Source organism: Stenotrophomonas sp. YJH_SMC_43, from assembly GCF_059372535.1.
Genome location: NZ_JCAFVQ010000002.1, coordinates 279,971 through 395,313, shown reverse-complemented (window position 1 = coordinate 395,313; position 115,343 = coordinate 279,971). Strand labels below are relative to the sequence as shown.

Sequence of the window (115,343 nt, the reverse complement as noted above, 5' to 3'; positions counted from 1 at the left end):
GCGCCGATGCCGCCCTGCTCTTCCACGGCAGCTTCGGCTTCCGCGAGCTGGGCCAGAACACCATGCCGCAGGTCGATGTGCGCGCCAGCATGCTGGCCAAGGAACTGTGCAGCTACCCGTGGGTCCAGGAGACCTACGGCGGCAAGCTGCCGGATGTGGCATGGACACGTGCCCGGCAGCTGCCGGCACAGGCACAGCGGCCGACGGGGACCTGAGCGTGGCGGTGAATTTCGATTACGAACAGGCCGGTGAACTGAAGATCGGCCAGGTGGGCGTCGCCAACCTGCGCATCCGCACCCTTGATGTCGAGCGCCTTGTGCAGGAAATGCGTGAACGCGTCACCCGTGCGCCGAAACTGTTCGGCCGCGCGGCGGTGATCCTCGACTTCGGCGGCCTGAGCCAGGTGCCGGACGTGGCTACCGCGCAGGCGCTGGTCGATGGCCTGCGCAGTGCCGGCGTGCTGCCGGTGGCGTTGGCCTATGGCACCAGCGCGGTCGACCTGCTCTCGCAGCAGCTCGGGCTGCCCCTGCTGGCCAAATTCCGCGCCCAGTACGAGCGTGCCGAGGCCGAGCCGGCTCCGCCGCCGTCCGCGCCTGAACCGCGTCGCGCGGCCCGTGCCGAACCGAAGCCGGCGCCGGCCACGCCGGTGGCCAAGGTCGCCGACGCCGCCGCACCGCAACCCGGCCGCATGCAGCTGGGCAACGTGCGTTCGGGCCAGCAGCTGTACGCTGAGAACTGCGACCTGACCGTGATGGCCACCGTCGGTGCCGGCGCCGAAGTCATCGCCGACGGCAGCATCCATATCTACGGCACCCTGCGCGGCCGCGCGCTGGCAGGGGCCCAGGGCAACACCGCGGCACGCATTTTCTGCCGTGATTTCCATGCGGAACTGGTGGCCATTGCAGGCCACTACAAGGTACTGGACGATGTCCCGGACAACCTGCGCGGCAAAGCCGTGCAGGTGTGGCTGGAACAGGACCAGATCAAGATCGCTGCGCTGGACTGACGCAGCTCCAAACTCATGCAGAACCAGGAGAAGTCCTTTGGCTGAAATCATCGTAGTCACCTCCGGCAAGGGCGGCGTCGGCAAGACCACTTCCAGCGCGAGCCTGGCCTGCGGCCTGGCACGGCGCGGCAAGAAGGTGGCGGTGATCGACTTCGACGTCGGCCTGCGCAACCTCGACCTGATCATGGGCTGCGAACGCCGCGTGGTGTACGACTTCGTCAACGTCGTGCACGGCGAAGCGACCCTCAAGCAGGCCCTGATCAAGGACAAGCGCTTCGAGAACCTGTACGTGCTGGCCGCCTCGCAGACCCGCGACAAGGACGCACTGACCCAGGAAGGCGTGGGCAAGGTCCTGAAGGACCTGGCCGCCGACGGTTTCGATTACATCATCTGCGATTCCCCGGCCGGCATCGAGAAGGGCGCCTTCCTGGCGATGTACTTCGCCGACCGCGCCGTGGTGGTGGTAAACCCGGAAGTGTCGTCGGTGCGCGACTCGGACCGCATCATCGGCCTGCTCGATTCGAAGACCCACAAGGCCGAGTCCGGCCAGGACGTGCCGGCCTTCCTGCTGCTGACTCGCTACACCCCGCTGCGCGTGGAAAGTGGCGAGATGCTCAGCATCGCCGACGTCGAGGAAGTGCTCGGCCTGAAGGCGATTGGCGTGATCCCCGAGTCGGGTGACGTGCTCAACGCCTCCAACAAGGGCGAGCCGGTCATCCTGGATGTCGAGTCCGCTGCCGGCCAGGCCTACGACGACGCCGTCGCGCGCATCCTCGGCGAAGAACGCCCGATGCGCTTCACCAACGTCGAGAAGAAGGGCTTCTTCAGCAAGCTGTTCGGAGGATAAGCATGGGCCTGTTTGATTTCCTCAAAGCGAAGAAGACCACCGCCGAAACCGCCAAGAACCGCCTGCAGATCATCATCGCGCAGGAACGCAGCAACCGTGGCGGCCCCGATTACCTGCCGCTGCTGCAGCGTGAGCTGCTGGAAGTAATCAAGAAGTACGTGAACATCGACGTCGATGCGGTGAAGGTCGACCTGGTGAAGGATGGCCAGCACGACGTGCTGGACATCTCCGTGGCGCTGCCTGAAGGCCCGGACAAACCCTGATCTCCTGCCCCGCCCGTGCCTGCATGGGCGGGGCTGCCCAACCGCATGACCGATACGACAACCGCCGTGGACATCACCTGCGTGGGCGACATCGCCTTCGCCGATGCGCAGCGCCTGCTCGCCGCGCATGGCCTGCGGCTGCACCACGTCGCGGCTGGTGAACCCATTCCCGGCAGCTACTGGGGCGAGCCCGAGGCCGGCATCATCGCCAGCAACGTGTACGTGCGCGACGACACGCCCGTACATTCGATGCTGCACGAAGCCTGCCACCTAATCGTGCTGCCGCCGGAGCGGCGTGCGCAGGTGCATACCGACGCCACCGACTCGGTGGCCGAGGAAGATGCCACCTGCTACCTGCAGATCGTGCTGGCCGGGCAGCTGCCGGGTGTTGGCAGTGCGCGGTTGATGGCCGACATGGATGCCTGGGGGTATACGTATCGGCTGGGGTCTACCAAGGCGTGGTTTGAACAGGACGCCGAGGATGCGCGGGCGTGGTTGATCGAACGCGGGTTGCTGCAGGCGGCGTAACCGCCATCCACGCATGGCGTGGATCTACTGTAGAGCCGAGCCCATGCTCGGCTGCTCTTCGCTGTTACGAGCGCGAATGCAAAGCCAAAAGCAGCCGAGCATGGGCTCGGCTCTACAGGATCAACCCTGCCCGGCCAGCGCGCGCAGGGTAATGCCGACGATGTAGGCCAGGTACGTGCCGGTGGCATAGCCCATCGTGCCCAGCAGCACGCCCACCGGCGCCAGCGCCGGATGGAACGCGGCCGCCACTACCGGCGCCGAGGCCGGGCCGCCGATGTTCGATTGCGAACCGATCGCGAAATAGAAGAACGGCACCTTCAGCAGCTTGCCCAGGCACCACAGCAGCACAATGTGCACGGCAATCCAGATCAGGCCGAGCAGGAACAGCCACGGGCGATCCAGCAGCGCCAGCAGATCCATCTGCATGCCGATGCAGGCGATCAGGAAATACAGCAGCAGCGAGCCCAGCCGCGAGGCGCCCGCCCCTTCCAGGGTACGTGCACGGGTGAAGCTCAGGCTCAGGCCCAGCGAGGTCGACAGCACCACCACCCACACGAACGGCGCATCCAGGCTGAACTGCGAAGCCCAGCTGACGTTGGCCTTGAACCACGCCGCCAGCGGCGCGCCGATGGCGTGCGACAGGCCCACGCCACCGAAGGCCACCGCCACGATCAGCATCAGGTCGGTAAGGCTGGGAATGCGCTCGTGCTCGGCCTGGAAGCGCGCGATGCGCTCCTTCAGTTCATCGATGGCCGAAGTATCGGCGCCGCTGCGTGCATCAATCTTCGCGGCGCGCCCGGCCAGGAAGATCAGTGCCGCCATCCATACATAGCCCACGCCGACATCGACCACCGCGAACTGGCCGAAGGTGGTTGCATTGACGTCGAATACTTCGCGCATCGCCAGCATGTTGGCACCGCCGCCGATCCAGCTGCCCGCCAACGCGGCCATGCCGGCCCAGGTGTCGCCGGCCACGGTTTCCGGATGCACCGCGCGCATCAGCAGGAACGCCACCACCGCGCCGAGCATGATGCTGGCCGACGCGCCCAGGTACATCAGCACCAGCTTCGGGCCCAGCCGCAGGATGCCCTTGATGTCCACCGCCAGCGTCAGCAGGATCAGCGCCGCCGGCAGCAGGATGTCGCGTGCGATCGGGTTGTAGAGCTTGGTGTTCTGGCCATCGATGAGGCCGACGGTGTTGTAGATGCCGGGAATCAGATAGCACAGCAGCAGCGCTGGCACGAACGTGTAGAAGCGCTTCCACAGGCCCTGCTCGCGCGAGGCGGTCCAGAACACGGCGCCGAGGGTGGCGGCGATCAAGCCGAAGACGACGATGTCGTTCTGGATCATGCAGGGGCTCTTGTAGAGCCGAGCCATGCTCGGCTGCTGTTGGCGAAGGTGTGCCGACCAACGGTCGGCACCCACCGGCGGGAACATCGGCACCCACCGTCGAAAACAAAAGCGCCGCCCCGAAGGGCGGCGCTGCAGTCATCAGTTGCCGATGTGCTGCTTCAGCCAGGCATTGACGGTGTCATGCCACAGGATGCTGTTGTTCGGCTTCAACACCCAGTGGTTCTCGTCCGGGAAGTACAGGAACTTCGATTCGATGCCCTGGCGCTGTGCAGCGGTGAACGCAGCCAGGCCCTGCTCGACCGGAATGCGGAAGTCCTGCTGGCCGTGGATGACCAGGATCGGCTTCTTCCAGTCCGCCACGTGGTTGACCGGGTTGAACTTCTCGTAGTTCGCGGCCTTCTGGTACGGGGTACCGCCCTGCTCCCACTCGGTGAACCACAGCTCTTCGGTGGCGTAGCCCATCATGCGCTGGTCGAACACGCCGTCATGGTTGACCAGGCACTTGAACGGGCTGTTCCAGTTGCCGGCGATCCAGTTGACCATGAAGCCACCGTAGCTCGCGCCCAGCGCACAGGCCTTGTCACCGTTGAGGAAGGAATACTTCTTCAGCGCCGCGTCCCAGCCCTTCTGCAGGTCTTCCAGCGGGCGGTCGCCCCAGTGCTGGCTGATCGCATCGGTGAAGGCCTGGCCATAGCCGGTGGAACCGTGGAAATCGATCATCACCACCGCGTAGCCCTGGCCCGCGTAGGTCTGCGGGTTCCAGCGGTAGCTCCAGCCGTTGCCGAAGCTGCCCTGCGGACCGCCGTGGATCAGGAACGCGACCGGGTACGACTTGCCTTCCTGGTAGTTGTGCGGCTTGACCACGTAGCCGTGCACGGTGTCGTTGTTCCAGCCCTTGAACTCGAACTGTTCGTAGTCACCGAAGGTCACGTCCTTCAGTACGTCGCCAGCAGCCGGGGTCAGCGCGCGCAGTTCGCCGATGGCCTCGCCCGCGGCCGGCAGCAGGCCGACCAGTACCTGGTCGTTGCTCTTCAGGCTGTTGCGGGTGATGGCCACGCTGTTGCCGGCCACGTCGACAGCAGTAACGCTGCCATCGCCAATCAGCTTGGTGGCCTTGCCGCTGGCCACGTCGATCTGGAACAGCGGGTGTTCGCCGAGGTCATCGGCCGTGGTGTAGATGCTGGCACCGTCGGCGGACAGGGCGATGCCGCCAGCCGAACGATCCCACTGCGGGGCGATCTCGCGCGTCTTGCCGCTGGCAACGTCCATTGCCATCAGGCCAAAGCGATCGGCTTCGAAGCCCGGGCGCTTCATCGCACGGTAGAACAGGGTTTTGCCGTCGGCGCTGAACACCGGGCCGGCATCCCAGGCCGGGTTGGACGCGGTCAGGTTGACCGGTGCCTGCTTGCCTGCGGCGTCGAAGCGGTACAGGTCGAAGTTGGTCGACCATGGCTCCTGCTTGCCGGCCACACGGATGCTGGCCACCACGCTGGCACCATCCGGCGACCACGCGAAATCATCGTTGCCACCGAACGGCTTGGACGGCGCGTCGCCATCGATGGTCGCGCTCAGTGCAGAAGCGCCCTTGACCGCGCCGGCCTTGGCCGACGGCAGCGGCGCCACGAACAGGGTATTGCGGCGGCCGTCGTTCCAGGTATCCCAGTGGCGCACGAACAGCGAATCGAAGACCTTGCCGCTGGCCTTGGCGCCGGCCACGTCCTTCAGCTTCTTCTCGGTGCACGCCAGATCCGAGGCGCAGGCCTGGAACACGCCGGCGCTGAACAACACGCGGTCGTCCTGCGGCGACACGTGGTAGCTGTCCACGTCCACCGGGAAGTCGGTCAGCTGGCGCGGAGCACCGCCGCTGATCGGCTGCGCGTACAGCTGCTGGCTGCCGTTCTTGGCGCTGAGGAAGTACACGGTCTGGCCATCGGCCGACAGTGAAGCGGAATTGACACTCCAGCCAGCCGGGGTGATCTGCTTCGGCGGCGCCGCATCGCGGGTGCGCAGGTTGCGTGCGAACAGCGCGGTGGAGGCCTTCAGGTTGGCGTCGACGCTGCGCTTGGCGAACACCACGGTGCCGCCGTCAGCGGTCAGTACCGGCGCGGAGACGCGGTCCATGGCCACCATGTCGCGGACTTCCAGGCCACGGGCAGCGGCAACGCTGGGCAGGGCGGCCAGCAGGCTCAGTGGCAGCAGGGCATGACGCAGTTTCATCGGGGTCTCCGCAGGACGGCAAAAAACCGATGTTAGGCCCGTGCGGCCGGGGCTGCCAAGGCCATCGGTCATGCCTGCGGGCGGGCAATCGCCAGAAACAGCAAACCGCGCCGTAGCGCGGTTTGTGGGGACACGGGGGGCGGATCCGATTCCGGCGGAATCGGCTCTGACCCCAGACGCTGTCAGCGTGGGGTCAGAGCCCTTCCCTCCGGGAAGGGATCCGACCCCCTGCATTACGCCTTGGCGTACTTGCCAGTGCGGTAGATCAGCCAGCCGACCAGGAACAGCACGGCCAGGCCGATCCACTGTGCGCCCGGGAGGTGGAACGGCACGGCCAGCACGTCTGCGCGGCTGCTGACCACGATCGGAATCGCGATGGCGATGCCCATCAGCGCCTCGCCGGTGATCAGGCCGGCAGCGAACAGCACGCCCGGCTTGTGCACGCGGTCGCGGCCTTCTTCGTCATCGGCGCGCACCTTGTGGAAGCGCTCCACCAGGTGGGCAATCAGGCCACCGAGGAAGATCGGCACCATCAGTTCCAGCGGCAGGTAGATACCGATGGCGGCGGCCAGCACCGGCACGCGGAAGCGTGCGTTGCGCGACTTCAGCCAGCTGTCGAAGGCGATGATGGCGGCGCCGACCACGGCACCGATGCCGATGAAGGTCCACGGCAGTTCGCCACCGAACAGGCCCTTGGCCACCGAGGCCATCAGGTTGGCCTGCGGTGCAGCCAGCGCGTTCGGGTGCAGCTCGGACTTCACGCCGATGCCGTAGGCGGTAGCCAGCAGGTTCAGCACCGGGGCCATGATCAGTGCGCACGAGAACGCACCGATGCCCAGCATCAACTGCTGCTTCCACGGGGTGGCGCCGACGATGTAGCCGGCCTTGAGGTCCTGCAGGTTGTCACCGCCGACCGCCGCAGCGCAGCACACCACCGCGCCGATCATGATCGCAGCCACCGCACCCAGCGGCGCACCGCCGGCACCGACCGGCTTGAGGCCATCGGCGCCCAGCAGCACCACCAGCACGGCCGAGGCGAACAGGATGGTGGAGATGGTGATGCCCGAGACCGGGTTGTTGGACGAACCGATCAGGCCGGCCAGGTAGGCCGAGACCGACACGAACAGGAAGCCGGCGACGATCATGATGAGGGTCATCGGGATCGACACGTGCCACTGGCCGACGATGGCCTGGTACAGGGCCAGCAGCGGCAGCACGAAGACCACCAGGGCCACCAGCATCCACTTCATCGGCAGGTCGCGCTCGGTGTGCGCCAGCACCGGGCCGCCGCTCTTGCGGGCGGCGGCAAAGCCGCTCTTGACGCCGTTGAGCAGCGACTTGCGCAGCGAGATCAGGGTCCAGATACCACCGATCAGCATCGCGCCGACACCCAGGTAGCGCATCTTCGCACCCCAGATGGCAAACGCGGCTTCGGTGGACGAAGCGGTGGCGACCGACGCGGCCAGTGCCGGATCGGTGTTCATGAAGAACGCCTGGTAGATCGGAATGGCGATGTGCCAGGTCAGGATCGAACCGGACACCACCACGATGCCGACGTTGAGGCCGACGATGTAGCCCACGCCCAGCAGTGCCGGCGACAGGTTGGTGCCGATGAAGGCGGTGACCTTGGAGCTGCCGACGTAGGCCGAAGTGGCCCAGGCATCGGGAATCAGGCGCATGCCGCTTTCCGCGGCCAGCTTGACGAAGGCACCGATCACCGCCGACAGGCCGAGGATCTTCAGGCCCGGGCCCGGATTCTCACCGGCCTTGAGCACTTCGGCCGCGGCCTTGCCTTCCGGGAACGGAAGCGGGTCTTCGACGATCATCGAACGGCGCAGCGGCACCGAGAACAGCACACCCAGCAGGCCGCCAAGGCCGGCGATGCCCAGCACCCACCAGTACTTGAAGTCCGGCCAGTAGCCCATGATCACCAGCGCCGGGATGGTGAAGATCACACCGGCGGCGATCGACGAGCCGGCCGAAGCGCCGGTCTGCACGATGTTGTTTTCAAGGATGGAGCCACCGCCCAGCAGGCGCAGCACGCCCATGGATATCACCGCGGCGGGAATGGCGGTGGCGATGGTCAGGCCTGCGAACAGACCGAGGTAGGCGTTTGCGGCCGACAGCACCACCGCCAGCACGATGGCCAGGGCCACTGCGCGGAAGGTGAGCTGCTTGGGCGCAGCGTCGTGGTTCATGGAAGCCCCTGCTGGCAAAAAATCCCTGCCACGCTAGCGTTCAGGACAGATCAAGTCCAGCGTGCCAAAGGATGGGGGCGTGTGCTGCAGCGCAATGGGCCAGTACGTGGACCGGCAATCGACCGACCCGGCAAAGTCCGGTTGGGCACACAGCAAATGATATGTTATATCTTAATGCTACCTTGTTGTTACTGCATCGCATGCCCCCTTCCCCCTCCCCTCGCCTGGCCTCCATCGACCAGCTGCGCGGCACCGTGATGCTGTTGATGTTGCTGGACCACGTGCGCGAGACCTTCTTCCTGCAGCACCAGGTGAGCGACCCGATGGACGCGGCGACGGTCTCCCCTGCGCTGTTCGCCTGCCGTCTGCTGGCCCACCTGTGCGCGCCCGTGTTCGTCCTGTTGACCGGTCTTTCGGCCTGGCTGTACGGCCAGCGCCAGGCGGATCCGCGCCGGGCCACGTCCGCCTTCCTGCTCAAGCGCGGCCTGTTCCTGGTCGTGCTGGAACTGACCCTGGTGAACTTCGCCTGGACCTTCCAGCTGCCGCCGGACACGCTGTACCTGCAGGTGATCTGGGCCATCGGCCTGAGCATGATCGCGCTGGGCGGCCTGTTGTGGCTGCCCCGTCCCGTCCTGCTGGTGGCCGCGGTCGCGGTGGTGGCCGGGCACAACGTGTTGGATGGTGTGCGGACGGAAGGCAACGGGCCGCTGCCGGTGCTGTGGAAAGTGCTGCATCAGCGCGACTGGATCGAGGCCGGTGCGCTGCGCCTGCGCACGTCCTATCCGCTGCTGCCCTGGATCGGGGTGATTGCGCTGGGCTACCTGATGGGGCCGTGGTTCGGTCGCGAGCGCGCGCCAGAGCAGCGCCAGCGATGGCTGCTGTGGGCAGGCATCGGCGCACTGGCCCTGTTCGCACTGCTGCGATTCGCCAACCAGTACGGGGATGCACCGTGGCAGTACCAAAGCAGCACGCTGCGCACATGGATGAGCGTGTTCAACATCACCAAGTACCCGCCGTCGCTGCAGTTCCTGCTGTTGACCCTGGGCGTGGGGCTGTTGCTGCTGCGCCTGTACGAATGGCCACCCCTGGCGCGTGCGCTGCGCCCGCTGGCCGATATCGGCGCCGCGCCGATGTTCTTCTACCTGCTGCACCTGTATGTGCTGAAGGGGCTGTACCTGGCCGCGCTGGCAATCTGGGGACCGACGCACGGTGACCTGTACGCGCTGGATTCGGTGGCCGGCCTGCTGCTGGTGGCCTGTGCGCTGGCGGTGGTGCTGTATCCGCCGACGCGGGCCTTCGCGCGGTTCAAGGCGCGAAGGCGTGACCTGGCTTGGCTGCGCTACCTTTGAGCGGTAGCGCCGGGCCATGCCCGGCGCAGCGTAATGCCGCCGGGCATGGCCCGGCGCTACCCGGTGCGTGCCTGCGGCACGCGCCTATAATTCCGCGATGAATTCCACTGCTATCGCTTCCGACGACTTCCTGGGCCATCCCAAGGGCGTCTACGTCTGCTTCTTCACTGAAATGTGGGAGCGCTTCTCCTTCTACGGCATGAAGGCGCTGCTGCTGCTGTACCTGACCAAATACCACCTGTTCGGCGACAAGGCCGGCCTGGACCTGCTCGGTGCCTACGGCGGCCTGGTGTACTGCATCCCGGTATTCGGCGGCATGCTGGCCGACCGCTGGCTGGGCATGCGCCGGGCGGTGCTGTTCGGCGGTATCCTGCTGGTGCTCGGCCACCTTGGCATGGCCTTCGAAGGCCACGCCGCGTACCGGGTGAACGGCGAAGTGGTGCGCGACACCTCGGCACTGGCGGTGACCTACCTGTCGCTGGCACTGATCATCATGGGCGTCGGCTTCCTCAAGCCGAACATCTCCACCATCGTCGGCAAGCTGTACGCCAAGGACGATCCGCGCCGCGATTCGGGCTTCTCGCTGTTCTACGCCGGCATCAACCTCGGCGCGCTGTTCTCCTCGCTGGTGTGCGGCTTCCTCGGCGAGGCCTATGGCTGGAAGTACGGTTTCGGAGCAGCCGGTATCGGCATGCTGGCCGGCCTGGCGATGTTCCTGTGGGGCCAGAAGTACCTGCAGGGCCATGCCGAACCGCCGCAACCGGCGGCACTGAAGCAGAAGGTGCTGGGCCTGCCGCGCGAATGGCTCATCTATCTGTGCGCGGTGCTCGGTGTGCTGCCGGTGGCGTGGCTGATGTGGGCCGCCGGCAATGGCGCATTCGCGCTGGGCGGTGAAATCAGCCTGGCGCTGATGCTGATGCTGGTGGTGCTGGGCGGCGTGCTGGTCTGGTTCGCCTGGTTCACCGGCAGCAAGTGCACGCCGGTGCAGCGCCAGCAGATGATCGCGCTGATGGTGCTGATCTTCATGGCGCTGGTGTTCTTCACGATGTACGAGCAGTCCTACGGCTCGTGGGTGACCTTCACCGACCGCCTGCTGACCAAGGACATCGTGCCCTCGCTGGTGATCACCGGCGGTACGCCGCTGCCGTGGTCGATCATCTCGCTGCTGCTGGCACCGCTGGGCTTCGTGGTCAGCGCGCGCCTGTCCGAACGGCGCCCGGGTTCGGCTGCGCCGCGCACGTTCTTCGCCGCCATCGTCGTGCTGATGCTGGTGCTGCTGGTGCGCGACTGCCTGGTGATCCCGCAGACCGCAGGCTCGCTGACCTACCTGGGTGGCCTGTTCCTGGTGCTGCTGGCACCGGCCTTCGCCGCACTGTGGACGTGGATGGACCGCCGCGGCTGGGAACCGGGCAAGCCGGTCAAATCGGCCTGGGGTCTGGTGATCGGCGCGCTGTCGTTCGTGCCGCTGGCACTGGCCGCACAGCAGGTCGGCGCTACCGGCGAGATGGCCAGTGTGTGGTGGCTGGTGCTGGCCTACTTCCTGCTGGCCAGTGGCGAGATGTGCCTGTCGCCGGTCGGCCTGTCGGCGGTCACCCAGTTGGCCGTGCCGCGGGTGATAAGCCTGATGATGGGCACCTGGTTCCTGGCCACCGCATTCTCGGAGACGCTGGCCGCGCTGTTCGGCAAGCTGGCCGCGATCGAGGTGCCGGAAGGCGAATCGCTGGACATGGTGGCCGCCGCCGGCGCCTATGCGCACCTGTTCTGGCTGCTGATGTGGATCGGCCTGGGCTGTGCGCTGGCCGCCTTCATTGCCGCGCCGCTGCTGAAGAAGATGATGCACGGGGTCAAGTAAGCCCGCTGCAGGCGAAATCCGGGGCGGCGGATCGATCATCCGCCGCCCCCGGCTTGTTCAGGGCGCGCTGCTCTTTTCCGCAGGCGTGGCCTGCGCGGCCACCTGTCCCCCCAGGCTGCGCGAGAGGAAGGCCAGCAACCTGCTGTAGTACGTGCGTTGATTGGCAGGAGAATAGAAACCATGCCCTTCGTTCTTGACGAACAGGGTTTCCACCGGCGAGCCGGCCTTCTTCAACGCAGCTTCCATGCGTTCACTGTGCACGATCGGCGCACGCTGGTCCTGCCCTCCCGCGGCCAGGAATACCGGCACCCGCACCTGCGCGGCCAGATTCACCGGGGAACGCTCTGCCAGATCCTTGGGCGATCCCAGCCAGTTGCGCAGATAGGCCAGGCCTGACTCATCACTCTGGATGTCTCCACGGGCGTACATCAACGGCAGGTCGTAGATGCCGACGTAGCCTGCCGCGCACTGGTAGAGGCCCGGCTCGCGCACCGCCCCCATCATTGCCGCATAGGCACCGTAACTGGCCCCGTAGATGCAGATGCGGTTCTTGTCGGCCACGCCCTGTTCGATCGCCCAGCGCGTGGCATCGGTGACGTCATCCTGCATCGACAGTCCCCATTGCTTGCGCGCGGCCTGCATGTGGGCCCGGCCATAACCGGAAGAGCCGCGGAAATTCACCTGCAATACCGCGTAACCTGCCGCCGCCAGCATCTGCGCCTCGGCGTCATAGGCGCCGTCGTCGGCAACACCGATCGGACCTCCGTGCGGCACCACCACCATCGGCAGCGCACGGGCCTCGCGGCCGTGCGGGACGGTAAGGAAGCCATGCAGCGGACGCCCATCGCGCGCCTTCAGGCTGATCGGACGCACCTCCGCCGCCAGCGCGGGGTCGATCCAGTCGCTGCGGCTGATCAGGTGCCGTGCACTCTTGCCAACCGTGTCATAGAGATAGAAATCGCCCGGATTGCTGCCTGACCAGGTTTCCACCAGCACCGTCCTGCCATCGCGCGTGCTGGAGGTGATGTAGGCCGCTCCGCCCAGGCCCGCTTCGAGGCTGCGGTAAAGGCGGGCTTCGTTCGAGGCGTCATCGAAGAATGCCGTTCGCGGCGCACTGCCAAGGAACAGTGCCCCGACCGGCACGCGGCTGCCGGGGCGCCGGATGATGCGCGCCGGGTCGGCGCTCTCATCGCGCAGCACGGTGCGTCGTTCATTGCTCTGGGGGTCCCAGCTGACAATGGCATCGGGTCCGTCTGCCTGCTCGACCTGCAGGTACGCCAGGCGACCGTCGGCCGAGAAACCGAGGGGCAGCTCGATGCGCTTGCTCAGGGATTCATCGTTGAGCAGGATCCAGTCGCTGTTGCTGCCTGTGCGGTAGTAGAGCTTCTGCGTGCCATCGGTAACGACAGCGCGCGCGAAACGCACCTCACCCTGCTCATCGATCGTGAAGTCCGCATCGGGGATGGGAGCCCGTGCCACCGCGTTGCGGCGACCGGTGATCACATCCATGCGCTCGACCTGGGCATGCGAACTGCCGACCAGCGGGATCACCGTCACCAGTGCGTTGCGATCGTCATCCTTGAGTTCGTCGCTGAGGTACGCGGCCACCAGGCCTGCCGGTTTGACCTTGATGTTGGTGCCCAGGCTCTGGTCGGCAACCCGGTAACCCACCAGCAGCTCGCCGCCCTTGCCGTTGGCATTGATACCGAACAGTTCGCCGGTCGGCGTCGGCCGGTCCAGCACGCCGAACTTCTGTGCCATGCCCACCAGCAGTCGCTCGTTGCTGACCCAGTCGAAGGTGTGGGCGTGATCGTTGCGGGGCGGGCGGAAGCTGCCGACCATCTTCATGTCGGCAATGCGATAGATCGCCAAGGCGGTTCCCGCCTCCAGCGGAACCGTCGCGGCGATGTACTCGCCCCCCGGCGAAATCTTGATGTCGGTAAATGACTCCTGCCGCAGATAGCGATCCAGGTCCAGCGCTGCGGCCGATGCCCCACCCACAATCGCTCCCAACAGTACAGCCAGCACAATCCTGCGCATCCTTCCCCCATGGAAAACCGGACACCCTGTCCGGATGCACGATTCTAGGCACGTGACCGATTGCCGCGCCACATCGGCAGAAAAAACGACGGCACCGTTGCCGGTGCCGTCGTTACCACTACCTTGGAGAGAGAGTCAGGACGTGGGTTCGGGGGGCGTGCGCCGGGTCAGTGGACCCCGCGCACCGCCAACGTGAGGGCCAGGATGCTGAGGATCACGGCAATGGTGCCGTCGAGCACGCGCCAGGTACTGGGCTTGGTGAACAGCGGCGCCAGCAGGCGTGCACCCAGGCCCTGCGCGGTCAACCACAGGCAGCTGGCGGTGACCACGCCAGCGGCGAAGGCCATGCGGGCGTTGCCGAAGTTCTCGGCGATCGAACCGATCACCATCATGTCCAGCCAGAAGTGCGGGTTGATCAGCGAGAAACCGACCGCGGCCATCAGCACCGCGCGGCGGCTGCCGTCGTCACTGTCAGCCTCGCCCATGCCACCGCCACCGGCGATCGCACGGCGTGCCGACTTCATTGCGTACCAGGCCAGGAACGCGACACCCGTCCACAGCACGGCGGTGGTCAGCCACGGCAGTGCCGAGGTGAGCGTGCGCAGGCCGGCCACGCTGGCGAAGATGAAGATCGCATCGATGGCCGCACAGGTGGCAACCACCGGCACGATGTGCTTGCGCAGGATGCCCTGGCGCAGAATGAAGGCGCTCTGGGCCCCGACCACGGCGAACAGGCCGATGCCGGTAGCTGCACCAGAGAACCAGGCACCGAGGCCGGTGCTGGCGGAGATGACCGAGAACATGGGATTTACTGCCTTTACTTGCTTGGGGGACGGTGCCTCGCGAAGGCGGACAGCACCGGAACGGGCGCCATTGTCGCGCCGCAACATGAAAAAGACGAGCTAAACTTACTAAACCAACATTAGCGGAACTTAATTCGATGCGTATCGACCATGCCCAGCTGCGCGCCCTGGCCGCGGTGATCCGCGAAGGCAGCTTCGATCGCGCCGCACAGTCGTTGAATGTCACGCCCTCGGCCATCTCGCAGCGGGTCAAGGCGCTGGAGGACCGGGTCGGCCGCCTGCTGGTCAAGCGCGGCACTCCGGCCACCGCCACCGCCGAGGGCCAGGTGCTGGTGCAGCTGGCCGAGCAGACCGCCCTGCTCGAACACGATGCCCTGCACCGTATGGGCCTGGCCGACGAGGACCTGCCCCAGGCAAGCATCCCGGTGGCGGTGAACCACGACAGCCTGGAGACCTGGTTCCCGCAGGCCGCCTCGCAGTTCGCGCAGAGCACCGGCACCACGCTGGACCTGCGCGTGGAAGACCAGGACCACACCGTCGAACTGCTGCGCCAGGGCACGGTGCTGGGCGCGGTGACCACCCTGGATGAGCCGGTGCAGGGCTGCCAGATCCACGCGCTGGGCAGCATCCGCTACGCGGCGACCTGTACCCCCGAGTTCCGCGAGCGCCATTTCGCCAAGGGCGTAACCGCGCAGGCGCTGGCGCAGGCCCCGGTGCTGGTATTCAACCGCAAGGACGAAATGCAGTCGCGCTTCGCCCGGCGCATGGCGGGCGACGACCTGCCCAGCACCGCGCCGACCTGGTGGATTCCGTCCACCCGCGCCTTCGTGCAGGCCAACCTGGGCGGCATGGGCTGGACCATGAACCCCTTGCCCTTGGTCAAGCGGCATCTGGACGCCGGGCGACTGGTCTACGTGCGCCAGCGCGCGTGGGAAGACGTGCCGCTGTACTGGCAGCATTGGAAGGGCGACGTGCAGACCATGGCCCTGCTGACCCGCGCGGTGCTGGATGCCTCCTCCGCGCTGGTCCGGCGCAAGCGCTGAGCTGGCCTCCCAGGGGATGTAGATCTTGGTCGGCACCTGCTTTCGGCTCACGCGGCCAAAATTCGAGGCAATTGCGACACCGAATAGCGCAATTGCCAGCCGACAGATGCACTTGTTTTACGTAGGCTGGAAAGCTTGCCAATTGTGAGTCAAACCGAATGGAACTTCCTGACGAAATCTATGAGCGGGTCACTGACCTCTCAGAGCAGGGAAACGTCCTCATGGATGCCGATGACCATGCTGGCGCGACTCGGTGTTGGCTGCAGGCTTTAGAAGCGTTGCCAGCTCCTGCCAAGGATTGGGAGGCCTACACGTGGCTCTGTGCTTCACTTGGAGACGCGAGCTTTCTTTCCGGTGACGTAGTGACCGCCCTGAAGTACTTCATGGATGCATTGAATGGTCCGGACGGGCATGCCAATCCCTTCATCCTGTATCGCGTTGGCCAATGCAACGAACTTCTGGGGCAGCGGGATCGAGCCCTTGAGTACCTGCTCAGGGCGTATGCATTGGATGGCGAGGACATATTCGACGCCGACGATGAAGGTGGGAGGTACCTTGCCTTGCTGCGACAGGAGGGCCTCACTGCGCCCTAATACCACCAGGGCAGGTAAGCGTTGGGAATGCATCGCTTGATAGTCGGGAGTTGTCGAGCCCGGGCCATGGAGAAGTGGGGTCGAAATCGACTTAATCCCCTCCGTCCCCTTTTTGCTCCATCCAATCTCCACGCAACCTCCACACCGGGTCCATGCGTGATGCGGATACTGGTCGGCCGATCACTGCAAGGATGCCCTGCATGCCTGTATTCGTCCGCGATGCGCGCCCCGAAGATGCCGCCGCCTGCATCGACCTGCGCGGGCGCACCCGCGAGAACGCCTTCAGTGCCGCCCAACTGGCGGAACTGGGCATCACCGAGGACAGCTGGGCCGCCGGCATCGCCCAAGGCGATTCGATCGGCCGCGTCGCCTGGGAGGGCGAGCGCATGGCCGGTTACTGCTTCGCCGACCGCGACAGCGGCGAGGTGCTGGTGCTGGCCCTGCTGCCGGACTACGAAGGCCGCGGCATCGGCCGCCAACTGCTGCAGGACGTGGTGAGCCTGACCCGCGATGCCGGCCACCGGCGGCTGTTCCTGGCCTGCTCGGCCGACCCGCGATCGCGCTCGCACGGCTTCTACCGCCGCCTGGGCTGGCGCCCGACCGGCGAGATCGACGACGCCGGAGACGAGATTCTGGAGCTGGTCTGATTGAAGGCGTCGCCAGGCATGACTTGGCGCTATGGGTGACGGGGCCGCGAAAGGCCGGATGCTGCGTTGCATCAAAAAAGGACCGGAACCGGTTAGAATCGCGCCAGGATGTTGCAAGGCGTTGTTTCTTCACGCCCTTTCCCTGCTTCATGCGCATCCTGACCTCCTCCCCTCCGCCAACGATCCCGCCCCCATGAAGAAATTTGGCAAGGCCCTGCTCGCCCTGCTCGTGCTGCTGTTGCTGGCCGCCGCGCTGTTCCTGTACTGGCCGCTGACCCAGCGCTCGGTGCCCGCCGCCAGCAACGACAAGCCCGTCGACGTTGTGCTGGTCGGCGCCGGCATCATGAGCATCACCCTGGCCACCTACCTGCAGGAACTGCAGCCGGACTGGAACATCCAGGTCTACGAACGCCTCGACGGCGTCGCCGGTGAAAGCTCCGATGGCTGGAACAACGCCGGCACCGGCCACTCGGCGTTCGCCGAACTGAACTACACCCCGGAACTGCCCGACGGCAGCATCGAGACCAAGCGCGCGGTCGGCATCGCCGAATCGTTCGAGGTCTCGCGCCAGTTCTGGTCGCACCAGGTCAAGCAAGGCCGGCTGAGCCAGCCCAGCGACTTCATCAACCCGACCCCGCACATGAGCTTCGTCTGGGGCGATGACAACATCGCCTACCTGCACAAGCGCCAGCAGGCCCTGGTGAAGAATCCGCTGTTCTACGGCATGCAGTACTCGGAAGATCCGGCGCAGATCAAGCAGTGGGCCCCGCTGCTGATGGAAGGCCGTGACCCGAAGCAGAAGGTTGCCGCGACCTGGATGCCGCTCGGCACCGACGTCAACTTCGGCGTGATCACCCGCCAGCTGACCACCGGCCTGCAGCGCAGCCCGAACTTCAGCCTGCATCTGAACCATGAAGTGAGCGCGCTGCGGCAGAACGCCGACAAGAGCTGGAACGTGACGGTGAAGGACCTCAAGGCCGGCACCGAATCCACCACCCACGCACGCTTCGTGTTCATCGGTGCCGGTGGCGCCGCGCTGAAGCTGCTGCAGATGTCGGGCATTCCGGAATCGAAGGACTACGCCGGCTTCCCGGTCGGTGGCCAGTTCCTCGCCTTCCAGGGCCAGGACGTGACCTCGCGCCATGGCGTGAAGGCCTACGGCATGGCCGAGACCGGTTCGCCGCCGATGTCGGTGCCGCACCTGGATGCGCGCAAGCTGGACGGCAAGCCGGTGGTGCTGTTCGGGCCGTTCGCGCTGTACAGCACCAAGTTCCTCAAGCACGGCTCGTGGTGGGACCTGTATTCCTCGGTCACCCACAACAACGTCGGCCCGATGCTGGAAGTGGGCAAGGACAACCTGGACCTGGTGCAGTACCTGATGGGCCAGGCACGCCTGAACGATGCCGACCGCCAGGCCGAGCTGGTCAAGTACTTCCCCAATGCCAAGCCGGGTGACTGGAAGCTGGTCACCGCCGGCCAGCGCGTGCAGATCATCAAGCGCGATCCGCTGAAGGGCCCGGTGCTGCAGTTCGGTACCGAGATCGTGACCGACAAGGACCACACCCTCGCGGCCCTGCTCGGCGCCTCGCCGGGTGCGTCGACCTCGCCGCCGATCATGCTGGACCTGATGGCCAAGGCCTTCCCGGACCAGATGAAGGCCGGTTGGGAAGCGCGCCTGCGCGAGATCGTGCCGTCGTACGGGCGTAAGCTCAACGACAGCGCCGCGCTGGTCAACGAGATCCGCACGCTGACCAGCCAGACCCTGCACCTTCCCTACCTGGAAGTGCCGGTGGATGCCAACGCGGCAGCACCTGCACCGGCCGCAATTCCGGCTCCGGTCAAGGAAAAGCGCAACGCCAACGAGGAACTGCAGGCGCTGTAAGCCCGCCGTTTCCTTTCGACGCACACGGACGGCCACCTTTGGGTGGCCGTTCGTTTTTGGGGCGGCTCCCTGCTGTAGAGCCGAGCCCATGCTCGGCTCCAGCACAAAGCAGCCGAGCATGGGCTCGGCTCTACAGAAGGCGATGCCTGGTGCCGGAAAGCCGATGCACGATGACGCGAATTGTAATGTTGTTAAGAATTATTTACATTTGCGTCCTACGCAGTGACCGCGCCCCTCCCAGATGGACCTGATGTGCCCGAAGCCGCCGCCCCGGGTACTGGACGACTGCTGCCGCCCTTCCCCGCTTCCAAGCCTCGAGCCCACCATGTCCCTGACCCTGCGTAACCGCCTGCCCCGCCGCGCGCTGCTGCCGGCTGCCCTGCTTTCGTCGCTGTCCCTGCTGGCCGCGCCCAGCGCGTTCGCCGCCGCCGATGGCGCCGCCGATGCCAAGACCCTGGACCGGGTCAGCGTCCGTGCCGAGCAGTCCGCTCCGCCATCCAGCACCACCCGCCTGCCGATCACGCTGCAGGAAACCCCGCAGTCAGCCACTGCGATCAGCCTCAAGCGCCTGCAGGACGAATCGCTGTTCAGCATCAACGATGTGATGCGCAACGTCACCGGCGTCAGCGTGTCCTTCTATGACACCCAGCGCCCGCTGTACTACGCGCGTGGCTTTGCCATCACCGACTTCCAGGTCGATGGCATTCCCACCTACAGCGGCTCCACCAACCAGGAATACGACACCGCCTTCTACGACCGCATCGAAGTGATCCGCGGCGCCAACGGCCTGCTCAGTGGCGCCGGCGTGCCGTCGGCCACGGTCAACCTGCTGCGCAAGCGCCCGGGCAAGGAGTTCGATGCCTCGTTCGCGGTCAGCGCCGGCAGCTGGGACTATCGGCGCATGGAGGCAGACGTGACCGCGCCGCTGACCGATGACGGCCGTTTCCGCAGCCGCGTGGTCGCCGCCTATACCGATCGTGGCCTGTATTACGACCGTTACGACGAGAACAAGATGGCCGGCATGGCGGTGCTGGAAGGCGACGTCACCGACAGCACCACGATCACCCTCGGTTACCAGAGCCAGGACAACAATCCCACCGGTTCAACCTGGGGCACCGTGCCGTTCTTCGACAACCAGGGCAACTTCGCCCACCTGCCGCGTTCGACCAACCTGTCGCCGAAGTGGAGCTACTGGAAGCGCGAGAGCAACACCGCGTTCGCCAACCTGGAACAGCGCTTCGGTGACAACTGGCTGCTGAAGATCAACACCGCCTACACCCGTGGCAACGTGCAGAACGTGCGCCTGTACGGCACCGGCAACCCGGACCCGGTGACCGGCTCGGGCATCTTCCTGCGCGCGGCCGCCGGTGATTCCAAGGACACCCGTCGCAATGTCGATGCCTACCTGTCCGGCAGCTTCGACCTGTTCGGCCGCGAGCACGACCTCACCGTTGGCGCACAGTGGTCGGACCTGGAAGGCACCACCAACACGCTTGCACTGAACTTCCCGAACGACTGGGCACGCTGCAGCGGCGAGCGCTGCTACTACATTCCCAACGTGTACAACTGGAACGGCGACATCTCCGAGGTGACCTACCGCCGCACCGGCGCGCGCCGCGTGGCCAAGACCACGCAGAGTGGCGTCTATCTGGCCACCCGTCTGCGCCTGGCCGATCCGCTGTCGCTGATTGCAGGCGCGCGCCTGAGCCGCTGGGAAACCCTCAGCCGCTCGTACAACGCCGCAGGCGCCTACACCGGCACCAGCGGTGCGTACAAGGTGAGCGATGAAGTCACCCCGTACGTGGGCCTGGTCTACGACATCACTCCGAACGTGTCGGCCTATGCCAGCTACACCGAGATCTTCAACCCGCAGAACTTCAAGGACCGCAACGAGAACCTGCTGGCACCGGTGCAGGGCTCGAACCTGGAAGCAGGCATCAAGACCCAGTGGCTGGATGGCCGCCTGACCGCCAATGCCGCCGTGTTCGAGGCCAAGCAGGACAACTACGCGGTGCGCGACATGGGCGTGCCGGAAGGTTCGCTCAGCGATGGCACCTCCGCCTACGTCGGCGTCAACGGCACCAAGGCGCGCGGCTGGGAGATGGACGTCAACGGCGAGATCCTGCCGGGCTGGACGGTCAATGCCGGCTACACCCACGTCAAGGTCACCCGAGCGGCTACCGACCTGCTGTACGCCAATCCGCCGAAGGATCTGTTGCAGCTCAACACCCAGCTGCAGCTGCGCGGCGCGCTGGAACGCCTGAGCGTTGGCGGCGGCCTGCAGTGGCAGAGCAAGGTGCAGGGCTACAACATCGCCTACCCGCTGGGCGGCACGGTCACGATGAACCAGCCGGCCTACATGCTGGTGCAGTTCAATGCCAACTACCGCATCAGCGACAGCTGGACCGCAACGCTGAGCGTGCGCAACGCACTGGACAAGACCTACTGGGCGAATCTGGACTACAACAACTACGGCGAACCGCGCTTCGTGTCGGCCAGCCTGCGCTGGAAGTTCTGAGCCACCCGCGAACCGGTGGGTGCCTGGTGGGTGCCGACCGTTGGTCGGCACGCCCTCCGCCACGACCCACCGTCGTGGCCTACCTGAATGGGCCCGCCTTCGTGCGGGCCCTTCTTTTTGCTGCACTGCAGGTTGCACCCCTCTTCATAATTATGCCGTAATTACATCGACACCAATCGGAAGCCGGTCGATGAACCCGAGCTGGGATACGTTGGAACGCAGCCGCCAGGCCCGCCTGGAACGTGCCGCGCCGTGGGCCCGGGGACGCGAGGTCGCCGCCACCGATGTGGGCGAGCTGCTGCACGCACTGCTGGAGCCAGGCGACAAGGTCTGCCTGGAGGGCAACAACCAGAAGCAGGCCGACTTCCTCGCCCAGGCCCTGGCCGACCTCGACCCGGCACGGGTGCATGACCTGCACATGGTGCAGTCGGTGTTGTCCCTGCCCTCGCACCTGGATGTATTCGAGCGTGGTATCGCTTCGAAACTGGACTTCTCGTTCTCCGGCCCGCAGTCGGTGCGGCTGGCCAACCTGGTGGCTGAAGGGCGCATCCAGATCGGTGCCATCCACACCTACCTGGAACTGTTCGGCCGCTACTTCATCGACCTGACCCCGCGCGTGGCCCTGGTCGCCGCGCAGGCCGCAGACCGCCACGGCAACCTCTACACCGGCCCGAACACCGAAGACACGCCGGTGATCGTCGAAGCCACCGCCTTCGGTGGCGGCATCGTCATTGCCCAGGTCAACGAAATCGTCGACACCCTCCCCCGCGTCGACATTCCCGCTGACTGGGTCAACTTCGTGGTACAGGCACCGAAGCCGAACCATATCGAACCGCTGTTCACCCGCGACCCGGCGCAGATCTCCGAGATCCAGGTGTTGATGGCGATGATGGCCATCAAGGGCATCTATGCCGAGTACGGCGTCAACCGCCTCAACCATGGCATCGGCTTCGATACGGCGGCCATCGAACTGCTGCTCCCCACCTACGCCGAATCGCTCGGCCTGAAGGAAAAGATCTGCCAGCACTGGGCACTGAACCCGCATCCGGCGCTGATTCCGGCCATTGAATCGGGCTTCGTGAAGTCGGTGCACTCATTCGGTTCGGAACTGGGCATGGAGAAATACATCGCTGCGCGAGGCGATGTGTTCTTCACCGGCGCCGATGGCTCGATGCGTTCCAACCGCGCGTTCTCGCAGACCGCCGGCCTGTATGCCTGCGACTTGTTCATCGGTTCCACACTGCAGATAGACCTGCAGGGCAACAGCTCTACCGCCACCCGCGATCGCATCGCCGGCTTCGGCGGTGCACCGAACATGGGCTCGGATGCACGTGGTCGCCGCCATGCCAGCGACGCCTGGATCAAGGCCGGGCAGCAGGCCGCGCGCCCGGGCGAGATGCCGCGCGGGCGCAAGCTGGTGGTGCAGATGGTGGAGACCTTCCGCGAGCACATGGCGCCGGCCTTCGTTGAACGTCTTGATGCCTGGGAACTGGCCGAACGCGCGGACATGCCACTGCCGCCGGTGATGATCTATGGTGACGACGTCAGCCACGTGCTGACCGAGGAAGGCATCGCCAACCTGCTGCTGTGCCGCACGCCGGAAGAACGCGAGCAGGCGATCCGCGGCGTGGCCGGCTACACCGCCGTCGGCCTCGGCCGCGACCGCGCGATGGTGGAAAACCTGCGCGACCGCGGCGTGATCCGCCGTCCCGACGACCTGGGCATCTCTGTGCGCGATGCCAGCCGTGACCTGCTGGCGGCGCGTTCGGTGAAGGACCTGGTGCGCTGGTCCGGCGGACTGTACGACCCGCCCAAGCGCTTCCGCAACTGGTAAGGGGCTGAGCATGGAAACCCTCGACTATCGATTCGAAGGACACACTGCGGTGCAGTTTCCGCGCGATGCGGTGCTGGTCGGCGTGCTGGCCTCGGGCAACCTGGAAATCCTTCTGGAGCCGGCCGCACTGGACGGCGCAATGACGGTGCGCATCATTACCGCCGCGCAGGGCTTCGGCAACGTGTGGCAAGCGGTGATCAGCGACTTCGCACAGCGTCATCCGCTGCGCGATGTACGCATCTCGATCAACGATGCGGGTGCGACTCCAGCGGTGGTCAGCCTGCGACTGGACCAGGCCGTGGAAACCCTGCTTGCTGGAGATGCACGATGAACCGGACGCAGCGCCACAGTTACTACGAAGCCGATGCGCGCGAGCGCATCGCCGGGTTGATCGACGCGGGTTCGTTCCGCGAATTCCTCGGCCCGGCACGGCGGATGATGAGCCCGCATCTGGCACAGCTCGACCAGCCCGCGGCGTTCGACGACGGCATCGTTGTTGGCGAAGCCGCACTGCGCGGCCGACGCGTGCTGCTGGCCGCACAGCAGGGTGAATTCATGGGCGGCGGCGTGGGCGAAGTGCATGGCGCCAAGTTGACCGGGCTGCTGCGCCGTGCGGCGGCAACCCGCCCTGACGGGGTGCTGCTCCTGCTCGACACCGGCGGCGTGCGCCTGCACGAAGCCAATGCAGGGCTCATCGCCATTTCCGAGATCATGCGCGCCACCCTGGACGCGCGTGCAGCGGGCGTGCCGGTGATCGCGCTGATCGGCAGCGGCAACGGCGCCTTCGGCGGCATGGGCATCGTGGCCCGCTGCTGCAGCACGGTCATCATGTCCGAAGAGGGACGCCTGTCGCTGTCCGGGCCGGAAGTGATCGAGACAGTACGCGGTGTGGAAGAGTTTGATTCCCGCGATCGTGCGCTGGTCTGGCGTGTAACGGGAGGCAAGCACCGCTACCTGATCGACCAGGCGCAGGTGCTGGTTCCCGATGCCATCGAGGCGTTCGCGCAGGCGGCATTCGATGCGCTGCAGCCCGATACCTGCAGCACCGATTCAGATACTGCACTGGCCGCGCTACAGGAACGTCATGTGGCATTGAAGGCGCGCGTGCAGGCCTGGAGCGATTGCCGCGATGGCCTGGAGATCTGGGCGCGGCTGGGCATTCCCCACCCCGAACGCCTGCCACTGCTCGACACCGATGAGTTCCTCATCGCCACCGCCGACCGGAGCCTGCCATGAGCATGCAACTGCAGAGCCTGCTCGATGCCCTGTTCCCGCAGGGGCATGCCATTGCGGTGAACGATTCGGTGCTGACCGGCAGCGCTACCACCGAAGACGGCGAGGTGACCGTGATCGGTACCGCCGACAAACTCGAAGTCGGCGTGGACCACGCACTGGCACTGGCCGGGACGGTGCTGGCCAGCACCCGCGCACATCCTCAGCGGCCGATCGTGATGCTGGTGGATACCGCCGGCCAGCGCCTGGCGCGGCGCGACGAACTGCTTGGCATCAATGGCTGTTTCGCGCATCTGGCACAGACGCTGGATCTCGCGCGTCGACGCGGCTCGCGGCTTGTTACGCTGGTCTATGGTGAATCCGTCAGTGGCGGCTTCCTCTCATTCGGCCTGATGGCCGACTACATCCACGCCCTGCCCGATGCACAGGTGCGGGTGATGGACCTGCGCGCGATGGCACGGGTGACCAAGCAGCCGCTGGAGAAACTGCAGTCGCTCAGCCAGACCTCACCGGTGTTCGCGCCGGGCGTGGAAAACTACGTAGCGATGGGTGCGGTGGACTCGATCTGGAACGGCAACCTGGCCGCCCACCTGCTGCAGGCACTGCGCACGCCCGCCGATGGCGACCGCCGCGCCGTGCGCGGAGCCGAACGTGGCGGGCGCATGCTGGCCGCACGCGTGGCTGCTGCCGTGAGCCAGGGCGATGCCTGAGCGGCTGCCCCGCCATACGCTGGTCTGGCTGTCAGCGCACGCCGGCTGGCAGGCGGACATTGCCGCGCATGAGTCGCGCTTGGCCGATTGGTTTGCGCAGGGCCGGCCGGCCATCGTCGCGCGACGTGCCGCCGATGATGCGGACCCGCGCCTGCGTCTGGGCGTGCCGCTACCGCCCGTCGAGGGCAAACTGCGCCTGGCCCTGCGCGTACCAGCACACGATGTGCTGCGCACCGCGCCGCCGCCGACACTTCAGACGGTGCTGGAAGGCGACGTTCCACAGGACTGGCAGCGGCCCCTTGAAGTGCTGCAGAACATCGCTGGGGCGCGCGTAATCGGTGCCTTCGCGTGGCAGCACCTCACTGGCCTGCGCTATGTGCACGCGCGCTCGGACGTCGATCTGCTGTGGCCGATCGACACCACCGCGCAGGCCGATGCCCTGGCTGCACGGCTACAGGCATGGGAAGCCGAACACGACCGGCGGGTCGATGGCGAGCTGTGCCTGGGCGGCGATGCCGCCGTGAACTGGCGCGAGTACGCCGGACGCAGCCGCGAGGTACTGGTCAAGCGCCTCGATGGTGCCGCACTGGAACCACGCGAGGCATTGTTCGCCTCCGCCGGGGTGAGCTCATGAACGCCGTCGTGCAACCGGCGGTCAGGCCGGCAGCTGCCGTGGACACCGCGCGTCTGGGGCGCCTCGCCGTCGCCAGCCTGCATGCGGAGCTGGCGCTGGCGCCCAAGCCCGGACTGGTCACCCCCTTCGACACCGGCAGCCATCACGACATGGACGCCGGCACGTTCCTACGCAGCCTGTTCGCGCTGCGCCACTATTTCACCGCCGTGGCATACCTCGGTGCAGCCGGGGCGGACTTCGACGCCTTGCGCCGGTGTGGCATCGCCGCCGAAACCGCGATGCTGCGCGCGACCGCCGGCATCAATACCCACCGTGGCGCGGTCTTCAGTCTCGGCCTGCTGGTGGCGGCCGCCGCGGCCTGTCGCTCCCACCTGGGCCATGCCGCCACGGGTGAGCAAGTCTGCCAGGAAGTGCGCCGTTGGGCTGCCGAGCTCGCCGGCGCACCTCTGGATGCGAACAGCCCTGGCCAGCGCGCGCGCGCGCGGCACGGCGTGCAAGGTGTGCGCGAACAAGCGGCCACCGGCTACCCGCTGCTGCGCGACGTGGCACTGCCTACCCTGCGCCACGCACTGGCCAGCGGCCTGCCACGCGAGGCCGCGATGTGCCAGACCCTGATGCAGCTGATCGCGTGCGTGGATGACCTCAACCTGCTGCACCGTGGCGGCGCCGACGGCCTGCGCTGGGCCCAGCGGCAGGCGCGCCGTTTTCTGCGGGACGGCGGTACCTTCGTACCCGGCTGGCAGGCACGCCTGCACGGCATCGGTGAGCGCTTCGTCGCACGCCGCCTGAGCCCTGGTGGCAGTGCTGATCTGCTTGCCTGCAGCTGGTTCCTGCTGCAGCAGGAGGGCGTATGAGCCTTGCCCTGCTCTGCCCCGGGCAAGGCGCGCAGCACGCCGCGATGTTCGAGCGCGTGCGCGATCTGCCTGCCGCGCACAACGTACTTGAGGCTGCCAGCGCAGTGCTTGGACGCGATGTGTTCGCGGCGGCCGCTGACGAATCGCGCTTCGGCAATGCGCTCGCACAGCCCCTGCTGTGTGCAGCCAGCCTCGCGCACTGGCAGGGACTTCGCGAAGCAGTGCCAGCGCCGGTGCTGGTGGCCGGCTACAGCATCGGTGAACTGGCGGCGCATGTGGTTGCCGGCAGCGTTGATGCGAGCACCTGCCTGAGCCTGGCCGCGCAGCGCGCGCGGCTGATGGATGCCGCCAGCCCTGCCGATGCAGGCATGCAGGCCGTGCTGGGGCTGGAGCGCCATACCCTGCAGCCGCTGTGTGATGCACACGGCGCACATGTGGCCATCGCCAACGGCCGCGATCACTTCATCGTCGGCGGCACGCAGGCCGCTCTGCAGGCGCTGGCCGATGACGCTCGCGCGCAGGGTGCGGAGGTCCGCCCGCTGCCGGTGCATGTGCCCGCGCATACGCCGCTGCTCCGCTCTGCTGTCGCAGCGTTCGCCGCCGCACTCGATGCCTCGGCGCTGCAGGGCCCACGCCTGCCGCTGCTGGCCGGCATCGATGCGCGTCCGGTGCGGGATCGCGCAACGGCGGTCCACACGCTGTCGTTGCAACTGGCGCAGACCATCGAGTGGGCGCAGGTGATGCGCCAGGCCTACGAGCGCGGTGCGCGGGTGTTCCTGCAGCTGGGCCCGGGCAATGCCTTGGCCCGCATGGTCGCGTCCGATTATCCGTGCTGCGAGGTGCGCGCGGTGGAGGAATTCCAGAGCCTTGACGGCGCGGCGGGCTGGGTCCGCAACGCGCTGGAGCGGCTGCAGTAACGGGTTCGAGCAGTACGCAACACGCAGTACGTCGCCTTACCCCGGGATGGCGGGTCTCCATCCGCGCTGTACGTGAGTCACGTGTCTGGGAGGGCGCATGAGTCCACAAATCGCAACGATCATCGGCCTGGTGATCATGTTCATCATCGCCACCGCTCTACCGATCAACATGGGTGCCGTCGCCTTCGCGCTGGCCTTCATCATCGGTGGGCTGTGGGTCGACATGGGCGGCAAGGAGGTCCTGGCCGGCTTTCCCGGCGATCTGTTCCTGACCCTGGTTGGCATCACCTACCTGTTCGCCATCGCGCAGAAGAACGGTACCATCGACCTGCTGGTGCACTGGGCGGTGAAAGCGGTACGCGGCCATATCGTGGCCATTCCGTGGGTGATGTTCGTCATCACCGCGGTCCTCACCGCCTTCGGCGCGCTCGGTCCGGCCGCGGTGGCGATCATCGGGCCGGTCGCGCTGCGCTTTGCCAAGCAATACAACATCAACCCGCTGATGATGGGCCTGCTGGTCATCCACGGTGCGCAGGCCGGCGGCTTCTCGCCCATCAGCGTGTACGGCAGCATCACCAACGGCGTGGTGCAGAAGGCCGGGCTGGAAGTGACCGAGATGGCGGTGTTCCTGACCAGCCTGGGCTTCAACTTCATGATGGCCACGATCTGCTTCTTCGCTTTCGGTGGCGTCGCCCTGCTGCGGCGTGGCTCGATCACCGCAGCAGGAATGATCGGCACTGCCGAACTGGCGATGGCCGGCGGCCCGCAGGCGTCGTCGCACCAGTTCGCGATCGAAGGCCATGGCGCGCTGGTCGCAGCAGGCGGCGGCACGCTCAGCAATGATCCGGCGGCACTGGACGCGGTGGGCCTGACCCGCGAGCGGTTGTTCACCCTGATCGGCCTGCTCGGCCTGGGCGTGGCCGCGTTGATCTACAACCTCAACGTCGGCCTGGTCTCGATCACCGTGGCGGTGGCGCTGGCGCTGTTGTCGCCACAAAGCCAGAAGGGTGCGGTCGATGGCATCAGCTGGTCCACCGTGCTGCTGATCTGCGGCGTGGTGACCTACATCGGCGTGCTGGAACATGCCGGCGCGGTGGACTTCATCGGCAACGGCGTGTCCGACATAGGCATTCCGCTGCTGGGCGCGCTGCTGGTCTGCTACGTCGGCGGCATCGTCTCCGCATTCGCTTCCTCGGCGGCGGTACTGGGCGCCACGATTCCGCTGGCGGTGCCGTTTCTGATGCAGGGCCACCTCAGCGCCGCCGGCGTGATCTGCGCGCTGGCGGTGTCGTCCACCATCGTCGATGTCAGCCCGTTCTCCACCAATGGCGCACTGGTGGTGGCCTCGGCCGCGAAGGAAGAGCGCGAGACCCTGTTCCGCCGCTTCCTGGTGTACAGCGGTCTGGTGGTCGCGCTGGGGCCGCTGCTGGCCTGGCTGGTGTTCGTGGTGCCCGGCTGGATGTAACCGTCGAACGGTCGTGCCGGCCACTGGTCGGCACGACCTGGCGTTACACTCTGCGCATGGCTATTGCCCCTGCCCCGCGGTCACCGAAGAAGCGCGCACCTCTGTACGAAGAGGTGGCCGAACACGTGCGCGAACGCATCTATGACTATCGCCTGCCGCCGGGCGAGTGGATCGACGAGCCCGCGCTGTGCGAAGAACTGGGCATCAGCCGCACACCGCTGCGCGAGGCCCTGAAGCTGCTGGCCGCTGAAGGCCTGGTGCAGATCGATGCGGGTCGTGGCAGCAGGGTCACGCGACTGACGCTGGAAGACCTCAACCAGCTGTTTCCGGTGATGGCTATGCTGGAAGGCCGCTGCGCGCACGAGGCGGTGAAGCACATCGACGATGCCGGTGCGCAGCAGCTGGAAGACCTGCATGCAGCAATGGAGACGGCAGCGGCCGAAGGCAACATCGCCGAGTACTACCGCAACAACTACCTCATTCACGAGACCGTGCAACATTACGCCGGCAACCCGTGGCTGATCCGGATCACCCACGACCTGCACCGCATCCTGAAGATGCACCGTGGCCGCCAGCTGCTGACTCCGGGCCGTACCGCGCAGTCGCTGGCCGAGCACCGCGAACTGATGGAGTGTTTCCGCAGGCGCGATGCCGCCGCCGCCGAACGCACCATGGAGCGCCACCTGCTCAGCCAGGGCCAGGCGCTGGCCGCCTATGTCGCGGCAGGCGGGTTGTTGAATGTGCCGGCGCCGCTGCCGACCGAAGGCGGCGGCTGAGCGGGCCGTCGTCGCTTTTGTAGAGTCGAGCCATGCTCGACTGCTTTTCGACCAGGCACCGCGGCGTTGGAGCGAAGTGCAGTCGAGCAAGGCTCGACTCTACAGAGACCTCAATCGCTGCAGCTGCCACCACCACCGTCACTGCTGCCGCCGTCGCTTCCACAGTCGGAGCTGCTGTGGTTGTGCTGGCTGTAGTTGTCGCCGGAATACCCGCCCGAGTAATCGTAGGCACCGCCGAGACCGTTGTCCCCCCGGCTTCCCGAGCCATCGGCCGTGGCCACCGCCATGCACAGGATTGCGCCCACCAGCGGCAGCAGCCAGATCAGCAGCAACTGCACCGTCCGGCCGCCCGCCGACAGGCCATCACGCTTGACGATCACCACGGTAGCCACCACGTTCAGGCCCAGCACCAGCAGGACCAGCAGAAGGGCAACGATCAGCATGCGGCGACTCCGTGCCTGGACTGGGGCATTATGGCCCGCCGCGCCGGCATTGGCCCTGCCTGTCATGAAGATGGGACAATGTAGGGCGCGCCGGCCTGTCTCCGGGCCGCCGGCGCCCCCCGCACCACACGGAAGAAGAAGAACAACAACATGCTGAAAGTCATTTTCGATACCGACCCGGGCGTCGACGACGCCCTGGCCCTGCTGTACCTGCACAAGCACGCCCAGATCGACCTGATCGGCGTCACCACCACCTTCGGCAATGCCTCGGTGGAGTCGACCACGCACAATGCGCTGTACCTGAAGCAGGCCTGGGTCTTTGCCGCCCCGGTCGCGCGCGGTGCCGGTGGCCCGCTGCAGCCGGAAGCCACCCCGGAAGCCTGGCCGGTGCACATCCACGGCCACAACGGCCTGGGCAACCACCCGGTGCCGGCCGAACTGGACGTGACCGCCGACGCGCGCCCCGCCCACCAGCTGATCATCGACCTGGTCCGCGCCCATCCGGGCGAGGTGACCCTGGTCGCCGTGGGCCGCATGACCAACCTGGCCCTGGCCCTGCAGCAGGCACCGGACATCGCCGGCCTGGTGCGCGGCGTGGTGCTGATGGGCGGCGCCTTCCACGTCAACGGCAACATCACCCCGGCCGCCGAGGCCAACATCTGGGGCGATGCCGAAGCAGCCGATGTGGTGTTCACCACCGATTGGCCGGTCACCGCGATCGGCCTGGACGTGACCACCCGCGTGGAAATGGACCGTGACGGCCTGGATAAGCTGGCCGCACTCGGCGGCGCCGACGCCGAGCTGGTCCGTGCACTGTCGCAGGACTACGTGGACTTCTACCTGCAGGCCGGCCACAAGGGCATGGTCGTGCACGACTGCTGCGCCTGCATTGCCCTGACCCGTCCGGAGCTGTTCCAGTTCGAGCGTGCCAGCGTACGCGTGGCCACCGACGGCGTTGCCCGTGGCATGACCATTCCGAAGCCGGAAGGCATGGGCTTCGGCCCCAGCGTGTGGGATGGCCACGTGCTGCAGTCCGTCGCCATCGGCGTGGATGCGGCCGCGGTACTGGCCGACATCGAGCAGACCCTGAAGGTCTGATCGGCTAGCGTCTGGCCCTGCCTGGGACGGTCTCGGGCAGGGTCCACAGCACCGGAAGCACCAGCACTGCCACCAGCGCGATCATCGCGCCCGGTGCCGCCGCCCAGCCGCTGCGTTCCACCCACCATTGCGCCAGCCAAGGCGTCGCGCCGCCGAACACCGCGGTGGCCATGGTCACACCCAGTGCCAACCCGCTGACCCGGCCTTCGCCCGGGAACTGCTCGGCCGTGGCCGGGGCCGCGACCGCACTGACACCACCGGCCACGCAGGCCAGCAGCACGGCGGCCAGCGCGATGCCCAGCGCCGTCGCCTGCGCCATCCACGCGAATAGGGACAGCGGCAGCAGCGCTGCCAGCACGGTCAGGCCCAGCAGCACCGGCCGTCGTCCGACGCGGTCGGACAATGCGCCGCACAGTGGCGTGATCGCGATCACCGCCACTGCCGCAATCGTCGACAGCCACAGCGCATCGGCTTCGTCATGACCCTGCGCATGCAGGAACGACGGCACGTAGGTGATGCCCACGTAGTAGGTGATCGAGCCCAGCGCCGAGATCGCGAAGGTGCGCGCCACTGCTGCGGGATGGTTGCGGAGCACATGCCGCAGCGGCGTGGCGGGAATGCTGCCCTCGCGCTGCTGGCGCTCGAACTCAGGCGATTCACGCATGCCCGACCGCGCAACCAGGATCACCAGTGCCAGCGCGGCACCGAAGAAGAACGGAATGCGCCAGCCCCAGCTGTCCAGCTGCGCGGTGGGCAGCAGCGCGACCGTGAGCGCGGAAATCGCCACCGCCAGCAGCGCCCCCACTTCGCTGGCTGCCGACGCCAACGAGGTCACCAGGCCTCGTCGCCGCACGGGTGCGCTTTCCAGCAGGTAGGCCACCACGCCGGTGTATTCGCCGCCCACCGAAAACGCCATCACGCAGCGCAGTACCAGCAGCAGCACGCCCGCCGTGGTGCCTGCGGTGGCCGCGGTTGGCAGCAGCGCAGTGGCCAGCATTGCCGCCGCCATCAACGCCATCGAAGCCAGCAGCATCCAGCGCCGGCCCAGGCGGTCGCCCAGGTGGCCGAAGCACAGCGCGCCCAGTGGACGCATCAGGTAGGACACCGCGAAGCCGGCAAGCGTGACGAGCAGCGCCTGCTCGCCACCACCGAAGAACACCCGCGACAACACCGTGGCGAAGTACAGGTACAGGGTGAAGTCGTACCACTCCACCACCGTGGACAGGCCGGCCACCCACATCGAGCGCTGCCGCGCCGCGGTCATTGCTTGTTCGCCTTCAACAGCCTCGTTCCCGTGGGTGCAGGTTCCTGGCAGGGTGTCACGACCCGGGTGAAATGCCGGTCATCGGCCATCCATCGGCTGCATGTACTGCGTCTCGTGCCCGGTGAAGCGCTCACCATCAAAGCCAAAGCAGAACCGCCCTTCCTCGAACGCGCGATAGACAAGCAACGCGCCATCCAGGCAGAACTGCTGCCGGTCTACGCCCGTTTCCAGGGTTCCGTAGCGGATGGCGTCTCCGCCCTTCTCCGCTGGCCCGGTGAAGGCATCGATCGGCAATGGCGTGGCGCGTCCGGTGCGGGTGTCGACCAGCACCACCGAGCGCTGGAAGAACCCGGGGCGATCATCGACCTGCACCAGCAGGTAGTGCTGGTTGAAGTTGGGCTTTTCGTTCCTGAGGGCTTCCTCGATGCGCGCCACGTGCTGCGCATCGCAGAAATCGATCGGGCTGTAGCGATAGCTGCATCCGTCGTGGTCGTAGGGCAGGTTCATGCCGGAATAGCTCACGCCTGCCTGGTCGCCCAGGTCGTCTCCCGGTTCCGGCGTGCTGCACAGCAGCCACGAGCGCTGTGCATCCTCGGGATCGGCCATCAATTTCGGCTCGCGTCCCGCCTCGTAGGCCGCACCACCCGGGAAATCCTGCCCGAACTGATGGCGGACAATCGAGCGTGCCCTCTCCAGCGGCAGGCCGATCTTCGCACCACGGAATGAAACGAACGTCATCGTCGGAAGGATCACCTCCTCCACCGGCAATCCTTTCCATTGCCCCCGCACGCAGAACGTGGCGATCTCGTTTTCCTCATCCACCTTGCAGGGTGTCGACGCGTCCTCGGCCAGCCAGGGATGGGCCGGACGCCCAGTCTGATGATCGATGTACCAGCCGTCCAGCGCGCAGGTCGGCAAGGCATCGAGGAGCGGAGAGAGGTCTGTTGCCGTGGCCGGGGCGGCAAGCGATGTGCCCGCTGCGGGTGTCCCGGTCAGCGCATCCGGTGTGCGCTGACATGCGGCCAGCACGAGTAGACCGACCAGCAGCGCGACGTGGCGCGCACGCTGGATTGAATGCTGCGTTCCCTGCATTGCGTGTTTCCTGGTTTCGACACCCGCTAGATGATCGCCGATCCCGAGGCCATGCAGGTGCGTGGATGTATTGACCCCGCCAGTTACCCCGGCAGCTGCAATTCGGCCCGCAGGCCACCGCCCTCACGGTTGTGCAGCCGCAGCGAGCCGCCCAGCGACTGCGCCAGCTGCACGGCGATGGCCAGACCCAGCCCGGTGCCGCCGGTATCGCGGTTGCGTGAGCTTTCCAGCCGATGGAACGGTGCCAGCACCGCCTGCAGCTGGTCCTCCGGGATGCCGGGGCCGCGGTCGGACACGCTGATCCACGGCCGGCCTGCTGCATCGCGCCCCGCCTCGATCTCGGCACTACCGGCGTAGCGCAACGCGTTGTCGACCAGGTTGCCGACCACCCGCCGCAGCGGCTGCGGCCAGGTCTGCACGGTCAGGCCTGTGGGTGCGCCACCACTGACCGCCTTGCCCATGTCTTCATAGTCGCCCACCACGCTGGCCAGGAACGCGCCAAGATCCATCGCCACTGGCGCGCCACTGGCCACGTGGCTGCTGCGCGCGTAGGCCACGCCTTCGCGCACCAGTTGCCCCAGGTGGTCCAGGTCATCCAGCAGGCGCTGCTGGGTGGCATCTTCGGGCAGGGTTTCCACGCGCAGCTTCATGCGCGTGATCGGCGTCTGCAGATCGTGCGAGATGGCCGCCAGAATCTGCAGCCGCTCGCTGACATGGCCACGGATCCGCGCCTGCAGTGCATTGAGCGCGGCTGCGGCCGTGCCCACTTCGGCGGGGCCGTCTTCGGGCAGCATCGGTGCGTCCTTGCCAGGCTGCAGTTGCTCGACGGCGTGCGAGAGCTGCCGCAGCGGGCGCAATGCCAGCCGCACCGCCAGCCAGGCGCATACCAGCAGCAGGGCCAGCTGCACCAGCAGCACGGCCGGCAGCCAGCGCGCCAGCGGCAGGCCCGACGGTGTGACTTCGATGGTCAACGGTGAACCGTCGTGCAGGCGCAGCTCCACTTCAAAACGTTCCGGCAGCCGTGCCACCTGCCGCGCCTGCAGCGGATAGCGGTGTTCCAGACTGTCATCGATGATGGCGGTGACCTGGCGCGCACGATCGGTTTCCAACGCCGGGCCGGCCTGTGCCGGGCGCAACAGGTAACGGTACGTGCGCCGTTCCAACCGCGGCACCCAGGCCTGGCGCTGGTCGGCCGGCAGGTGTTCCAGCAGGGCCACGCTCACTGCTGCATCCTCGTCCAGGTTGCGCAGCATCATGCTGCGGGTGGACTGGTAGCGTTCGTAGAACAACAGGCCGAAGGACAGCGCATGGGCCAGGATCAAACCGCCCAGCAGCACCAGCAGCAGGCGCGCCGACAGCGTGCGCGGCCACGGCAGGCGGCGCGCGCGGGCGTTCATTCCTCCGGCCCCAGCAGCTGCACCGGCACGCTGAACACGTAGCCTTCGCTGCGCACGGTCTTGATGTAGGTGGGCTCACGCGCGTCATCGCCCAGGCGCTGGCGCACGCGGCTGACCAGGAGATCGATGGAACGATCGAACAGTTCTGCATCACGGCCCTGGGTAAGGCTGAGCAGCTGGTCGCGGCTGAGCACACGGTTGGCGTGGTCGAGAAACACGCGCAGCAGTCGGAATTCCGCACCGCTGAGCGGATAGGCGGTGTCCTGCGCATCCAGCAGATGGCGGGCAGTGGTATCCAAGCGCCAGTCGCCGAAGGCCAACTGGCGGCCGGCTTCACTCACCTGCAGGTTCGGCGGCAGCATCTGCGTGCGCCGGATCACCGCATTGATGCGCGCCAGCAGTTCGCGTGAGGAGAACGGCTTGGTCACGTAGTCATCGGCGCCCATTTCAAGGCCGATGATGCGGTCGGTTTCGTCGTCGCGGGCGGTCAGCAGCACCACCGGCACCGCGCGATGCTTGCCGGCACGCAGGTTGCGGCACAGGCTCAACCCGTCCTCGCCGGGCATCATCACGTCCAGCACCACCAGGTCCACCGCGTGGGTGTCCATCAGCGCGCGCATCGCACGGCCGCCATCGGCCTGGCTGACGCGCAGGCCGTTGCGCTGCAGGTAGTCGGCCAGCATCTGGCGGATCTCGCTGTCATCGTCGACGACAAGGATGTGCGGTACGTGGTTCATTGCGTTCTCGATGAAGACGGAGGTCAAGGCCGCGCGGCGCGGCCATGGTAGCGCGGCTCAGGGGCTGGCCAGCAGGCGCTGGATCTCGCTTTCGGTACGTGCGTAATCGCCTTCACCGTAGTGGCGGTAGACCACCCTGCCCTGCCGGTCGACCAGGTAAAGCGCCGGCCAGAAGCGGTTGCCCCAGGCGTTCCAGATCCGGTACTGGTTGTCCTGCACCACCGGCCAGGTGATATCCAGCCGCGCGATGGCCTTGCGCACATTGCCGGGCAGGCCTTCGTAGGCGAACTCCGGAGTATGCACGCCGATCACCTGCAGGCCCTGCCGCGCGTAACGTGCATGCCACTGGTGCACATGCGGTGCCACGTTGAGGCAGTTGCTGCAGGCGTAGGTCCAGAACTCGACCAGCACCACCTGCCCACGCAGTTGATTCAACGCGAGCGGTGGGCTGTTGTGCCAGGGCCCGCCGCCATCGAACCCGGCAGCAGGAGCGGCCTGCGCCGGATGCGCACCGGCCTCCGGGCTGGGCAAGGCCATCAGCAGCGCCGCCCCACCCAGCAGGCCCAGCAGCAACGGCAGTACATACACACGCAGCGCGCCCATCGTTCAGCCTCCCTGCTCGGCCAGCGGCAGTTCGGCCGGCTTCACGCCTGCGGCCTCCAGAATGCTGTCAGCCACCTGAGCCGGGTGCGAGAGCAGCGACACATGGCTGCTGCCGATCAATTGCAGCTGCGCGCCAATGCGCTTTGCGGTGGCCGCCTGCAGTTGCGGCGACAACATGCGGTCGTCACGGCTGAGCACGTACCAGCTCGGCTTGCTGCGCCATGCGGCCACAGTGACGGACTCACCCAGCGCGCTGGCCTTCAATGGCACCTGCGTGCTGTACAACAGTGCAGCGGTCTTCTTCATCACATCCGGTGCGAAGTCCTGGGCGATGGCGTCGGCTGGCAGGGTCAGGTAGCCGTCCTTCTCCTGCAGGCGCGTCAGGCCCGGGCCGACCGGATAGCCCTCGCCCTGCTGTGCCGATGACTGCCCGGCATCCGGTGCGAATGCGGCCACGTACACCAGCGCCTGCACCTTGGGATCGTTGCCCGCTTCGGTGATGACCGTGCCGCCCCAGCTGTGGCCGACCAGCACGACCTTGCCCGGTGCGGCGGCAATCGCGCGACGGGTGGCGGCCACATCGTCGGCCAGCGAGGTGAGCGGGTTCTGCACGGCCACCGCAGGCAGTTTCCAGTCATGCAGGGTGGTGATGACCTTGTTCCAGCTGGAGCCATCGGCGAAGGCACCGTGGACCAGGATGACGGTGGGCGCGGCGCCGGCATCGGCCTCGGCGGCGAATGCCGGCGTCGCGACGCCGGCAAGGGCGAGGGCAGCGGCGAGCAGGGTGGTGCGGATCATGGGTGGCACTCCGGTGTTGGGAGTGGCCATTTCCGCCTGGGGGTGTATCGGCGCTGTTTCGCTGCGAGGCAGAGTTGTACCGGACTGTAGGGCGGCGGCGGATTTCTACAGTTGGATACATTCGGCCGCTGGGCATGGCCCGGCGAACGCCCGACGCGGCGTCTTTGTATCTGACTGTACGAACCCCCTGACACAGCCACAGTCGCTGACAAAACCCCGGGCAACAGCACACGTTGCCGATACCTGCGTGGCTCGGAATGGCCTCCATCGACCACTGGCCCGCAGGACACTCCCATGATCAGCTCCGCTTCTTCCGTGTATACACCCCGCCTGGACGCCGTCGGCCGCTGGCTCTCGCCATTGGCGCTGCGCGCCCTGCTGGCCTGGGAGTTCTTTGAATCGGGCCGCGAGAAGCTGGGCGGACAGAACTGGTTCGCCGACCTGGAAGGGCGTTTCCCCTTCCCGTTCTCCACCCTGCCTGCGTCACTCAACTGGCAGCTGGCCACCTGGCTGGAACTGGTGGGCGCGGTGATGCTGCTGCTGGGCCTGGCCACGCGCTCGGTGGCCTACATCTTCTGGGTGCTGACCCTTGTTGCCATCGCTGCCGTGCACTGGCCGGACCAATGGAACAGCCTGGGTGAGCTGTGGCAGGGCTACGCAATCACCGACCAGGGCTACGGCAACTTCAAGCTGCCGCTGCTGTTCCTGGCCATGCTGCTGCCGCTGATCCTCAACGGCGGCGGTGCACTCAGCCTGGACCGCCTGCTGGCCGGCCCGCAGCGCGCCGCGGCGGGCAACGACGGCCTCGGCTGGGGCGTGAGCCTGATCGCCCTGCTGCTGCCGGTCGCCGCGCTGCTGCCCGGTATCGGTTTCGGTGGCGCACTACTCGGCGGCGCCCTGCTGCTGGGTTACCGACTGCGCCGTCGCCGCAACGCCTGATCCGCTTCACCGCTTCCCGCGCTTCTTCCCTTCGTTTCCGTCGCCTTCAAGCGGCGTCCATCCCGCACGCCCTGCGTGCCCATCCAAGGAGTCATCACCATGTCCGTCTCGACCAAGAACACCGCTGCTTCCCGTCTGCCGCGCATCGGCGCCATCGGCATCGCCCTGGCCGGTGGCCTGCTGCTGGCCGGCCAGGCGGCCGCGATCCAGCCACTGGCCATCGGTGCCGTGGCCATGAGCGCCGCCGCCGAAGGCAAGTGCGGTGAAGGCAAGTGCGGCGCCAACAAGGCCGCCACTGGCAAGCCTGCCGCCAAGGCCAAGGTGGCCGAAGGCCAGTGTGGCGAAGGCAAGTGCGGCGACGCTTCGTTTGCCCGCACCGACCGTGACCACGACGGCCGGGTCTCGCGTGCCGAGTTCAACGCCGTGGCGGCCAAGCGCGCCGCTGAATTCGACCGCATCGACACCGACCACGACGGCTACATCAGCGAACAGGAGGCGCACGACTACCTGCGCAGTGTCTACACCGCCAACGGCAAACCGATGCCGAAGGGCCTGTTCTCCCGCGTCAACGACTGATCGTTCCCCCCGGCGCCGCCACGGCGGCGCCACTGCCCTGGAGTACCGTCGCATGCGCTTGCCCCTGCCTTCCGCCAGTGCCGGTCTCGGCCTGCGCCGTGGCCTGATCGATGAACTGCTGGCGATGCCGGCCGATGCCATCGACTTCCTCGAAGTGTCGCCGGACAACTGGATCGGAGTTGGCGGTGCCCACGGCGCCGCGCTGCGCCAGCTGAGTGAGCGCCATCGCCTGACCTGCCACGGCCTGTCGCTGTCGCTGGGAGGGCCGGACCCGCTGGACCGCACCCTGCTGACGCAGACCCGCGCGTTCCTCGACCTGCACCAGGTGCAGCTGTACAGCGAACACCTGAGCTACTGCGCCGCCGGCGGCCATGTCTATGACCTGCTGCCGCTGCCGTTCACCACCGAGGCCGTGCATCACGTTGCCGGTCGCATCCGCCAGGTGCAGAACACACTGGGCCGGCGCATCGCCGTGGAGAACATCTCCTACTACGCCGTGCCAGGCGCGGACATGAGCGAGATCGAATTCATCACTGCAGTGCTGGCCGAGGCCGACTGCGACCTGCTGCTGGACGTCAACAATGTCTTCGTCAACGCCTGCAACAACGGCTACGACGCCTTCGATTTCCTGGCACGCGTGCCGGCGCATCGCGTCGCCTCGCTGCACGTGGCCGGCCACTTCGACGAAGACGATGGCTTCAAGATCGACACCCACGGCGCGCCGGTGAAGGGCGTGGTCTGGGCGCTGCTGGGGGAGGCCTATGCGCGTGTCGGCGTGCGCCCCACCCTGCTGGAGCGCGATTTCAACTTCCCGCCTTTGGCCGAGCTGCTGGCCGAGGTGGAGCAGATCCGCCACGCGCAGGCCGATGTGCTGCCGCCCGAGGTGGCCCATGGCTGAGCCGCTGGCCACCTTGCAGCAGCGCTGGGCCGACCATGTACGCGACCCATCGATGCCCGCGCCTGAGGGCATCGATGCACGGCGGATGGCGGTCTACCGCCGCCTCTGCATCGACAGCCTGGACAGCCTGCTGGCAGGCAGCCTGCCGCGCCTGCAGGCGCAACTGGGTGATGCCTGCTGGCGCGACACCGTGGAGCACTACTACGCGCGGCATGCCTGCCATACCCCGTTGTTCCCGCAGATCGCCGGCGAATTCGCCGCGTGGCTGGGCGTGCAGGCAGACCTCGCGCTGCCGGGCTGGGTGGCGGAACTGGCGCATTACGAAAGCACGCAGCAGGCACTGCACATTGAAGCGCGGCACACCGGCCAGCAGCCGTTGCATGCGCCACAGGCAGGCAGCGTGCTGGCGCTGTCTCCACTGGTGCGGGTGCTGGGCTACCAGTGGCCTGTGCATGAGGACGCCGGCCAGAACGGTGCGCCTACCACGATGCCGACGTTGCTGCTGCTGCGACGCCTGGGTGACTTCAGCCTGCAGGTGCAGGAACTTTCACCGCTGGCATATGCGCTGCTGTCGGCGTTCGGCGATGACGGCGCCCGTGCGGAAGACGCGCTGCAGGTACTGGCCGATCTGCATGGCGTGGCCGCCGACGAACTACGCACAGCCTGCATTCCGCTGCTGGGCGACCTGTGCGCGGCCGGCGTGCTGGTTGTGCCGAACGACTGTTGAAGGCGCCGGCCAGCGGCCGGCACTCCCCATTCCTTGGCCGGCCAGAGGCCGGTGCCACCCATTTCCTGATTCGAGGTTTGATCATGGCTGTTTCCAATACGTCCTCCCTGCACGGCTGGCGCCTGTTCGTGGCCATCGCCGTGGTCCTGATCGCCTTCGCACTGGCGGCGTTCACCCTGCAGCCCGACGTGGTCGAGGGCAGCCGCGCGGCGATCCGGGTGACGGCACGCACATCGTTCCTGCTGTTCCTGGCCGCCTTCACCGCATCCTCGTTCGCCAGCCTGCTGCCCGGCCCGTTCACCCGCTTCCTGCTGCGCGAGCGCCGCATCGTCGGCCTGTCGTTCGCGTTCTCGCACCTGCTGCATGCGGTGGCGATCACCGCCTTCGGCATCCTCAACCCCGCGTTCTGGCCGGCGCGCTCAGCCCTGGCCAACCTGCCGGGCACGATCGGCTATGTAGCCATCCTCGCCCTGGCCATCACCTCGCATCGTGGCATCGCCCGCCGCATGGGTCCCACTGCGTGGCGTCGCCTGCACGTGACCGGCATGTGGATCATCGCCGCAGTGTTCACCTATTCGTACTTCAAGCGCGTGCCCGGCAACTTCTGGTACGCGGTGCCCTCCGCGTTGCTCTTCACCGCCGTCGTGGTGCGTGCGATCGCCAAGCGGGCGCAGTCGCTGCGGCGCAATGCGCATGCGCGGCCGCCGCTGCGGAGTTCTTGAGGAGTCGGTTACCTGTAGAGCCGAGCCCATGCTCGGCTGCCTCTGGTTCAGCCGAGCATGGGCTCGGCTCTACAGAGGGATCCCAGCACGAAAGGCAGCGAATTCCCTGCGGAAAGGGATCTGACCCCACTTCAGGTCACGGGGCGCGGCGCAGGGTGATCAGGGTGATCTCCGACGGCACGCCGATGCGCGCGGGGAATCCGGCCCACAGGCCAGCGCCATTGCTCACGTACAGTGTCATCCCGTCCACCTCGTAACGCCCGGAGACATAGCCACCGTTGGCCCGCTTCACCAGCTGGTCCATGCCGATGATCTGGCCGCCGTGGGTATGCCCGGACAACTGCAGCTTCACACCGCGCGCAGCGGCCTCACGCGCATTGCGTGGGCGATGATCGAGCAGGATCACCGGCGCGGAGGGATCGGCGCCAGCCAATGCAGCGTCCATATCCGGCAGCGGCAGGCCGTAGCGTGCCGCCACCGGGTCGGTGACACCGGCGATGGTCAGCGCCGCATCGCCACGCCGCACCTGCATGTGGCTGTTCTCCAGCACCTGCATGTGCAGCGCGCGAAACGCCTGCATCCACGCCTGGTACTGCGCGTAATACTCGTGGTTGCCGGTGATGGCGACGACGCCGTCCGGCGCCCGCAGGTCCACGAGTGGACGCGCGTCGTCACGGCGGGCCTCGACACTGCCGTCGATCAGGTCGCCGGTGATCACGATCAGGTCCGGCGTCAGTGCGTTGCTCTGGTCCACCACCCTGCGCACCCAGTCACCGGTCAGCAGGCGGCTGGCGTGGATGTCGGTCAGCTGCAGCACGCGATAGCCGTCGAACGCGGCCGGCAGATCCTTGATCGCCACGTCGATCTGCCGAGGCTGGGGCACCGCCATGCCCTGGCTGATGCCATAACCACTGACCAGCAGGGCCAGCAAGCCGGCCGCCGGTCGCAGACTCCGCGTGCGCAATGCGGCTACCGCGCGTGGCCAGCGCAGCAGGCGGGAAGCAAGCAGGCTCACGTCCAGCGCCAGCATCAGCAACGCCAGCAGCAACACCGCCGTGGAGCCGGTGGCCAGCGTGGCGATGGCCAGTTTCGGAATCTCGGGCGAGGCCATCGTGCCCCAGAACATGGCGACGATGCGCAGCTGCACGGCAACGCCCACCAACAGCAGTGACAGCACGACTTTCATCCAGGTGGGCATGCGCAGTGGCCAGAACAGGCGCCAGGCCACATACAGGCCCATCAACAAACCGATCGTACTCAGCACTGCAACCATCCATGACAGAAAGCGGGCCCGCCATGGTGACGGTTGCGGGCCATGTTGTGTAGAGCCGAGCCCATGCTCGGCTTCTCAACATGCAGCCGAGCATGGGCTCGGCTCTACATCAACAGGCGGGTCAGGCCATTCCGTCGAGGCGCTGCACGCGCAGGCGGGCAATGCGACGCTTCTCCATCGCCAGTACGGTGATGCGTACATCCGCGATCTCCACTGCGTCACCGATGTCCGGCAGGCGTCCCAGGCGCTCCAGCACCAGGCCGGAGATGGTCATGTAGTCGGCACTGCGCGGCAGCGATACGCCCGCCAGGCGCTGCAGATCGTCCAGGGTCAGCGCACCGTCGGCCTCCCACTGGCCTTCCCCCTGCATGACCACGCCATAGCGCTCGTCCTGGGTGTCGACCAGGTCACCGGCAATGGCCGCCAACAGGTCGTTGGCGGTCACCAGGCCTTCCACGCTGCCGTACTCGTCCACCGCCACCGCCAGCGGCACTGGGTGCTGGCGGATCAGTTCCAGCGCCTGCAGCGCACTGGCGCTGGACAGCACGTACTGCGGCTCACGCAGGTTGCCTTCCAGCTGCAGCGGCTTGCCCTGCAGCAGGTCGGCCAGCAGGTCGCGGCTCTGCACCACGCCTCGCAGGCTGTCCAGGTCGCCGTCGCCGACCAGCAGGCGGGTGTGCGGCGATGCCACCAGGCGTGCCACCACGTCGTCCTGTCCACGCGCCAGGTCGATCCACTGCACGTCGGCGCGCACAGTCATCACGCTCGACACCGGGCGATCCGCCAGCCCCAGCACGCTGCGGATCATCTCGTGCTCGGCCGGCTGCAGGCGCTCTTCGGCATCGACGTGTTCGTCAGCACTTTCGTCGTCGTGGCCATTGGTCGGGCGCGCGCCCAGCATGCGCAGCACCGCATCCGCAGTACGTTGGCGGAACGGCTGGCGGCGCTCGTTGCGCTCGCGGTTGAAACGTACCCACTGGTTGAATGCCTCGACCAGGATCGAGAAAGCGATGGCCGCGTACAGGTAGCCCTTCGGGATCTTGTAGCCCAGGCCCTCGGCCACCAGGCTGAAACCGATCATCAGCAGGAAGCCCAGGCACAGCACCACCACCGTGGGATGCTTGTTGACGAAGCGGGTCAGCGGCTTGCTGGCCACCAGCATCAATGCCATCGCGATGGTCACCGCGGCGTACATCACGCCCAGGTTGTCGACCATGCCGACCGCAGTGATCACCGAGTCCAGCGAGAACACCGCGTCGAGTACCACGATCTGTGCCACGACCATCGCGAAGCTGGCGTAGACCTTCTTGCCATTGTCCTCGTGCTGGCGGCCTTCCAGCCGCTCATGCAGTTCCATGGTGCCCTTGAACAGCAGGAACAGGCCGCCACCCAGCAGGATCAGGTCGCGTCCGGAGAAACTGTGGTCGAACAGCGTCAACAGCGGCTCGGTCAGCTTCATGATCCAGGCCAGCGCGGCCAGCAGCACCAGCCGCATCAGCAGGGCCAGCGCCAGGCCGATCACCCGCGCGCGGTCACGCTGGTGCGGCGGAAGCTTGTCGGCAAGGATCGCGATGAACACCAGGTTGTCGATGCCGAGAACGATCTCCAGCACGACCAGGGTTGCAAGGCCCATCCATATCGAGGGGTCAGCCAACCATTCCATTTCAGGTCCGTTTCGTCAGTAGGTAGGGAAAAAGGGAAAGCACTCAGTCAGCGTCCTGCGCCTGCGTCGGGTCATGCCCGAGCAGATCACCGGGCGTGCACTGCAGCTCACGGCAGATCGCATCCAGGGTGGAAAAGCGGATGGCACGCGCCTTGCCGGTTTTCAGGATCGACAGATTGGCCAGGGTGATGTCGATGCGCCCGGCCAGCTCGGACAGGGTCATGCCCCGTTCCTGCAGCATGCGGTCCAGGGTGATGACAATCGCCATCAGATGACACCATCGAGGTCATCGCGCATCGCTGCGCCCACGGCGAACACGCGCGCCAGCACGAACAGCATCAGCACCGCCACCAGGCCGGTGATCGACATGCCGCCGCCCACCTCCATCCAGGTGAAGTCGGGCCCCATCCAGGCCGCGTAAGCGCCGATCAGGATCGACAGCAGCTCCATCGCCAGCATCAACCACGCCATGCGTTGCAGGCGCTGCGCGTTAGCGTGGGTGAACGGCCGCTCGCGCGCCGCCGACTTCAGCAGCCGCAGCAGATGGCGCAGGAACAGCAGGCACAGCACCAGCAGCGCGACGATCGCGCCCAGGCCGAGGCAGAAGTGCAGGAACAGGTCGTTGCCGTGCGCGGCAACAGCACCGGCATCATGGACGCTGTCGAGTAGCCAGCGGCGGTCATGGGCGACCAGCGGCACGGCCAGCAGTGCGGCCAGGATGCCCAGCCAGCACATCGCCCGGACGGCCTGTACGGCGGCCTGGGCCAGGGTGAACAGGCCTCGCGCGGGACTGGCGCGGGCGGGACGAGCGGTCAAGCGGCCTCCGGCATTGGGGTGGCCTCGCCGCCCCGGAGTGGATTTATCGATAAACGATATACCACACGCCGCGTGAAAGGCTGAATCGCGCGCGTGGCCCCTGTCAGGGCCCAGGCGCGCCCTGCTCCAGCATCGCTTCGCCCGGGGCCGCCGAGGCCATCGCCTGCACGCCTGCATCGGCCGCCTGCCGCGTGACCAGGCGGAAGCGCACCTGCAGCGTGCCCTGCCCCGGCGTGGCCCAGCCGTACTGGATGGCCACCTGATCGGCCGACAGTGGCCCACGCCCTGGCAGCGATCGCACCTGCAACGGTTTGGGTGCGGCCTGCACCAACCGGGCGAATCCCTTCTGCACGACCGCCGCGTCGGCCTTTTCGGCGTAGACCGTACACGTGCCATCGTCAGCCCAGCTCACCGCATAGCGGCCACTGGCCAGAGGCACCATCCACGCCACGCCCGATTGCCCCTGCAACAGCGTGGCGGCTTCGGCGGGCTGCAGCGGCGACAGCCCATTGGATTCCATCAGCGACTGCAACCGCGCCGGGGCACCGATGTGCTGCATGCAGGCGGTGTCGAACAGCTCGCTGAAGGGATCCTGCGCCGGGGCCTTGGCCTTGGGCGTACGCGCGGGTTGCGCCACCGCCAGGGTGGGCAGCAGGGCCAAAGCCAGCCAGAAGAACGCAGGACGCATCGGGATTCCACGCTACGGAAAACAGCAGGGAGGATGGCAAAGGCCTGGCGCGCCGCGCAATGGCCGCGATGGCCACCAGCCTCCCGCTGCCGGGTCAGACTGCCATTTCGCCCTGGTCCTCGCCATCCCAATAGTGGATGCGGCTGGCGCGCACGTGAATCAGTACCAGCCCCGGTGTATCCACGCCCTGCTCGAACCAGCGCTCAAGATCCTTCACCCAGTGCTCGCGCATCACAGCGCGATCGCGCACCAGCGCCGCCCTTCCCTGCACGTGCACGAACAACGGCGGCTTGCCCAGCAGTGACCTGCTGCCGGAAAAACCCAGCGCAACGGCGGGGTCAGCCTCAATCTCGTGCACCATGTCGGTGTCTTCTGTGGTGAAGAACCAGCTGTCACCGTCGTAGTCCACGTCACCGTTGTTGCTCATCGGACGACCGGCAATTTCTCCGCCGGCGCGGGTCTGCAGCATGGTGAAATCGATGTCGGCCATCTTCTTGGCCAGTTCGGGCAGTGTGAGCTGGGTCATGGTGTCGTCCTTCATCAAGTGGAATCCCAGCGTCTGCGCAGAGTGGTGACCGAAGCGTGGAAGGTCAATGTCGGCTTCTTCACAGAAAGCGAGATAGGGCGCGTGGCGCGTGCGTGACGCGCTGCTCACCACCCCACCTGCGTTTGCAGCAGCTGCACGCCCCATCGCGCGCCGGGCGATCCTGCAGACGCTGCGACGGGTGCATGCACGCATTGGCTGACGCGTGCCATCAGCGCGTGATGCGACCGCCCCCCGCCACCCGTACCCGATCGCGCCCCTGCGCCTTGGCCCGGTACATGGCCGCATCGGCGGCACGCAGCAGGGTGCGCCAGCCGAGCGCGTCGGTGCCGCCCTCGGCCACGCCGAAACTGGCGGTCACCCGCAGCACGGTGCCACCGGCCAGCTCGATGTCCATCTGCTGCAGGGCCAATCGCAATGACTCGGCCAGCTGGCGGCCACCGGCCAGATCACCGTCGGCCAGCAGCACCAGGAATTCCTCACCACCATAGCGGGCGATGCTGTCGCTGCGGCGCAGGTGGCGCTGCAGCAACTGCGCCACCTGCACCAGCACTTCGTCGCCGGCTTCATGGCCATGGCCATCGTTGATCGCCTTGAAGCGATCCACATCCAGCAGGATCACCACGGCGCTTGCATCGCCTCCGGCGTGCCTCTGCTGCACCACCTCATCCAGCGCGCGCCGGTTCAACAGTCCGGTCAGCTCGTCGGTGCCGGCGAGCTGGCGCAGCTCGCTGGTCAGTGCCGAGCGCTCGCGCGATTTCTCACGCAGTACTTCGATGGCGTCGAACAGGCGCTGCATCTCGGCCAGCGGATGGGTGACATGCTGCTCCGGGCCAGGTGCATCCGTGGCGAGCTGGATCACCTGCTTCTGCGCCTGCAGCAGTGGCTGCAGGATCTGCAGGTGGGCGATGCGCAGGGCCACGCCCAGCACCACCAGCGTGCCCAGCGCGGTCGCCACCAGCACAGCCAGGCGCATGGCCTCGCGGTTGCGGGTGCGTTCGTATCGGGCGATGGACACGCTCAGGTAGCCATCACGCAGGGCTTCCAGCGACTGCAGGGTAGGCACGTAGCGCGTGGTGAACTCGGCAGCGGTCCACGGCGGTGGTACACCACGGCGGCCATCCTCGATCAACTGCTCGATCATCGGCAGCGATTCGCCGAAGAACTGCCGTCGTGCCATGTCCCAGTGCCATGACAGTTCCGGGTCGCTGCGGAACACCGACTCATGGCTGCCCGCCAACCGCCACAGCTCCAGCAGGCGGCCCTCGGTCTGCAGTGCAGCGCGTACCTGCTCCTCGCGCCATGCCCCCGGTACCGCGACCGGCGCCATCACGTTCGAGGCCAGGCGGCCGCCATGTTCGCGAAGATCGATCAGCACCTGGCCCTGCATCGCCGGAATCGCCGCTTCACGGTCGGCGCTGACCAGCACGTTGATCTGTGCCGAGGTCAGCAGGTGCAGGCGATCAACCACGGCGAACATGCCACTGATCGCACGCTCCACCGCCTCCACCCGGCGCGCATCGTGCGGTTGCGCCGCCACCCGGTCCACCGCAGCCCGCGCCGACTGCAGGCGACGTTGCGCGTCGGCCAGCAGGCCACGCTCATCCAGCACGCCCGGGTCGTTCTTGAACTCGGTCTCCAGCTGCAGCATGGCGGTGTCGACCCGCTTGCGCGCGGCCGCCAGCTGCGCGGCCAGCCGCGCCTGTTCGGCGGCGGCGGCCGGGTCAGCCCCCAGCAGGCTGTTGGCCGGACCGCGCTCGGCCGAAGCCAGGTTGGCGAGATCGAAGGTCTGCCGCAGCTGGCGCAGGCTGGTCAGGTTGTCTTCGGCGCCGGTGTAGCGCAGCGTGCCCTGGACCAGGGCGATGGCCATCAACGGCAGCGTGCACACCACGAACAGCCCAGCCAGGATCCAGACCCAGGTCCGCAACCTGATGGGCGATGCCTTGCCGGCCATGCAGAATTCCCCTGAAGTGCGGCTCACTGTAGCGAGCGGCTCCGGCGGCGCCAAGCCAGCGCCGTACGATCCGCCGGGGTGGATATAGCGCAGCGCGCGCGAACGCGCCGACAACGCCGGCGCCCCCCGTCCAGCCGGTCAGATGCGACAGGTCACGCCGGGTCAGATCCAGCGCTGGTCGACCAGTTCGCGTTTCACGTAAGCGTAGAACACCGGTGCCGCCACCAGCCCGGGCAGGCCGAACGCCGCTTCCATCACCAGCATGGCCAGCAGCAGCTCCCATGCGCGGGCCTGGATTTCACCGCCGACGATGCGCGCGTTGAGGAAGTATTCCAGTTTGTGGATCAAGATCAGGTACAGCAGCGCGGCCACGGCCACGTAGAACGAGACTGACAGCGCGACGATGGTGATGATCGTGTTGGAGATGATGTTGCCCACCACTGGCAGCAGGCCGGCGATGAAGGTGATCAGTACCAGCGTCTTGGACAGCGGCAGATGCACGCCGAACAGCGGCAGCACGCCCAGCAGGAAGATGGCGGTGAACACGGTGTTGAGCAGCGAGATCTTCACCTGCGCGAACACCACCTGGCGGAACGCGGTGGCCAGGCGGCTGGTGCGCCCGATCAGTTCCTGCGCCAGCGGCCCCATTTTCGGCAGCGGAAGTTCGTCGTACAGCGCGATCATCGCCCCCAGCACCATGCCGATCAGTACGCGCACGCCCACCTGCACCACCGACGTGCCGGCCACGCCCAGCTGGCGCTGGTGTTCGGCGGCCCAGTCATTCAGCGCCGCACGCAGCGCCGGCATGTCTTCGGGGATATACGGCTGCAGCAGCGCCGGTACCTGGTGGCGCGAAGAATTGAGGATGTCCATCAGCCGCGCCAGCAGCGCGTCCGGCCCGCCGGTCTCGTTGCGGAAGAACGACGCCACGCCAATGCCGGCCAGCACCAGTCCGCTGATGATGATCGCCGACAGCACGATCACCGCGATTGCCCGCGCCCTTCCCGGCGGCAGCCTGCCTTCCACGGTCGACGCCAGCACGTGGGTCAGCTGGAACACCAGCAGCCCCGACAGCAGGGTCACCACCAGACCCAGCTTCAACGCCAGCCACATGCCCAGCAGCATCATCAGCCAGGCCGCGATCCTCGGAACGGGGGGCTTGGGCTGGGCAACGAGGGCGTCTTGCATGGGCGGCGCGTCCGGGCGGGGTGGCCCATGGTAGAGGATTGGCGACGACGATTCCGGGTGCAGGATGAACGGGCATCAGGCCTCGTGCTGCGACAGCACTGCTGCAGCCCGCGCCGACTCATTCGCCATAGCTGGCGTTGTTCTTGCCCTGGCGCTTGGCGTGGTAGAGCGCGCGGTCGGCCAATGCCAGCCAGTCCTCGACGCTGCCGCCGCGCGGGGTGGCAGCAATGCCGATGCTGACGCTGAACTCGATGCCCGGCGTTGCCTGCCGTGCTGCTTCCAGAAGTTGCAGACGAACCCGCTCTGCCACATGCATCGCATCGATGGGCGCACAGTCCTGCAGCAGCACGACGAACTCGTCGCCTCCCAGCCGCGCAGGGGTATCGCCGGGCCGGGCGAAGGCGCGCAAGGTGGAGGCGATATGGCGCAGCACTTCGTCCCCGGCACGATGACCATGCGAGTCATTGATGCGCTTGAAGTCATCCACATCAAGCATCAGCAGGCAGGCGAAACCACCCTGCCCCTGCGCCTTGTCCAGGGCCTGCTGCGCGCGGACGATCAGGAAGCCGCGGTTGGCCAGCTCCACCAGCGGGTCCATCCGGCTCAGCCGCTTCAACTGGCGGTTCTGCGATTTCACCCGCCGCGCCAGCTGCCAGCTGAGGATGCTGAGGCCGATGCCGTAGACGAACAGGAACGGCACACTGAGTACGATCGTGCGCTGCGATGACACCGGCTGATAGGGAAACCCGAGTACCCACCAGGTGAGCGCGAACCCAACTGCCAGCGCCAGTGTGGCCCGTACCGCCAGCTTCACCCCGCCGGCGGCGATCTTGTCGGCGACCAGCAGCGCGGCGAACAACGCACTGGGCACCACGCTGAGTCCCATGAAGGCGATCCAGCCACCGCCAAAGAAGGAATCGATCACCATGCAGCGGAACTGGACCACTGCGGGCTGCCGTGAGCGATGGGTCAGCACGAGGGCGAGCGCCGGCCAGGCCAGCGCATTGAGCAGCAGCAGGCTCCACGCCAGCGCACCGTCCTGGCGTTCGAGCATGATCGAAGCAATGGGGATCGCCCCCAACCCGTTGCCCACGAAACGCATCCAGCCGATGCGCCGTGCCGCGCCGATGCCTTCGACCGAGACCTCGGTCGAGTCCGTCAAGAACGGCATTGCCGACCCCCTTGAGCGATCGCAGCTGCCACCAAGGCCCTTGCCGGGCTGCCTGCGGTGAGTCTGACAGCTCTGCGTCAATTCGGGATCAAGGTTGCAGAAGCCATCTGGCGACACTCATGAGGCAGCGCGCTCTGTCCTGCCCTCACCCGGCCCTGGGTGCAGCCGTCGAGCCCCGCAGCATCAGGCTGAAATCCAGCGTCTGCTGCAGCGGCACATCCACGTGTTCGATGATGGCAAGCAGCAGGTTGACCGCGCGCTCACCAATCTCCCGCATCGGCTGTCTGATCGTCGTCAGTGGCGGCGTGAGGTAGCGCGAGGAGGCCAGGTCGTCAAAGCCGACGATGGACAGATCCTCCGGCACGCGGATGCCCAGCTCCCGACAGGCCGCCAGGGTGCCCAGCGCCATCTGGTCGCTGAAACAGAAGACCGCAGTCGGTACCGGCGCGGCGGCCAACATCGCCATCGCGGCGGCATGGCCGGACTCCACCGAAAAGTCACCCGGCACGATGTTCAGCTGGCGCAGGCGTCCACGCGCCTTGCCGGCCGCCCGCACCCCTTCCAGCCGTTGCTGGTGCAGCGGATTGTCGGGGGGGCCACCGACCACCGCAATGCGTTCGTGTCCCAGCCCATACAGGTGTTCCATCACCGTGCGCGCGGCGGCGGCATTGTCGATGTGGACGCTGGGGATGCCCAGCGAAGGATCGAACTCGCAGCCGTTGACCACCGGCGCGGCGGCACCCCGCTGTTCGACGATGTCACGCGCCGTCGGTGGCAGGCGATGCCCCAGCACGATCATGCCGTCGGCCTCGTTGCGCCGGAGCATCTGCGCATAGCGCTCCTCGCGATCCGGTTGATGCTGGGTATCGCCCAGCAGCACCGCATAGCCAACGGCCTGCGCGGCGTCCTCCGCACCCTGCAGGATCTGGGCGAAGAACGGATTGGCGATGTCCGGGACGGTGACCAGGATCTTGCCGCTGCGCTGGGTCTTGAGCGTGCGGGCCACCGTGTTGGGCACATAGCCCAGCGCGGCGGCAGCTTGCTCGATACGCGCGCGGGTCGTCGGCAGGACTTTGTCCGGCCGCGAAAGCGCCCGCGACACTGTGCCTGCGGAGACGCCGACGTGCTTTGCGATGTCGTAGATGGTGGCCATGGCGTTAGATCTCCTGCCCGCTGTGCACTGCACAACAGGTCCTGCGTGAGCCCCTGCTAGGATAATGCAATCGATTGCATCGAGGGCGAATCACGTTGAAGACGCTCAAGGGTCCAGCGCTGTTCCTGGCGCAGTTCATCGGCGACACAGCTCCTTTTGATCGGCTGGACACGCTGGCCGGCTGGGCCGCAGGCCTGGGCTATTCTGGCGTACAAGTGCCGACCAGCGCGCCCCACCTGTTCGACCTGGCCGAGGCCGCACGCAGCCAGGCGTACTGCGACGACCTTGCCGGCATGCTGGCCGGGCATGGCGTACAGATCACCGAACTGTCCACCCACCTGCAGGGGCAGCTGGTCGCCGTCCATCCCGCCTATGACAGCCTGTTCGACGGATTCGCACCGCCGGAAAAGCGCGGCGACCCGTCCGCGCGCCAGGCCTGGGCAGTGGAGCAGCTGCTGCTGGCAGCCAAGGCCAGCCAGCGGCTGGGACTGACCGCACACGCCACCTTCTCCGGCGCACTGGCCTGGCCCTACTTCTATCCCTGGCCGCAGCGCCCGCCCGGCCTGGTGGAAGAAGCCTTCGCCGAACTCGGCCGCCGCTGGCGTCCCATCCTCGATGCGTATGACGCCTGCGGCGTGGACCTGTGCTTCGAGATCCACCCGGGGGAGGACCTGCACGACGGTGCGACCTTCGAACGCTTCCTCGACGTGGTCGATCACCACCCGCGCGCGAAGATCCTGTACGACCCCAGCCACCTGCTGCTGCAGCAGATGGACTATCTGGGTTTCATCGATCGCTACCACGCGCGCATCGGCATCTTCCACGTCAAGGACGCGGAGTACCGCGCCAGCGCCTGCAGTGGCGTGTATGGCGGCTACCAGGACTGGATCGATCGCCCGGGCCGGTTCCGTTCACTCGGCGACGGCCAGATCGACTTCAAGGCGATCTTCTCGAAGTTCGCGCAGTACGACTTCCCCGGCTGGGCGGTGCTGGAATGGGAGTGCTGCCTGAAGCACCCCGAGGACGGCGCGCGCGAGGGCGCCGCCTTCATCCGCGACCACATCATCCGCGTGACCGAACGCGCCTTCGACGACTTTGCCGACAGCGGCACGGACGCCGGATCACTGCACCGCATGCTGGGAATCTGAGCCAAGACCGCCCCGGGAGGGCAAGCCATGACGCACGCCATGTCGCGCCTGGGCGCGATGATGTTTCTGCAGTTCTTCATCTGGGGGGCGTGGTTCGTCACCCTTGGAACCTACCTGGTGCAGGGCCCGCTGCAGGCCAGCGCCAGCCAGGTGGCAACGGCGTTCCTCAGCCAGTCCATCGGCGCCATCGTCGCGCCGTTCCTGGTCGGCCTGATCGCGGACCGCTACTTCGCCGCGCAGCGCATCCTGGCGGTGCTGCACCTGGCCGGTGCGGTGCTGCTGTGGCTGGCCTCCACAGCAGACAGCTTCAGCACGTTCTCCGCCTGCGTGATGGGCTACATGCTGCTGTTCATGCCGACGCTGGCACTGGCCAACAGCGTGGCGATGCGGCACATGCAGTCGCCGGAGAAGCAGTTCCCGCTGGTGCGCGTGGCCGGCAGCGTCGGCTGGATCGTGGCCGGTGTGCTGATCGGCTGGCTGGGCTGGGAACAGGCGCATCGGCTTGAACTGACGTTCCGGATGGCGGCGCTGGCATCACTGCTGCTGGGCCTGTATGCCTTCACCCTGCCGCACACGCCGCCGCTGGCGCAGCAGCGCGATGCCGGCCTCGGGCAGATCCTGGGGCTGGATTCGCTGCGGCTGCTGAAGTCGCGCGCCTATCTGGTGTTCTTCCTGGCCTCCATCGCCATCTGCATCCCACTGTCGTTCTATTACAACTTCACCAACCCGTACCTCAACGACCTGGGCGTGCGCGGCGCCGCGGGCCTGCAGTCGCTGGGCCAGGTCTCTGAAGTGCTGCTGATGCTGGCCATGCCGTTCCTGTTCGTGCGGCTGGGGGTGAAGACGATGCTGGCGGTGGGCATGGCCGCATGGGTGGTGCGCTACGCCATGTTCGCCTTCGGCGATGCGGGCAGCGGTTTTTCCCTGCTGGTGATCGGCATCGTGCTGCACGGCATCTGCTACGACTTCTTCTTCGTCACCGGCCAGATCTACACCGATGCACATGCCGGTGCCGCCGCGCGCAGCAGCGCGCAGGGGTTCATCACCCTGGCCACCTACGGCGTGGGCATGTTGATCGGCACCTTCCTGTCCGGCGCGGTGGTGGAGCACTTCACCACTGCGGCCGGCCCCGACTGGCAGCAGATCTGGCTGTTCCCGGCAGGCGTTGCACTGATGGTGCTGGTCGCCTTCCTGCTGCTGTTCCGCGACCGGCCGGCGGCCACGGCCGCGCCCTCCACGCCCTGAGGATCCCAGTCGATGCCCACGCTTGGAATCGCCATCGTCGGCGCCGGCATGATCGGCGCAGTGCATCGTCGTGCGGCACTGCTGGCGGGTGCCGAGGTACGCGGCGTGGCCGCCTCGTCACCGCAGCGTTCACATGAGGCAGCGCAGTCCTGGAATGTCGCGCGTGCCTATCGGGATATCGAGGAGGTGATCACCGACCCGCAGGTGCAGGTCGTGCACGTCTGCACGCCCAATCACCTGCACCGCGCGATGGCCCAGGCTGCGCTGGAAGCCGGCAAGCACGTGATCTGCGAGAAGCCGCTGGCCACCTCGCTGGAAGATGCACAGGCGTTGGCTGCGCTGGCGGCCTCGCGCGGCCTTGTGGCCACGGTACCCTTCGTCTACCGCTACCACCCCGTGGTCCGCGAGGCGCGCGCACGCATCGCCCAGGGCGATCTGGGGCCGTTGCACCTGATCCACGGCAGCTACCTGCAGGACTGGCTGCTGGACCCGGCCAGCAACAACTGGCGCGTGGACCCTGCGTTGGGGGGCACTTCTCGCGTGTTCGCCGACATTGGTTCGCACTGGTGCGACCTGGTGGAATGGATCAGCGGCGAGCGTTTCGCCGAGGTCAGCGCGGCGTTCTCCACGGTAATCGCCGAGCGCGGCGCCGTCAGCGGGCAGAGCTTCAGCACGCCAACGGCCGCCAGCACGATGCAGGCCGTCACCAGCGAAGACGTGGCTGCGGCGATGTTCAGGACCGGCGCCGGCACGCTGGCGTCATTGACGGTCAGCCAGGTCTCGGCCGGACGCCACAACCGCCTCTGGTTCGAGATCGATGGCGCCAAGGCCAGTGTGGCCTTCAACCAGGAGGATGCCGAACGACTGTGGATCGGCCTGCCCGACCAGCGCGAGAAGATCTTCGTACGCGGCCCCGGTGCCGGCAGTGACGATCAGCGCCGCCTTTCCGTGCTTCCGGCCGGGCATGCACAGGGCTACGCCCAGTGTTTCGAGGCGTTTGTCGCCGACACCTATCGCGCCATTGAAGGCGAGCGGCCGCAGGGCCTGCCGACCTTCGAGGACGGCCTGCGCTCGGCGCAGATCGTTGACCGTGTCATTGCATCGGCCAGGTCGCGTGCCTGGACCACCATCGGTTGAATCCCGGGAGGATCTGTTGATGAAAGCTCTTTTCCGTAGAGGTGCAAGTCTCATCCTGCTGTTCGCCACCCTGCCCGCTTTCGCGGACGAAGCCGCCAGCACGCAGAAACCGATCGCGGTGCAGATGTATACCCTGCGCAACGCCGGGTCGCTCGACCAGCAGCTGAAGATCGTCCACGACGCCGGTGTGCACGCAGTGGAGACGGTCGGCACGCAGAACGCCAGCGCTGCGGAGCTCAAGCGGCTGCTGGACCGGTATTCGATCAAGGCGGTTTCGTCGCATGTGCCGCTGGCCGAGCTGCGCAATGATCTGGACGGCGTGGTGACGTTCAACCGGTCGATCGGCAACACCACGCTGGTGGTGCCGTACCTGGATGCGAAGGATCGGCCGACAGACGCCGCGGGCTGGACCGCACTGGGCCAGGAGCTGGGCAGGATCACGAAACAGGTACGAGCCAAGGGCATGCGCCTGGCCTATCACAACCACGACTTCGAGCTGGTCGACTTCGATGGCAGCACCGGACTGGAGCTGCTGTTCGCAGCGGCCGGCCCCGACCTGCAGACCGAGCTGGACCTGGCCTGGGTCGCACGTGCGGGCCTGGACCCGGCCGTGATGCTGGGAAAATTCCGTGATCGCGTGTTCGCGGTGCACGCCAAGGACAATGCACCCAAGGGCCAGGCTGAAGACGAAGGCGGATTCGCCGCCGTCGGCCAGGGCGTACTGGACTGGAACGCGATCCTGCCAGCCGCGGCCGCCGCGGGCGTGCACTGGTACATCATCGAGCACGACCAGCCGCGCAACCCGGCCAAGGTCATCCAGACCGGCGCGGACTACCTGCGTGAACACCTGGCCATCGACCAACCTGCTCGCGCACCGCGCTGATGCGAAGGAGCCTCGCTTGAACACTCGCCTGAAATTGAGCTTCACCCTGACCGCGGTCCTGTGCGGCGCGATGCTTGCGACCACGGCCTGGTGCAAGGACGATCCTGCGGCCGGTGCGAAGCTCTACAGCGCAAACTGCACGGCCTGCCACGGTGCCGATCGCGCTGGCATGCCGGGCGCGTTTCCCGCGCTCACCGACATCAGCAAACGACTGCAGCCCGCGCAGATCAAGGACAAGATCAGGAAGGGCGGCGGATTGATGCCGCCCTTCCCGCAACTGTCGCAACAGGAAATCGATGACATCGCCAGCTACCTGGCGAAATAGCGGGTGGGCGCTACAGTTCGCGCACCCAGATGTTGCGGTAGCTGACCTTGGCGTCATGCTCCTGCAGATAGAGCGGCGCGCACGCATGGGGCGCGTACGAAGGCGCACCGATGTACTCGGTCTTGCCTGCCAGCACGGTGTCGTCCTGGACCAGCACGCCGTTATGCAGCACGGTGATGCGCGCGGGCGACGTCAGGCCGCCGCCCTGCGAGAACCGCGGCGCCTTCCAGATGATGTCGTAAACCTGCCACTGGCCCGGTGCACGCGAGGCGTTCACCCGTGGCATGGCCTGCTTGTAGATCGAACCCGCCTGGCCGTTGGCATACGTCGGGTTGTTGTAACTGTCGAGCACCTGCAGTTCATACAGTTCCTGCAGGAAGATACCGCTGTTGCCGCGGTTCTGGCCGTCGAAGCCCTTCGTCTCGGTGGGGGTACGCCATTCGACATGCAGCTGGACATCGCAGAAGCGCTGTCGGGTGCGGATGCCTTTGCTGCCCGGCACCACGGTCATCGCGCCATCGGCGACGGTCCAGGGCACGCGCCCGCCCTGCTCTGCCTCCCACGCCGAGGCGTCCTTGCCATCGAACAGCACGATGGCGTCGGACGGCGCTTTGCCCGCGGGCGTTTCCACGACTGCAGGCACCGGCGTCCACACCTCGGTCTTCTTCGGGTCACGCGCAGCGTCGGCACCGTTCTGCGCGTAGGCAGGTACTGCGGCCAGCAGGCCGGTGGCCATCAACAGAGAGCGGATCATCAGAATATCGTCCATCAGCTGGTTCCCCACGCCGGCGTGCCGGGAACATAGGCAAGGTCGCCGTCGTAACGACCCGGCACCGCGACGTACTGCAGCACCCCTGTCGCGCCGACCTTGGAGGTGAAGAAGCCGAAGATGGCCAACTGCTTGAGCATCGTGAAGTAGTGCGGCATCGCCTCGCCCTCTTCTGGTGTGCCGGTCTCGGTCACGTCGGCAGGGCGTGCCTTCGCTTCAGCGTCCAGCGTTCGCAGCAACCCGGTGCGGGCTTCCGGTGTGAGCGATACGAAGCGGCCACCTGCGCGTTTGTCGATGTCGGCCAGGCCGGCGCGAAACGCCGCCTGCTGCCGGGCGGTGTAGCAATCGCTGACGAATGTCGCCATGAACAACCCGGCACCGGCGTCCTTCGCGCCAGGTGTCCGGGTCCGCGGCAGGATGGTCTCGGCGATCTCGCCCAGCGTGCCGACATCGGCATCGGAGAAATGGATCTTCGTGGCGCCCGCCGGTGCCTGCCCCTGCACAAGCGCAGGCAATCCAACCATGGCCGCGCCGGTGGCGGCGACGATCATCTTCAGCAGTTCGCGACGATCCATCAGAGGTTCCCCGCTTTCAGTTCGCGTACCGCGTGGTCGGCCGCGCGCGCGGTCAGCGCCATGTAGGTCAGCGAGGGATTCACGCAGGCGCTGGAGGTCATGCAGGCACCGTCGGTCACATAGACGTTGGGAGCATCCCAGACCTGGTTGTGCTGGTTCAGCACCGAGCTCTTGCGATCACGTCCCATGCGCGCGGTCCCCATCTCGTGGATGCCCTTGCCCGGGGCATAGTCGTTGTCGTGCATCTTCACGTCCTTGACGCCGGCCGCCTCCAGCATCTCGGCAGCATCGGCGGCCATGTCCTTGCGCATCGCCAGTTCGTTGGCACGCATGGCAACGTCCATCGCCAGCACCGGCAGCCCCCACTTGTCCTTGCGGTCGTGGTCCAGGCGGATTGTATTGTCGTGGTGCGGCAGCATTTCACCGAACCCGGTCATGCCGATGCGCCAGTCACCCGGCACGGTCAGCGCTTCCTTCAGGTCGGCGCCGATGTTCAGCTCGGCGATCTCGCGCGACCAGCCGTTTCGGCTGGCACCGCCCTGGTAGCCGAACCCGCGCAGGTAGCCACGCTTGTCGGCTGCGACGTTGCGGAAGCGCGGAATGTAGAAACCGCAGGGACGGCGGCCGAAGTAGTACTTGTCTTCGTAGCCCTCGACCCGGCCCGAGGCACCCGCACCGAAATGATGATCCATCACGTTGTGCCCCAACTCACCGGACGAAGAGCCCAGCCCGCCGTCCCATACATCGGTCGCCGAATTCATCAGCAGCCACGTCGAGTTGAACGACGACGCATTGAGGAAGATCACCTTGGCGGTGTACTGGTAGGTCTGGCCGGTTTCGGCGTCGATGACCTCCACGCCACGCGCACGCTTGCGATCCTTGTCATAGAGCACTTCCTTGACGATCGAGAACGGACGCAAGGTCAGGTTGCCGGTCTTCATCGCCGCTGGCAGCGTCGCCGCCTGGGTCGAGAAGTAGGCACCGAAGGGACAGCCCAGGATGCACTTGTTGCGGTACTGGCAGTTGACGCGCCCCTGCTCGGGCATCGGCTGGGTGATGTTTGCAGTGCGCGAGTGGATCATATGGCGCGTTCCGCCGAAGGCCTTCTTGATACGCGCGGCCACATCCTTCTCGACGATGTTCAAGGGAACCGGCGGCAGGAACTCACCGTCCGGCAGCACGTCCAGTCCTTCGCGCGTGCCGGCGATGCCGGCGAACTTCTCCACATGGTCGTACCACGGCGCGATGTCGGCGTAGCGGATCGGCCAGTCAGCAGCGATGCCATCCTTGAGGTTCGCCTCGAAATCCAGATCGGAGAAGCGATAACTCTGCCGCCCCCACAGCAGCGAGCGGCCGCCGACGTGATAGCCACGGAACCAGTCGAAACGTTTGGTCTCGATGTAGGGCGAGTCCTGTTCGTTGGCCCACATTCCTTCCAGATTTTCGGCCAGGCCGTAATCGCGCATCAGCACCGGGAAGTCGGCCTTCATCGCCTGCGTTGGCCGATTGCGGTGCGGGAAGTCCCACGCCTCCTTCATCGCGTTGACGTAGTCCTTGACGTGCTCGATGTTACGGCCACGTTCCAGCATCAGGACCTTCAGGCCCTTTTCGGTCAGCTCCTTCGCCGCCCAACCGCCACTGATTCCCGAGCCAACAACAATGGCGTCGTAGTGATTATCTGCCATGGGTTTCTCACCTGGGTGGATATCGTTTCAGACGTCGCAGAGGCGGATCGCCTCGCGCAATGAGGCAACGGGATCGGGCGCTGCAGACGTGAACTCCTGCGCCAGATACCCCTTGAAACCGGTGTCGCGGATCGCGCGACAGATGGCCGGATAGTGGAGCTCCTGCTGGTCTCCGATCTCGTTCCGGCCTGGCACGCCTGCGGTGTGGTAATGCTTGAAGCAGGCGTGGTGTTTTCCAATGGTGGCGATGATGTCGCCTTCCATGATCTGCATGTGGTAGATGTCGTAGAGCAGGCCGAAGTTGTCCGAGCCGAGCCGCTGGCACAGCTCCACGCCCCAGGCAGAGTGGTCACACAGGTAGTCGTGGTGATCGACCCTGGAGTTGAGCAGCTCCATCACCAGCACCACGCCGCGCTTCTCGGCATGCCCGAGGATGCGCTTGAGGCCAGCTTCGGCATTGGCCATGCCTTCGGCGGGGTCCATGCGGTTGCGGTTGCCGGAAAAGCAGATGAGGTTTCGATAGCCGGCATCGGCGACCAGATCGATGTGCCGCGTGTAGCGCTCCACCAACTGGTCATGGAACTGGCGCCCGGCAAAGCCCTTGGTCAGGCCCAGCTCCGCGCCGTTGCACATCGAGCTGTACACGCCATGGGCCTTCAACGTCGGCCAGTCTTCCGGGCCGATCAGGTCGATCGCGGCGAAGCCGATGTCCTTCACCGTCGCGCAGAGCTGGGTGACGGACAGCTGCGGGAAGGTCCAGCGGGCGACGGAGTGCTTCAGGTTGCCTTTGAGCGGCGCGGTGGCGGCGGATGCGGGCAGCGTGCCCGCGATTGTCGCGGCCCCCAGGCCAATGCTGCCGGCAACTGCGATGCGCAGCGCATCGCGCCGCGTGAGCCCCGTCGGCGGGGCCGGTCTGATCGAATGGACGGACATCCACCTGCCGGCCTCCCAACCGGTATCAAACGCAACGATTCACTGCAATGCAATCGATTGCACCATAGGGGAGGAAATTGTCTGTTTGCAAGTCGCGGTGCACGAAAGCTGATGCTGCGGGGCACAACTCCGCAGGAATCGCGGACAAAGGAAAGCCCCGCATGAGCGGGGCTTTCTTTCTGGGCGGTGGCAGCGGGACGACGCCTGTTGGCTACAGGGTCGAGACCGTGCCGCCGTCGATCCGATACTCCGTTCCGGAAATCGAGGCAGACCGGGGAGACGCCAGGAACGTGATCAGATCGGCCACCTCCTGCGGTGCCGCGGGGCGCCCCACCGGGATCCCCCCAAGCCAGTCCATGACCCGCCTCTTGCCCCCTTCATAATCGGTTCCTGCTTCTGCCGCGATCCGTTCTGCAAATTCCCGGGAAGCCTCTGTCTCGATCCAGCCCGGCGCAACGCTCAGCACGCGCACGCCCTTGGCGGTGACCTCTCTTGAAAGCGACTTGCTGTACGTCGTAAGTGCCGCTTTGGCCGCGGCGTACGCGGTGGTGGACTCCGGCAGAGGCAGCATGCGCTGGATCGAACTGACATGGATGATCACGCCAGCGCGCTGCGCGAGCATGGCCGGCAGCAAGGCGCGATCCAGACGAACCGCCGGCATCAGATTGAGGTTCAGCTCGGCAAACCAATGCGCATCACTGATCGCCGCGAAGCCGCCGCCTGGTGTCTTTGATCCCCCAAGCACATTGATCAGGATGTCGGCACCGTCCCACGCCTGCAGAACGGCCTGGGCGAAGATGCCGGTGCCCTCGGCCGTCGACAGATCGGCTGCCACGTACGCGACCCCTTCGACCGGCCGTGCCGGCAAGCTGCGCGCAGACGTCATCACCCGGGCCCCGGCCTCGGCCAGGGTCCTGACCACCGCAGCCCCCACACCCAACGTGCCGCCGGTTACCACGGCCCGCAGGCCACCGAGTTGAAGATCGAAGCTCATGCAGTGATCTCCAGCGCTGCAATCAGGCCTCGTTGCAGTTCGAAACGGTAGGTCAGCAGGATCGGGCTGCCTGGAAAATTGCCGCTGACAGTGGCGCGGACAACGTGACAGTGTTCCTGCCGCGCGATGGCGCATGGCACGCTGGTAGCACGGTACTTGGCCGATGCCTCGGCCAGGAAGGCCTTGATCGCGTTGACGCCGGTGAGCGTGTGCCCGTCGTCCTTGAGGATCGCCTGGGTGGTGAAGCAACGCCCGAGGGCTTCGGGGTCATGCTCGGCCGCGAAGTACGCGGCAATGGGCTCTGGGAGGGTCAGTGCATTCATTGCTGGGCTCCTGCAGTGGTGAGGCGCTCAGGATGTGCACGCAGGCCAGTTAAGTGAATGCCCTATAATCCGAATGGGTTATGTCGAAAAGTCTACCTAATGCGCGGATCCGAGTTCACTGAACTGAAGGCTTTCGTGGCGGTGGTGGAACGCCAGAGCTTCGCGCGGGCTGCGGAACATCTGGGGGTATCGCCCTCGGCGCTGAGCCAGACCATCCGCCAACTGGAAGGCCGCCTCGGCACCCGCCTGCTCAATCGCACGACCCGAAGCGTCGCGCCATCAGCAAGTGGCGGGCGACTGTACGCGCGCATAGCGCCGCTGTTCGAGGAGTTGGCCGTAGCGGTCGCTGAAACCCGCGAGGCGACCGGGCGGGTGAATGGGACGCTGCGCATCAATACGCTGGGCATCGCCGCGAGAACACTGATTGCCCCGCGGCTTGCCCGCTTCCACCAGGCCTACCCTGATGTCGTTGTCGACATCGTGGTCGACGACGCGCTCAGCGACATCGTCAGTGGGCGGTTTGATGCAGGCATCCGCGTGGGCGGGCAGCTCGAGAAGGACATGGTGGCCATCCGCCTCACTCCCGACCTGAACATGGTCGCCGTGGCGTCACCGGATTACGTCGCACGCCGTGGAACGCCGCGATCTCCAACGGAACTGCAGGACCATGCCTGCATCAACTGGCGGCTGCAGAGTGACGGCAGGCAGTACCGATGGGAGTTCAAGAAGCGAGGCCGCCACCTGGAGGTCGCCGTGGACGGTCCTGTCGTCACCAATCACGCTGACGTCGGGATTGCGGCGGCACTGGCCGGCCTTGGAATCGCCTATCACTTCGAGCAGGATCGCGTGGGGGAACTGCTGGCCCAGGGATTGCTGGTGCGGGTACTGGCGGATTGGTCGGTCTCGCGCCCCGGGCTTTTTCTCTACTACCCGAACAGGCGGCATCGCCCCGCCCTGCTGGGGGCGTTCATTGATTGCCTGCTGGACCAGGGCGTGTTCGGCAATCGGTGATAACATCGAGAAACGTCCGCATCGGCGGCCGTCGGACAACAGGATCCCGGCAGGGCCTCAAAAACGACAAGGGCCCCAGGCAGGCATGCCAGGAGCCCTTGTCGGGATGCACCGAAGGTGCGCTTAGAACGGAATATCGTCGTCAGCGAAGTCGTCCATCGGCGGAGCCTGCTGCGGCTGCGGGCGCTGGTTGCCACCCTGGTTGCCGTAACCGCCGCCCTGGTTGCCGCCCTGGTTGCCATAGCCACCGCCCTGGCCGCCACGCTGGCCACCACCACCGCCGCCGTACTCCTGGCGCGGCGCCTGCTGACGCTGCGGGCGATCGCCGCCGTAGTTGCCACCACCGCCACCGCCGCCGCCTTCACCGCGGCCGCCCAACATCTGCATTTCATCGGCAACGATGTCGGTGGAGTACTTCTCCACGCCGTCCTGGCCGGTGTACTTGTCGTAGCGCAGGCTGCCTTCGACGTAGACCGAGCTGCCCTTGCGCAGGTACTCGCCGGCGATCTCGCCGAGCTTGCCAAAGAACACCACGCGGTGCCATTCGGTACGTTCCTGCTGGTTGCCATCCTTGTCCTTGCGGACGCTGGTGGTGGCCAGGCTGATGCGGGTGATCGCCATGCCGCTCTGGGTGTACTTCACGTCCGGGTCGTTGCCGAGGTTGCCGACCAGGATGACTTTGTTGATGCCGCGCGCCATAGGTAAGTGATTCCATTGTCCGGGGGCTGGTGCCTGTCATAGCACACAGCCGGAGTTGCCGATACCCGGCCGCCCATGGTGGGCACTGCCAGAAACCCGGCATTCTATCATCGCGCCCCGGCCCACCGGGCTTGCCTCTACTCCCCCGACCGCCAGCATGGCGGCCGGGGCGGGCGTTTACCCTTACCGGATCAGGCCGCCTGCGACGGCACGCCGCCCAGGGTCACCTTGTCACGCCGGCCGGTGGCCGGATCGGTCCGGTGCATGGACAGGCTGCGCCCCGCGAACGGCCCGGTCAGCAGATCGCCCAGCATGGCCTCGGCCAGGCCGTTGCCGGGCTGGGCGAAGGGGGTGATGAACTCGATCAGCCACAGGCGATCGCCGCTGTTCCAGTCGTCCAGTTCCAGCCGCTCGCCGACTTCCAGCTTGCGCTCGGCCTCCTCTGAAAGACTGGCCCAGATTGCAACGCCAAGCGGCAACTGTTCCAGTGCCTGCTGGGTCACCCCGGCGAAGGCCGCACCGGCTTCCTGCATGCCCGGCAGCGGCGGTAGTGTGCCGAAACGGAACACCCGGAACTGCTCCTTCAGCAGCGGCGGCATGAATGACCATTCGAGGTCCTTCAACTGCATCTCACGGTGCAGCGGCGACTGTGAAAGCAGCCAGACGATCTGGCCGAGGGCCTCGGCAACGGTGCGCGGCGCCCCGTCGGAGGCGGCGGTGGCGGTCGTGGACGTGATCATGAACGGGAAATCCTATAGTCGGGAATGGCGGTCAACAGTTCCATGGCGGCCGGATCGCGCGCCGCCGTGCTGATGCCCTGGGCATAGGGCTGAGCGTCGAACGTGGACATCGCTTCGATCATCTGGAACCGCTTCTTCTGTGCCAGCGCCAGATTGTCATGCAAGGCGGAGCGCTGTGTTGTCGGGCCGGACGGAATGCTTTCATCGATGGGGGCACGCTGTTCCGACCGAGCCGATTGCTGCATCCGCTCGGCGGCGGTGGGCTCAACGCCACCGAAATGATCCCCCAGTTCCGTCACGGCTTGTGCCACCGGGGCCTGCGGCAGGTCAGTTGCAGGCGTGAAGCGTGGATCCCCGCCACGGCGGTTGACGCGTCCGGAGGCGGCATCACCGCTACCCAGGTCACGCCCGCCCTTTCCGGAGCCAGCATTCAGGTTCAGGCCGTCATCGTCGCCCTCCTGATTGCGCTCGCCGAAAGCGAAGAACATGTCCGACAGGGCCGCCTGGGTGCCATCGATACGGATGTACTGACCGTTGGCATAGGTGGTGTTGTCCACCGACGTACCCGGCATCTGCCCGGTACGGCGCGCATCAAGGTTGATCGACGCCACGCCGGCCTGCTGCAACGTCAGCAGCTCACCCGCCTGGCTGATGCCATCGCGGTTGGCATCGCGCCAGACCTGGAACTCCCTGAAGCGGGCGTCATTGGCATCCAGGCGGCGGTCGCCGTTGCTGTCGTAGGCGGCCAGTCCCTCAAGGTCGGAATGGGCGCCTGCAAGATCGGCCGTGAACGAGATCTCGGCGCCGGAATCGATCGTGCCGTTGCGATTGCGGTCGAGCACCAGTAGACCGTCGTGCGGCCCGACCCAACCGGTCAGATCACGCACGCCATCACCGTCCATGTCAAAGCGCGTGGCGCTCTGTGCCCAGCCCACGGTCTCCACGCCGTCGCCGTCCAGATCGAGAACCACAGGGCCGAGGCGAGCGCCGAACTCGTTGACGACAAACTTCAGCGGATCACTCCAGAGGCCAGCGCTGTCCACGCTCTGGATGACGATTTCATAGTAGGTGTCGTAGTAGGTCTCCTGGTAGTAGCCCGCGCCGCTTCCGCGCGGATCGCCCCAGCTTCCGTCGTTCACCTGACGCCGGTTTCCACGATTCACGATCCGCGTGGCAAGCGTGCCGTTGTAGTAGTAACCGTTCAGGAAACCATCACCGGAAATGGCCTTCGACGTGGTCCCATAGTCAAAGAACGATGTCTCGTTGGTATAGGTGTCCCAGTACTGGCCAGTAGTACTCACCAGTTCCACCGCGCTGGTGATCACCAGACGGCTGAAGATGTCCTCCTGGTCACTTCCCCAGAGCACGTACACGTAGTTGCTGTCCTGCGTCTGGACGACCGTCGGCCGCTCATTGACGTTCTGCACATTGATCGTCACCCAGGTGCTGCTGGAAAGGCCACCACGATCGGTGACCGTCACCTGGATCTGGTGGCTCTGCGCGGTCTCATAATCCAGCTGCCCGTGCAGCGCGATCTGACCCGTGGTGGCGTTGATGCCGAACAGGTTGCTGGCACCACCGGTGATGGCAAACCGGTGGTCGCGGTTGTACCACTGGCTGTCCGGGTCGGACCAGTTGGTGAACTGGAACACGGTCTGCCCCGCCCCCGGCGCCGATTCGGCCAGCGTCAGGCTCTGGCCCCAGGTCGTCGGTGCCTCGTTGACGTCTTCGATGCGTACCGTGATCTCGCGATTGCCCGACACCAGCGCTCCATCCGTCGCACGAACGGTGACGTTGTAGTACGCCTCCAGCTGGCCATCGCCGTCGCCGTCGATCAGCTGCAGGTACGGTGCAACCGCTTCGAAATCGAAGCTGCTGACGTTGTACTTGAGCTGGTTGCCGGAAATGGCGAACCAGGCAAACGGATCGTTGATGATCTGGTACGAGGGCGCGGTCCCGTCCGGATCAGACGAGGACAGCGTGGCCACCACCTGCCCGGACACGCCGGTGTTCTCGGAGGTGAGCGCCACGTGCTGCACGACGTCAGGCGTTCGTGGCGCTTCGTTGACGTTGGACACGCCCACTTGGAACACCTGGTCGCGGGTCGCGCCGTGGGTGTCGGTCACCCTCACCGTGATTGCATGCGAAGTGGCGGCCTCGTAGTCCAGTAGCCCACCATTGGCGACGCTCAGTACACCAGCCGCGGTGATGGCAAAGCGGCCGCCAGCATTGTTGACCAGGGTGAAGGTCAGGACGTCGGTCACGTCCTGGTCCTGGCCACTGAACTTACCGACCTCGGCGCCGTTGGCAGTGTTTTCCGCGATGCTCAGCGTGCGATCAACGGTGATGCCATGCGGCGTATCGTTGACGTCTTCAAGGCGCACGGTGATGGTGCGCGCCCCCGCCGAGGTCAGCCCACCCGACACAGCCTTCACCGACACCGAGTACACCACCTCCTGGCGGCCATCGCCATCAGCGTCACTCACGGCCATTCCAGCAGCCTTCAGCGCTTCGAAATCCAGGACCAGGCCATCACGGAACTTCAGCTGGTTGCCGACCAGGGTGAACCAGCCGCGCGCGTCGCCCTCCAGCACATAGCTGTAGCTGCCATTGCCGCCACTGGAGGCAAGGTTGGCGATCACAACGCCGCCCAGCGCCGCATTCTCGGCGGCGATTGCCACCGGTTGGCTGGAGACGGTCGGCGTAGCCGGCGCCTCATCAACGTTGGTCACCGCCACGGTGAACGTCTTGTCGCGGGTCAACCCTCCCGAGTCGGTCACCCGCACCACGATCTGGTGCGAGGTGTTGGCCTCGTAGTCGAGCAGGCTGGCATTGGCCACCGTCAGCACGCCGGCCGCGGAAATCGCAAAGCGCCCGCCTGCGTTGTTGGTCAGGCTGAAGGTGAAGCTGTCATTGTCCGCATCCACCCGTGCGAAGTTGCCCAGCACGGTGCCATTGGCCACCGGTGCATCCGAGGTCGACTCGACTGTGCTCAGCGCACGGTCCACGGTGATGTCGGTCGGACGCGCATTGATGGTGACCGACAGGGTCTGCGTCTTACTGCTGGTCTTGCCCGTCGCGGTCTCCTTGGCGATGGCGGTCACCGTCAGCGCCGCAGTGCCGGTCAGGTCGGCCGACCACGTGGCCGGACCGACCAGCGCCAGACCGGCCAGCTGCGCCGGCGTCAGCGACCACACGCCGTTGCCCAGGTTCGTGCCCTTGTTCAGGGTCAGCCCGGTCGGCAGGTTCGAGATTCGGATCTCCAGCGTTTCCGACCCGTCGGTGTCGGTGAGGGCAGCCTGCACGTCCAGCGTCAGCGTTCCGCCATCAAGCGTCTTGCCGACCTGCACGGCACGGGTAATCACCGGCGCGTCCACTACCGGCGCCACATTCATGAAGAACACGCGCTCGGTCACCAGCCCACCGGCATCGGTTGCGATCAGCTTGATCGCAACGCGTCCGCTGGCGTTGCCCTTCGGCACCAGCGTCACCGTACGCTCGCCGTTGGCCCCCGCAGTGATGCTCGGAGTATTCATCCAGGCCACCACCGTCGTGAGGTCAGTGGCATCCACCGCCACGGCACGTACGGTGACCCCGGATGCCGGGGTCAGGTCATCACCGACGGTGAACTGCAGGGCGACCTGCCCATCCTCGTTGATCGACTGATCCGGCACGATGCTGATCGACGGCAGGCCGTTGCCATCCCAGTAGTGCCGCCACTGGTTCTCGAACGTGCCGTCGGCATGCAATGCCTGATAGGCCGCCACCGTGGCCGGCTTGGTGCGACCGGCCATCAGCGCGACCAGTGCCTCTGCATTGATCGTGCTGCTGGCGTGCTCGCCGGCCAGGAAGAAATCAATCTTGTAGTTGGCGCGATCATTGGCATTGGTGGTCGTGTACCAGCCCTTGATCGTGGTCACCACGCTGGTGCCGATCACCGAGATCACCAGGTCATCGCCGGTACGGCTGAACCACAGGTCATTGCGGCTGATGTCGCGATAGCCGATGACGTCGATATCGTCGCCACTGGAGTCGTAGTTGCGGATTTCGTCGGCACCGGAGTTGCGGTCGATCAAGTAGACGTCGCTATCATCGCCACCAATCAGGATGTCGTTACCGGCGCCACCATACAGGGTGTCATTGCCGGCCTGCGCATCGAGCAGGTCGTCACCATCACCGCCATACAGCGTGTCGTTGCCAGCACCGCCATAGAGCTTGTCGTTGCCTGCGCCACCCTCGATGTAATCATCCCCCGCGCCACCAGTGATGACGTCGTCGAACCCACTGCCGATCACGCGCTCGAACGCATCTTCCAGCACATCGCCAGCGGCCGCGCCACCATGTGCTCCGGTAGCCAGGTTCAGCACGATGCCCGCCGTCGCCGAGGCGTAGGTCAGCGTATCGACACCGACGCCCCCGGACAGGGTGTCGGCACCGGCACCGCCATCGAGGATATCGTCGCCATCACCACCGCGCAGGATGTCGTTGCCGACGCCACCGCGCAGCGTGTCATTGCCGATGCCCCCTTCCAGCAGGTCATTGCCGGCACCGCCATCGAGGATGTCATTGCCGGCGTCGCCGTACAGACGATCATCACCGTCTTCGCCATACAGGTTGTCATCGCCATCACCGCCACGCAGTTCGTCGACGCCTGCGCCACCGTACAGCGTGTCGCGACCCAGCTCGCCCCACAGTTTGTCGTCGCCAGCCTCACCGCGCAGATTGTCATCGCCATCGCCACCGTACAGGTCGTCGTTGCCACCGCCGCCGTTGATGATGTCATTGCCACCGAGCCCCTGGATCACATCCCGGTTGGCCTGGCCGACCAGCGTTTCGCCAGCGGCAGTGCCGTACAGGTAGTCATCGCGGTTGACCACGGTGAAGACCAGCTGCTTGCTGACGCTCAACCCGGCGCCGCCGCGATCGGTCGCGGTGACCGTCACGGTGACGTTGCTGCCCGCCTCATAGTCAACGATCGCACCCGCCTTCAGGCGTAGCTGGTTGCCGTTGATGATCTCGAAGCGGCTGTCGGACACGCTGTACACCATCGTGGCGAAATCACTGCCGGCCGTGGTGTCTGGGTCGGTGGCCGACAGCGTGCCGAGCAGGATCGCCGGCAGCGCGGTACCGGTGGGAACGCGATCGGTTTCGCTGAAGCTGGTGGTGGTGGCCGCGAACATCACTGCCGTCGGCGCTTCGTTCTCGTCTTCGATGGCATAGGTGAAGCTGAGCGTCGAAGCAGATGCCAGGCTGCCGTCGTACGCCCTCACGCTGGCGGTCAGCAGCACCTCCTTGATGCCGTCGCCATCCAGATCGACCAAGGTCGCGCCTTGGGCGGCGGCCAGCGCCTCGAAGTCGATTGCAACGCCCGCACGCACGCGTACCTGGTTACCCACCACCTCCAGCAGACCGCCCGGGTTGGCTACAAGTTGCAGGGTCGGCGTGGTCTTGTCGGGGTCCCCGATCACGAAGGTGCCTACCACCGTACCGGCGCCCGTCTTTTCACCGGCCAGTACGGGTGCGGTGTTCGGTGGCCGCGTCGGCGTGAACGGTGCCTCGTTGACATTGCGGACGTCGATCTTGAAGTCCTTCTCGAACCACGCGCCGGCACTGTCGGTCACGCGTACCCGGATGGTGTGCGCGGTGGCGGTCTCATAGTCCAGCTTGGTGCCGTCACGAACGCTGAGCGTGCCATCGGCCGTGAGCTTGAAGCGCCCGCCGCCATCATTGATCAGGGTGAAGGTGGCCGTATCTTCCGCGCCGTCGCGATCGATATGACCGAAGCGGCCCAGCGACAGGTTGTTGGCGGCGTTCTCGTCCACGGCCAGCGGGCCGGGTGCGAGGATGTCGCTGGGCGCGTCGTTGACCGAGCGCACCACCAGATCGACGATCTGGTCGGCGGTATTGCCGTCCGCATCGGTCACCCGGACCACGAAACGGTCATTGCCGTGGCGGTCCGCAGCCGGCGTGTAGACCCAGGCGCCGGTGGCCGCATTGAGCGTGACGGCCCCCATACCGGGTGCGGTGATCACCGTGTACCCGGTGATGTTCCCATCATGGTCGACGGCATTGACGCTGCCACTGAGCGGTACGTCCTCATCGGTGGCCAGGTACTGTGTTTCGACCAGCGGTGCAGGCTTGCTCGAGTTCTGCCAGTAGGTGCCGAGCAGGGTCTGCAAGCTGGAGGACATCCCGGCCGGCACGGACGCCGACTCTGCCGACATTGCCGCGAGCAGCGGCTCGGCGTGGGCGAGGAACAGCGAGCCCGCACCAGTCGCGATCTCGGTGATCCGGCTGGCGCCGGTGTAGTAGCCCGCGATGGTGATCCGGGTGCTGCCTCCGATCACGCTGACCAGCAGATCGTTGCCCACCTTCTGCAGCCAGACCTCGTGGTTGGCCACGTTCTGCAGCACGATGCGATTGACGCCCAGTGCGTCTTCGATCCGGTCGTTGCCGCCCTCCCGATCGAACAGGTAGGTGTCATTGCCATCACCGCCCCGCAGCAGGTCGTTACCGGCCTCACCGGCCAGGGTGTCGTTGCCGGTCCCGCCGTCCAGCAGGTCGTCGCCCGCGCCACCCACCAGAGTATCGTTGCCGGCTTCGCCGTAGAGCTGGTCGTCTCCATCCTGGCCCCCCAGGGTGTCATTGCCTTCGCCGCCCCAGGCCTTGTCGTGGCCTACATCGCCGCTGATCTGGTCGTCGCCCAGCCCACCGTAAAGCTCGTCAGCACCCGCGCCGCCAGCCAACACATCGTTGCCCGCGCCACCTTCAAGTCGGTCATCGCCGGCATCGCCGGACAACGCATCGTTGCCGTCGCCGCCCATCAGGGTGTCGTTGCCATCACCACCGATGAGCACGTCATCGCCCCCACGCCCATCCAGCCAGTCGTTGCCGCCCAGCCCGATCAGGCGATTGGCCCGCGAATCACCACTGATGGTATCGGCGAAGCCGTCGCTGCCAACCACGTTCTCCAGCGTGCTGACGCCGTTGACTGCAACCAGGGTATCGCCATCAGCATGCCCGCCCGACAGCGTGCCTGCGGCGAGGTCCAGCACCAGCGAGGCGGTGGACGTCACATAGCGGACGGTATCGCCATAGGCTTCACCCGCCACCGCCGCCTGGCCGAGGCTGATGCGGTCGCTGCCACCGTCGAGGATATCGGCACCGGCACCGCCCTCCAGCGTGTCGTCACCGTCGCCGCCCCGCAGCGTGTCATTGCCATCTCCACCCGCCAGCACGTCGTGACCTGCAAGACCCGTAAGCGTGTCCGCGCCATCGGACCCGAACAATACATCGTCACTCGCGCTACCGCCTTGGGAAAGCTGGCGGAACTGGCGCAGATCCAGCACCAGTCCGTCCTTCAACTGCATGAACTCGACGCGACGTTGGGCATTCGTGTGATTGGCGAGCTTGATCGTACCGTTCTGTGCGGCGAAGACATCCACCTGGAGCGTCGTCCCGCTCAGCGCCAACCGAAGATTGGAGAGGCTGAGCCCTGCTCCCAGTACCAGCGTATCCTGGCCCCCGTCGATGGCCTGGAACACTTCGCGTACGATCTGTTGCCCATTTGGCCCGTTTCGCCAGGTCGACGAACGGAACTGCCCCTGCGCCGATGGCCACGTGGTGGAGGCTGGCGCGTTCGTCACTGGGGCGTCAAACAGGAAGTCCACCTTGTCCACGCTCTGGTAGACAACAGTGCCGGATCCGATCTCCTTGACCGTCAACCGATACTGATGCTTGTTGCCCACCGTTGTCTCGCCAATGCCCAGATACTCCCAAGACGCCGTGTAGGCTGATCCCAACGCCCCTGAGCTGGACATCACCTCATCAAGATAGAATGCGCCTTCATAGATGACATCACTACCGTCGCCGATGTTGTACTCATAGGCATCGTCGCCCTCACCGCCGTACAACGCATCCGCGCCACCGCCACCACGCAGCACATCTGCGCCTATGCTGCCGCCGAGGCGGTCGGCGCCGGCGCCGCCCTCGATGCCTTCGATGCTGCTGTAGGCATCGCCCTTGGCGTCGCCGGTATTGGCGAACGTGCCTTCCAGGTAAACGCGCACCGCCGCACTTCCCGCGTAAGAGGCGATGTCCACGCCACCGCCACCGAACAGGGTGTCCGCGCCGGCACCGCCGTGCAGCAGATCGTCACCCTGGCCGCCGTACAGGATGTCGTCACCCGCACTGCCACGCAGCGTATCGTCGCCCTCATTGCCCATCAGCAGGTCGTTGCCCGCACCGCCGTCGATAACGTCATCGCCACCGTTGCCGGTCAACCAGTCCTTGCCAGCCGTACCGACGATCGTGTCGTTGCCATCGCCACCCCCAAGCAGGGTCATGTCGGTGAGCGCATGGCGGCCGGTCGCGGCAAACACCATGTTCTCGATCGATCCGCCGAGTGCGTACCAGTCCCTGATAGTGATCCGGTCACTGGACGCCGAGAGGCGCTCCTTCTCACCATCGCGACCGATCACCAGGCGCAGGTCATTGCCATCGCGCTGCAACATCACATCCTGGATATCGATGCCAACGCCAAATTCCAGCGAATCAACACCCGCGTTGCGCGCTATCAGGCCATTGAGCGCGCCCTTGTGCCGGCGCAGCACCTGCGCCTCGTCGTTCCAGTCGTTGTGGCTGATCCAGGTGGAACCGTCGAAATAGACCACGCCGTCCTTGCTGACGGTGCCATCGGCATTACGCACATAGCCGTTGACGTAGGCGCCCTTCTCCCAGACCAGATCCCAGTTGTCGACATAGTCGTCCATGACAATGTCGTCGCCATCGCCGCGCTGGTAGCGGAAGACGTCATCGCCTTCACCGCCCACCACTTCGTCGTTGCCACGGCCGCCGACCACGAGGTCCGAACCCGTACCACCATGCACACGGTCATTGCCATCATCGCCAAACACCGTGTCGTTGCCCGCGCCGCCCAGCACCTGATCGTTGCCGGAGCCGCCCATCACCCAGTCCTGGTCGCCATCGCCAGCAACGAAATCGTCGCCCGAGCCACCATTGCCGAAGTCATTGCCGGCCAGGCCGCGGATCTCGTCGTTGCCAGCCCCGCCATACAGGAAGTCCGCACCGTAGGTACCCAGGATCACATCCGAGCCACCGGTGCCGATGATGTACGAGGTCATATCGCCGATGCGGATGTCCTCGCCATCGGCAAACCGCAGCCACTCCACGCGATGCGAAGATTCGAACCAGTCCTTGATGGTCAGCTCGTCGCCGGTGAGGATCGCGTTGCCGGCGGCGTCATAGCTGACCAGGGCAATGATCAGGTCGTTGCCGGCACCGCTGGCCGAGGAGCGACGCATCTGGATGTTCTGCAGCGACAGGCCGGTGCCGAACACGATCGCGTCCTCCCCCCCCTTCACCGAGCCGTTGACCTCGTAATCGCCGCCACCAGCCCAGTTGCGCGCCAGCTGTCCATTGGCGATCTTCGCGAGGCGGTCATTCAAGCTGTCGCCGCTGCCGCGGATGGCCCCCGCCCCCTCTTCGTCGTAGACCACATCGCGGCCGTCACCGAGCCGGAACAGGTACTGGTCCGCGCCGCCCCCACCGAACAGGCGCGCTTCGCCATTGCCCCCCCGATCATCGCCGGCGCCACCGGCGATGATGTCGCCACCCTCGCCACCCGCCAGCAGGTCGTTGCCAGCGCCGCCTTCCAGCCAGTCCGAACCGGTGCCGCCATACAGGCGATCGTCGCCGGCACCGCCGTCGAGGTAGTTGCCATTGCCACCACGCGCAGCGATCGCCAACGCCTGTGCGCTGGCATCACCGATGGCGAAGTTCACATTGGTGACATTGCCGGCGAACAGCACATCGTTGCCGTCACCGCCAAACAGCCAGTCATCGAGCAGGCCACCCACAAGGGTGTCGTTCCCACTGCCGCCGAGCAGATCGTTGCCGAGATCCCCGCCACGGACCAGATCGTCGCCAGCACCGGCATCGATGACCGCAGCGATGCCGATGCGATGGGTGGCCGGGGCGGCCTTGCCGTTGATCAGCAGGCCAGTGGTGCTGGACAGCGTTGCACCATTGACGATGATGCTATCGTTGCCGGTGCCACCGAGGATGCGATCCTTGTCTGCGGTGACGATGGTGTCGCCAATAGAGAGGAGCTCCTCGCCGCTCCATCCCATGAACAGGAACTTCCGTCCACTCGAACTGTCAAGCGATGCAACGACGTTCGCCGCATTCAGGCCTACGCCATTCAGCTCCCCATCGGGCAACTGATCCATCCATGCCGCAAATCCGCCTACCCAGTCAGTCGATGCACGCTTGTTCAACCCAAGTTCTGTGGCACGCGCAAATGTGATAGCCCATTGTGCTGCCAGTCCGCTTTCCGGAGCGCCGGCAATGAGCGCGTTGATCTGGAAGGGGTCCATCAGATAGCGCCCGTAGTCGGCCGCCATCGCAAGATCCCCGACCAGAGACGTCACGTTGAACTCACGCGAAGACGGCAGCATCCCCAGGTGTTGCACGAGGGCGCGCTTGATATGGATGTCGCCGCCGATCATCTTCCCGGCAAGATTGGTCAGTGCCAGTGCCGATCCGTATCCGATCAGCTCTTCCGCGCTGGAGAACGCGACGGGAGCCGCCGACCAGTATCGATACTCCTTTCCATACGCGCCAAAGGTGCCCCCATCGACAGAGCTACCAGAGGCTACCCGGCTTCCGGACAATTTCAGCACAGCATTGAGATTCTCCGCCACGGCACTGGCGAGGATCTTCGCACCGGCCTTGGAGCCACCGGAGCGTGACCGCACTCCGCTGATGACGAAACTCTCCGATGTCTCTTCCCAGCTGACCGTGGCCCACGACCGCGGCTTTCCACTTGAGAAGAACGAGCCGATCAGTCCTCCCAGGATGTAGCCGACCAATGCGCCGACTGCCGCACCGATCGCGCCGTATGCCGCCCCACCCACTTTACTGCCCGCTGCAGCCCATGTCGTCGCCGCAGATGCACCGACATAAGCACCAATGGCCGATCCCACCTGCGCACCGATCTGGCCACCGATGGTATCGAACTCTACCAGGCTGGCACCGATGCGCGCGCCGACATAAGCCCCCACCGCATTGAACAGCTGGGCGGATTTGATGCCATTGAACAGGCTGATGTTCGCGCCATTGGAAATCGCTGCCGCGTTCTGGATGATCTGCGCGATCGCCGCCGACGCGACGGTTTGCCCCAGTTCGCCAAGCGTTCCTTCAATACCAAGCGAGCTGATCAGCTCTGCGGCCAGGTAGGAGGAGATCGCACCCACACCTGCACTGCGCAGGTTGGCCTGGAACTCTTCCGGAAGGTCGTCAAGGACGTTCTGGACCACTCCCGACGGAAGCGTTACAGACACACCGCCGGCTTGGATGGCCTCTGCCAGATTCTCACCGACGGTTGTCAGGATGGTGGAACTCAGCACCCGCCATGCAGGATCCTTGATACGCAGTGCCGAAGAAACGGCGCCGCCGATGGCTCCGCCGAGCCCACCCGCCAAGGCAATCTTCTGCAAGAGCCCATCGTCGGCATTGAACAGCCAACTCAATGCATACGGGGAGTTCCAGCCGGGTGTCGCTGAGCCCTTGCGCGTGATGGTCGTCCAGTTGTTCGGACCATCCGAGATTCCCAGGGTTTCACTGTTCCCGGTGAAATAGAAGCCCGATGCCTCCAGCTTTGCTCTGTCCACTCCGAGTGCTGCAAAATCGATGGTCAGCGCATTGGGCTTTCCGGCCCCCAAGATGCGGCGATACTCGGATTCGTAATACAGAATCCTGTTGATCGCTCCGAGCGTGTAGTACTCGTGATAGCTCAGATTGGCGTTCGGGCCGAGCTTTGAACGTGGATCATCGAAGTAGCATACGGCCACCGCTTCGATGTTGGCCGCTGTCTGTTGCAGAACGAGATTCTGATCAAGCACGATCCCGGGGGCAGTTTCGTAAAGCCCGCTGGGCAACCTTGTTACGCAGTCCGGGCGCACAAAGTACATGCGTTCCAACAGCGCCTGGCGATCAATTGGCTTGCCCCCATTGCTGGCAACCATTTCATTGCGGACGGCATTCCACCCGTTGATTGTTGCGACGGCCTCGTTGGCACGTGCTGCAAGCACATAGTTCTTGATCGCTATGGTGTAGTTGCGATCCGAATCACGGAACTGCGACAGATTGATCACTACATTCGAGAAATTCCCGGAAGCAGCATCGACAGCACCACTGAACAAGCCATGCCCGATCTCATGACCTAGCGTGGATCTCAGGTTGTCCATCACTGCCGTGCCAACGCCTCTGGAAAGCGCGTTCCTTGACAGCCGCATGACCCCGTCGTCGAGATGCCCGCCCTCGCTGGCACTCTCCGGAAGAAGTTCAATCGCCTTCAGCTTCCCTTGAAGCGCCGCGCGATTGAACTGCAGGATGAGCTGCGGGGAGCCCTCCAGTGCTCTCTGAATCAGATTCGCGGCGCGCAGCGATTCGCCACCTCGCGCCCTGAGAATATCGAGAATCGACTTCAACTGCGAATTGAATTCAGCCATTTCCCTGCTCCGATGGTTCGACCTGGATGCTCTCCACACAGGATTCGCCGCTGACGGATCCAGTGGGGACGTAAGTGATCACGACCACGGGCAGATGTGGTCGAGAAAAAAAATGTATGCGAGGAGAGCCTGGCGGCACCTGGGGACGCGTGTGATCAAAGCCGTTTCTTCTCAGCCGATCGGCAAACTCCGCGAAAGAGAAGGTGCAGTACCCTGGTACCCGGCGGCCTTGCTCCCCCACTACGTAGAACGCAACGACGTTCCCGCCATTGGGGCGCTCTCTGGATTCAATCCAGTAGTTCCAGCCTTCGCGAACCTTGGCGTCTATCCGCAACACACCAGTGCGGTAAGGCGAGGGCGCCATGGGGCGAGCGGAAAGACGATTCCAGCTCGAGCTCGAGATCCCCTTGAATCCGGGTACTGCCCGCTGCTCGGACAGCAGGCTGACAATCCGCTGGGAGAGAAGGTCGGCACTGATATCTCCAGAGGGTGCCGGCTTGCGCTTGGTGATCTCGGCGGCCATGGCATTGGCAGGCACGATCAGGATCATTCCAAGCAGGAAGCCGCCCGCTTCCCGAGTGAACATCTGCCTCAAGCCTTTGACCAGGTTCATCGCTCCCTCCCCGCTTCCTGCACGCGCCTGGACAGCGGCGACAGCAGGTATTCAATGATGCGGCGATCACCGGTCTTGATTTCCGCCGTTGCGGCAAGGCCCGGCGCCAGCGCGCGACGCCGGCCATCCACTTCGATCCAGGGCTGCAGCAGGCGCACGCGGGCCGGATAGCGCAACCCTTCCTTCTCGGTCTGTACCGCATCGCGGCCCACAGTCTCGACCACGCCATCCACCACGCCGTAGCGGGTGAACGGATAGGCCTCCAGCTTCACCTCCACCGGCTGCCCTTCCCGGACGAAGCCGGCATCGCGATTGGGTAGCATCGCATCGACCACCAGCTCGCCGTCATGCGGCACCAGCACCATCAGCGCATCGGCCGGCTTCACCACACCACCGATGGTGTGCACCTGTAGTTGCTGCACGACGCCATTCACGGGTGCGCGCAATACCGTGTGCCCAGCCTTGTCATGGGCCTTCTTCAATTCTTCGCCACGCAGTGCGCGCGCCGCTTCCGCCTCAGTCAGCGCATCCAGTGCTTCACGTGCGAACTCGCTGCGGCTCTTGCTCATCTGCTGGCTGGCCGCCAGTTGCGCGGCGGTCGCTTTGCGCTGCTCTTCACGGCGAATAGCCAGGTCCTGGCGCATGCCGACAACACGCTCTTTCACTTCGGCCACCTGCAGTCGCGGCACGTAGTTGTCGCGGCTCAGCTCCTCCAGCTTGTTCAACTGGTCGGTAGCCAGCGGCAGCTGCTCTTCCAGCTTGGCGATCTCGGCCAGGATCATGCCGTGCTCGCCATCGCGCTGGCTGCGCTCCTGCTGCAAGCCGCCCACGGTGGAATCGAACTCGCGCTGCTTGGCGGCGACGAGTGCCTGCTGGACGGCAACAATACTGTCAGGTGCCCCCTCCGGTGCGATGAAGCGACCGGCCCGGCCGGCAACGTGGTCAACCACGGCCTGCGCCCGTGCCACATCGATCTGCGCGGTCAGCAACGCCTGGCGCGCCTGCTCGACTTCGGCATGGCTGACCGTCGGATCCAGTTCGAGCAGCGGTGTGCCGGCCTTCACTGACTGCCCTTCGACCACATGGATTGCACGGACCACGCCCTGGTCCGCAGCCTGGATCACCTTCACATTGCCACGCGGAATCACCTTGCCTTCGGCCACGGCGACCATGTCCAGGCGGCCAAGGCACGACCAGATCAATGCAATGGCCAGAAAGGCGATCAGCAGCCAGAGAACGGTACGGCCGATCGGGTTCGGGGGCTTTTCCAGGATCTCCAGCGCCGCCGGCAGGAAGTCCGGCGCGGCCGAACTGCGTGGGTCCTGCTGCGCACGCTCCGCGCGCAGGCTCTCGCGCAGGATGCCCAAATGATGCCTCAGTCCTTTCAACATGCGTGCTGTCCTTGGCTGGGCGCGCGGTGGTCAGTTCAACGGGGCGGCCACGGCGGGCAGGCCCATCTGTTTGGTGTAGAGCAGTGAGTAACGGCCTCCCGCGCGCAGCAGATCCTCGTGCGTGCCGGTCTCGGTGATGCGGCCACGTTCGAGGGTCACGATGCGGTTGGCCTGGCGTACCGCCGACAGACGATGCGCGATGATGATCACGGTGCGGCCGGCGGACATCCGCTTGAGGTTGTCCTGGATGACTTCCTCGCTCTCCGCATCCAGCGCCGAGGTCGCCTCGTCGAAGATCAGGATCTTCGGATCGATCGCCAATGCACGCGCGATCGCCAGGCGCTGCCGTTGGCCGCCGGAGAGATTGCCACCACGCTCGTCGATGCGTGTGTCGTAGGCCTCGGGCAGCTCCAGGATGAAATCGTGTGCGCCGGCCAGCTTGGCCACTTCCACCACTCGGCTCATCGGCATCGCCGGGTCTGCCATGGCGATGTTCTCGCGCACGCTGCGGTTGAACAGCAGGTTTTCCTGCAGTACCACACCCACCTGCCGCCGCAGCCACGCCGGGTCCACCATGGACAGATCGACACCATCCACCAGCACACGGCCACGCTCCGGGGTGTGCAGGCGCTGGATCAGCTTGGTCAGGGTCGACTTGCCAGACCCCGAGGGACCGACCACGCCGAGGATCTCACCCGGAGCAATCTCCAGACTGACTGACGACAACACTTCCTGGCCTTCGGGGCGATAGCGGAACGACACATGCTCCAGCGCGATGCGGCCATCCACTGCCGGCAGGCTGGCACGCGAGGGTGAGCTGGCCGGTTCGGTAGGCGAGTTGAGGATGTCGCCCAGCCGCTCCACGGCGATGCGCGCCTGCTGGAAGTCCTGGGCCAGCTGCGCCAGGCGCAGCACCGGGCCGGCAACCTGCCCGGCAAGCATGTTGAACGCCACCAGTTCGCCCACGGTCAGCTTGCCGTCGATCACCAGCCGCGCGCCGAAGAACAGCAGCGCCACCGTGGCCAGCTTGTGGATCAGCTGTACCGCCTGCGAGCCCCAGTTGGCCAGCATGCTGGCGCGGAAGCTGGCCTGGATGTAGCCCGCCAGCTGCTTGTCCCAGCGGTTCTGCGCCTGCGGCTCGACCGCCAGCGCCTTGATGGTCTCCACACCGGTCACTGCTTCGACCAGGAACGACTGGTTTTCGGCGCCGCGCACGAACTTCTCATCCAGCCGACGCCGCAGCATCGGCCCGACCACCATGACCACCACCGCGTACAGCGGCAGCGTGATCAGCACGATCAGCAGCAATGCAGGGCTGTACAGCCACATCACGGCCAGGAACACGATGGCAAAGAACAGATCCAGCACCACCGTCTGCGCTGAGGAGGTGAGGAACTCGCGGATGGTCTCCAGTTCGCGTACGCGCGCCACCGAATCACCCACCCGGCGCGCCTGGAAATAGGCCAATGGCAGATGCGTGAGGTGGGAGAAGAGCTTCGAGCCAAGTTCGGCATCAACGCGGCTGGTGGTGTGCGAGAACAGGTAGGTACGCAGCCCGCCCATCAGCACTTCGAACACCGAAACCACCAGCAGGCCGAGGGCAAGCACTTCCAGCGTGGTGATGCCTTTGTGCACCAGTACCTTGTCGATCACCACCTGGAAGAACAGCGGCGTGATGAGTGCCATCAACTGCAGGAAGAACGAGGCTACCAGCACGTCACGCAGCAGGCGGCGATACTTCACCAAGGCAGGAATGAACCAACCGACATCGAAGCGCCTCGCGGCGCCGGCCACGCTTTCACGCGTGGTCATCAGCAACAGGCGGCCATCGAACTCCTGCGAGAACTCGCCAAGCGACAGCGTGACCGGGCGTCCGTCGGCCGCCGCGTCGAAGCACAACACGTTCTCGGCGTCAGCCTTGAGCACGAGCGTATAGCGCCCATCGGCCAGGCAGGCGATGGCGGGCAGCGGATGGTCGCGCAGCGCGGTTACCCGCGCCTGTACCACGCGTGCTTTGACGTCCATCCGCTTGGCCAGGCGCAACAGATCCTGTGTATCGATACGGCCCTCGGGGTGGCCCAGCTGGTGCCGGAGTTGCTCGGGGTCGGCAGGCCGATCCAGAAACCCCAACAGGGCGACGAAGCACGCCAGCGCGCCCCCATCGTCCACGCACAGCGACTCCTGCAGATCGATCCCTGATCCGTTACTGCCCACGTCAACTGCCTTGTTGTCCCCTGGTGCGCGGACTCTAGGGCCATGCCATGGCAGCTGTCCATCTGCTGAATGCGCTTTTGTGCAAATCAAGTCAAAATGACAAATTGGTCACATTTTTTAACATCAACCCCGTTCATTCAGACAGGAGCGCACCTGCAAGCGGAGGGCCAGCCTCATGGCATCATGATCGCTGCACGTTCCCTATCCGTTCCCATGACGATCAAAGGCAAAGCCACCTCCCTGGACATCGCCCACCTGGCCGGGGTCTCCCAGCCCACCGTGTCGCGGGCCCTGCGTGGCAGCCCGATGGTCAACGCCGAAACCCGCGAGCGCATCCTGCGCATCGCCCGCGAGCTGAATTACAAGGTCGACAAGAACGCCTCCAGCCTGCGCCTGCGCAACGCCGGCACCCTGGCCCTGCTGTTCTTCGAGGACCCGACCAACGACGATTCGCTGATCAACCCGTTCTTCCATTCGATGCTGGGCTCGATCACCCGCGCCTGCGCGCTGCACGGGCAGGACCTGCTGGTCTCGTTCCAGCAACTGTCCACCGACTGGCAGGCCGATTACGAGGACAGCAACAAGGCCGACGGCATCATCCTGCTCGGCTACGGCGACTACCACGAATCGCGCGACCGCCTGCAGCGGCTGGTCGAACAGGGTACGCACTTCGTGCGCTGGGGCGCCGCCCTGCCCGGCCAGCCCGGTGTCTCAATCGGCAGCGACAACTTCCAGGGCGGGCATGACATCACCACCCACCTCCTGCAGCAGGGCTGCCGCCGCATTGCCTTCCTCGGCCATGCCTCCAGCCATTACCCCGAATTCCAGGAGCGCTACCGCGGCCATGTCGCGGCCCTGCAGGACCACGGCCTGGCCGCCGAACCGGCGCTGCAGCACGATGCGATCACCACCGAGGCTTCCGGCCAGGAGGCCTGCCAAGCGCTGCTGGCGCGCGGCGAACCGATCGATGCGATCTGCGCCGCCAGCGACCTGATCGCCATTGGTGCGATGCGCACCCTGCGCGAGGCTGGCCTGCGGGTGCCACAGGACGTGGCGGTGACCGGCTTCGACGACATTCCGCTGGCGGCCTCGGTATCCCCGGCGCTGACCACGGTGCAGCAGGACACCAAGCAGGCCGGCCAGCTGCTGGTGGAGCGCCTGCTGGCGCTGATCGGCCGGCAACCGGTGGAGAGCCAGAGCATCCCGGTGAAGCTGGTGGTGCGGGAATCGTCGCTGCGCCGGTAAGCGCCACCAGACCTCCCGCCACGCCCCAACGTGCGACGGCGGAATTCTCCCCCCATGACCAACGGCGGATGCGCACGGAAGCCGATGCGCGGATAACGCGCAGACATCGCCCATGGAAAGGTGTACGTCGCATGCTGAAGATCGATTCGCTGTCCAAGACGTACGCCAACGGCGTGCATGCCCTCAACAACGTCACCCTGGACATCCCGCGCGGCATGTTCGGCCTGCTCGGTCCGAACGGCGCCGGCAAGTCGTCGCTGATGCGCACGCTGTCCACCCTGCAGGAAGCCGACAGCGGCACGGCCACCCTCACCATTCCAGGCGAGGCGCCGATCGACGTGCTGCGCGACAAGGACGCGGTGCGCCGCCGGCTGGGCTACCTGCCGCAGGATTTCGGCGTGTACCCGAAAGTCAGCGCGCTGGATCTGCTGGAACATTTCGCGGTGCTCAAGGGCCTGACCCAGCGCGCGCAGCGCCGCGAGGTGGTCGATGGACTGCTGCAGCAGGTGAACCTGTGGGACGCGCGCAAGCGCAAGCTCGGCACCTACTCCGGCGGCATGCGCCAGCGCTTCGGTATCGCCCAGGCGCTGCTGGGTGACCCGCGGCTGGTGATCGTCGACGAGCCCACTGCCGGCCTCGATCCGGAGGAACGCAACCGCTTCCTCAACCTGCTGGCGGCCATCGGCGAGAACGTGGCAGTCATCCTGTCCACCCATATCGTCGAGGACGTGACCGATCTGTGCCCGACGATGGCGATCATGAACAAGGGCCAGGTGCTGCTGACCGGCCGGCCTACCGAGGCCATCGACGCGTTGCAGCACCAGGTCTGGCGCAAGCAGGTCGATCCGTCGGAACTGGCCGACCATGAAGCACGCTACGTGGTGCTGTCCACCCGCCTGGTCGGTGGCCGCCCGGTGATCCACGTGCACAGCGCCAACGACCCCGGCGACGGCTTCGCGGCCGTGGCTCCCGACCTCGAGGACGTGTACTTCCAGCGCCTGCGCCTGCAGGCCCGTGCCCGCGCGGCAGCCTGAGCGGAGCACGCCGTGATCTTCAACTTCTTCCGCTTCGAGCTGCGCGAGCAGCTGCGTTCCCCGCTGCTGTGGCTCCTGGCCGGGCTGTTCGCCCTGCTTGCCTTCGCCGCAGCGTCCAGCGACGCGGTGCAGATCGGCGGTGGCGCCGGCAACGTGCACAGCAACGCGCCCACCGTGATCGCGCAGATGCTGGGCATCTTCACCCTGCTCGGCATGCTGATCACTGCCCTGTTCGTCAGCAACGCGCTCCTGCGTGACTTCGAACTGGGCACCGCCGAGCTGATCTTCGCCAGCCCGGTAAAGCGGCGCGACTACCTGGCCGGGCGCATCGCCGCGGCACTGGCGGCCGGACTGCTGGTCTACGTCCTGATCGCGTTCGGACTGTGGCTGGCGCCGTTCATGCCATGGGTCGATCCCGAGCGCATGGGCCCGATCAGCTGGCAGGGCTATGCGTGGACGTTCGCGGTCATCGTCATCCCGAACCTGTTGTTCACCACCGCGCTGCTGTCGCTGCTGGCGGCGCTGACCCGCTCGATCCTGTGGGTCTACATCGGCCTGGTGGCCTACCTGGTGCTGTACGGCGCCAGCGCGGCCCTGCTGCGCGACATCGACAATACGTGGATCGCGGTGCTGAGCGAACCGCTGGGCATGCGCGCACTCGGCCGCACGATCCGCTACTGGTCCACCGCCGAGCGCAACAACGGGATTCCCGAGCTGACCGGTTATCTGCTGGCCAACCGTGTCCTGTGGCTGGCTGTGGCGGCGGCGCTGTTCGCCGCTACCTTCGCGCTGTTCCGTACCGAGCGCAGCGGTAGCGGCCGCCGTCGCTGGGGCCGCAGGCAAGCGCAACCGGTTGCCGATGCCGCCGGCGCCCGCCCCACCCGCGCGACACTGCCGCGCGTGGTACCGGCGTTCACCGCCACCACCGCGTGGCAGCAGTTCCTGCGCCAGGTCCGCTTCGATACACGCGGCGTCCTGCGCAGCGTGCCGTTCATCGTGCTGCTGGTACTGGGCCTGGCCAACTTCCTGCCCAGCGCGCTGTTCCGGCAGACCCTGTACGGCACCTCGATCTGGCCGGTCACCTCGCAGATGATCATGGGCCTGCAGGGGGCCTTCAGCTGGCTGCTGGTGATCATTGTGCTGTTCTTCGCCGGTGAGCTGGTCTGGAAGGAACGCAGTGCGCGCATCAACGAAGTGACCGATGCCATGCCGGTGCCGAACTGGGTGCCGCTGCTGGCCAAGTTCACCGCACTGCTGGCCGTGATCGTCTGTTTCCAGGCCGCCGGCGCGCTGGCGGCGATGGGCGTGCAGCTGGCCAAGGGCTACACGCATCTGGAGCCGCTGCTGTACCTGCGCAGCCTGGCGCTGGATTCGGTGGTCTACATCCTGATGGGCGGCCTGGCGCTGGTGCTGCAGGTGCTCACCAACAACAAGTTCGTCGGTTATGCGCTGCTGATCGTGGTGATGATCGGCCAGGGCGTGCTCGGCCTGCTCGACTACACGCAGAACCTGTACAACTTCGGCAGCTGGCCCAACGCGCCCTATTCGGACATGAACGGCTACGGCCACTTCCTCACCGGGCAGCTGGCGTTCCAGGGCTACTGGGCGCTGTTCCTGCTGACTTTGATGTGCCTGGCGTCGGCCTTCTGGGTACGGGGTGTCAGCCAGGGCCTGCGCCAGCGCCTGGCCCTGGCCGGCCGCCGCCTGCGTGGTCCGACCGGCGCCTTCGCCGCGGTGGCCGCGCTGGCGTTCGTCGGCGTGGGGAGCTGGCTGTACTGGAGCACCAACATCCGCAACGAGTTCCTTTCTCCGGACCAGCAGCTGGATCTGCAGGCCCGCTACGAGCGCGAGCTGTCGAAATACCGCAACCTGCCGCAACCACGCATTGTCGCCGTGGACAACCGCGTGGACCTGTTCCCGGAATCGCAGTCGATGGTGATCGATGCGAACTGGACGGTACGCAACACCCACGCCACGCCGATCCAGGACGTGCACGTCTCGATGGGCGATGACAAGCAGCTGATCGCGGTCGACCTGGGTGGGCAGACACTTTCGATGCATGACGCCGATCTCGGCTACCGCATCTACCGCCTGCAGAAACCGCTGCAACCGGGTGAAACCCGCAGCGTGCATTTCCGGGTGGTGCAGAAGCCCAACGGCATCACCGCCGGCCAGGCACCAAGCAACATCGTCGACAACGGCACGTTCTTCAACAGCCGCGTACTGCCGTCGTTCGGCTACAACGAGGGCGCGGAGATCACCGACCGCAACGAGCGGCGCAAGCGCGACCTGGGTGAGCCGCGGCGCATGCCCAAGCTGGAAGACGAAGCCGCGCGTGCCAACACGTACATCTCCAACGATGCCGACTGGCTCGAGTTCCGCACCACGATCTGCACGGCACCAGACCAGGTGGCGCTGGCCCCGGGCTATCTGCAGCATGAGAGCACGGTCAATGGCCGGCGCTGCTTCAGCTATGCCATGGACCGGCCGATGCTGAACTTCTACGCCTATCTGTCGGCGCGCTGGGAGGTGCGCAAGGCGAAGTACAAGAACATTCCGGTGGAGGTCTACTTCGACCCGGCGCACGGCTACAACGTGGACCGGATGATCGAAGCGGTGCAGAAATCGCTGGCCTACTACGAGGCGAACTTCACCCCGTACCAGCATCGCCAGGTGCGCATCATCGAGTTCCCGGGCTATGCGCGCTTCGCGCAGTCGTTCGCCAACACCATCCCCTACTCCGAGGCCATCGGTTTCATCGCCGACCTGCGTGACCCGGACAAGGTGGACTACGTGTTCTATGTGACCGCGCACGAGATCGCACACCAGTGGTGGGCGCACCAGGTAATCGGTGCCAACGTGCAGGGCGCGACGGTGCTGTCCGAATCGCTGTCGCAGTATTCGGCACTGATGGTGATGGAGCAGGAGTACGGCCGCCAGCACATGCGCCAGTTCCTCAAGCGCGAACTGGACGGCTACCTGTCCGGGCGTGGTGGCGAGGCCATCGAGGAACAGCCGCTGGAACGTGTGGAGAACCAGCAGTACATCCACTACCAGAAGGGTTCGCTGGTGTTCTACCGGCTGCGCGAGGAGATCGGCGAGCAGGCGCTTAACCGGGCATTGAAGCGTTTCCTGCAGGACAAGGGTTACCAACAACCGCCCTACACCACCTCGCGCGAATTGCTGGCCTACATCCGCGCCGAGACCCCGGCCGACCGCCAGCAGCTGGTTACCGACCTGTTCGAGAAGATCAGTTTCTACGACAACCGGGTGATGGTCGCCAGCGCCCGCAAGCGCGATGACGGCCGCTACGACGTGACCCTGGACCTGCATGCTGCCAAGCAATATGCCGACGGCAAGGGCCAGGAAAGCGACGGGAAGATGGATGACTGGATCGAGATCGGCGTGTTCGCCAACGGGCCTTCAGGCAAGGAACGCGACCAGAAAGTGCTGTACCTGCAGCGTCATCACATCACCAGCGCCAATCCGAAGATCACGGTGACCGTGGATGAAAAGCCGGATGAAGCGGGCTTCGATCCGTATAACAAGCTGATCGACCGGGTGAGCGACGACAACCGGCGCAAGGTGACGATGTGAGGCAACGTGGCGCCGGCCTGTGCGCCGGCGTTCCACGCAACACGTGCGGGCTTGGCTCGGCCTTGCTGTTTGGCTTGGCCCTCCTGTAGTGCCGAGCCATGCTCGGCACATTGTCCACGGCAGCCGCGAAAATTCAGTGCACCGCGGCCTTCGGCCCCAGCAATGCCAGCAGCACATAGACCACGATCGAGGCGACGGTGCCGAACGCTGCCGGCAACCCGAACCCCCACGCCGAACGGCCCTGCTGGCGTGCCCACTGGGCCAGATGCCAGGCCGCGCCCAGGTTGATCAGCCAGGCAATGACGAACACCGGCCACAGCACCATGCCCACCGCGCGCAGCAGGGGCATGGACACCAGCGCGGCAGCGATCGCTGAGATCAGGAAGATCAGTGCGGAGCGGGAATGGCGTGATCGTGCTGGTGAGCCGGCAGGTAGTTCCCTCAATTCCATGGCAGAGCCTCGATCCTGGTGTCAACCAAAGGGGATCACGTACGGCACCCGAAGGGAAGCGTTCTGTAGGGTCGGGCCGTGCTCGACTGATCCGGCATTGCGCGAACGGCAGCCGAGCATGGGCTCGGCTCTACAGGACAATCAGCCCTGGGCGAAGTCCTTCAGGATCTCGCCGACGCCGCTGGGCGAGATCTCGAAGCCCAGCGGAGTGCCTGGGTTGATCACCACGCCGTAGCCCCCCGGCACGCGGCGCAGAACGTCCAGCATCAACCAGCGGATCTGGTGTTGGGCCTGCTGGCTGTAGATGCCCACCCGCGATGGATCGGTGAACACGGCCACGTGCAGGATGCCCTGCTTGTCGAACAGCAGCGGGTCGAAGCCGCTGCCGTCGGGCGTGACCAGGCTGCCGGTCAGCAGCACGACCTCGGAAGCGACGAAGGCCTCCATGAAGGCGCGGATCGGCACCGCCCCGTCCATCGCCGCCTTCAGCAGGGTTTCGATCGGGGTCTGCGGAGCGAGGTCGGTCATGGCGGTACGGCAGGGCGTGAGGGGGGCCTATTGTAGGGTCGAGCCTGCTGGACTGCTCGAAGAGCGTGCCAACCGAGGTTGGCACCCACCAGAGCGGTAGCGCCGGGCCATGCCCGGCGGCGCCCTCATCGTCCCAGACGCTGGTCCCGAGCCTTCTGGTCGGTCATCGCCTTGTCCAGCTCGGCCTGCAGCGCTGGCTGCTGCACGGCGGCATCCAGCACGTACACCTTCACGCCATGCGCGGGCACTTCGGCCTTCAGGGAGGCATCCACCTGCAACGAACCGCCGTCCAGCGCATCACGCCAGCGGCCAGCCTGGACGTAACGCGCCACGGTGAAGCTCCTGGCCTGGTCGCCCTTGTTCAGCAGCACCAGCGCGGTCTGCGCCACCTCGCCCTGCTGCAGCACACGGAAGAACACCGCCTCATCACCCTGCAGGCGCTCGTTCACCTGCAGGCCGCGCTGCAGCGCCGGGGTGGCTTCACGCAGTCGCGCGATACGCTGCAGCGGCGCGAAGATGGGGCTCTTCGGCGCCGCATCCACACGCGGCTGGCCGAAGTAGGCGCGGTTGCCGGCGTGCTCGGCGCGGCCACGCATGAAACCGGTCTCCGAGCCGTAATAGACCACCGGAATGCCGCGCGCGGTGAACAGCCAGTTGTGCGCATCGATGAAACCGCTGTCGCTGGCCTGCAGGCGCGGCATGTCGTGGTTGTCGTAGAAGCTCATCAGCTCGTACGGGTTGGCGTACGGCCCCCCGCTCAGGTGCAGCGGCTCGGCCAGCGTTTCAAAGCCCTTGCCGGCGGTGCCGAAGGTCTGCTCCAGTGCACCGCGCAGCGGGAAGTCGAGCACGCTGACATTGGCGTTGGCCGGCCAGGTGTGCTCGGCAATGGTCGCCGCGTTGTAGTCGAAGGCTTCGCCAAACATGAACATGCCCGGATGCTCGGCGCGGATGCGCTTGACGAATTCATGCCACCACGGGTGCGGCAGCCAGCCGATGGTGTCGATGCGCAACGCGTCCACGCCCTGCGCGGTCCACTGCAGGTAGGCGCCGACCAGGTAGTCCATTACCGCCGGATTGTCCTGGTTGAAGTCGGACAGCTCGGCCAGGTTGCCATCGAAGATCGAGCCATCCTTGCTGTCGACCGGACCAACGTTGTTGTAGAACGCGTGCAGCGGGTTGTGCTTCGGATCCAGTTTCTGCGGGGGCAGGTTCTGGTGGTCGGCAATCAGTTTTCCATCCCTGTCGAAGATCTGGCCGAACTGTGGCTGCCGCGTCGGCATGGTCCAGGCCGGCGAACCGTGGTTGCCCACGATATCCAGCACCACCTTCAAGCCAGCACCGTGCAGGCCCTTGGTCAATCCGGCAAAGTCCAGGTCCTTACTGGGCAGGTGTTCATCGAGTTTGTAGAAATTGATGCCCCAGTAGCCATGGTAGCCGGTCTTGCCACGGTCGGTCAGCGTGCTGGTGCAGCTGATCGGCTTGCTGCCGGTAAAGGCTTCGTCCGGGTTGTCCACGATCGGCGTGATCCACACCGCGCCGAACCCCAGATTGCGGATGTACTGCGCATTGTCGAGCACGCCGCGGAAATCACCACCGAGGTAACCGATGTTGCCGTCCACCTTGTCCGGGCACGGCACCGGGATATCGAAGGTGCGGTGCTTGCCGCCCTGGTCGCGGTGATCGTTGGACGGATCGCCGTTGACGAAGCGGTCGGTGACCACGAAATACACCGCATCACTGGCGAACGGTTCGGTGGTACCGACGTAGTCCGGACGCGGCGCGGCCACCGCCTGAACAGCCAGCACCAGGGAAACAGCAACAGACAGCACACCACGCATCACACCACCTCCGGACGGGACGGAACCCGCAGCACGCACAGGCCGGCGACGAACAGGCTGCAGCCGCCCAGCACCAGCACATGCATCGGTTGACCACCCAGCCAGGCGCGCAGGGCAAAACCGAGCGCGCTGGCCGCGACCAGCTGCGGGATCACGATGAAGAAATTGAAGATGCCCATGTACACGCCCATCTTCGACGCCGGCACGCTGTCGGACAGCAGTGCGTAGGGCAGTGAGAGGATCGACGCCCAGGCGAAGCCGACGCCGACCATCGACAGCAGCAGCCAGTGCGGGTCGCGGATGAACATCAGCGAGACCAGACCGGCGCCACCCAACCACAGGTTGAGCAGGTGGCTCCAGCGCAGGCCGATGGCACGCACCATCGGTGGAATCAGTACCGCGGCCAGCGCAGCGAAGCCGTTGTAGGCGCCGAACAGTACGCCCACCCAGTTGGCGCCCTCGTTGTAGGCCGCCGTCTTCGGGTCGTCCGAACCGAAGTGGACACCGGCCACTGCGGCAGTGGTGTAGATCCACATGGCGAACAGCGCGAACCACGAGAAGAACTGCACCCAGGCCAGCCGCCGCATCGTGACCGGCATCGCCCGCAGGTCGCCCACAATGGCGGCCAGCATATGCGTGCCAGGCAACGCGCGGGCCACGGCCAGCAGCAGGCCGTAGCCGGCACACAGGCCGGCCAGCACGTACAGCATCCGGTCGCCCTGCCGCCACGCGATCAGCAGCGCCAGCAGCACGCCCAGCCCCAGCCATACGGCCACCTGCGTCCAGGGCGCCGGACCGCTGATCGTCGCCGCCGCGTAATGTGCCGGCGGCTCGGCATCATCGAACCCGGCCAGCTCCGCCGGTGAATATTCGCGGGTGCTGACCACCGTCCAGGTGATCGCCGCCAGCAGCACCACCGCGCCGAAGTAGAACGCATAGCGCACGGTGTCCGGCACTTCACCTGCGGCGGCCGTATTGGCGACGCCGAAGTGGGCCAGGATGAACGGCAGGAAGCTGGCGACGATGGCGCCCACGCCGATGAAGAAGCTCTGCATGGCATAGCCGGTGGGGCGCTGGCGTGGCGCCAGCTGGTCGCCGACGAAGGCGCGGAACGGCTCCATCGATACGTTGATCGAGGCATCCAGCACCCACAGCGTACCGGCGGCGATCCACAGCGTTGGCGAATTCGGCATCACCAGCAGGGCCAGCGTGGTCAGCACCGCACCGATCATGAAGTATGGACGACGGCGCCCCCAGCGGGTCCAGGTGCGGTCGGACAGGTAACCGATCACCGGCTGCACCAGCAGGCCGGTCAGCGGCGCGGCGATCCACAATCCAGGTACCGCGTCGATGTCCGCGCCCAGCGTCTCGAAGATGCGGCTGGCGTTGGCGTTCTGCAGGGCGAACCCGAACTGGATGCCAAGGAAGCCGAAACACATGTTCCAGATCTGCCAGAACGACAGTTGTGGCTTGGCGGGACGATTCATCGTGCGTCCTCTTCCGCCGCCACCTGCGTCACCTTCAACGCCTGCACCTGCGCCTGGTTGAGCACGCCGTCGCGCCCGCCCTTTCCGCCGGTGTAGTGCGCGAAATGCTGCAGCGCGCTCATGTTGAAGCCTTCTTCAAGCGCGACCGTGCACGGCCCCTTGTGCACGGCGAACGTTGCCGAGGTCGAGTCCTGCACGGCCACGCTGTGCGGCATCGCAACCGTATGCCGCTGCAAAGGCTGGCCCGGGCACTGCAGCACCAGCTGCTTGACTGCAGCCGTGACGCCGGTGTTGATCGGCCCGTTCGGGTTGCGGTACTGCAGGCGCAGGCGCACCTGCCCGGCCTTGGCCGAGGTGAACTGCCAGCGTTCCTCGCCCTTCAGCACCTGCTGCGGACCGACGCAGAGCATCGGGCTGTGCAGCGATTCCAACGTGCCTTCGCGCCGGGTCAGGCTGAGGCAATGCTGCAGGCCATCGTCGTTGATGCGCGCCACGCCGTTGCTGGCGGTGACCGCCTTGCCGTCCTTCCACAGCACCTGATCGGCTGCCACCGGAACGTTCCAGCCCGTGCCCTTGCGCGGGGCCTGCGGCGCAACCGGCGTGGCCGGCGCACGCACGTTGGCATCCGCAGTCGTGGCAGCGAAACCGGTTGCTGCCGGGGCGGCGACCAGCTGCACTGTCGTGGTGCTGCCACGCGTGGTGGTTCTGCCGGCCACCAGCAGGCCATCGCCCACGTTCTGCGGGCGCTCCAGCACATAGCGCTTGCCGTTGGCTTCCAACGTGATACGGGGATGTGTGCCGAACAGTTCCGGCACCAGCGCGACCGGCAGCTTGGGCTGCACGCGGCCATCGTCCTGCACGCCGAACACGCCTTCGGTGACCATGGCCAGATAGCCGGCCACCGACCACAGCTGGCGCTCGGAATTGACCACCGGCCCGCTCAGCGCACCTTCGTCCACATGCACGGCCTGGCTGACAAGCTCGTAGTTTTCCATGTTGGAACCGGCCAGCGCGGCGCCGCGCATCAGCGAACGGATCTCGGCGGCAATGCGCGGGACATCATCCAGCTGGCGCGCCGCGCGCAGCGAATAGGCGCTGACGAACGGCCAGATGGCGCGGTTGTGATAGATCGGCTGCTGCCCTTCCTGCGGCCAGACCACCGGACTGCCGGCCGGCCCGATCGGGTACGCCGCCAGCGCACGGCGCGCACGCCCGGTCGGCAGCACGTCGGCCAGGATACCCAGCGACAGGCCCAGCAGATCGACCTTGGCGTACGGCACCGGGTGCGCCGCTTCGCCGATGTAGCTCATGTACTGGCCCATGTCCTCCCGCCAGAAGCGCGCATCGACCTGCTGCGCCAACGCATCGGCCCACGCCTTGTACTCGTCCGCGCGGGCATCGCCGCGCTTGCCGGCCAAGCGTTCGGCCAGGCGCAGCGCCTGGTAGTGCAGCACGTTGGTGGACAGCGCGTAGGAATCACCGATGAAGCGCACGTCCTCGCGGGTCCAGTCCGGATAGGTCTGCTCGCGCCAGTCCAGGAACGAGGTCTCGCCGCGGTACAGGCCCACCTGCGCGTCGAACACCATCGCGCGGTCCTGTGCCAGCGTGCCCTGCAGCGCCTGCCAGACCTGATCGGCAAACGCCGGATCATCCAGCAGGTGGCGCGCGGCCAGGAACCACACCACGCGGTCGCTGCTGATCGGCCAGCTGCCGCCGGACCCGGTGTCCTGCGCCACGAACAGGCCGGGCGTGTGCCCGTCGCGCGCCGCCGACAGCTTGAACTGCAGCGACTGCCGGGTGCGCTGCGGGTCCAGCCGCGCCAACGCCAGATCGGCGGCGAAGCTGACATCGCGGGTCCACACATAGGGCCAGCGCGCGCCGGTCTGGAAGCACTCGCACGGCACCGGCCGGCCTTCGTCGAACGCGGGATCGCGAATCGCGTCCACACGGTCCTGGTCCATCTCCTGCTGGGCCAGCGCGAACAACGCGTCGAACATCACGCTGCCGGTCTGGCTGCGCATCGGCATGGGCGCGATACGCACCTCACCTTTCGGCGCATGCAGTACGAAGCTGCCGTTGGCAGCGGCTTCGGCACGCGCATGGCGGCCGTCGAATTGCAGGTCGGCCGCCTGCGCGGTCGATCCCAGCGCTGCCCCAAGGGCAGCGGTCAGGCAAATGATCTTCAGCATCGAAGCGGCGGACCGGCTTGCGCCCGTCGGCCTCCCTCCCTCTCTGCACGCGTTGTAGGTCCGCACCGTCGTTGCCGGCGGGCGGGCACGGCCCCTCCCTCAAGGTGCCTTGGCCCCATGGTAGACGCGGGGCTGTCGGCTGCGTCCAGCTGCATACGTATTCATGGCGCCACGCGGTAGCGCGCCTGCTGTGCTGGCTTATGGTCCGGGTCTGCCAACGGCGCCTTGGGAGGGGAACTGCCGATGTCACCCACTGCTGTACGCGCGGCAATCGCGCACCTGCTCGGCCTGGCCCTGTTGGCCTGGGCCACGCTGGCACAGGCCGCGCCACAGGTCGCCAGCGTCGAATCACCCGGCAAGGTGCTGAAGGTCAGCCTGGTGCTGGACGGCGGGACCGCCCGCTACCGCGTCGAGCGTTTCGGCGAGCCCGTGGTGGAGGATTCGAAGCTCGGCTTCGCCCTGCGCGATGGCCGCCTGGACCGCGATTTCGCCCTGCTCGGCCAGCAGCGGCGCAGCGTCGACGACAGTTGGGAGCAGCCGTGGGGCGAGCGCCGGCTCACCCGCAACCACTTCAACGAGCTGACCGTGCAGCTGGCCGAAACCACCGGCAGCAAGCGACGGCTGGATGTGGTGTTCCGCGTCTACGACGACGGCCTCGGCTTCCGCTATGTGTTCCCTGAGCAACCGAACCTGCGCGAGGCGATCATCGATGACGAGCTGACCGAGTTCGCCATCGCGCCCGAATCGACCGCCTGGTGGATTCCCGCCGGCGAACCGATCCATTACGAGTACCTGTACCAGCGTACCCCGCTGCGCGAAGTGCCGCAGGTGCATACGCCGATGACCCTGCGCAGCCGCGATGGCCTGCACGTGGCGATCCACGAGGCTGCGCTGGTGGACTACGCCGGCATGTGGCTGCGCCGCACCGAGGGCCAGCGCCTGCGCGCGCAGCTCTCGCCCTCGGCCGAAGGCTGGAAGGTGCGCCGTGCCCTCCCCTTCGCCACACCCTGGCGCACGCTGCAGGTTGCTGACCGCGCGGGTGGCCTGATCGAATCGGACCTGATCCTCAACCTCAACGAACCCAATGCGCTGGGCGACGTGAGCTGGGTGAAGCCCGCCAAGTACCTCGGGGTGTGGTGGTCGATGCACCTGGACAACGAGGGCTGGGCGACCGGGCCGAAGCATGCGGCCACCACCGCCAAGACGAAGAAGGTTATCGACTTCGCCGCCGCGCACGGCTTCCGTGGCGTGCTGGTGGAAGGCTGGAATCCGGGCTGGGACGGCATGTGGGTGGGCAATGGCTACGACTTCGATTTCACCCGTGCCACGCCCGATTTCGACATCGAAGCGCTGTCCGCGTATGGCCTGAAAAAGGGTGTCCACCTGATCGGCCACCATGAAACCGGCTGCGCCATCGAGCACTACGAGGACCAGCTGGGCGCCGCGCTGGACCTGTACGCACGGCTGGGTGTGGACCAGTTCAAGACCGGCTACGTCTGCGACGACGGCCAGGTCGACCGCCGCAATCCGGCCGGTGGCCCGCTGTGGCGTGAGTGGCATGACGGGCAGTTCATGGCCCGCCACCATCTGAAGGTGGTGCAGGAAGCGGCGCGCCGCCATCTGTCGGTGAACCCGCATGAGCCGATCAAGGACACCGGCCTGCGCCGCACCTACCCCAACTGGATCTCGCGCGAAGGCGCACGCGGCATGGAGTACAACGCCTGGGGCCAGCCGCCGAACCCGCCGGAGCATGAGGTCAATCTGGTGTTCACCCGCATGCTGGCCGGGCCGATGGATTACACCCCCGGCATCCTCAGCCTGAAGGGCCGCCACGGCCAGGCCATTCCCAGCACGCTGGCGCGCCAGCTGGCGCTGTACGTGGTGCTGTACAGCCCGATCCAGATGGCCGCCGACCTGCCCGAGCACTACCTGCAGCATCGCGAGGCGTTCCGCTTCATCGAAGACGTGGCGGTGGACTGGGAGCAGAGCCGCGTGCTCGATGGCGAGGTGGGCGACTACGTGACGATCGTGCGCCGCGACCGCAACAGCCGCGACTGGTTCCTCGGCAGCATCACGGATGAACACGGACGCGTGCTGCCGGTATCGCTGGGCTTCCTGGAGCCGGGCGTGCGTTATCGCGCCGAGATCTACCGCGATGGCGAGGACGCGGATTTCCGCAGCAATCCATTCGCGTTCGCACGCGAAACCCGCGAGGTGACCAGCGCCGATGCACTGACGCTGGTACTGGCACCGGGCGGTGGCCAGGCCATTCGCTTCACGCCATCGGATTGATGAACGCCCCCGCGTGACGCTCGCCGGGCATGGCCCGGCGCTACCGTGGCGGAGATCTGAAAGCGATTACATCCCTGCGGACGCCATTGAATACGTATGCAGGGTGATTCCCGCGAAGAATGCGCTGCCTACCATAGCGGCGACGACAGCGGCCACCGCGTCGCACGTCCACGGTCACTCCGGGACGTTCACGAATCGATCTGCAACATTGCCTGGGAGGGGAAAATGTTGAACCACAAGCGCAGCGCGCTGAGCATCGCGCTGGCCGTTGTCCTGGCGCCGACGCTGGCGTCTGCACAGTCCACGCAGAGCACCACCACGCCGGCCGCCACCGCCGCCACCAACCTGGATACGGTGCAGGTCACCGGCATCCGCCGCGGCATCGAAAACGCGATCGCGATCAAGCAGGACGCCACCTCGGTGGTCGAGGCGATTTCCGCCGAAGACATCGGCAAGCTGCCCGACGTCAGCATCGCCGAATCCATCTCGCGCCTTCCCGGCCTGGCCGCCCAGCGCGTTGCCGGCCGTGCGCAGGTGATCAGCGTGCGCGGCCTGTCACCCGACTTCGCCACCACCCTGCTCAATGGGCGTGAAGTGGTCAGCACCGGCGACAACCGCGGTGTCGAGTTCGACCAGTACCCGTCCGAGCTGGTCAACGGCGTGACCGTCTACAAGACCCCGGACGCGGCCCTGGTCGGCCAGGGCCTGTCGGGCACCATCGACATGCAGACCGCACGCCCGCTCAGCTTCGGCGAGCGCGTGATCGCGGTCAGCGGCCGCTACCAGAAGAGCTCCCTGGGCCGCGCCGCCAACATCGATCCGTACGGCAATCGTTTCAGTGCCAGCTACATCGACCAGTTCTTCGACAACACCCTGGGCATCGCCATCGGTTACGCGCACAGCGACATGCCGATCCAGGAGAACCAGGTCGGCCTCTACGAGCCCTGGACCACCGAGCACACCGACAAGGGCGAGCGTCGCGGAATCGCGCCAGGCACCTACTTCACCGATGGCATCAAGGCACTGCGCCGTACCGGCAACAACAAGCGCGACGGCGTGATGGCGACGATCCAGTTCCGTCCGAGCAACAGCTGGACCAGCACCTTCGACGCGTTCCACACCGAAGCCGAGCAGATCGACACCGCCAACCAGTTCGAGCTGAGCCTTAGTGGCAATGGCGAGGACAGCAACAATCCCAACGCGATCCTGCCGGTGTTCAGCAATGTCGGCCGCAATGCCGATGGCAGCTTCACCGGTGGCACGATCAGCAATGCGTATCCGCTGGTCCGCGGCATGTACAACAAGCGCAAGGACAAGATCGACGCGTTCGGCTGGAACAACGAGTTCAACGTCGGTGGCGTGAAGCTGGTCGCCGACCTGAACTACTCGAAGGCGACCCGCCGCGAGATCAACCTGGAAAACAACCTGCAGCTGGTGCCGCGCCCGCAGTTCGACACGATCGGCCTGGTGGTGAACAACAACAGCTTCTCGCAGATCACGCCGGGGCGCGACTATTCCAGTCCGGGCAGCCTGTTCCTGACCAATACGATCTATGGTTCCGGCTACGGCAAGGTGCCGGAGGTCGAAGACCGCTTGAAGGGCGCCAAGCTGGCGGCGACGCTGCCGGTTCCCGAGGCCATGTCCAGCTGGTTCTCGGATGTGGACGTGGGCGTGAACTATGCCGACCGCCGCAAGCAGAAGGCCCAGGCCGAAGGCAACATCCTGCTCGGTGCTCAGGGTGAATCCACCATCGCCCCGGACCTGCAGTACCGCCCGGTCAACCTCGGCTTCGCCGGCATCGGCTACATCCCGTCGTGGAACGTGCCGGCAGCGGTGGGTCGCTACATGACCTTCAACCCGGTCGACAATCTGGACTACCTGATTCCCAAGTCGTGGACGGTCGAGGAGAAGATCACCACCGCGTGGGCACGCCTGAACATCAACACCGACATCGGCGTGGTCGGCGTACGCGGCAATATCGGCGTGCAGATGCAGCACACCGACCAGAGCTCGGATTCGCGCTACTGGGACAGCTCGCAGCCGGTGGGCAGCAACATCCAGCCCTTCTCTGCCGGCAAGACCTACAAGGATTGGCTGCCGAGCTTGAACCTGGTGTTCATGTTCCCGCACCAGCAGACGCTGCGCTTCGCCGCCGCCAAGCAGGTCGCGCGCCCGCGCGTGGACCAGATGCGTGCCGGCCTGGAGTTCGGTGTGGATACCAACAACGGCCGCCCCGGTGGCAGCGGCGGCAATCCGCTGCTGGATCCGTGGCGCGCGACCGCGCTGGACCTGTCCTACGAGAAGTACTTCGGCGAGAAGGCCTACGTGGCTGCGGCGATCTTCTACAAGGATCTGAAGAGCTACGTCTACACGCAGTCGGTGGACAACTATGACTTCAGCGGCCTGCTGGGCAATTACGTGCCGCCGCCGGGCATGACCGCACCGGTGCTGACCACCGGTACCTTCTCCACGCCGCAGAACGGCAAGGGCGGCACGTTGAAGGGGCTGGAGCTGACCGGGTCGTTCCCGCTGGAGATGCTGACCGACAGCCTGCGCGGCTTCGGCGTGCAGGCCAGCGCGACCTTCAACAAGAGCGACATCACCATCCTGGATCCGGAAAGCGCCTCCAGCGTGGGCAGTGACCCGATCAGCCTTCCCGGCCTGTCCAAGCGTGTCTACAACTTCACCGCCTACTACGAGCGCAGTGGCTTTGAAGCACGCGTGAGCCAGCGCCGCCGCTCGGACTTCATTGGTGAGATCGGCAACTTCAACGGCAACCGCACGCTGCGTTACGTGGTAGGCGAGAACGTGACCGATGCACAGGTCAGCTACACCTTCAGCGACAGCAGCAGCCTGCGCGGGCTGACCCTGCTGCTGCAGGGCAGCAACCTGACCAACGAGCCGTACCGCACCTACGCCGGCAGCAAGGATCGCCCGCTGGAGTACATCGAGTGGGGCCGCACCTACATGCTGGGCGTGAACTACAAGTTCTGATCACGACCGGGTAGTGCCGGTCGCTGGCCGGCAACCCATGGGGAGCAGGACCGGAAACCCGCTGCGCAGGCAGCGGGTTTTCTTCTGCGCGGATGCTGGCCGTTGGTCGGCCAGGCCCACCCACAAAAAAGGGACGGGGCGCTTCGGCCCCGTCCCCGCAAGTACCGCCACCGGAGAAAACGGTCAGCTGCGTCGGGCGCAATACACCGCGCGCGGCGGCAGCTGGAGTTCATTGCCCTGCACCGTGCCCGCATCCGGGCCCGGTACCTCCACCTGCTGCCAGTTGCCCGGCGGCAGCGGATGGCTCACCGCCTCGGCCGACAGGTTGAAGGCCAGCAGGAGGGTTTCATCTGCAAGCATACGCTCGAACAGCAGCACTGGCTCGGCGCTTTCGATGAACCGGATGCTGCCATGCAGGAGCGCCGGCTGGCTATGCCGCCAGGCCAGGAACCCCCGGAATGCGGCCAGGACCGAGCCCGGGTCGCGCTCCTGCACCGCCACGGCCGCGGCGCGGTGCTCGGCCGGGATCGGCAGCCACGGCTGGCCCGTGGTGAAACCGGCCAGCGGCGCATCAGTCCACGGCAACGGGGTGCGGCAGCCGTCGCGGCCCTTGAAGTTCGGCCAGAAGGTGATGCCATAGGGGTCCTGCAGCGCCTCGAACGGCACCTCGGCCTCGGCCAGGCCCAGCTCCTCGCCCTGGTACAGGCAGACCGAGCCGCGCAGCGAGCACAGCATCGCCACCAGCATCCGCGCCAGGCGCGGGTCAGCCGGGTGGCCGCCCCAGCGGCTGACCGCCCGCTCCACGTCGTGATTCGAAACCGCCCAGCACGGCCAGCCTTCGGTCATCGCCGCTTCCAGCCGCGAGACCGTGTCGCGGATATAGGCCGCGCTGTAGTCGTCCACCAGCAGCTCGAAGCTGTAGCCCATGTGCAGGCGGCCGTCCCGGGTGTACTCGGCGGTGGTGGCCAGCGAGTCCTCCGAGGAGATCTCGCCCAGGCTCACCGCGCCCGGGTACTCGTCCAGCAGCGCGCGCAGGCGCTCCAGGAAGGGCAGGTTCTCCGGCTGGGTGTTGTTGTAGTAGTGGTACTGGTACGCGTACGGGTTGTCCGGGCTGAAGCCGCGGCCCACGCGCTTGTCGGCGGGCTTTGGCGGGTTGTCGCGCAGCTGCGCGTCGTGGAAGCAGAAATTGATGGCGTCCAGGCGGAAGCCGTCCACGCCGCGGTCCAGCCAGAAGCGCACGTTGTCCAGGGTGGCCTGCTGCACGTCCGGGTGGTGGAAGTTCAGGTCCGGCTGGTCGACCAGGAAGTTGTGCAGGTAGTACTGCTCACGGCGCGGCTCCCACTGCCAGGCGCCGCCGCCGAACAGCGACAGCCAGTTGTTGGGCGGGGTGCCGTCCTCGCGCGGATCGGCCCACACGTACCAGTCGGCCTTCGGATTGCTGCGGTCCTGGCGGCTCTCGCGGAACCAGGCGTGCTCGATCGAGGTATGGCTCAGCACCTGGTCGATCATCACCTTCAGGCCCAGGCCGTGGGCCTTGGCCAGCAGCCGGTCGAAGTCGTCCAGGCTGCCGAACAGCGGGTCGACGTCGCGGTAGTCGGCGATGTCGTAGCCGAAGTCGGCCATGGGGGACTTGAAGAACGGCGAAATCCAGATCGCATCCACGCCCAGCGCGGCGATGTGGTCCAGCCGCTCGATGATGCCCGGCAGGTCACCCACCCCGTCGCCGTTGGCATCGAGGTAGCTGCGCGGGTAGATCTGGTAGATGACGGCTCCGCGCCACCATGGATAGTGCGACATCGACAGCCCCCCTCCGGGCATGCAGGGCCCACCGGAAGCGGGCCGAAATCCTGTTCCGGCAAGCTTAGCGGTGGCCTCCGGGGCATGGCGCAGCCTGCATACGTATTCACGCTGGCCGCTGGCGTGACCACGCCGCAGCGGCGTGCCAGTCCGGTTTGCGCCCGGAGTTCACGGGCAACGCCTATAATCAACGGCGAGCCTGAAAGCCTGATCGCATGACCATCACCGAAGACACCCGTCCCGCCCTGGGCCTGCCCCAGATCCAGTCGCTTGCTGCGGCCGACATGGCCGCCGTCGACGCCCTGATCCGGCGCCGGCTGTCCTCGGACGTCGTGCTGATCAACCAGATCGCCGATCACATCATTTCCGCCGGCGGCAAGCGCCTGCGCCCGATGCTGGTCATGCTGGCCGGCCATGCGGTCGGCCAGGCCGGCCCGGATCACCACCAGCTGGCGGCAATCATCGAGTTCATCCACACCTCCACCCTGCTGCACGACGACGTGGTGGACGAATCCAGCCTGCGCCGTGGCCGCAGCACCGCCAACGCGCTCTGGGGCAATGCACCGAGCGTGCTGGTCGGCGACTTCCTGTACTCGCGCAGCTTCCAGCTGATGGTCGAACTGGAGCGCATGTCGGTGATGCAGATCCTGGCCGATGCCACCAACCGCATCGCCGAGGGTGAGGTGTTGCAGCTGCTGCACGTGCACAACCCCGATACCGACGAAGCCGCGTACCTCCGCGTGATCGAGCGCAAGACCGCGGTGCTGTTCGCCGCCGGCACCCGCCTGGGCGCGCTGGCCAGTGGCGTGGACGAAGCCAAGCAACAGGCCCTGTTCGACTACGGCATGCACCTGGGCTACGCGTTCCAGATCGCCGACGACGTGCTGGACTACTCGGCCAACGCCGACGAGCTGGGCAAGAACCTGGGCGATGATCTGGCCGAAGGCAAGGCGACGCTGCCGCTGATCCACGCGATGGCCCATTCCGACGACGCCACCCGTGAGCGCCTGCGCACCATCGTGCAGGACGGCGATGCCTCGGCGATGCCGGAAGTGCTGGCCGCGATCCGCGCCACCGGCGGCCTGGAGTACAGCCGCGCGCGTGCGGAGGAATACGCCGAAGCCGCCGAGCGCGCGCTCGATGGCCTGGGCGACAACGACGCGGTCGCCGCCCTGCGCGGCCTGGCCCGCTACGCGGTGCAGCGCTCGCATTGATCGGTTGAGGTGTGCCGACCAACGGTCGGCACCTACCGGGGCTGTGGGTGGATGCCGACCATTGGTCGGCACTGGAACGTCGGTGGGTGCCAACCTTGGTCGGCACGCCTTTGTTTACCGGAACCGCTCCTCGAAGAACTCATCCAGCGCCTTCCACGCGCGCTTGGCCGCCCGTTCGTTGTACTGGCAGCCCGGCGGACTGTTGGCATCGCGCTCGGCAAAGCAGTGCACCGCACCACTGTAGTTGGTGAACTCCCAATCGACCTTGGCCGCGTTCATTTCCTTCTGGAAACCGGCGATGTCCTCGGCGGTCACGCTCTTGTCGTCGGCGCCATTGAGCACCAGCACCGACGGATGGCTGCCACCGGCCTGCGCCGGCAACGGCGAGCCCAATCCACCGTGCAGGCTCACCACACCGGCCAGCGGCGCACCGGCCCGGGCCAGCTCCAGCACCGTGGTGCCGCCAAAACAGAAGCCCACCGCGCCGATCCGGCTGGCATCCAGCGGCACCTTGCCGGCCTGCGCCTTGAGCACGTTCACCGCCTCCAGCGCGCGGGCACGCAGCAACGGCCGGTCGTTGCGCAGCTTGGTCGCCACCGGCCCGGCCTCGGCATCGGTCTTCGGCCGCACACCCTTGCCGTAGACATCGGCCACCAGCACCACGTAGTCGTCACCGGCCAGCTGCTTGGCCTTCTCGATGGCCGATTCGTTCACGCCCTTCCAGTTCGGCACCATCACCAGGCCAGGGCGCTTGTCATGCTCGCCGTCGTCATAGACCAGCACGCCACTGAAGGTCGTGCCCTGGTGTTTCCATTCCACCGGCTGCGTCTTCATCGCCGCCCACGCCGGCATCGCCGCCAGCCCCAGGATCATCGCCACACCGCATCGCCAACGATTCATGCGCCTGCTCCGCAAGAAAAAGGGGACGGAGGGGATTAAGCCGTAATCGCCCCTCCCGCGTCGCATTCTGCATTGGCGGCGTGACGCAGGTGTGGTTGGATACGACTTAATCCCCTCCGTCCCCTTTTTTCGCATGAATCTTGTTGATCGCTTTCTGTCTGGCCTGATCCCGCGTTTGCCTGCCGAGGATGCCCCGCAGTGGGCACATGTCCAGGGCGCCAGCGCCGAAGACCTGCAGCGCCTGCGTGTGCAGTGGCCGCAGGTGCCGGGCAGCCTGGTGGAGCTGCTGTCGCGCGTGGATGGCACCCACTACCGGGAGTACCCCGCGGGCAAGGTCTGCGTGCTGATGCTCGGCTCGGATGTCGAGGACGGCGGCTATCCGTACTACCTGCGATCGGTCGCGCAGATCTTCGAGGACCAGCAGCGGTGGGACGACAGCATCCGTTCCATCTACGAAGAGTGGCTGGATGACGAACCGGAGATTCTCGGCGAGGGCATCGATGCGGATCTGCCGATGAGCCGCCGGCTGTGTTTCTCGCACTGCATGAACAACGGTGGCACCTCGATGCTGTATCTGGATTTCGATCCGGCACCGGGCGGCACCGTCGGCCAGGTGGTGCGCTACCTGCACGATCCGGACAGCTACGCGGTGATCGCACCGAGCTTCGATGCGTACCTGCAGCAGCTGATCGATGGCGATTACGCGTTCATCGACGAAGACCAGTAGATCCACGCCATGTGTGGATGAATTCCCCGCTGGGTTGCCGGCCAGCGGCCGGCACTACCCTCAGGCGATGCCCAACCCCGGAATCGCGCTGATGCTGTCCGGGTCGAATCCGGCCAGTTCGGCGAAATGGCGACCACGCGCCACGTAATCGCGGTAGGCACCAAAACTGGGCGCGCCCGGCGACAGCAGCACCACCCCGCCCTGCGCACCCAGCGCCGCGCGTGCAAGCGCCATCGCCTCGGGCAGGTCGCCGGCGGCGTGCAGGCCGAAGCGGCCGGCATCGGCCAGCGGCTGCAGCATCGCGTGGATGCGCGGGCCGTTGCTGCCCATGGTCACGATCTCCACCGGCGGCACGTCGTGCGCCATGTGCTGCATGAAATCGGTCCAGTCCAGGCCGCGGTCATGCCCGCCCACCAGCAGCGCGATGCGCTGCCCGGCGAAGCATTCCAGCGCGGCCAGGCTGGCATGCGGCGTGGTGCTGATCGAATCGTTGACGTAGGTCAGGCCATGGGCCACGCCAATCCGCTGCAGGCGGTTCGGCAGCGGACGGAAATCCTGCACCGCCGGTGCCAGCGCCACCGCATCCAGGCCCAGCGCTTCCAGCGCGGCCAGCACCGCGCACAGGTTGCCGCGGTTGTGACGGCCCGGCAGCGGCGTGTTGCGGGTATCGAACACCGCCTGTTCGCCGCGATGCACGATGTCGCCCCGCATGTGCCAGCCCTGCGGCTGGTTGAACCAGACCACCTCACTCTCGGGCAGCGACAGTGCCGCCAGGTGCGGATCTGCGGCATTGAGCACGACGATGCGCGGTGCGGCTTCAGTCACCAGCCGCAGCTTGTCCTCGATGTAACGCTGTTCGCTGCCATGCCAGTCCAGGTGTTCGGGGAACAGGTTCAGTACCACCGCCACCTGCGGATGAGCGCCACTGCGCGCCACTTCACCGGTCTGGTAACTGGACAGTTCCACCGCCCAATACTCGGGTGCCGGCTGCGGATCCAGCACTTCCAGCAGCGGCAGGCCGATGTTGCCGACCAGGCCGGTACGATGACCGGCGGCACGCAGCAGGTGCGCGACCAAGGCGGTGGTGGTGCTCTTGCCCTTGGTACCGGTCACGCACACGGTGTCGTGCACGATGCCGTCGTCGGCCGCGTGTTCGGCAAACCACAGCGCGGTGCCGCCGATGAAGGTGGTGCCCTGCTCTGCCGCCGCCAGCGCGATCGGCTGGTAAGGGCTGATGCCGGGCGACTTGATCACCACATCGAACGCGGCCAGCGCTTCGGCCGAGGGTTCGCCACGCACGTCCAGCGCGCCCTGCGTTTCCGCACGCGCGGCTTCGGCTTCAGCGGCCGGGCAGAACAGGCTCAGGCCAAGCGTTGGCAGGCGCTCACGCAGCACCGCAAACGCGGCGCGGCCCTCACGGCCCCAGCCCCACAGCGCAACGCGCTTTCCCTCAAGCTTCGAAATCTTCACGCACCCGTTCCCACAGCGCAGCCGGAACGCGGTGCTCGCCCTGCAGCTGCAGCAGCGGCGTCAGTTCCAGTTCGGCGGCATCCAGCTGCGGCTGGATCTCGTTGCAGAAGCGCTTCACCAGCACGTCTTCCTTCCACTCCGGGCGCTGCGCCAGCGTCGCCATCGCCGCACGCGATTCGCGGCCTTCACCCACGCACTCGAACGGCTTGTGGTCCTGGAATTCCAGCAGCGCATCGAAGCCACCGGCCTGCTCGGCATCGTCCAGCAGGTTGCGGCCGAAGATGCGCACCAGGCGCGTCTTGGGCATGAACGGGGCCAGCGCCAGGAACACGAAATGGCACTTCGGGCAGACGCCACACCAGCGGTTCACCGGGCGCTCGCCGAGGATGTGGAAATTGCGGTTGCAGCTGGAGAAGTGCGCGTCGTAGAAATCAGTCTTGGCGAACTGGCGGGCCACCGCCAGCTCGGACATCGGTCGCAGCAGCGAGTAGTACTGCAGATCCGCCGCCACGTACTTCCGCACATGGCTGCCGAACGCCTGCTCGCAGGCCCAGCCCTTGGACCACTGGTGGTTCACTTCGCCGGTGCCCGGAATCTGGCTGCCGTAGCTGGCCGAACGCTCGTTGGAGAACACGACCTGGTCCACGCCGTGCAGCAGGGCGGCCAGCACCATGATTGCCGAGTTCACCACCGTCACCGGGATATGGCCGTTCCAGGCGCCCTGGCGGTTGAGCTCAAACAGTTCCGGTGCCAGCGTGCGGCCCAGGTTCAATGTCGGCAGGCCGGTGCGCTCGGCGCACGCACGGATCAGCTGCGAGCCACCGATCCAGGTCACCGTCTCGTCCACGCCGGCACGGCGCAGCGCTTCGATGCTGACCAGCGAATCCTTGCCGCCGCCGATGGCCACCAGCGCGTGCGGCCGCAGGCCCAGCGCCGGCGCCTGCACGGCCTCGCCCTGCACCGGCAACCGGAAGCGGTCGCGCAGGTTCAGGCCGTTGCGGTAGGCGAATTCGCCCAGGCCATTGAGGTAAATGGTCTCCACCAGTGCGGCGGTATCGGCATCGATGCTGTAACTGTCGATGCTGACCGTATCCGGTACGCCGGCCTTGTAGTAGCTGACGCCGGCGATCAGGTGCAGCAGCTGCAGCGCACGCTGCACGGCGGCGGCGCGCGCCTCGTCCAGCACGAACGGGGCGCCGGGCACGGTGATGGTTTCCACCATCTCCGGGCCGTCGTCGAAGGCGTAGACCAGCCGGGCCACGCCGGTATCCGCTGCGAAGTCGCAGCGGACGAAGCGGAAGCGGGAAACCTGGTGTTTGTCGAAAGCAGTCATGGTGTATCCGGTCAGGCACGGGCCCGCGCGAAGGCGCGGGGCGTGTCGGTGGGCGGGTGCAGGGCGCGCGCGGTGGTCATTCGATCACGTCTTCGCGCGGCAGCATCCGCTGGTTGTAGGTGTTGGCCATCACATAGCCGTAGGCACCGGCATCGGCGATCAGCATCACGTCGTCCGGCGCAGTGGACACCGGCAGCTTGCGGCGCTTGCCGAACACATCGCTGGATTCACAGATCGGCCCGACCACATCGAACGCCGCCTCGGCATACCCCCCCTGCCGGCTGAGGTTCTCGATGTCATGCCAGGCGTCGTACAGCGCCGGGCGCATCAGTGCGTTCATGCCGGCGTCCAGGCCGACACGGCGCACGCCGTCCTTTTCCACCACCTGGGTGGCATGGGTCAGCAGCACGCCCGATTCGGCCACCAGGTAGCGGCCCGGCTCGATCGCCAGGCGGAATGCCGGGTGCAGCGCCTTGACCTCGGCCAGGCCCTCGGCCCAGGCGTCCAGGTCGAAGGGTTCGTCTTCGTCGCTGTACGGAATTGGCAGGCCGCCACCGATATCGATGGTCTGCACGCTGCCGATGCGGCGGGCGAAACCGGCCAGCTCATCGCACATCAGGCGCCAGTGCTGCGCGGTTTCCACGCCGCTGCCCAGGTGCGCATGCAGGCCCACCACGCGGCTGCCCAGTTCGGTGGCCGCGCGCACGAACTCGTCGACGCGGGCGATCGGCAGGCCGAACTTGGACTCCTTGCCACCGGTGCGGACCTTGGCGTGGTGGCCCTCGCCCCGGCCCAGATCGACGCGCAGCCACAGCTCGCGGTTACGGAACAGGTCCGGCCAGCGCTGCAGCGCTTCCACGTTGTCGACGGTGACGGTCACGCCCAGCGCAAACGCCGCCTCGTACTCGCTGCGCGGGCAAAAGCTGGGGGTGAACAGCACGCGCTTGGGCGACAGTTCCGGCAGGTGCTGGAACACATGCTTCAGCTCGCCGTGCGACACGCACTCCAGGCCGAAGCCTTCGGCTTCCAGCAGCTGCAGGATGGCCGGGTGGCTGTTGGCCTTGATCGCGTAGTAGCGCTGGTCGATCGGCTTGATTGCGGCCAGTGCACGGGCGCGGGCGCGCACCGTCGGCAGGTGGTAGACGTAGCGCGGCGTACCGGCATCGGCCAGCTGCAGCAGGTGCGCACGCTGGCCGCGCCACCACGGCGTGCCGCGCGGGCGCACGGTGCCGGCAATCTCGCGCCAGCGCGGGCCGAACACTTCGGTCTCTTCCACCGGCATCGCGCCGCTGTCGATCAGCTCTGCGTGCAGGATCGGCAGCAGGCCATCGGCATCGGCCTCGTCGATGACGAAGGTCAAGTTCAGGTCGTTGGACGACTGCGAGATCATGTGCACGCGCTCGCGGCCGAAGGTGGCCCACACGTCCGACAGCTTGTGCAGCAGCGACCGCATGCCGCGGCCCACCAGGGTGATCGCCGCGCACGGCACGATCACCTTCACCTTGCAGATCTGCGACAGGTCGGCCGACAGCGCGGCCAGCACATCGGTGTTGACCAGGTTCTCGGACGGGTCCAGGGACACGGTGACGTTGGTCTCGGCCGAACCGATCAGGTCCACCGACAGGCCGTGCTTCTTGAACAGGTTGAACACATCGGCCAGGAAGCCGACCTGCTGCCACATGCCGATGCCTTCCATCGACACCAGCACGATGCCATTGCGGCGGCTGATCGCCTTCACCCCCGGCACCGGTGCGGCGCTGCCATCGATGCTGGTGCCCGGCAGTTCCGGGCGCTCGGTATCGAGGATGGCCATCGGCACGCCGGCATCGCGGCACGGCTTGATCGAGCGCGGGTGCAGCACCTTGGCGCCGGTGGTGGCGATTTCCTGTGCTTCGTAATAGTCCAGGCGGGTCAGCAGGCGCGCGTCCGGCACGTCCTTCGGATTGGCGCTGAACATGCCCGGCACGTCGGTCCAGATCTCCACGCGGCTGGCGCCGAGCAGCGCACCGAAGTACGCCGCCGAGGTATCCGAGCCACCACGGCCGAGGATGGCGGTGCCGCCATCGGCATGCCGCGAGATGAAGCCCTGGGTGATCAGCAGGCGGGTCGGCTGCGCGCGGAAGCGCTGCATCCACTCCGCATCGGCACGCCACTGGCAGTTCACCGACAGGCGCTGCGACCAGTCGCTCTGGTTCGGCTGCGGCGGCATCGCATCCAGCCACTGGCGGGCATCCATCCAGCCCATGTCCAAGCCCGAGGCGTGCAGGTAGGCCGCGCCCAGGGTGGAGGACAACAGCTCGCCCTGGCCCAGCACGTCGGCCTGCCAGTCCAGCGGACGGGTGGCCGCACGCGCGTCGTCCAGCAGGCCCTGCAGCGCCGCCAGGCGCTCGGCCAGCACTTCGCGGCCCAGGCCCAGTTCAACCAGGAAGCCCTCGTGGCGCTCGACCAGCGCCGCCACGCGATCACGGCTGTCCGGCGCGCCATCGGCGATCGCGGTCAGTTCGTTGGTGACCCCGGACAGCGCCGACACCACTACCAGCACGCGCGAGCCGGTCTCTTCCGCACGTTTTTTCGCCAGCTTCCCGATCGTGTCCCAGCGATGACGACGCGACACCGAGGTGCCGCCGAACTTCAGTACGATCCAACGATCGACAAGGGGGGAAGCTGACATGGATTGGCTATGTAGAATGTGGGGAAGCCGCCCTCGGGGGCGGAACCTTTGATTCTAAGCGCAATATCCCCGTAGATGGCCGTCCTCCGTTACCTGCAGCTCGATGTCTTCGCCGCCCGCCCCGGCACCGGCAACCCACTGGGCGTCATCCTGGACGCCGACGGGCTCTCCAGCCGCCAGATGCAGGCCCTGGCCGCCTGGCTGAATCTGTCCGAGACGGTGTTCTTCCTGCGCCCCAGCGCGCCGGGTGCCGACTACCACATCCGCATCTTCACCCCGACCCGCGAGCTGGCATTTGCTGGCCACCCCAGCGTCGGCGCCGCCTGGGCCGCGGTGAGCTGTGGCTTGGCGCAACCGCGCGACGGCGCCCTGCTGCAGCAATGCGCGGCGGGGTTGCTGCCGGTACGGGTGAGCGGTCCGGCCGAGGCACTGCAGATCCAGCTGGCCAGCCCACCGGCACGGCAACTGGACACGAGGGTGGACGCCGCGCCGGAGACGCTGCTGGCGCTGGCGGCCAACGGGCACGTGCCCGAACTGTGGGACAACGGTGCACGCTGGTGGCTGCTGCCGCTGCGCGACGCCGCCGCCGTGCGCGGACTGGCGCCAGACATGGCGGCCCTGCGCGACTGGAGCCTGGCCACCGACGCTACTGGCCTGGCCGTGTTCGCCGACGAGCCCGGCGACGACCACGCCCGCGTGGTGCGCGCCTTCTGCCCCGCTGACGCGGCCGCCGTACCCGAAGACCCGGTGACCGGCAGCGCCAATGCGCTGATCGGCGCCTGGCTGCGGCAGCGCGATGCCCTGCCCGGCCGCGAAGGCCGCTACGTGGCCAGCCAGGGCCGCGAAGTGGGCCGCGATGGCCGCGTGCAGGTGCAGGTCGACGCGCAGGGCACGGTGTGGATCGGCGGCCAGGTGCAGTGCGTGATCGACGGCAGCATCCATTGGTAGCGTCGGGCCACGCCCGGCGAACGCCGCACACGGACGCCGGGCATGGCCCGGCGCTACCGTACCCCTCTCGTTCTACGGAGTTTGCCCCCTATGACCACCCGCCGTTTCCTGCAGCTGGATGTGTTCTCCCCGCGCGCCGGCGCCGGTAACCCGCTGGCCGTGGTACTCGATGCCGAGGGCCTGGACGATGCCAGCATGCAGGCCATCGCCCGCTGGACGCGACTGCCCGAAACCACCTTCGTGTTTCCACCGCAGGCACCCGGTGCCAGCTACCGGCTGCGCATGTTCAGCCCGCAGAAGGAAGTGCCGTTCGCCGGCCACCCCAGCGTCGGCACGGCGCATGCGGTGCTGCAGGCAGGCCTGGCCACACCGATCGATGGCGTGCTGGTGCAGGACGGCATTGCCGGCGCCCTGCCGCTGCGCGTCAGCGGTGAGGGTACGCAGCAGCGCATCGCCATCCGTACCCCGCGCGCGCAGCTGGCCGAAACTGCCGAGGCCACCGATCCGCGCCTGCAGGCCGCACTGAAGGACTGGCCATTGGGCTCGCTGCCGCCGGCACGCATGCAGGGCGGGCGGAGCTGGTGGGTCGTGCAGGTGGCCGACGAGGCCGCATTGCGCGCGCTGCAGCCGGACTGGGATGCGGTGGCCGCACTGGCCGAGACCACCGACAGCATGGGCGTGTTCGCCTATGCCTTCAGCGATGGCAGCGAGGGTTTCGACCTGGCCGTACGTGCCTTCGTCGGCAATGGACGCCGCTTCGAGGACGCCGCCTCGGGTGCGGCCAATGCGGTGCTGGCCGCGTGGCTGGACCTGCGCGGCGCCCTGCCGCGTGGCCGTGCACCGTTCGAAGTCAGCCAGGGCCGCGAAGTCGGCCACGATGCGCGCCTGACGCTGCTGGTCGACGAGGACGGCGAGGTCTGGTCGGGCGGCCAGGTGCAGACCGTCATCACCGGCACCATCGATTGGTAAAGGGACACTGTAGAGCCGAGCCCATGCTCGGCTGCTCTTCGGCCAGATCACGGGAGCTGCAGAAGCCGAGCATGGGCTCGGCTCTACAGATGCGCCGGCTCAGCCCAGCTCGGCTTCCAGGCTGATCGGCACGGCGCTCAGTGCCTTGGACACCGGGCAGTTCTGCTTGGCGTCATCGGCAATCGCACGGAACTGCGTCGCGTCGATACCCGGCACCACCGCCTTCACCTTCAGCCGGATCTGCGACAGCTGCGGGCCGCCTTCCAGCGACAGATCGACCTTGGCCTCGGTATCCAGCGAGGTCGGGGTAAAGCCGGCTTCGCCGAGCTTGGCCGACAGCGCCATGGTGAAACAACCGGCGTGCGCGGCAGCGATCAGCTCTTCCGGATTGGTGCCCTTTTCGTCGCCGAAACGGCTGTTGAAGCCGTAGCGGGTCTTGTCCAGCAGGCCACTCTGCGGCGTGCTCAACTGCCCCTTGCCCGACTTCAGATCGCCTTCCCAGTGCGCGGTGGCGTGTCGCGAGATTCCCATGTGCTGCTCCTGCGTGACGGTGATGAACGGTCACCCTCGCACGGGAGGCGTTAGCCCTGCGTCGCTCCGCCGCACGCTGGAGGTCGTCTTCCGAACCCGGCGCGTGGACACTTCCTCGCCAACCGGAAACGCATTTCCCTCTTGTTTTCAGTGGTTTCGCGCATTCCGACGATGGGCGGGCGCCGGCCATGGCGTGCGCTGCCACACCCCCATCCCCCACTGCCGGCCATGTACTGAATCGGCCTGGATATGAAAAAACATGCACTTTCCGCGCTTCGGGCTATTGGCGGCGCCCGAGAGTTGCCCTACATTGCGCTTGCCGACGGGGTTCGGCGCCGACCAAACAACCAACCGTTCACGGAACAGGAAACCATGGCAAAGACCGCTAAGAAGGCTGCCCCGAAGAAGGCAGTGAAGAAAGTCGCGACGAAGGCAGCCGCCAAGCCGGCCGCTCCGAAGCCGATCAAGGAAGTGCTGACCAAGTCCGGCCTGGTTGCACACATCGCTGAAGCCTCCGGCGTCATCGCCAAGGACGTCCGCGCTGTGCTGGCCTCGCTGGAAAGCGCCGTCGCCTCCTCGGTGCACAAGAAGGGCGCTGGCTCGTTCACCCTGCCGGGCCTGCTGAAGATCACCACCGTCAATGTGCCGGCCAAGCCGAAGCGCAAGGGCATCAACCCGTTCACCAAGGAAGAGCAGTGGTTCGCTGCCAAGCCGGCCACCACCAAGCTGAAGGTGCGTCCGCTGAAGAAGCTGAAGGACGCCGCGCTGTAAGCGCGCGCCCCAACGCGGATTCCGACGGGACGGCTCTGGCCGTCCCGTTTTTTTTGTCCCAACCACAGTCCGCAACACAGCGTTGCCGCATCCCCGGGAATGCGCGTACAGGCCCGTCGCCATTGGCTGGCCGTGGTCCGTTGCGGCCCCGGAACGTACCGGGTGGAACACTGCGTGCAGCCCCGGCCATCGCCGCCGGGCACGGCCTTGCCTAAGGTGGGCACATCCTCCACAGCTACGGCGAGCGTCCCCTCATGGCCAGCCCCTCCACCCGCTACCGGATCTCGGTGACCCCCATCGAAAAGGACGGGTTGCAGTGCACCGGGCGCTGCACCATCGAACTGGAACATCGCGCCAGCCGCGACCTGATGCGCCTGCTGGAAGCGGCGCCGCGCACCGCAGGCATCAGCGGCGACGAGCGCGCGACCCTGGTGATCGCCACCCAGCTGCTGCGCGACATCGTGCAGCGCCACGCCGAAACCGAAGGCCATGCCCTGGCCGCCATCGCCGCGCAGGTGCTGCCGGCGCTGGATGCACTGGAACAGCTGCCCTCCTCCCGCTGATCGCGGCACAGCCGATACACTGCCTCCTTCCGTTCGCCTCGGGGAGGAGGCAGACATGCGCTGGTTCCTGATACTGATCGCACCGCTGGTGCTGCTGGCCTGTTCCCGGCCGCCATCGCAACCTCATCCTGCGGATGCCGCTCCGCCGGCCACGACCGAGGCGGCTGCCCGCGCGAAGCCACAGGCCGCCGCAGAAGGCGATGCAGCGGCCGTGCAGGCCATCGATGTCCATCCCCTGTTTGCCGCCGTCGCGGCCGAGGCCGAGCTGCCAGCGGGAATGCTCAATGCCTATGTCATGGCCCTGCTCAATCGCGATCGCAAGGCCATCGACGCCGCATGGACCTTCCCGCCCAGCGATGCACGACGCGCCGACGATGCCGCATTGCGCCAGCTCACGGACGTGCGCAGCCTGCGCCTGACCAGCGAACTGCCGGTCGCGCGCGACGGTCACCAGCCGCCGCAGCTGCTGGAGGTTCCGGTGCAGATCCGCGCGGTGACCCCTGAAGGCACCTTCCGCTTCGGCGGCTGGTACCGCGTGCAGCCCAGCCCCGATGGCCGTGCGTGGCAGATCCAGTCGGCGCAACTGCGGCCATCGCTGGACTGAACCGTTGCAGCGGCATGCACGCGCGATTCAGCCGGCAAGGCTACTCTTTGGTCCATCCATTCCGCATTCACCGGTCACCGCCATGCGCCTGCGTTCCCTGATGACCCGCCTCGCGGCCTCCACCGTGCTGATCGCTGCTGCGATCGGCGCCCAGGCCGCCCCTTCCATTTCCGGCCGCGAACTGTCGGTCGGTGCCAGCGACGTGCAGCAGTACCTCGATGGCAGCTTCCCGCGCACCCAGGACGCCCTGGGTGGCCTGATCGCCCTGACCATGAGCCATCCGCAGCTGAGCCTTCCGGCCGGCGAACGGTTGAACCTGGGCATGGACCTCGCACTGGCCACCGCCGGTGGCAACCCGTCCAAGCTGGGAACGGTGAAGCTCAGCAGCGGCCTGCGCTACGACGCGCAGACCCAGGGCTTCCACCTGCAGCAGCCGAGCGTGGATGACTTCACCCCGGCCAACCAGGGCGGTCGCCTCGATTCGCGCACCCGCGGCCTGCTCAATGCCTGGCTGAGCGACTACGCCCAGCGCGAACCGATCTACAAGCTGGACCCGGCCGTGGCCGGCCTGCTCGGCGCACTGCAGGTGCAGTCGGCACAGGTGAAGAACGGCAAGCTGGTGGTCACCTTCAACCAGAACCTGGGCAACCTGGTGCCGGCAGGCGTGCTGGGTAAATGAGGTAGTGCCGGCCGCTGGCCGGCACTACCCGTAGCGCATCAGGCGGCAAGTGCCTTGGCCACCGCCTCACTGAAGGCGGGAATGTCGTCCGGCTTGCGGCTGGTGATCAGGTTTCCATCGATCACAACCGCGGTATCGCGCCATTTCGCACCTGCGTTGACCAGATCCTGCTGCAGGGACGGCCAGGACGTCACGTCGCGCCCCTCAGCAAGGCCGCTGTTGATCAGCAACCACGGGCCGTGGCAGATGGCCGCCACAGGCTTGCCGGCTTCATCCACTGCCCGGATGAAGCCGAGTACAACCTCGTCGGTACGCAGCGTGTCCGGATTGATGACGCCTCCGGGCAGGACCAAGGCATCGAAGCGTGCCGGATCCGCTTCATCCAGCGGAATGTCCACCGCGACGGCGTCGCCCCAGTTCTTCTCCTTCCAGCCCTTGATCGTCGCCTCCTTTGCGGGCGACACCACGCTGACGCGCGCGCCCTCGGCTTCCAGCAGCCGCTTGGGTTCGGTCAATTCGGACTGTTCGAAGCCGTGGGTGGCCAGGATGGCAATCTGCTTGCCCTTCAATCGCTCTGCCATGGGTGCACTCCGGTTGGGGGAGCCGACAGAATGGAAGAACGGCCCTTGCACGGCGGTGACCCTGCCGTGCACGGCAGGTGGAGAGCCCCCGGGTAGTGCCGGCCAGTGGCCGGCAGTCCCCGGTACCGGTCAGCGCTTGGGCTGCAGCATGGTGCCGGTGCACTTGGGCGAGCCGCAGCGGCACTCCCAGATCTTCTTCAGCTTGGCGGTATGACGCTCGGCCAGGGTGATGCCGTAGTTGTAGGTCAGTTCCTCACCGGCCTTGATATCGCGCAGCGCCTCGATGAACACCTTGTCGCCACGGCTGTCGCCGTCCTCGTCTTCCTCGATCACTGCCTCGCAGTTCGGGTCGCAGCTGTGGTTGATCCAGCGCGCGTCGTTGCCCTTGTAGTTGGCATCGATCACCCAGTCGTCATTGAGGGTGAACAGGAAGGTATGGCCACTTTCAACGTCGCCGCTGTCATCGGCATCAACGTCGCCGTGGCTGCGCAGCAGGCCCTTGTACTGGATCACGCGCTCGCCCTGCTTGATCGGGGCCACGGAAAACACACCGTTGCCGTGGATGGCGGACTTGCGGGCTTGGATCTTCTTGGGCATCGGCAAGGGAAGTCTGCAGCGAAAGGAACGTTGATTCTCGCCCATTCCGGGTGATTGCGAAAATCACCCCGTTGGCGCAGCATTGCGCCCTGGCAACGGCCCCGGTGTGTTCTCCCGTCCCGGCCCCAGCGCCGGCTGAATGCCCGGGTTGGATGGCGGCGAAGAAAAGCGTACAATTTCAGTCCGCTTTAAGAACCACTCGCATCCCCATGTTGCGCGTCACCAAACTCACCGATTACGCCACCGTCGTACTGACCGTGCTCGCCGCCCGTCCGGGCGAGGTGCTCAGTGCCACCGAGCTGGCCGAATTCACCGGTCTGGAGCCGCCCACCGTCAGCAAGGTACTCAAGCCGCTGGCCCAGGCCGGCCTGGTGGAAGGCCTGCGTGGCGTGCGTGGCGGCTACCGGCTGACCCGCCCGGCCATCGAGATCTCACTGTTCGAAGTGGTCGAAGCGATGGAAGGGCCGCTGGCCCTGACCGAATGCAGCCACGACCACCACCAGTGCGGCATGGCGCCCAAGTGCGGCGCGCGCAGCAGCTGGCGGCTGATCAACGACGTGGTCTCCGAGGCCCTGCGCGATGTCACCCTCGCCCAGATCCTGCCCCCTCTCCCCCTTGCCGATGACGAACAGCGCCGCACCATCGCTGTCGACGTCGTCTCCTGATCCGTAGGCAGCCCCCCATGGCCACCGAAACCATCGAAAACGTCGCCCACGACGACACCCCCAACCGCGAGATCCACGAGCAGCTCGGCCGCAAGTATTCGGCCGGCTTCATCACCGAGATCGAATCGGACTCCCTGCCGCCGG

95 protein-coding genes (2 of these 95 running past the window's edge) are annotated in these 115,343 nt (G+C 66.3%); 48 read left to right on the top strand and 47 right to left on the bottom strand.

Features of this window, described 5'->3' with window-relative positions:
• The 5 genes in view from AC5QAH_RS08135 to AC5QAH_RS08115 are tightly spaced (at most 45 nt apart) and all read left to right on the top strand, a layout consistent with a single transcriptional unit that may run on beyond the window.
• Positions 1-215, top strand: the end of a protein-coding gene (locus AC5QAH_RS08135; protein ID WP_010483371.1) for a GNAT family N-acetyltransferase. 382 nt of this gene lie to the left of the window's left edge; 215 of the gene's 597 nt are visible here — the last part of the coding sequence; its start codon lies beyond the left edge, outside the window; its stop codon occupies positions 213-215.
• Positions 161-1,006, top strand: coding sequence for a septum site-determining protein MinC (minC, locus tag AC5QAH_RS08130; RefSeq protein WP_049455603.1), 846 nt, complete (start codon positions 161-163; stop codon positions 1,004-1,006). The genes AC5QAH_RS08135 and minC overlap by 55 nt, the downstream gene beginning before the upstream one ends.
• Before the next feature lie 37 nt (positions 1,007-1,043).
• Positions 1,044-1,853 carry a septum site-determining protein MinD gene (minD, locus tag AC5QAH_RS08125; RefSeq protein WP_010483375.1) on the top strand — a complete coding sequence of 270 codons (810 nt, stop codon included), beginning with the start codon at positions 1,044-1,046 and terminating at the stop codon, positions 1,851-1,853.
• 2 nt (positions 1,854-1,855) lie between these two features.
• On the top strand, positions 1,856-2,116 hold the full coding sequence (gene minE, locus AC5QAH_RS08120; RefSeq protein WP_004148073.1) for a cell division topological specificity factor MinE: 261 nt from the start codon (positions 1,856-1,858) through the stop codon (positions 2,114-2,116).
• A 45-nt stretch (positions 2,117-2,161) separates the two neighbouring features.
• Positions 2,162-2,644, top strand: coding sequence for a hypothetical protein (locus AC5QAH_RS08115; RefSeq protein WP_049434596.1), 483 nt, complete (start codon positions 2,162-2,164; stop codon positions 2,642-2,644).
• A gap of 120 nt (positions 2,645-2,764) precedes the next feature.
• On the opposite strand, the gene AC5QAH_RS08110 is transcribed toward AC5QAH_RS08115, so the two are convergent.
• From AC5QAH_RS08110 to AC5QAH_RS08100, 3 genes are all read right to left on the bottom strand, one after another.
• On the bottom strand, positions 2,765-3,994 hold the full coding sequence (locus AC5QAH_RS08110) for a DUF819 family protein (protein WP_029550672.1): 1,230 nt from the start codon (positions 3,992-3,994) through the stop codon (positions 2,765-2,767).
• Positions 3,995-4,135: 141 nt separating this feature from the next.
• Positions 4,136-6,214 carry an alpha/beta hydrolase family protein gene (locus AC5QAH_RS08105; RefSeq protein ID WP_010483385.1) on the bottom strand — a complete coding sequence of 693 codons (2,079 nt, stop codon included), beginning with the start codon at positions 6,212-6,214 and terminating at the stop codon, positions 4,136-4,138.
• Positions 6,215-6,447: 233 nt separating this feature from the next.
• Entirely contained in the window at positions 6,448-8,412 is a 1,965-nt protein-coding gene (locus tag AC5QAH_RS08100; RefSeq protein ID WP_010483387.1) for an OPT family oligopeptide transporter, read from the bottom strand.
• A gap of 200 nt (positions 8,413-8,612) precedes the next feature.
• Between AC5QAH_RS08100 and AC5QAH_RS08095 the strand changes: the two genes are divergently transcribed.
• Both AC5QAH_RS08095 and AC5QAH_RS08090 read left to right on the top strand, forming a co-directional pair.
• Positions 8,613-9,761 (top strand): acetyltransferase domain-containing protein, encoded by a 1,149-nt coding sequence (locus tag AC5QAH_RS08095; RefSeq protein WP_019336621.1) that lies wholly within the window; start codon positions 8,613-8,615, stop codon positions 9,759-9,761.
• Positions 9,762-9,858: 97 nt separating this feature from the next.
• Positions 9,859-11,613 (top strand): peptide MFS transporter, encoded by a 1,755-nt coding sequence (locus AC5QAH_RS08090; RefSeq protein WP_495232250.1) that lies wholly within the window; start codon positions 9,859-9,861, stop codon positions 11,611-11,613.
• Between the two features lie 57 nt (positions 11,614-11,670).
• On the opposite strand, the gene AC5QAH_RS08085 is transcribed toward AC5QAH_RS08090, so the two are convergent.
• Complete coding sequence (locus AC5QAH_RS08085) at positions 11,671-13,653, bottom strand: alpha/beta hydrolase family protein (protein WP_313208401.1); 1,983 nt, start codon at positions 13,651-13,653, stop codon at positions 11,671-11,673.
• A 167-nt stretch (positions 13,654-13,820) separates the two neighbouring features.
• Positions 13,821-14,456, bottom strand: coding sequence for a LysE/ArgO family amino acid transporter (locus tag AC5QAH_RS08080; RefSeq protein WP_005408523.1), 636 nt, complete (start codon positions 14,454-14,456; stop codon positions 13,821-13,823).
• A gap of 137 nt (positions 14,457-14,593) precedes the next feature.
• On the opposite strand from AC5QAH_RS08080, the gene AC5QAH_RS08075 reads away from it, so the two are divergent.
• The 14 genes from AC5QAH_RS08075 to AC5QAH_RS08010 all read left to right on the top strand — a co-directional run bounded on the left by AC5QAH_RS08075 (position 14,594) and on the right by AC5QAH_RS08010 (position 29,562).
• Entirely contained in the window at positions 14,594-15,499 is a 906-nt protein-coding gene (locus AC5QAH_RS08075; RefSeq protein ID WP_010483397.1) for a LysR family transcriptional regulator ArgP, read from the top strand.
• Between the two features lie 158 nt (positions 15,500-15,657).
• Positions 15,658-16,092 carry a tetratricopeptide repeat protein gene (locus AC5QAH_RS08070; RefSeq protein ID WP_019336988.1) on the top strand — a complete coding sequence of 145 codons (435 nt, stop codon included), beginning with the start codon at positions 15,658-15,660 and terminating at the stop codon, positions 16,090-16,092.
• Between the two features lie 200 nt (positions 16,093-16,292).
• Positions 16,293-16,739: a GNAT family N-acetyltransferase gene (locus tag AC5QAH_RS08065; RefSeq protein ID WP_019336987.1), complete on the top strand. Its 447-nt coding sequence runs from the start codon at positions 16,293-16,295 to the stop codon at positions 16,737-16,739.
• Positions 16,740-16,932: 193 nt separating this feature from the next.
• On the top strand, positions 16,933-18,621 hold the full coding sequence (gene mqo / locus AC5QAH_RS08060; protein WP_495232249.1) for a malate dehydrogenase (quinone): 1,689 nt from the start codon (positions 16,933-16,935) through the stop codon (positions 18,619-18,621).
• A gap of 325 nt (positions 18,622-18,946) precedes the next feature.
• Entirely contained in the window at positions 18,947-21,139 is a 2,193-nt protein-coding gene (locus tag AC5QAH_RS08055) for a TonB-dependent siderophore receptor (RefSeq protein ID WP_495232248.1), read from the top strand.
• A gap of 190 nt (positions 21,140-21,329) precedes the next feature.
• The gene (gene mdcA / locus AC5QAH_RS08050; protein ID WP_241873769.1) at positions 21,330-22,973 is read left to right on the top strand and encodes a malonate decarboxylase subunit alpha; all 1,644 of its coding nucleotides are present in this window, start codon (positions 21,330-21,332) and stop codon (positions 22,971-22,973) included.
• Between the two features lie 10 nt (positions 22,974-22,983).
• Positions 22,984-23,304 carry a malonate decarboxylase acyl carrier protein gene (gene mdcC / locus AC5QAH_RS08045; RefSeq protein ID WP_049434575.1) on the top strand — a complete coding sequence of 107 codons (321 nt, stop codon included), beginning with the start codon at positions 22,984-22,986 and terminating at the stop codon, positions 23,302-23,304.
• On the top strand, positions 23,301-24,209 hold the full coding sequence (locus AC5QAH_RS08040) for a biotin-independent malonate decarboxylase subunit beta (protein WP_049434573.1): 909 nt from the start codon (positions 23,301-23,303) through the stop codon (positions 24,207-24,209). Before mdcC ends, AC5QAH_RS08040 begins: the two co-directional genes overlap by 4 nt.
• 2 nt (positions 24,210-24,211) lie before the next feature.
• The gene (mdcE, locus tag AC5QAH_RS08035) at positions 24,212-24,916 is read left to right on the top strand and encodes a biotin-independent malonate decarboxylase subunit gamma (RefSeq protein WP_054171258.1); all 705 of its coding nucleotides are present in this window, start codon (positions 24,212-24,214) and stop codon (positions 24,914-24,916) included.
• Positions 24,909-25,550 carry a malonate decarboxylase holo-[acyl-carrier-protein] synthase gene (mdcG, locus tag AC5QAH_RS08030; protein WP_241873768.1) on the top strand — a complete coding sequence of 214 codons (642 nt, stop codon included), beginning with the start codon at positions 24,909-24,911 and terminating at the stop codon, positions 25,548-25,550. The genes mdcE and mdcG overlap by 8 nt, the downstream gene beginning before the upstream one ends.
• Positions 25,547-26,404, top strand: a complete 858-nt coding sequence (mdcB, locus tag AC5QAH_RS08025; RefSeq protein WP_010483419.1) for a triphosphoribosyl-dephospho-CoA synthase MdcB — start codon at positions 25,547-25,549, stop codon at positions 26,402-26,404. Before mdcG ends, mdcB begins: the two co-directional genes overlap by 4 nt.
• Positions 26,401-27,321, top strand: coding sequence for a malonate decarboxylase subunit epsilon (gene mdcH, locus AC5QAH_RS08020; RefSeq protein WP_495232247.1), 921 nt, complete (start codon positions 26,401-26,403; stop codon positions 27,319-27,321). The genes mdcB and mdcH overlap by 4 nt, the downstream gene beginning before the upstream one ends.
• A gap of 97 nt (positions 27,322-27,418) precedes the next feature.
• The gene (locus AC5QAH_RS08015; RefSeq protein ID WP_241873767.1) at positions 27,419-28,786 is read left to right on the top strand and encodes an SLC13 family permease; all 1,368 of its coding nucleotides are present in this window, start codon (positions 27,419-27,421) and stop codon (positions 28,784-28,786) included.
• 56 nt (positions 28,787-28,842) lie between these two features.
• On the top strand, positions 28,843-29,562 hold the full coding sequence (locus tag AC5QAH_RS08010) for a GntR family transcriptional regulator (RefSeq protein ID WP_241873766.1): 720 nt from the start codon (positions 28,843-28,845) through the stop codon (positions 29,560-29,562).
• Positions 29,563-29,672: 110 nt separating this feature from the next.
• On the opposite strand, the gene AC5QAH_RS08005 is transcribed toward AC5QAH_RS08010, so the two are convergent.
• The gene (locus AC5QAH_RS08005; RefSeq protein ID WP_049413512.1) at positions 29,673-30,005 is read right to left on the bottom strand and encodes a hypothetical protein; all 333 of its coding nucleotides are present in this window, start codon (positions 30,003-30,005) and stop codon (positions 29,673-29,675) included.
• A 150-nt stretch (positions 30,006-30,155) separates the two neighbouring features.
• On the opposite strand from AC5QAH_RS08005, the gene AC5QAH_RS08000 reads away from it, so the two are divergent.
• Complete coding sequence (locus tag AC5QAH_RS08000; RefSeq protein ID WP_495232246.1) at positions 30,156-31,103, top strand: nucleoside hydrolase; 948 nt, start codon at positions 30,156-30,158, stop codon at positions 31,101-31,103.
• A gap of 4 nt (positions 31,104-31,107) precedes the next feature.
• Here AC5QAH_RS08000 and AC5QAH_RS07995 read toward each other — a convergent pair whose 3' ends face one another.
• From AC5QAH_RS07995 to AC5QAH_RS07970, 6 genes are all read right to left on the bottom strand, one after another.
• On the bottom strand, positions 31,108-32,367 hold the full coding sequence (locus AC5QAH_RS07995; protein WP_010483431.1) for an MFS transporter: 1,260 nt from the start codon (positions 32,365-32,367) through the stop codon (positions 31,108-31,110).
• Between the two features lie 78 nt (positions 32,368-32,445).
• Positions 32,446-33,459, bottom strand: coding sequence for a hypothetical protein (locus AC5QAH_RS07990; protein WP_019336972.1), 1,014 nt, complete (start codon positions 33,457-33,459; stop codon positions 32,446-32,448).
• 83 nt (positions 33,460-33,542) lie between these two features.
• Complete coding sequence (locus tag AC5QAH_RS07985) at positions 33,543-34,856, bottom strand: sensor histidine kinase (protein ID WP_010483435.1); 1,314 nt, start codon at positions 34,854-34,856, stop codon at positions 33,543-33,545.
• Entirely contained in the window at positions 34,853-35,593 is a 741-nt protein-coding gene (locus AC5QAH_RS07980; RefSeq protein ID WP_010483437.1) for a response regulator, read from the bottom strand. The genes AC5QAH_RS07985 and AC5QAH_RS07980 overlap by 4 nt, the downstream gene beginning before the upstream one ends.
• A 57-nt stretch (positions 35,594-35,650) precedes the next feature.
• Entirely contained in the window at positions 35,651-36,196 is a 546-nt protein-coding gene (locus tag AC5QAH_RS07975) for a redoxin family protein (protein WP_019336971.1), read from the bottom strand.
• Positions 36,197-36,199: 3 nt separating this feature from the next.
• Positions 36,200-36,994: an alpha/beta fold hydrolase gene (locus AC5QAH_RS07970; RefSeq protein WP_191850845.1), complete on the bottom strand. Its 795-nt coding sequence runs from the start codon at positions 36,992-36,994 to the stop codon at positions 36,200-36,202.
• A gap of 294 nt (positions 36,995-37,288) precedes the next feature.
• Between AC5QAH_RS07970 and AC5QAH_RS07965 the strand changes: the two genes are divergently transcribed.
• The 5 genes from AC5QAH_RS07965 (at position 37,289) to AC5QAH_RS07945 (ending at position 40,856) form a co-directional block, all read left to right on the top strand.
• A complete protein-coding gene (locus AC5QAH_RS07965) occupies positions 37,289-37,933 on the top strand; it encodes an HvfX family Cu-binding RiPP maturation protein (protein WP_010483443.1) in 645 nt (214 codons plus the stop codon).
• Positions 37,934-38,032: 99 nt separating this feature from the next.
• Positions 38,033-38,509 (top strand): HvfA family oxazolone/thioamide-modified RiPP metallophore, encoded by a 477-nt coding sequence (locus tag AC5QAH_RS07960; RefSeq protein WP_010483445.1) that lies wholly within the window; start codon positions 38,033-38,035, stop codon positions 38,507-38,509.
• A gap of 52 nt (positions 38,510-38,561) precedes the next feature.
• Positions 38,562-39,407 carry an HvfB family MNIO-type RiPP peptide maturase gene (locus AC5QAH_RS07955; protein ID WP_191850843.1) on the top strand — a complete coding sequence of 282 codons (846 nt, stop codon included), beginning with the start codon at positions 38,562-38,564 and terminating at the stop codon, positions 39,405-39,407.
• Positions 39,400-40,134 carry an HvfC family RiPP maturation protein gene (locus tag AC5QAH_RS07950; RefSeq protein ID WP_049455587.1) on the top strand — a complete coding sequence of 245 codons (735 nt, stop codon included), beginning with the start codon at positions 39,400-39,402 and terminating at the stop codon, positions 40,132-40,134. The genes AC5QAH_RS07955 and AC5QAH_RS07950 overlap by 8 nt, the downstream gene beginning before the upstream one ends.
• A gap of 83 nt (positions 40,135-40,217) precedes the next feature.
• Complete coding sequence (locus tag AC5QAH_RS07945) at positions 40,218-40,856, top strand: ferric reductase-like transmembrane domain-containing protein (protein ID WP_010483452.1); 639 nt, start codon at positions 40,218-40,220, stop codon at positions 40,854-40,856.
• 136 nt (positions 40,857-40,992) lie between these two features.
• On the opposite strand, the gene AC5QAH_RS07940 is transcribed toward AC5QAH_RS07945, so the two are convergent.
• From AC5QAH_RS07940 to AC5QAH_RS07895, 10 genes are all read right to left on the bottom strand, one after another.
• A complete protein-coding gene (locus AC5QAH_RS07940) occupies positions 40,993-42,129 on the bottom strand; it encodes a metallophosphoesterase (RefSeq protein ID WP_032952464.1) in 1,137 nt (378 codons plus the stop codon).
• Between the two features lie 121 nt (positions 42,130-42,250).
• Complete coding sequence (locus AC5QAH_RS07935; protein WP_029379871.1) at positions 42,251-43,792, bottom strand: TerC family protein; 1,542 nt, start codon at positions 43,790-43,792, stop codon at positions 42,251-42,253.
• A 43-nt stretch (positions 43,793-43,835) separates the two neighbouring features.
• Positions 43,836-44,060 carry a helix-turn-helix domain-containing protein gene (locus AC5QAH_RS07930; protein WP_010483459.1) on the bottom strand — a complete coding sequence of 75 codons (225 nt, stop codon included), beginning with the start codon at positions 44,058-44,060 and terminating at the stop codon, positions 43,836-43,838.
• Positions 44,060-44,527 carry a DUF2975 domain-containing protein gene (locus tag AC5QAH_RS07925; RefSeq protein WP_010483460.1) on the bottom strand — a complete coding sequence of 156 codons (468 nt, stop codon included), beginning with the start codon at positions 44,525-44,527 and terminating at the stop codon, positions 44,060-44,062. The genes AC5QAH_RS07930 and AC5QAH_RS07925 overlap by 1 nt, the downstream gene beginning before the upstream one ends.
• Positions 44,528-44,711: 184 nt before the next feature.
• Positions 44,712-45,296, bottom strand: coding sequence for an NMCC_0638 family (lipo)protein (locus tag AC5QAH_RS07920; protein WP_049413497.1), 585 nt, complete (start codon positions 45,294-45,296; stop codon positions 44,712-44,714).
• Positions 45,297-45,390: 94 nt separating this feature from the next.
• Positions 45,391-45,822, bottom strand: a complete 432-nt coding sequence (locus AC5QAH_RS07915) for a pyridoxamine 5'-phosphate oxidase family protein (RefSeq protein WP_029379872.1) — start codon at positions 45,820-45,822, stop codon at positions 45,391-45,393.
• 229 nt (positions 45,823-46,051) lie between these two features.
• Complete coding sequence (locus AC5QAH_RS07910; RefSeq protein ID WP_248854436.1) at positions 46,052-47,794, bottom strand: GGDEF domain-containing protein; 1,743 nt, start codon at positions 47,792-47,794, stop codon at positions 46,052-46,054.
• A gap of 162 nt (positions 47,795-47,956) precedes the next feature.
• Positions 47,957-48,982: an AI-2E family transporter gene (locus tag AC5QAH_RS07905; RefSeq protein WP_143994045.1), complete on the bottom strand. Its 1,026-nt coding sequence runs from the start codon at positions 48,980-48,982 to the stop codon at positions 47,957-47,959.
• A 118-nt stretch (positions 48,983-49,100) separates the two neighbouring features.
• Entirely contained in the window at positions 49,101-50,153 is a 1,053-nt protein-coding gene (locus AC5QAH_RS07900) for a sensor domain-containing diguanylate cyclase (protein ID WP_099560407.1), read from the bottom strand.
• Between the two features lie 145 nt (positions 50,154-50,298).
• Complete coding sequence (locus AC5QAH_RS07895) at positions 50,299-51,306, bottom strand: LacI family DNA-binding transcriptional regulator (protein ID WP_495232245.1); 1,008 nt, start codon at positions 51,304-51,306, stop codon at positions 50,299-50,301.
• A gap of 95 nt (positions 51,307-51,401) precedes the next feature.
• On the opposite strand from AC5QAH_RS07895, the gene AC5QAH_RS07890 reads away from it, so the two are divergent.
• From AC5QAH_RS07890 to AC5QAH_RS07870, 5 genes are all read left to right on the top strand, one after another.
• A complete protein-coding gene (locus tag AC5QAH_RS07890; RefSeq protein ID WP_010483474.1) occupies positions 51,402-52,454 on the top strand; it encodes a sugar phosphate isomerase/epimerase family protein in 1,053 nt (350 codons plus the stop codon).
• Between the two features lie 27 nt (positions 52,455-52,481).
• Positions 52,482-53,699: a nucleoside permease gene (locus AC5QAH_RS07885; RefSeq protein ID WP_495232244.1), complete on the top strand. Its 1,218-nt coding sequence runs from the start codon at positions 52,482-52,484 to the stop codon at positions 53,697-53,699.
• A gap of 12 nt (positions 53,700-53,711) precedes the next feature.
• A complete protein-coding gene (locus AC5QAH_RS07880) occupies positions 53,712-54,836 on the top strand; it encodes a Gfo/Idh/MocA family protein (protein WP_495232243.1) in 1,125 nt (374 codons plus the stop codon).
• 19 nt (positions 54,837-54,855) lie between these two features.
• A complete protein-coding gene (locus AC5QAH_RS07875; RefSeq protein WP_159359889.1) occupies positions 54,856-55,719 on the top strand; it encodes a sugar phosphate isomerase/epimerase family protein in 864 nt (287 codons plus the stop codon).
• Positions 55,720-55,789: 70 nt separating this feature from the next.
• Positions 55,790-56,044, top strand: coding sequence for a c-type cytochrome (locus AC5QAH_RS07870; protein WP_049480174.1), 255 nt, complete (start codon positions 55,790-55,792; stop codon positions 56,042-56,044).
• A gap of 10 nt (positions 56,045-56,054) precedes the next feature.
• Here the strand turns inward: AC5QAH_RS07870 and AC5QAH_RS07865 are convergent, their stop codons facing one another.
• From AC5QAH_RS07865 to AC5QAH_RS07840, 6 genes are all read right to left on the bottom strand, one after another.
• Positions 56,055-56,813, bottom strand: a complete 759-nt coding sequence (locus tag AC5QAH_RS07865) for a 3-keto-disaccharide hydrolase (RefSeq protein WP_010483483.1) — start codon at positions 56,811-56,813, stop codon at positions 56,055-56,057.
• Complete coding sequence (locus AC5QAH_RS07860) at positions 56,813-57,388, bottom strand: gluconate 2-dehydrogenase subunit 3 family protein (RefSeq protein ID WP_495232242.1); 576 nt, start codon at positions 57,386-57,388, stop codon at positions 56,813-56,815. The genes AC5QAH_RS07865 and AC5QAH_RS07860 overlap by 1 nt, the downstream gene beginning before the upstream one ends.
• Positions 57,388-59,073, bottom strand: coding sequence for a GMC oxidoreductase (locus AC5QAH_RS07855; protein WP_010483487.1), 1,686 nt, complete (start codon positions 59,071-59,073; stop codon positions 57,388-57,390). The genes AC5QAH_RS07860 and AC5QAH_RS07855 overlap by 1 nt, the downstream gene beginning before the upstream one ends.
• Positions 59,074-59,100: 27 nt before the next feature.
• Positions 59,101-60,006, bottom strand: coding sequence for a hydroxypyruvate isomerase family protein (locus AC5QAH_RS07850; protein ID WP_495232241.1), 906 nt, complete (start codon positions 60,004-60,006; stop codon positions 59,101-59,103).
• Positions 60,007-60,217: 211 nt separating this feature from the next.
• Positions 60,218-61,000, bottom strand: a complete 783-nt coding sequence (locus tag AC5QAH_RS07845; protein WP_019337069.1) for an SDR family oxidoreductase — start codon at positions 60,998-61,000, stop codon at positions 60,218-60,220.
• Entirely contained in the window at positions 60,997-61,323 is a 327-nt protein-coding gene (locus AC5QAH_RS07840; RefSeq protein ID WP_019337070.1) for a nuclear transport factor 2 family protein, read from the bottom strand. The genes AC5QAH_RS07845 and AC5QAH_RS07840 overlap by 4 nt, the downstream gene beginning before the upstream one ends.
• Positions 61,324-61,422: 99 nt before the next feature.
• On the opposite strand from AC5QAH_RS07840, the gene AC5QAH_RS07835 reads away from it, so the two are divergent.
• Positions 61,423-62,334: a LysR family transcriptional regulator gene (locus AC5QAH_RS07835; RefSeq protein ID WP_010483493.1), complete on the top strand. Its 912-nt coding sequence runs from the start codon at positions 61,423-61,425 to the stop codon at positions 62,332-62,334.
• Between the two features lie 123 nt (positions 62,335-62,457).
• Here the strand turns inward: AC5QAH_RS07835 and AC5QAH_RS07830 are convergent, their stop codons facing one another.
• The 6 genes from AC5QAH_RS07830 to AC5QAH_RS07805 all read right to left on the bottom strand — a co-directional run bounded on the left by AC5QAH_RS07830 (position 62,458) and on the right by AC5QAH_RS07805 (position 80,524).
• Complete coding sequence (locus AC5QAH_RS07830; RefSeq protein WP_010483495.1) at positions 62,458-63,033, bottom strand: single-stranded DNA-binding protein; 576 nt, start codon at positions 63,031-63,033, stop codon at positions 62,458-62,460.
• A 191-nt stretch (positions 63,034-63,224) separates the two neighbouring features.
• Complete coding sequence (locus tag AC5QAH_RS07825; RefSeq protein ID WP_019337072.1) at positions 63,225-63,773, bottom strand: toxin-activating lysine-acyltransferase; 549 nt, start codon at positions 63,771-63,773, stop codon at positions 63,225-63,227.
• The gene (locus AC5QAH_RS07820) at positions 63,770-75,292 is read right to left on the bottom strand and encodes an SPM autocatalytic domain-containing protein (RefSeq protein ID WP_495232240.1); all 11,523 of its coding nucleotides are present in this window, start codon (positions 75,290-75,292) and stop codon (positions 63,770-63,772) included. The genes AC5QAH_RS07825 and AC5QAH_RS07820 overlap by 4 nt, the downstream gene beginning before the upstream one ends.
• Before the next feature lie 1,006 nt (positions 75,293-76,298).
• On the bottom strand, positions 76,299-76,919 hold the full coding sequence (locus tag AC5QAH_RS07815; RefSeq protein WP_049413466.1) for a hypothetical protein: 621 nt from the start codon (positions 76,917-76,919) through the stop codon (positions 76,299-76,301).
• The gene (locus AC5QAH_RS07810) at positions 76,916-78,310 is read right to left on the bottom strand and encodes an HlyD family type I secretion periplasmic adaptor subunit (RefSeq protein WP_029550716.1); all 1,395 of its coding nucleotides are present in this window, start codon (positions 78,308-78,310) and stop codon (positions 76,916-76,918) included. The genes AC5QAH_RS07815 and AC5QAH_RS07810 overlap by 4 nt, the downstream gene beginning before the upstream one ends.
• A gap of 30 nt (positions 78,311-78,340) precedes the next feature.
• Positions 78,341-80,524 (bottom strand): type I secretion system permease/ATPase, encoded by a 2,184-nt coding sequence (locus AC5QAH_RS07805; protein WP_275043469.1) that lies wholly within the window; start codon positions 80,522-80,524, stop codon positions 78,341-78,343.
• Between the two features lie 213 nt (positions 80,525-80,737).
• Here AC5QAH_RS07805 and AC5QAH_RS07800 point away from each other — a divergent pair, with 213 nt between their 5' ends.
• From AC5QAH_RS07800 to AC5QAH_RS07790, 3 genes are all read left to right on the top strand, one after another.
• On the top strand, positions 80,738-81,769 hold the full coding sequence (locus AC5QAH_RS07800) for a LacI family DNA-binding transcriptional regulator (protein ID WP_049455574.1): 1,032 nt from the start codon (positions 80,738-80,740) through the stop codon (positions 81,767-81,769).
• A 131-nt stretch (positions 81,770-81,900) separates the two neighbouring features.
• Positions 81,901-82,803 (top strand): ABC transporter ATP-binding protein, encoded by a 903-nt coding sequence (locus tag AC5QAH_RS07795; RefSeq protein ID WP_010483501.1) that lies wholly within the window; start codon positions 81,901-81,903, stop codon positions 82,801-82,803.
• 12 nt (positions 82,804-82,815) lie between these two features.
• On the top strand, positions 82,816-86,400 hold the full coding sequence (locus tag AC5QAH_RS07790) for an ABC transporter permease/M1 family aminopeptidase (RefSeq protein ID WP_495232239.1): 3,585 nt from the start codon (positions 82,816-82,818) through the stop codon (positions 86,398-86,400).
• 133 nt (positions 86,401-86,533) lie between these two features.
• On the opposite strand, the gene AC5QAH_RS07785 is transcribed toward AC5QAH_RS07790, so the two are convergent.
• From AC5QAH_RS07785 to AC5QAH_RS07765, 5 genes are all read right to left on the bottom strand, one after another.
• Positions 86,534-86,851 (bottom strand): hypothetical protein, encoded by a 318-nt coding sequence (locus AC5QAH_RS07785; RefSeq protein WP_049455572.1) that lies wholly within the window; start codon positions 86,849-86,851, stop codon positions 86,534-86,536.
• Between the two features lie 141 nt (positions 86,852-86,992).
• Positions 86,993-87,379: an SseB family protein gene (locus tag AC5QAH_RS07780; protein WP_010483507.1), complete on the bottom strand. Its 387-nt coding sequence runs from the start codon at positions 87,377-87,379 to the stop codon at positions 86,993-86,995.
• Positions 87,380-87,504: 125 nt separating this feature from the next.
• A complete protein-coding gene (locus AC5QAH_RS07775) occupies positions 87,505-89,217 on the bottom strand; it encodes an alpha-amylase family glycosyl hydrolase (RefSeq protein ID WP_495232238.1) in 1,713 nt (570 codons plus the stop codon).
• Positions 89,217-90,704, bottom strand: a complete 1,488-nt coding sequence (locus tag AC5QAH_RS07770; protein WP_049455570.1) for an MFS transporter — start codon at positions 90,702-90,704, stop codon at positions 89,217-89,219. The genes AC5QAH_RS07775 and AC5QAH_RS07770 overlap by 1 nt, the downstream gene beginning before the upstream one ends.
• On the bottom strand, positions 90,701-92,893 hold the full coding sequence (locus tag AC5QAH_RS07765; RefSeq protein WP_495232237.1) for a glucosidase family protein: 2,193 nt from the start codon (positions 92,891-92,893) through the stop codon (positions 90,701-90,703). Before AC5QAH_RS07765 ends, AC5QAH_RS07770 begins: the two co-directional genes overlap by 4 nt.
• Before the next feature lie 237 nt (positions 92,894-93,130).
• Between AC5QAH_RS07765 and AC5QAH_RS07760 the strand changes: the two genes are divergently transcribed.
• Positions 93,131-95,185, top strand: a complete 2,055-nt coding sequence (locus AC5QAH_RS07760; protein ID WP_495232368.1) for a glycoside hydrolase family 97 protein — start codon at positions 93,131-93,133, stop codon at positions 95,183-95,185.
• A 225-nt stretch (positions 95,186-95,410) separates the two neighbouring features.
• Entirely contained in the window at positions 95,411-98,179 is a 2,769-nt protein-coding gene (locus tag AC5QAH_RS07755; protein ID WP_495232236.1) for a TonB-dependent receptor, read from the top strand.
• Positions 98,180-98,362: 183 nt separating this feature from the next.
• On the opposite strand, the gene AC5QAH_RS07750 is transcribed toward AC5QAH_RS07755, so the two are convergent.
• Positions 98,363-99,976: an alpha-glucosidase family protein gene (locus AC5QAH_RS07750; protein ID WP_495232235.1), complete on the bottom strand. Its 1,614-nt coding sequence runs from the start codon at positions 99,974-99,976 to the stop codon at positions 98,363-98,365.
• Positions 99,977-100,191: 215 nt separating this feature from the next.
• On the opposite strand from AC5QAH_RS07750, the gene AC5QAH_RS07745 reads away from it, so the two are divergent.
• Complete coding sequence (locus AC5QAH_RS07745; RefSeq protein ID WP_010483521.1) at positions 100,192-101,190, top strand: polyprenyl synthetase family protein; 999 nt, start codon at positions 100,192-100,194, stop codon at positions 101,188-101,190.
• A gap of 114 nt (positions 101,191-101,304) precedes the next feature.
• On the opposite strand, the gene AC5QAH_RS07740 is transcribed toward AC5QAH_RS07745, so the two are convergent.
• Entirely contained in the window at positions 101,305-102,090 is a 786-nt protein-coding gene (locus AC5QAH_RS07740) for a dienelactone hydrolase family protein (protein ID WP_019337088.1), read from the bottom strand.
• Positions 102,091-102,223: 133 nt separating this feature from the next.
• On the opposite strand from AC5QAH_RS07740, the gene AC5QAH_RS07735 reads away from it, so the two are divergent.
• Complete coding sequence (locus tag AC5QAH_RS07735; RefSeq protein WP_019337089.1) at positions 102,224-102,817, top strand: SMI1/KNR4 family protein; 594 nt, start codon at positions 102,224-102,226, stop codon at positions 102,815-102,817.
• A 60-nt stretch (positions 102,818-102,877) separates the two neighbouring features.
• Here the strand turns inward: AC5QAH_RS07735 and murD are convergent, their stop codons facing one another.
• From murD to AC5QAH_RS07720, 3 genes are all read right to left on the bottom strand, one after another.
• Positions 102,878-104,287: a UDP-N-acetylmuramoyl-L-alanine--D-glutamate ligase gene (gene murD / locus AC5QAH_RS07730; protein ID WP_495232234.1), complete on the bottom strand. Its 1,410-nt coding sequence runs from the start codon at positions 104,285-104,287 to the stop codon at positions 102,878-102,880.
• Positions 104,268-105,620, bottom strand: coding sequence for a UDP-N-acetyl-alpha-D-muramoyl-L-alanyl-L-glutamate epimerase (gene murL / locus AC5QAH_RS07725; protein ID WP_495232233.1), 1,353 nt, complete (start codon positions 105,618-105,620; stop codon positions 104,268-104,270). Before murL ends, murD begins: the two co-directional genes overlap by 20 nt.
• A gap of 76 nt (positions 105,621-105,696) precedes the next feature.
• Positions 105,697-108,291 carry a bifunctional aspartate kinase/diaminopimelate decarboxylase gene (locus tag AC5QAH_RS07720; RefSeq protein WP_262102683.1) on the bottom strand — a complete coding sequence of 865 codons (2,595 nt, stop codon included), beginning with the start codon at positions 108,289-108,291 and terminating at the stop codon, positions 105,697-105,699.
• A gap of 75 nt (positions 108,292-108,366) precedes the next feature.
• Between AC5QAH_RS07720 and AC5QAH_RS07715 the strand changes: the two genes are divergently transcribed.
• Entirely contained in the window at positions 108,367-109,239 is an 873-nt protein-coding gene (locus AC5QAH_RS07715; RefSeq protein WP_010483533.1) for a PhzF family phenazine biosynthesis protein, read from the top strand.
• 90 nt (positions 109,240-109,329) lie between these two features.
• Positions 109,330-110,208, top strand: coding sequence for a PhzF family phenazine biosynthesis protein (locus AC5QAH_RS07710; RefSeq protein ID WP_010483535.1), 879 nt, complete (start codon positions 109,330-109,332; stop codon positions 110,206-110,208).
• Between the two features lie 99 nt (positions 110,209-110,307).
• Here the strand turns inward: AC5QAH_RS07710 and AC5QAH_RS07705 are convergent, their stop codons facing one another.
• The gene (locus AC5QAH_RS07705) at positions 110,308-110,739 is read right to left on the bottom strand and encodes an OsmC family protein (protein WP_005408443.1); all 432 of its coding nucleotides are present in this window, start codon (positions 110,737-110,739) and stop codon (positions 110,308-110,310) included.
• Between the two features lie 372 nt (positions 110,740-111,111).
• Here AC5QAH_RS07705 and AC5QAH_RS07700 point away from each other — a divergent pair, with 372 nt between their 5' ends.
• The 4 genes from AC5QAH_RS07700 to AC5QAH_RS07685 all read left to right on the top strand — a co-directional run bounded on the left by AC5QAH_RS07700 (position 111,112) and on the right by AC5QAH_RS07685 (position 113,356).
• On the top strand, positions 111,112-111,510 hold the full coding sequence (locus tag AC5QAH_RS07700) for an HU family DNA-binding protein (RefSeq protein ID WP_010483539.1): 399 nt from the start codon (positions 111,112-111,114) through the stop codon (positions 111,508-111,510).
• Positions 111,511-111,764: 254 nt separating this feature from the next.
• Positions 111,765-112,073 (top strand): DUF3861 family protein, encoded by a 309-nt coding sequence (locus AC5QAH_RS07695; RefSeq protein ID WP_010483541.1) that lies wholly within the window; start codon positions 111,765-111,767, stop codon positions 112,071-112,073.
• A gap of 55 nt (positions 112,074-112,128) precedes the next feature.
• The gene (locus AC5QAH_RS07690) at positions 112,129-112,677 is read left to right on the top strand and encodes a hypothetical protein (protein WP_495232232.1); all 549 of its coding nucleotides are present in this window, start codon (positions 112,129-112,131) and stop codon (positions 112,675-112,677) included.
• An 82-nt stretch (positions 112,678-112,759) separates the two neighbouring features.
• Positions 112,760-113,356: a YceB family lipoprotein gene (locus AC5QAH_RS07685; protein ID WP_043396950.1), complete on the top strand. Its 597-nt coding sequence runs from the start codon at positions 112,760-112,762 to the stop codon at positions 113,354-113,356.
• Positions 113,357-113,394: 38 nt separating this feature from the next.
• On the opposite strand, the gene AC5QAH_RS07680 is transcribed toward AC5QAH_RS07685, so the two are convergent.
• Complete coding sequence (locus tag AC5QAH_RS07680; RefSeq protein ID WP_191850786.1) at positions 113,395-113,937, bottom strand: type 1 glutamine amidotransferase domain-containing protein; 543 nt, start codon at positions 113,935-113,937, stop codon at positions 113,395-113,397.
• A 129-nt stretch (positions 113,938-114,066) separates the two neighbouring features.
• The gene (locus AC5QAH_RS07675) at positions 114,067-114,534 is read right to left on the bottom strand and encodes an SET domain-containing protein (protein ID WP_010483549.1); all 468 of its coding nucleotides are present in this window, start codon (positions 114,532-114,534) and stop codon (positions 114,067-114,069) included.
• A gap of 209 nt (positions 114,535-114,743) precedes the next feature.
• Here AC5QAH_RS07675 and AC5QAH_RS07670 point away from each other — a divergent pair, with 209 nt between their 5' ends.
• Both AC5QAH_RS07670 and sufB read left to right on the top strand, forming a co-directional pair.
• Positions 114,744-115,199 carry an SUF system Fe-S cluster assembly regulator gene (locus tag AC5QAH_RS07670; RefSeq protein WP_005408436.1) on the top strand — a complete coding sequence of 152 codons (456 nt, stop codon included), beginning with the start codon at positions 114,744-114,746 and terminating at the stop codon, positions 115,197-115,199.
• A gap of 17 nt (positions 115,200-115,216) precedes the next feature.
• Positions 115,217-115,343, top strand: partial view of a Fe-S cluster assembly protein SufB gene (gene sufB, locus AC5QAH_RS07665; RefSeq protein WP_043396952.1) — the beginning only. Its footprint extends 1,349 nt past the window's final position; the window shows 127 of its 1,476 coding nt (coding positions 1-127); the start codon lies at positions 115,217-115,219; its stop codon lies beyond the right edge, outside the window.

What these genes read in the sequence shown, in the direction of transcription:
- AC5QAH_RS07700 (WP_010483539.1), top strand. Translation starts at nt 111,112, where the DNA reads ATGGCAAAGACCGCTAAGAAGGCTGCCCCGAAGAAGGCAGTGAAGAAA.
- AC5QAH_RS08115 (WP_049434596.1), top strand. Translation starts at nt 2,162, where the DNA reads ATGACCGATACGACAACCGCCGTGGACATCACCTGCGTGGGCGACATC.
- mdcG (WP_241873768.1), top strand. Translation starts at nt 24,909, where the DNA reads ATGCCTGAGCGGCTGCCCCGCCATACGCTGGTCTGGCTGTCAGCGCAC.
- AC5QAH_RS07840 (WP_019337070.1), bottom strand. Translation starts at nt 61,323, where the DNA reads ATGAATGCACTGACCCTCCCAGAGCCCATTGCCGCGTACTTCGCGGCC.
- AC5QAH_RS07710 (WP_010483535.1), top strand. Translation starts at nt 109,330, where the DNA reads ATGACCACCCGCCGTTTCCTGCAGCTGGATGTGTTCTCCCCGCGCGCC.
- AC5QAH_RS08110 (WP_029550672.1), bottom strand. Translation starts at nt 3,994, where the DNA reads ATGATCCAGAACGACATCGTCGTCTTCGGCTTGATCGCCGCCACCCTC.
- AC5QAH_RS07775 (WP_495232238.1), bottom strand. Translation starts at nt 89,217, where the DNA reads ATGCGTGGTGTGCTGTCTGTTGCTGTTTCCCTGGTGCTGGCTGTTCAG.
- AC5QAH_RS08080 (WP_005408523.1), bottom strand. Translation starts at nt 14,456, where the DNA reads ATGTTCTCGGTCATCTCCGCCAGCACCGGCCTCGGTGCCTGGTTCTCT.
- AC5QAH_RS07845 (WP_019337069.1), bottom strand. Translation starts at nt 61,000, where the DNA reads ATGAGCTTCGATCTTCAACTCGGTGGCCTGCGGGCCGTGGTAACCGGC.
- AC5QAH_RS07675 (WP_010483549.1), bottom strand. Translation starts at nt 114,534, where the DNA reads ATGCCCAAGAAGATCCAAGCCCGCAAGTCCGCCATCCACGGCAACGGT.
- AC5QAH_RS07680 (WP_191850786.1), bottom strand. Translation starts at nt 113,937, where the DNA reads ATGGCAGAGCGATTGAAGGGCAAGCAGATTGCCATCCTGGCCACCCAC.
- AC5QAH_RS07995 (WP_010483431.1), bottom strand. Translation starts at nt 32,367, where the DNA reads ATGACCGCGGCGCGGCAGCGCTCGATGTGGGTGGCCGGCCTGTCCACG.
- AC5QAH_RS07865 (WP_010483483.1), bottom strand. Translation starts at nt 56,813, where the DNA reads ATGGACGATATTCTGATGATCCGCTCTCTGTTGATGGCCACCGGCCTG.
- AC5QAH_RS08105 (WP_010483385.1), bottom strand. Translation starts at nt 6,214, where the DNA reads ATGAAACTGCGTCATGCCCTGCTGCCACTGAGCCTGCTGGCCGCCCTG.
- AC5QAH_RS07770 (WP_049455570.1), bottom strand. Translation starts at nt 90,704, where the DNA reads ATGAATCGTCCCGCCAAGCCACAACTGTCGTTCTGGCAGATCTGGAAC.
- AC5QAH_RS07755 (WP_495232236.1), top strand. Translation starts at nt 95,411, where the DNA reads ATGTTGAACCACAAGCGCAGCGCGCTGAGCATCGCGCTGGCCGTTGTC.
- AC5QAH_RS07835 (WP_010483493.1), top strand. Translation starts at nt 61,423, where the DNA reads ATGCGCGGATCCGAGTTCACTGAACTGAAGGCTTTCGTGGCGGTGGTG.
- AC5QAH_RS07920 (WP_049413497.1), bottom strand. Translation starts at nt 45,296, where the DNA reads ATGCGTCCTGCGTTCTTCTGGCTGGCTTTGGCCCTGCTGCCCACCCTG.
- AC5QAH_RS08005 (WP_049413512.1), bottom strand. Translation starts at nt 30,005, where the DNA reads ATGCTGATCGTTGCCCTTCTGCTGGTCCTGCTGGTGCTGGGCCTGAAC.
- AC5QAH_RS07955 (WP_191850843.1), top strand. Translation starts at nt 38,562, where the DNA reads ATGCGCTTGCCCCTGCCTTCCGCCAGTGCCGGTCTCGGCCTGCGCCGT.
- AC5QAH_RS08075 (WP_010483397.1), top strand. Translation starts at nt 14,594, where the DNA reads ATGCGTATCGACCATGCCCAGCTGCGCGCCCTGGCCGCGGTGATCCGC.
- AC5QAH_RS07965 (WP_010483443.1), top strand. Translation starts at nt 37,289, where the DNA reads ATGATCAGCTCCGCTTCTTCCGTGTATACACCCCGCCTGGACGCCGTC.
- AC5QAH_RS07875 (WP_159359889.1), top strand. Translation starts at nt 54,856, where the DNA reads ATGAAAGCTCTTTTCCGTAGAGGTGCAAGTCTCATCCTGCTGTTCGCC.
- AC5QAH_RS07975 (WP_019336971.1), bottom strand. Translation starts at nt 36,196, where the DNA reads ATGGGCGCGCTGCGTGTGTATGTACTGCCGTTGCTGCTGGGCCTGCTG.
- AC5QAH_RS07910 (WP_248854436.1), bottom strand. Translation starts at nt 47,794, where the DNA reads ATGGCCGGCAAGGCATCGCCCATCAGGTTGCGGACCTGGGTCTGGATC.
- AC5QAH_RS07720 (WP_262102683.1), bottom strand. Translation starts at nt 108,291, where the DNA reads ATGTCAGCTTCCCCCCTTGTCGATCGTTGGATCGTACTGAAGTTCGGC.
- AC5QAH_RS08040 (WP_049434573.1), top strand. Translation starts at nt 23,301, where the DNA reads ATGAACCGGACGCAGCGCCACAGTTACTACGAAGCCGATGCGCGCGAG.
- AC5QAH_RS07970 (WP_191850845.1), bottom strand. Translation starts at nt 36,994, where the DNA reads ATGATCCGCACCACCCTGCTCGCCGCTGCCCTCGCCCTTGCCGGCGTC.
- AC5QAH_RS07870 (WP_049480174.1), top strand. Translation starts at nt 55,790, where the DNA reads ATGCTTGCGACCACGGCCTGGTGCAAGGACGATCCTGCGGCCGGTGCG.
- AC5QAH_RS07860 (WP_495232242.1), bottom strand. Translation starts at nt 57,388, where the DNA reads ATGGATCGTCGCGAACTGCTGAAGATGATCGTCGCCGCCACCGGCGCG.
- AC5QAH_RS07990 (WP_019336972.1), bottom strand. Translation starts at nt 33,459, where the DNA reads ATGCAGGGAACGCAGCATTCAATCCAGCGTGCGCGCCACGTCGCGCTG.
- AC5QAH_RS07935 (WP_029379871.1), bottom strand. Translation starts at nt 43,792, where the DNA reads ATGGAATGGTTGGCTGACCCCTCGATATGGATGGGCCTTGCAACCCTG.
- AC5QAH_RS08085 (WP_313208401.1), bottom strand. Translation starts at nt 13,653, where the DNA reads ATGCGCAGGATTGTGCTGGCTGTACTGTTGGGAGCGATTGTGGGTGGG.
- AC5QAH_RS07985 (WP_010483435.1), bottom strand. Translation starts at nt 34,856, where the DNA reads ATGAACGCCCGCGCGCGCCGCCTGCCGTGGCCGCGCACGCTGTCGGCG.
- AC5QAH_RS08100 (WP_010483387.1), bottom strand. Translation starts at nt 8,412, where the DNA reads ATGAACCACGACGCTGCGCCCAAGCAGCTCACCTTCCGCGCAGTGGCC.
- AC5QAH_RS08065 (WP_019336987.1), top strand. Translation starts at nt 16,293, where the DNA reads ATGCCTGTATTCGTCCGCGATGCGCGCCCCGAAGATGCCGCCGCCTGC.
- mdcE (WP_054171258.1), top strand. Translation starts at nt 24,212, where the DNA reads ATGCAACTGCAGAGCCTGCTCGATGCCCTGTTCCCGCAGGGGCATGCC.
- AC5QAH_RS07925 (WP_010483460.1), bottom strand. Translation starts at nt 44,527, where the DNA reads ATGTGCTGGCTGGGCATCCTGGCCGCACTGCTGGCCGTGCCGCTGGTC.
- AC5QAH_RS07815 (WP_049413466.1), bottom strand. Translation starts at nt 76,919, where the DNA reads ATGAACCTGGTCAAAGGCTTGAGGCAGATGTTCACTCGGGAAGCGGGC.
- AC5QAH_RS07765 (WP_495232237.1), bottom strand. Translation starts at nt 92,893, where the DNA reads ATGCTGAAGATCATTTGCCTGACCGCTGCCCTTGGGGCAGCGCTGGGA.
- AC5QAH_RS07750 (WP_495232235.1), bottom strand. Translation starts at nt 99,976, where the DNA reads ATGTCGCACTATCCATGGTGGCGCGGAGCCGTCATCTACCAGATCTAC.
- AC5QAH_RS07785 (WP_049455572.1), bottom strand. Translation starts at nt 86,851, where the DNA reads ATGGAATTGAGGGAACTACCTGCCGGCTCACCAGCACGATCACGCCAT.
- AC5QAH_RS07825 (WP_019337072.1), bottom strand. Translation starts at nt 63,773, where the DNA reads ATGATCACGTCCACGACCGCCACCGCCGCCTCCGACGGGGCGCCGCGC.
- AC5QAH_RS07745 (WP_010483521.1), top strand. Translation starts at nt 100,192, where the DNA reads ATGACCATCACCGAAGACACCCGTCCCGCCCTGGGCCTGCCCCAGATC.
- AC5QAH_RS08015 (WP_241873767.1), top strand. Translation starts at nt 27,419, where the DNA reads ATGAGTCCACAAATCGCAACGATCATCGGCCTGGTGATCATGTTCATC.
- AC5QAH_RS08090 (WP_495232250.1), top strand. Translation starts at nt 9,859, where the DNA reads ATGAATTCCACTGCTATCGCTTCCGACGACTTCCTGGGCCATCCCAAG.
- AC5QAH_RS07880 (WP_495232243.1), top strand. Translation starts at nt 53,712, where the DNA reads ATGCCCACGCTTGGAATCGCCATCGTCGGCGCCGGCATGATCGGCGCA.
- AC5QAH_RS08095 (WP_019336621.1), top strand. Translation starts at nt 8,613, where the DNA reads ATGCCCCCTTCCCCCTCCCCTCGCCTGGCCTCCATCGACCAGCTGCGC.
- AC5QAH_RS07930 (WP_010483459.1), bottom strand. Translation starts at nt 44,060, where the DNA reads ATGGCGATTGTCATCACCCTGGACCGCATGCTGCAGGAACGGGGCATG.
- AC5QAH_RS07960 (WP_010483445.1), top strand. Translation starts at nt 38,033, where the DNA reads ATGTCCGTCTCGACCAAGAACACCGCTGCTTCCCGTCTGCCGCGCATC.
- AC5QAH_RS07915 (WP_029379872.1), bottom strand. Translation starts at nt 45,822, where the DNA reads ATGACCCAGCTCACACTGCCCGAACTGGCCAAGAAGATGGCCGACATC.
- AC5QAH_RS07895 (WP_495232245.1), bottom strand. Translation starts at nt 51,306, where the DNA reads ATGGCCACCATCTACGACATCGCAAAGCACGTCGGCGTCTCCGCAGGC.
- AC5QAH_RS07740 (WP_019337088.1), bottom strand. Translation starts at nt 102,090, where the DNA reads ATGAATCGTTGGCGATGCGGTGTGGCGATGATCCTGGGGCTGGCGGCG.
- AC5QAH_RS07735 (WP_019337089.1), top strand. Translation starts at nt 102,224, where the DNA reads ATGAATCTTGTTGATCGCTTTCTGTCTGGCCTGATCCCGCGTTTGCCT.
- AC5QAH_RS07940 (WP_032952464.1), bottom strand. Translation starts at nt 42,129, where the DNA reads ATGGTTGCAGTGCTGAGTACGATCGGTTTGTTGATGGGCCTGTATGTG.
- AC5QAH_RS08000 (WP_495232246.1), top strand. Translation starts at nt 30,156, where the DNA reads ATGCTGAAAGTCATTTTCGATACCGACCCGGGCGTCGACGACGCCCTG.
- mqo (WP_495232249.1), top strand. Translation starts at nt 16,933, where the DNA reads ATGAAGAAATTTGGCAAGGCCCTGCTCGCCCTGCTCGTGCTGCTGTTG.
- AC5QAH_RS07685 (WP_043396950.1), top strand. Translation starts at nt 112,760, where the DNA reads ATGCGCCTGCGTTCCCTGATGACCCGCCTCGCGGCCTCCACCGTGCTG.
- AC5QAH_RS07980 (WP_010483437.1), bottom strand. Translation starts at nt 35,593, where the DNA reads ATGAACCACGTACCGCACATCCTTGTCGTCGACGATGACAGCGAGATC.
- AC5QAH_RS07905 (WP_143994045.1), bottom strand. Translation starts at nt 48,982, where the DNA reads ATGCAAGACGCCCTCGTTGCCCAGCCCAAGCCCCCCGTTCCGAGGATC.
- AC5QAH_RS07900 (WP_099560407.1), bottom strand. Translation starts at nt 50,153, where the DNA reads ATGCCGTTCTTGACGGACTCGACCGAGGTCTCGGTCGAAGGCATCGGC.
- AC5QAH_RS08055 (WP_495232248.1), top strand. Translation starts at nt 18,947, where the DNA reads ATGTCCCTGACCCTGCGTAACCGCCTGCCCCGCCGCGCGCTGCTGCCG.
- AC5QAH_RS07780 (WP_010483507.1), bottom strand. Translation starts at nt 87,379, where the DNA reads ATGACCGACCTCGCTCCGCAGACCCCGATCGAAACCCTGCTGAAGGCG.
- AC5QAH_RS07695 (WP_010483541.1), top strand. Translation starts at nt 111,765, where the DNA reads ATGGCCAGCCCCTCCACCCGCTACCGGATCTCGGTGACCCCCATCGAA.
- AC5QAH_RS07850 (WP_495232241.1), bottom strand. Translation starts at nt 60,006, where the DNA reads ATGTCCGTCCATTCGATCAGACCGGCCCCGCCGACGGGGCTCACGCGG.
- AC5QAH_RS07855 (WP_010483487.1), bottom strand. Translation starts at nt 59,073, where the DNA reads ATGGCAGATAATCACTACGACGCCATTGTTGTTGGCTCGGGAATCAGT.
- minC (WP_049455603.1), top strand. Translation starts at nt 161, where the DNA reads ATGGACACGTGCCCGGCAGCTGCCGGCACAGGCACAGCGGCCGACGGG.
- AC5QAH_RS07715 (WP_010483533.1), top strand. Translation starts at nt 108,367, where the DNA reads ATGGCCGTCCTCCGTTACCTGCAGCTCGATGTCTTCGCCGCCCGCCCC.
- mdcH (WP_495232247.1), top strand. Translation starts at nt 26,401, where the DNA reads ATGAGCCTTGCCCTGCTCTGCCCCGGGCAAGGCGCGCAGCACGCCGCG.
- mdcA (WP_241873769.1), top strand. Translation starts at nt 21,330, where the DNA reads ATGAACCCGAGCTGGGATACGTTGGAACGCAGCCGCCAGGCCCGCCTG.
- AC5QAH_RS07950 (WP_049455587.1), top strand. Translation starts at nt 39,400, where the DNA reads ATGGCTGAGCCGCTGGCCACCTTGCAGCAGCGCTGGGCCGACCATGTA.
- AC5QAH_RS07945 (WP_010483452.1), top strand. Translation starts at nt 40,218, where the DNA reads ATGGCTGTTTCCAATACGTCCTCCCTGCACGGCTGGCGCCTGTTCGTG.
- mdcB (WP_010483419.1), top strand. Translation starts at nt 25,547, where the DNA reads ATGAACGCCGTCGTGCAACCGGCGGTCAGGCCGGCAGCTGCCGTGGAC.
- AC5QAH_RS08010 (WP_241873766.1), top strand. Translation starts at nt 28,843, where the DNA reads ATGGCTATTGCCCCTGCCCCGCGGTCACCGAAGAAGCGCGCACCTCTG.
- mdcC (WP_049434575.1), top strand. Translation starts at nt 22,984, where the DNA reads ATGGAAACCCTCGACTATCGATTCGAAGGACACACTGCGGTGCAGTTT.
- AC5QAH_RS07885 (WP_495232244.1), top strand. Translation starts at nt 52,482, where the DNA reads ATGACGCACGCCATGTCGCGCCTGGGCGCGATGATGTTTCTGCAGTTC.
- AC5QAH_RS08070 (WP_019336988.1), top strand. Translation starts at nt 15,658, where the DNA reads ATGGAACTTCCTGACGAAATCTATGAGCGGGTCACTGACCTCTCAGAG.
- AC5QAH_RS07795 (WP_010483501.1), top strand. Translation starts at nt 81,901, where the DNA reads ATGCTGAAGATCGATTCGCTGTCCAAGACGTACGCCAACGGCGTGCAT.
- AC5QAH_RS07800 (WP_049455574.1), top strand. Translation starts at nt 80,738, where the DNA reads ATGACGATCAAAGGCAAAGCCACCTCCCTGGACATCGCCCACCTGGCC.
- AC5QAH_RS07705 (WP_005408443.1), bottom strand. Translation starts at nt 110,739, where the DNA reads ATGGGAATCTCGCGACACGCCACCGCGCACTGGGAAGGCGATCTGAAG.
- minE (WP_004148073.1), top strand. Translation starts at nt 1,856, where the DNA reads ATGGGCCTGTTTGATTTCCTCAAAGCGAAGAAGACCACCGCCGAAACC.
- AC5QAH_RS07670 (WP_005408436.1), top strand. Translation starts at nt 114,744, where the DNA reads ATGTTGCGCGTCACCAAACTCACCGATTACGCCACCGTCGTACTGACC.
- AC5QAH_RS07690 (WP_495232232.1), top strand. Translation starts at nt 112,129, where the DNA reads ATGCGCTGGTTCCTGATACTGATCGCACCGCTGGTGCTGCTGGCCTGT.
- AC5QAH_RS07830 (WP_010483495.1), bottom strand. Translation starts at nt 63,033, where the DNA reads ATGGCGCGCGGCATCAACAAAGTCATCCTGGTCGGCAACCTCGGCAAC.
- murL (WP_495232233.1), bottom strand. Translation starts at nt 105,620, where the DNA reads ATGACTGCTTTCGACAAACACCAGGTTTCCCGCTTCCGCTTCGTCCGC.
- AC5QAH_RS07810 (WP_029550716.1), bottom strand. Translation starts at nt 78,310, where the DNA reads ATGTTGAAAGGACTGAGGCATCATTTGGGCATCCTGCGCGAGAGCCTG.